Below are 110,186 nucleotides of genomic sequence, written 5' to 3' on the forward strand. Positions count from 1 at the left end.
AGTTTGGCAGTTGCGGCGCCGGCTCTCGTCTTGCAACGCTGAAAATTGGCGAAGCGGTCGCGACATCCAATCTCCCCCCTCGTGGGGGAGATGTCCGGCAGGACAGAGGGGGGCGCCGTAGAGCGCTGCCATCCCGCATCATTGTCTGGACGTCCGCCAAGTCTACTCAAACCGATCCGGCAAATGATGCTCCTCGGCAAGGTCGGAGAAGCGGGTGAACTCGCCCTGGAAGGCGAGGCTGACCGAACCCGTCGGGCCGTGGCGCTGCTTGGCGACGATGACTTCGGCCTTGCCGCGCATCTCGTTCATCTCGTTTTCCCACTTGACGTACTCGTCGGTGCCGGGCTTCGGCTCGCGGTTCTTCAGGTAGTATTCCTCGCGATAGACGAACATCACCACGTCGGCGTCCTGCTCGATCGAGCCGGATTCGCGCAAATCCGACAGCTGCGGGCGCTTGTCGTCGCGGCTTTCGACCTGACGCGACAACTGCGACAGCGCGATGATCGGCACGCTGAGTTCCTTGGCCAGCGCCTTCAGGCCGGTGGTGATCTCGGTGATTTCCTGCACGCGGTTCTGCGAGGATTTGGCGCTCGATCCCTGCATCAGCTGGATATAGTCGATGACGATGAGGTCGAGGCCGCGCTGACGCTTCAGGCGACGTGCGCGGGCCGACAGCTGGGCGATGGAGATACCGCCGGTCTGGTCGATGAACAGCGGGATCTTCTGCATGGTCTGCGAGCAGGCGACCAGCTTCTCGAAATCCATCTCGGAAATCTCGCCGCGACGGATTTTTGACGACGGGATCTCGGTCTGCTCGGAAATGATACGGGTGGCGAGCTGCTCCGACGACATTTCCAGCGAGAAGAAGCCGACGACGCCGCCATTGGCGGCCTTGAACGAACCGTCGGCCTGCTGTGCGGGCACATAGGCCTCGGCGATGTTGAAGGCCATATTGGTGGCCAAAGACGTCTTGCCCATGCCCGGGCGGCCGGCGATGATGATCAGGTCGGACGGCTGCAGGCCGCCCATGCGGCGGTCGAGGTCGCGCAGGCCGGTGGCGACGCCCGACAGGTGCCCGTCGCGCATATAGGCGGCATTGGCCATGTCGACGGCGGTCTTGACCGCATCGGTGAAGCTTTCGAAGCCGCCATCGTAGCGGCCGGTCTCGGCCAGCTCGAACAGGCGCCGCTCGGCATCCTCGATCTGCTCGGAGGGCGCCATGTCGACCGGCGCGTCATAGGCGATGTTGACCATGTCCTCGCCGACGGTGATCAGCGCGCGGCGCGTCGCCAGGTCATAAATGGCGCGGCCATAATCGGTGGCATTGACGACGGTGACGGCCTCGACGGCCAGCCGCACGACATATTGCGCCACCGTCATGTCGCCGACCTTCTCGTCGGCAGGCAGGAAGGTTTTTAGCGTGATCGGCGTCGCCACCTTGCCCATGCGGATGAGCTCGGCCGCCACCTCGAATATCTTGCGGTGCAGCGGCTCGTAGAAATGCCCGGCTTTCAGGAAATCGGAGACGCGGTAGAAGGCATCGTTGTTGACGAGGATGGCGCCGAGCAGCGCCTGCTCGGCCTCGATGTTGTTTGGTGCCTCGCGATAAAGCGGTGTTTCCGCCACGCCGAATTTGCGCGCTGCCTCAGCCATGATGTCCCCGAATTTCGATCCCGCATTCTCGATATCAGAACGGACAAAAGCCGGTGCTGACTTATCTGCAACAGTCCCTGTCCAACCAGATTTGATGCCCACTGTTCACAGGAGAGGCACACCGTCCACAGGACAGAATTCCCGTGCTCCGATTCCGGTTGACTCGGCAAGGTGATGATTCTGTCTATGATAGAACAAATAAGGAACAAAAGCAAGTTGCATGCAACCGCTAGACGGCATCGCCCCAGTCCAGCCGCCGCGCCACCTTGAACGCATCGCCGTCGCGCTTGGTGAAGAGCTTCTCGTCGGCGCTGCCGTCCAGCTCGCAAAGCTTGAGCACAACCTTGCCGGAGCCGGGTTTGGGCGGCGCGATCACCCGCGCCGCGCGCGAAGTCGCAGGATGCCGCGAGGCAGCGACGTAAATAAACTTCTCGTCCTCCCATGGCACGTCGGCGTCCTTGGCCAGCCGGTGCAGCCGCGAGCGGGCGACGCGGCGCGAAAAATGGCACCAGTCGGGCTGGGCGAGCGGGCAGCGCGCTTCATGCGGGCAGGGCGCCAGCATATGCGCGCCGGCTTCGATCAATTGCCGCCGCACGGCAAGGATGCGCTGCCAGCCGGCAGGCGTGCCTGGCTCGACGATCAGCAGCGTGTCGGCGGTGAGCTGCCAGAGCCGGTCGATCAGCTTCGGCAGCGATGCCGGCGTGATCTCGTCCAGCACATAGGCACAGCTGACCAGATCGGCCGGTCCGAGGCCGGCAAGGTCGATCGTGGCGTCGCCGGCCAGCCACTCCGTTCTGACGGGGATGGCATCACTGGCGAGCGACTGGCCGATCTTGCGCACCGCGGCGCTCGCTTCGAGCAGCACCGCCGCTTCGAGGTCGGGCCAGACGTCGGTGGTGGCCCAAAGCACCGTGCCAGGGCCGGCGCCGACATCGAGCAGGCTCTTCGGCGCGAAGCCGGGGCGGGCGTCCGCCAGTGCGTCGAGGCTGGCGCGCACCGCCGCGTAGGTCGCCGGCAGCCGCGTCGCCAGATAGGCCCTGACCGCCATCTCCTCGGCCATATGTAGGCGGCCGTCACGCAGTTCGGCCCGGTAGCGGTCGGACAGCGTTCTTGCCGCTTGCTTCAAGACAGACAGCGGCACTTTTTCCAGCATACGGTCGACCGCTTGCCGCAGCGGGGCGGGGAGTTCCACGGCTCAGGCTCCCCGGGGCGCGAGCAGGATGACCGAGGCGCCGACGATGCAGAGTGCCGCCCCTCCAAGATCCCAGCGGTCGGGACGCACACCTTCCACCAGCCACAGCCATCCAAGCGACGCCGCGATGTAGATGCCGCCATAAGCGGCATAAGCGCGGCCCGCGGCATTTGTGTCGACCAGCGCCAGCAGGAAACCGAACAGCGCCAGCGAGGCAAGCCCGGGCGCCAGCCACAACGGTGACCTCTCCAGGCGCCACCACGCCCAGAACGAGAAGCAGCCGGCGATCTCGGCAAGCGCGGCTGCGATGTAGATGAGGTAGGTCATGAAAGGTCTCGCGATAACGAGACCTTTTTCATGCTTGGGCAGGTAATGGCAAGACCAATGGCCGCGGGGCCGGCGCCCTTCTACTCCGCAACCTTGCGGCGGCGGGCCGGTTTGGCGACGGGCGCCTGGTGGCGATGGCCCATGTCGCGCATTTCAAGCGCCTTCTCGCATTTGCCGATGTAGTCGCGCGTCATCGGCAGCGTGTCGTTCTTCTTGGCGAGCTGGATCTGGAAGATCACCAGGTCCTGCCAGCGGAAGGCCGCTTCCGAGGCGGCCAGATAGAACTCCCACATGCGGCAGAAGCGCTCGTCGTAGATCGCCTTGGCCTTGTCGCGGTTGGCGGCGAAGCGCTCGCCCCAATGCTTCAGCGTGTCGGCATAGTGCAGCCTGAGCATCTCGACGTCGGTGACGACGAGGCCGGACTTCTCGATCGCCGGCATCACCTCGGACAAAGCGGGGATGTAGCCGCCCGGGAAGATGTATTTGCGGACGAAGGCGCTGGTCGCCCACGGCACGCCGGAGCGGCCGATCGTGTGCAAGAGCATGACGCCGTCCGGCTTCAGAAGCGTCGCCGATTTTTCGAAGAAGGTGCGATAGTGGTTGACGCCGACATGTTCGAACATGCCGACCGAGACGATACGGTCGAAGCGCTCGTTGAGCTCGCGATAGTCTTTCAGGTCGAAATGGACGCGGTTTTGCAGGCCCTGCGCATGCGCGCGGTCGGTGGCGACACCGTGCTGTTCGGTCGACAGGGTGACGCCTTGGACATCGACGTCGAAGTATTTCGCCAGATAGATGCCGAGCCCGCCCCAGCCGGAGCCGATGTCGAGCACGGTCTGGCCGGCCTTCAGCCTCAGCTTGGCGGCGATGTGACGTTTCTTGGCGGCCTGCGCTTCGTCGAGCGTCATGTCGGGCTGCTCGAAATAGGCGCAGGAATACTGCATGTCCTCATCGAGGAAGAGCCGGTAGAGGTCGCCCGACAGATCATAGTGGCGCTGCACGTTGCGGCGCGCGCGCGAGGCGGTGTTGATCTGCTGCAGGCGGCGGAAAGCATGGCGCAGGCCTTCGATCGCCTTCGACCAGGTGGCGTCGATGCCGCCGCTGCCCATGTTCTGGAAGGCGATGCGCATCACGCCTAGCACGCCGCCTTCGAGGATATCGAGCTCGCCATCCATGTAGGCTTCCGGCACCGCCAGCATCGGGTCGAAGGTGATGGCGCGTTCGGCGTGCTTGGTCTTGATGTGCATATGCACCGGCTCGCCGCTGCCGTCGCCGAAGATCACTGTCGAGCCCTTAGGCCCGGTCACCTTGAGATTGCCGGTGCGCACAAGACGGTCGAGAAGGCGCTTCAACAGGATATTCATGACCAAATGTTCCCTCACAGACATGCTGTGCTGGTGCATGACCCGAAAATCACAACCGGCTTTCGCCGGGGATCATGCGCCAATCCAAGGTGCCACAGCGCCCTTTGCGCGTCATAGGACGCCCGGGGTTGTAGTCTGCCTCAATATATAGGGGTTCGAAAAGTTCCGTTTGGCACAAAAATGCCCGGGCGCGAGGCCCGGGCATTGGTCCACAAAGGCTAAATGCCGACAAAGTGATCAGAGCGCTGCTCTGACACTGTGATCAGAGGCCGCTCTGACACTCCGTCGCGCGTGATCAGGCGTTCTCTTCGCCGCCTTCGAACTCGGCGTTCGGGTCGAAGAAGTTCTCCGGCCGCGCATTGTCGTTGATGTCTTCGCCATAGATGGCTTCGGCGGTGGTCAGCGTCTCGCCCTTGGCCTGGCGCTCGGCTTCGTCGGCCGTGCGGGCGATGTTGAGCGTGATGGTGACCTCGACTTCCGGATGCAGCGCGATCGCCACATTGGTCACCCCGATGGTCTTGATCGGCTGGTTGAGCTGGATCTGGTTGCGGTTGACCGAGAAGCCCTCGGCCGTCAGCAGGTCGGCGATGTCGCGGGTCGACACCGAACCGTACAGCTGGCCGGTCTCGCCGGCCGAACGCACGGCGATGAAGCTCTTGCCGTCGAGCTTCTCGGCAACCTGCGCGGCTTCCGACTTGCGCTCGAGGTTACGGGCTTCGAGCTGGGCGCGCTGGCCTTCGAACTTCTTCTTGTTGGCTTCGTTGGCGCGCAGCGCCTTGCCCTGCGGCAGCAGGAAATTGCGGGCAAAGCCGTCCTTGACCTTGACGGTATCGCCCATCTGGCCGAGGCGGGAAACGCGTTCGAGAAGAATGACTTCCATGGTTTTGTTCCTTCGTTTGGGCGCCCATCGATCGGCGCCGGATTGTCTGGAACAGGTCAGGAAGCAAAAGGGCGTTGCCGCCGGTGTCGCTGTCCTGCCTGTCGCGGCAGTTAGAGGCTTTTCACCTCAACTCGGGATTTGACGTTCAACCCTGCGGCGCCCGTCGCCGTGGGAGAAGAGCGGGCGGCGAACCGCCCGCCTCGAAAGTGTTAGCGAACCACGTAGGGCAGCAGGCCGAGGAAGCGGGCGCGCTTGATCGCCTTGGCGAGCTCGCGCTGCTTCTTCTGGCTGACGGCGGTGATGCGCGACGGCACGATCTTGCCGCGCTCGGAAATGTAGCGCTGCAAGAGGCGCACGTCCTTGTAGTCGATCTTGGGCGCGTTGGCGCCGGAGAACGGGCAGGTCTTGCGGCGGCGATGGAACGGGCGCCGGGTCGGGATCTGATTGATGTCGACCATTATTCTGCACCCCCTTCAAAGCCTTCGCGCGGACGGCGCGGACCACGATCGCCACCGGCGTCGCCGAACGAGCGCGGCGGACGATCGCCACGGTCGCCGCGATCGCGGTCGCCGAACGAACGCGGGCCACGATCGCCGCGGTCACGGTCGCCGAAGCCGCCGCGTTCCGAGCGCTCTTCGCGCTTCTGCATCATGGCCGACGGACCTTCCTCATGCGCCTCGACCTTGACAGTCAGGAAACGCAGCACGTCCTCGGACAGGCCCATCTGGCGCTCCATCTCGTTGAGCGCTGCCGGCGGGCAGTTGAGGTCCATAAGTGTGTAGTATGCCTTCCGGTTCTTGTTGACCCGGTAGGTGAGGGACTTCAGTCCCCAGTTCTCGACCCGGCCGACGGACCCGCCATTGGCGGAGATGACGCCCTTGTACTGTTCGACAAGCGCATCGACCTGCTGCTGCGAGAGGTCCTGCCGGGCAAGGAACACATGTTCGTAAAGAGCCATAGTGTATCAGTGCCTTTCTTCGTTTCTCTCCCGGACCCTCGCGGCAAAAGCCTCTGCAACTTCTCTGACCGCTGATCCCCAGTAAAAGGGGGCGGGAAGAAAGGAGCATTTCGAGACGGTCGAGAGCGGAGACACGGGAGGCGGAAGCGCTTCTGGCTTCACACACCGCTTTTCGAGAAAAGCAACGGCCCTCCGTTCAGCCCCCAGCAAGGACCGGCAGATTGCGGGCGTCTATACAGCAATTCCCGGGGAAGGCAAGGCCGGGCGGCGTTGCAGACAGCGTCCTTGGCGTCGCAGGGCCGAAGACACCAGGCTCAGCTGGTGTGGGCGACCGCCTTGTCGACCGTTTCGGGGAAGAAGTCGGGCGCGGCGCGGCGCTTGCCGAACATCATGTCGTATTGCAGCAGGCGGAAATCGTTGATCGCCGGGTCGATCTTCTTCTGCCGCGCCCAGTCGGGTGTCGCCTCGCCGGCCGGCGTCAAGAGAAGGTTGCGGTCGACGACGCGGTAGCGTTCGCGCAGCGCGCCGAGGAAGCCGGTGTAATAGGGATGCGTGATGCCGGCCGTGGTCAATATGTGGTAGGGCAGGAAGGCCGGGCTGACCGCGCCCATGTCCTCGGCCGGACCGGTGCGATTCGACCAGATGATCAGCGGCGTTTGATGATGCTCCAGCATCTGGTCGGCCGGCTCCTTGCGCGGCGCGACATTGTCTTTCATGAAGCCGGTCTCGACATAGACTGGTCCGAGCGGCGGCAGATGGTCGCCGAAAAAGGCGATCACCGTCGGCCGCTCGCGTTTCCTGGCCCATTCGATCAGGCGCTCTAGCCCGCGGTCCGCATCGGCGGAGCCTTCGGTGTAGCTGAGCAGCGATTCCCGCGCCCATGTGCTGATCGGCGCCTGCACCTTGTGGGTCGGATTGTAATAACGATAAGGCTCGTAGGGACCGTGGTTCTGCAGGCTGACGGCGAAGAAGAACACCGGGTCTTCGCTGGCATCGGCCTCGCGGATGATCTCGTCGGTCATTGCCGCATCGGAGGCCAGCGGTCCGCGCTTCTGCATCGGCGGCAGCGTCTCTTCCGAGCGGAAGTCGTTGAAGCCGAAATCGGCATAGACCGCGCCGCGGTTCCAGAACCAGTTGGTGCCCGGGTGAATGGCGCGCGCCCTGTAGCCCTCGCTCTTCAGGAAGGTGGCCAGCGAGGGCGTCGGCGAGCGCACATATTGCTGGTAGGGGATGGAGCCGGCCGGCAGGAAGGCGTTGGAAAAGCCGGTCAGCGCCTCGAACTCGATATTGGCGGTCATGCCGCCGAATTCGGGCGAGAACATGTAGCCCGAGCGCAGTGCCCGCACATTGGGGATCGGATCCGGCGTGATGGTGACGCCGGGCAGCTTGGTCGGATCCCAGAAGGATTCGCTCATCACGATGATGATGTCGGGCTTCTCGGCGGGCACCGATGCCGTCACCCCTGGCCTGTCGATCGCGGCGATCGCCTTGTCGGAATAGCCCGCCGGCGCCGAGACATGCGCCATCGGCACATTGAGCGCGAAGGCCAGCGCGAAACCGTTGGAGGCGTAGTTTTCCTTTTGGTCCCACATGATCGGAATGATCTGCAGCCGGTCGCGGGTCCACGAGAAGGTGGCGTAGTCCATGATCGAGACGAAGAAGGCGAGCAGCGGCACGGTCAGGGTCAGCCTGGCAAGGCGGCCCTTGCGGCTGAGGACCGGCACCCGGCGCCGCCACTGCCGCCAGCCATAGACGAGCAGCGACAGGCCGCCGACGATGCCGATCGCGATGGCCAGCGCGGTCATCGGTCGCTCGCGCACCAAAAGCGGCATCAGCGACATGATCTGCCTGGAATACAGGAAATCGGTCGGATAGAGCGGGTCGCCGAGATAGTGCGACTTCTGGTGGCCGACAAAGGCCAGCACCAGCGTCAGCGGCGCCACGATCATCAGGCTCTGGTGGCTGCGGCCGAGCACCGCGTCGAGACCAATCAGCACCAGCGCGAACACGATGATGGTGGTCCAGCCCGGCTTGAAGGGCTGCAGGAAGAAGCCGACCGTGCCGTAAAAGTCGCCGCGCACGATCCATTCGATGGCAAAAACCAGTATGGCGGAGGCGAGCAGGCTGATCAGGCCATAGCGTACGACCGGCCACTTCCGCCCCGGCAGATAGCCGGTGGACGGATCGCCTTCCAGAAACTGCGGCGCGCGTTTGGCCACGCCCTTTCCGATCCTTGCCACTTCACTTCCCCCGGCCCACGCAACGCGTCTTTCCCACTCGCGTCACTGATCTGTCATAGAACTGTCATGCAAAAGCTAGCGGCTGTGGCGAAAATAAGAAGAGCCAGCAAACGATTCGTGAGCGGTTTTCATCAGGTGTGATCGCCAAAAAGGCTTTCGGAACAGGGACTCGACCGGTTTTTCCGGCCGCAAGGAAGGCTGAAACGCTGCCCGCGGGCTTGACTTGGCCGTCCGCCTTGCGTCACAGGCAGGGAAAAACCAGCCTCTGGAGAAGCCCAAATGGCCGTCGCATTCACCTTTCCGGGACAGGGCAGCCAGGCTGTCGGCATGGGCAAGGATCTGGCGGATGCCTTTCCCGAGGCGCGCAAGGTGTTCGAGGAAGTCGACGACGCGCTCGGCGAAAAGCTGTCGAAACTGATCTGGGAAGGGCCGGAAGAGACGCTGACGCTGACCGCCAACGCCCAGCCGGCGCTGATGGCGGTGTCGCTGGCCGCCATCCGGGCGCTGGAAGCGCGCGGCTTTTCGCTGAAGGACAAGGTGTCTTACGTCGCCGGCCATTCACTGGGCGAATATTCGGCCCTTGCCGCAGCCGGCTTCGTTCCGGTCGCCGATGCGGCGCGGCTGCTGCGCGTGCGCGGCAATGCCATGCAGGCGGCGGTGCCGGCCGGCGAGGGCGCCATGGCGGCCATCATCGGGCTGGAACAGGCCGATGTCGAAGCCGCCTGCGCCGAGGCCGCTCAAAGCTCAGTTTGCCAGATCGCCAACGACAATGGCGGCGGCCAGTTGGTGATTTCGGGCGCCAGGGCCGCGGTCGAGCTGGCGGCAAAACTCTGCACCGAAAAGGGCGCCAAGCGGGCGCTGATGCTGCAGGTCTCGGCCCCCTTCCATTCGGCGCTGATGGCGCCGGCGGCAGCGATCATGCGCGAGGCGCTGGCCGGCGTGGCGAAGAACGCGCCGCTGGTGCCTGTCGTGTCCAACGTCTCGGTCACGCCGACCAGCGATCCCGACGAGATCGCCCGCCGCCTGGTCGAACAGGTAACCGGGCGCGTGCGCTGGCGCGAAACGGTGGAATGGTTCGGCACCAACGGCGTCACGACGCTCTACGAAGTTGGCGCCGGCAAGGTGCTGTCGGGACTGGCGCGACGCATCAACCGCGATGTCGCCACCGCGGCCGTCGGCACGGCGGCCGATGTCGAGGCGGCGCTGGCCGTGCTTGCATAATCCACTGGCGATTTGACCCCACCCATGTGAAGGGTGTCGTCTGAGATTCAGGAGACAAAAATGTTCGAACTGACCGGCCGTAAGGCGCTCGTCACCGGCGCAACCGGAGGCATCGGCGAGGCGATCGCTAGAGTGCTGCACGCGCAGGGCGCCATCGTTGGCCTGCATGGCACGCGCGTCGAGAAGCTGGAGACGCTGGCTGCCGAGCTCGGCGACCGGGTCAAGCTGTTTCCGGCCAATCTGTCCGACCGCGACGAGGTCAAGGCGCTCGGCCAGAAGGCGGAGGCCGAGCTCGAAGGTGTCGACATCCTCGTCAACAATGCCGGCATTACCAAGGACGGCCTGTTCGTGCGCATGTCGGATGCCGACTGGGATGCGGTGCTGGAGGTCAACCTCACCGCCGTGTTCCGGCTGACGCGCGAACTCACCCATCCGATGATGCGCCGCCGGCATGGCCGCATCATCAACATCACCTCGGTGGTCGGGGTGACAGGCAATCCCGGCCAGACCAACTACTGCGCCTCCAAGGCCGGCATGATCGGCTTTTCCAAGTCGTTGGCGCAGGAGATCGCCACCCGCAACATCACCGTCAACTGCGTCGGCCCTGGCTTCATCGAATCGGCCATGACCGACAAGCTCAACGACAAGCAGAAGGAGACGATCATGGCGGCGATCCCGACCCGGCGTATGGGCACCAGCGCCGAGGTCGCCTCTGCGGTCGCCTATCTCGCCTCCAATGAAGCGGCCTATGTGACCGGCCAAACCATTCATGTGAATGGCGGCATGGCCATGATCTGACGGACCAAGGTCCGGCGGGTTGTGAAAAGGCCCATTTCGGCTTGGACCTCGGCCATTTTTCGTGTAATGCGGCCCGCAACCCGGCGGTTCGGGCAAAAACCGGTCCTGTTTGTTGTGTTTCCGGCGGGACCATCTTTCAGCTTGATTAGCGGCATTCCGCCCGCTAACGAAGACAGACAACCAAAAGACGAGGATGCCCCAAATGAGTGACACCGCAGAGCGCGTCAAGAAGATCGTCATCGAGCATCTTGGCGTCGACGCCGACAAGGTGACGGAGCAGGCGAGCTTCATCGACGACTTGGGCGCTGACAGCCTCGACACGGTCGAACTCGTCATGGCCTTCGAAGAAGAATTCGGCGTCGAGATCCCGGACGATGCGGCCGAGACCATCCTGACCGTCGGCGATGCCGTGAAGTACATCGACAAGGCCTCGGCCTGAGGCTTTTCGCAGGCATTACCGGGGAGGACCTGCGATGAGGCGTGTCGTCGTCACGGGCCTTGGCCTGGTTTCGCCGTTCGGCATGGGCTTCGAGCATGGCTGGAAGGAACTGCTGACCGGCCGCAGCGCCGCCAAGCGTGTCACCGAATTCGAAGTGGAGGATCTTGCCTGCAAGATCGCCCACGTCATTCCGCGCGGTGACGGCTCCAACGGCTCGCTCAATCCCGAAGCCGTGCTCGAGCCGAAGGAACTGCGCAAGATCGGCGACTTCATCCTGTACGGGATCGCGGCCGCCGACGAGGCGCTGAAGGATTCCGGCTGGGAGCCCCAGACCGAGCAGGAGCGCTGCGCCACGGGCGTCATGATCGGCTCCGGCATCGGCGGCCTCGAGGGCATCGCTGAGAACGCGCTGATCCTGCACGAGCGCGGACCGCGCCGCATCAGCCCCTTCTTCATTCCCGGAAACATCATCAACCTGGTGTCCGGCCAGGTGTCGATCCGGCACGGGCTGAAAGGCCCGAACCACGCCGTCGTCACCGCTTGCTCGACCGGCGCGCATGCCATTGGCGATGCCGCCCGGCTGATCATCTTCGGCGATGCCGACGTGATGCTGGCCGGTGGCGCCGAATCGCCGGTGACCCGGCTTTCGCTTGCCGGCTTCGCCGCTTGCCGGGCGCTGTCGACCGAGCGCAACGACACACCGGAAAAAGCCTCCCGTCCCTATGACCGCGACCGCGACGGCTTCGTCATGGGCGAGGGCGCCGGCGTCGTAGTTCTCGAAGAACTCGAACACGCCAAGGCGCGCGGCGCGAAAATCTATGCCGAGGTCACCGGCTATGGCCTGACCGGCGACGCCTACCACATCACCGCGCCCGCCGAAGACGGCGACGGCGCCTTCCGCTGCATGACGGCGGCGCTGAACCGGGCGAAGCTGTCGCCCGCCGACGTCGACTACATCAACGCGCACGGCACCTCGACCATGGCCGACACGATCGAGCTTGGCGCCGTCGAGCGGCTGGTCGGCAACGCGGCGTCGAAGATCTCGATGTCGTCGACCAAGTCGTCGATCGGCCATCTTCTGGGCGCGGCGGGTGCCGCCGAGGCGATCTTTTCGATCCTCGCCATCCGTGACAACATCGCGCCGGCCACCATCAATCTCGACAACCCGGAACGTGAGACGGCGATCGACCTGGTGCCGAACACGCCGCGTTCCAGACAGATCGACGTGGCGCTGTCCAATTCCTTCGGTTTTGGCGGCACCAACGCCTCGCTCGTCTTCCAACGCTACAATGGCTGAACAGCCGGCCGGCAGGCGTCCCCGAACCCTGTCGTCATTTTTGCCATATTCGCCCCTACTCTGCCCCAGGGGATTCGTCGAAATGACAGATAGTAGGGCGCTATGAACACAAATCCGGGCGGCGGAGAATTCGGACAGCAGCAGGCCGCATCCAGTCCGATCGTGCCGAAGACGGCCGCCGAGGCCTTGCGGCCCGAGGCCGGCACGCCGCCGCCAAGGCGCTCGCGGGCCTCGCGCAGCCAGATCGTCGTGTTCATGAACTTCGTCATCTCCTCGGTGATGCTGCTGGTTCTGGCGGCCGGCATCGCGCTCTATTTCGGCAAGCAGGCGTTCAACGAGCCCGGCCCGTCGGCCGCCGGCGACACCTTCCTGGTCAAGCCGAACACCGGCGTCCAGGATATCGCCGACCAGCTCGAGCGGCGCGGCCTGATCAGCGACGCCCGTATCTTCCGCCTTGGCGTGCGCGCCAACGGCAATGATTCCGCGCTGAAGGCCGGCGAATACGAGATCAAGGCCCGGGCTTCGATGCGCGACATCATGGAGCTTTTGAAGAGCGGCAAGTCGGTGATGTATTCGCTGACCATCCCGGAGGGGCTGACGGTCGAGCAGGCGCTGCAGCGCATCGCCGAGCAGGATGCGCTGACCGGCGACATGCCTGCGACCGAGCCGTCCGAGGGCAGCCTCGCCACCGACACGCTGCGCTTCACCCGTGGCGCCACGCGTCAGCAGATGGTCGACAAGCTGCTGGCCGACCAGAAGAAGCTGGTAGAGGAGGTCTGGCAGCGGCGCGCGCCTGATCTACCCTTGGCCAATATCAACGACTTCGTCACGCTGGCCTCGATCGTCGAAAAGGAGACGGGCAAGGGCGACGAGCGCTCGCGCGTGGCCGCCGTCTTCCTCAACCGGCTGGCCAAGGGCATGCGTCTGCAGTCCGATCCGACGATCATCTACGGCCTGTTCGGTGGTAAGGGCAAACCTGCCGACCGTCCGATCTACCAGTCGGACATCGACAAGCAGACGCCCTACAACACCTATCTGATCAACGGCCTGCCGCCGACACCGATCGCCAATCCGGGCCGTGCGGCACTCGAGGCGGTCGCCAATCCGTCCAAGACCGACGACCTCTATTTCGTCGCCGACGGCACCGGCGGCCACGTCTTTGCCTCGACGCTGGAAGAGCACAACCAGAACGTCGCCCGCTACCGGGCGCTGCAGAAGAAGCAGGCCGACGACGCCGCCAAGGCCGGGGCCAAGGTGGAAGGCCAGACCGATGCCCCCGCCGATGCCGGCGATAGCGGCGACGCCGGTGGCGATGCGGGGGCCGCCCAGTAGCGCCGGGTGGTTTTTAAATCGTCCCTTGCGGGATGCGCTGATTTTTGAAGAAAACGTACGGCGCCGGCTTGAAGGCACCAGTCGTTTCGGCATTTTGTAGCCGCGCGTGGTTTGACCGGGAACGGGTTCCTGGATCACGCGCCAAGGGGCGTACGGGCATCATGAATTTGCAGAGCATGACCGGTTTTGCGCGCGCGGTCGCCGAACACCAGGGCACCTCGATCGCCTGGGAGGTCAAGTCGGTCAACGGCAAGAGCGTCGAGGTCAGGCTGCGGCTGCCGCAAGGCTTCGAGCGATTGGAGCCGGCCGTCAGGCAGACCATGCAGAAGCGATTTTCGCGCGGCAACTTCCAGGCGACGCTGACCGTCGGCCGGGCCGCCGGCGCGCAGGTGCAGCCGGTGGTCAACGAGGTCTTCCTGAAGGATCTGGCGGGACTGGCCAAGCGGCTGCAGGAGCAGTTCGGCGTCGCCCCTGCGACGGCCGATGGGTTGCTGGCGCTACGTGGCGTGCTGGATATCCCGGAAGCCATCGAGACCGAAGAGGCGCGGGCCGCGCTCGATGCGGCGGTCCTGTCGGCGCTGGACGTGGCGCTCGCCGGGCTGGAGCAGGCGCGCCAGAGCGAGGGCGATGCGCTTCGTTCGCTGCTCAGCGGCCATATCGACGCCATCGAGGCGCTGACGCTGAGGGCCGAGGCCGATCCGTCGCGCGAGCCGGCGGCGATCCGCGAGCGCATTGCCGAGCAGGTCCGCCTGCTGATGGATGCCTCCGCCAATCTCGACGCCAGCCGGCTGCATCAGGAGGCGGCCTTCCTCGCCACCAAGGCCGACATCCGCGAAGAGATCGACCGGCTGAAGACGCATGTCGCATCGGGACGGGTGCTGCTCGCCAATGGCGGCGCCATCGGCCGCAAGCTCGATTTTCTGGCGCAGGAATTCAACCGCGAATCGAATACGCTGTGTTCCAAGTCGAACGCCGCCGCGGTGACCGCCATCGGGCTAGAACTGAAGGCGGTCGTCGATCAGTTTCGCGAACAGGTCCAGAATCTGGAGTAGCCCGAATGGTCGCCAGGGATTTGGGTTCCCGCATCCGCCGCCGCGGGCTGATGCTGGTTCTGTCGTCGCCGTCCGGTGCCGGCAAGTCGACGATCGCGCGCAATCTTCTGGAAAGCGATTCAAGCCTCGAACTGTCGGTCTCGGTCACCACCAGGCCGCGTCGTGGCAGCGAGATCGAGGGCGTCCACTATCATTTCCGCACCATGCGCGAGTTCGAACGGCTGCGCGATTCCGATGCGCTGCTCGAATGGGCCGAGGTGCACGGCAATTGCTACGCGACGCCGCGCGAGCCGGCGGAGCTGGCGCTGGCGCAAGGCCGCGACATGCTGTTCGACATCGACTGGCAGGGCGCCCAGCAGCTCAAGGAGAAGATGCGCGCCGACATCGTCTCGATCTTCATCCTGCCACCGTCGATGAAGGAGTTGAAGGCGCGGCTGAAGCGCCGCGCCGAGGACCAGGAATCGGTGATCGAGACCAGGCTGAAGAACGCCCGCAACGAGATCGAGCACTGGAAGGAATATGATTTCGTCATCGTCAACGACGATCTCGATCGCGCCTTCGCCGAGGTGCGTGGCATCGTCATCGCCGAGCGGCTGAGGCGCGACCGCCGGCCGGGGTTGTTCGACTTTGTCTCCGGATTGCTGGACGAGAAGACGGATTGAGGCGGTGGAGCGCCGATCTCCCCCCTTGTGGGGGAGATGCCCGGTAGGGCAGAGGGGGGCGCTGTCCCGCCGGCGTTCGAATAAATTAGACTCCATCCTAAGCCGGCTGACGGCCGTTGGTTAGGTCGACCAGACAGAGGTGGTGATCCTTCGCGCCCCCCTCTGTCCTGCCGGACATCTCCCCCACGAGGGGGGAGATCAGCAGCTTCTCAAACCGCGTTCGTCAGCCGCACGAATTCCTCGACGCTGAGCGTTTCGGCGCGCCGCGTCGGGTCGATGCCCGCGCGTGTCAGCAGCGCTTCCCCTCCGAGGCTTTTCACGCTCTGCCTGAGCATTTTCCGCCGCTGGCCGAAGGCGGCTTCGGTGAAACGGCCGAGTTTCTTCACGTCGGTGGGCAAGGGGCTCGTGCGCGGCACCAGATGCACCACCGAGGACGTCACCTTGGGCGGCGGCGTGAATGCCTGCGGCGGCACGTCGAAGGCGATCCTCGCCTCGGTGCGCCAGCCGGCCAGCACGCCGAGCCGGCCATAGGCGTCGCTGCCGGGGGCGGCGACAATACGCTCGGCCACTTCGCGCTGGAACATCAGCGTCATCGAGGCGTAGAAGGGCGGCCATGCCGTCACCGTCAGCCAGCGGATCAACAGTTCGGTGCCGATATTGTAGGGCAGGTTGGCGACGATCTTCACCAGGCCGCCTTCCGAGGCGGCCTCGGCAAGAGCGGAAAAATCCGTCTTCAGCGCGTCGCCGGCGATGATCTCGAGCCGGCCTGGATAGTGGTTCGAGACCTGCGCCAGCGCTTCGAGGCAGCGCTCGTCGCGTTCGATGGCGACGACCCGCCTGGCGCCGCTGAAAAGCAGCGCCCGCGTCAGCCCGCCTGGGCCGGGGCCGACCTCGATCACAGTGGTCTCGCTGAGGTCGCCGGCGGCGCGTGCGATCTTGCCGGTCAAATTGAGGTCGAGCAGGAAATTCTGGCCAAGCGCCTTCTTCGCCTGCAGCCCATGGCGTTCGATCACCTCGCGCAGCGGCGGCAGCCCGTCGATGCTCATGCAGATGCGCTCATGCGGCAGCTGCTTCCGTCCCGCTGTCGGCAAGCCGGCGGGCGAGCCGCAGCGCCGCGATCAGGCTGTCGGCGCGCGCAATGCCCTGGCCGGCGATGTCGAAGGCGGTGCCGTGGTCGGGCGAGGTGCGGATAAAGGGCAGGCCGAGCGTGACGTTGACCGCCTCGTCGAAGGCCAGCGCCTTGGCCGGGATTAGCGCCTGGTCATGATACATGCACAGCGCCACGTCATAGCTGGCGCGCGCGTGGGCATGAAACAGCGTATCGGCCGGCAGCGGCCCGAAGGCGTCGATGCCTTCCGCTCTCAGCTGGTCGACCGCCGGACGGATGATGCGCTGATCCTCCAGGCCCATCGACCCGCCTTCGCCGGCATGCGGGTTGAGGCCTGCTATCGCCAGCCTTGGCCTGGCGATGCCGAAGCGGCTTTCGAGGTCGGCGGCGGTGATACGGGCCGTGGCGACGATCAGCTCCGTCGTCAGCGCCTTCGGCACTTCGGCGAGCGGGATATGGATGGTGACCGGAACGGTGCGCAATTCCGGACCGGCAAGCAGCATCACCGGCGTCACCTCGGCGCCTGTGTGGAGCGTGGCCAGGTGCGCCAGATATTCGGTGTGGCCGGGAAAGCGGAAGCCCGCGTCGTAGAGGGGCTTCTTGGCGATCGGACAGGTGACGACCGCCGCGGCGCGGCCGCCGAGGCAGTCGGCCACGGCGCGGTCGATGGCCTCGATGGTGCCGGCGGCGTTGGCCTTGTCCGGCCTGCCGGGCCTGTCGACCTGGGTGGCGTCGAGTGGCACGACCGGCAGGACGCGGTGAAATATCCGCGCTGCTTGCTCTGGCATGGTTTCCGCGATCGCCACGTTGGCGCCGATCTGGCGCGCCCGCGCCGCAATCAGCGCCGGGTCGGCAAGCAGATAAAAGGGCGGCACGCCAGCGCTGTCGCCGGCCTGCCATGCGGCGATGGCGATTTCCGGGCCGACACCTGATGGATCGCCGACGCTCAAGGCCAGCGGGGCATCTGTCCGGCGCATGTCTATGCCGCTTTGCCGGCGGACCCGTCCGGACCGAGAGAGGGCAGGGCTCCGTCTTGTCGGACCACGGCCTAGCGCTCGACGATGCGGGCTTTCTTCCGCAGCTCCTCGACGTACTTCTTGCTGAGATCGTCGGCGTTCTTGTCGTTGTTGCCTTCGCTCTGGAACACCATCTGCGCGGCCTTGTCGTCGGAGACCTCGCGCGACGAGCAGATGCCGATGAACTCGACGCCACGCTCCGTCTCGCGCGTGGCGGTGGCGCCGCCGACCTTGGTGGCCTTGATCTGGTCGGCCCATTCCGGCGGCAATTGCGGCGCCAGCACCCGGCCGAGGTCGCGAACGGTGACGTCGATCAGGCCCTTGGCGAATTCGCGCGTGGTGTTGCAGCCGTTGAAGCGGGCGCGCATGGCGTCGGCTTCGCGCTTGCGCTTGCCAAGGGTTGCGCTGCGCTCCGACGCCGGCACCACGAAGATGACCTGCTGCAGCATGTATTCCATGGCGGTCGGCTTGGAGCCGCCCTTGTCGAGCATGCGTCTGACCGCGTCCTGTTCGGTCACGGAGCCGCCGTCACCCGAACGATAACGGGCCGAAAGCGCCTGGTTCCAGGCCATCTGGGCGCGGATGAATTCCTTGAAATGCTCCTTGCCGACACCCGACTGCGCCATGACGCCGTCGAGCTGCTTGAGCTGCATCTTGTTGTTCGTGGCGAAGCGCTGGTAGGCGGCGTCGACCTGCTCATCGGTGACCTTGATGCCGAGGCGCTTGACCTCAGCCATGCGCAGTGTCTGGTCGATCATTTCCTGGGCGGCATCGCCCTTCTTGCGCTGCAGTTTCAGGAACGCTTTCCGGTGTGCGATGTCGCCGGTGGTGATCGGCACGTCGTTGATGACGTACTTGATCTCGCTGGCAAAAGCCGGCGGCGTCATGACCGTAATCGAGACCGAGGTTGCCGCGATCAGCAGCGCGAATCCTGCCGAAAACAGATATTTCCTCATCGAGAGCATCCCAAATATTCCATCCCGCTCCTACAGCGCCGCGCGTTCCTCGGACGCGCAAAGGACGCTGCAGCATCTTAACTTTGCGCATGATCCTTTCCGAAAATCGATCTCGATTTTCGGGGTCATGCGGTGTGATCGAAACCCGTGCCCGCTCTATACGGCGAAACGATGTCACCAGCGCATGACCCCGTCTGCTACTGGCCCGTCTTTACTGGCCCGTCTTTACTGGATCGTGTCGATCGAGCTCTGTGACGTGCCGAAATCGCCGAGCGTGCGGAACGACAGGTTGAAGCCGACATTCTGCGACACTTCCTTGGTGATCGTGTCGCGCGATTCGGAGAACGTCATCAAATAGGTGAAGCAGGAATCATTATAGGCAAAACCGACGCCGTCCTTGACCAGCACGCTTTGCCTCAGGTCGTAGGTGCCGGTGCCGAAGACGCGCCAGTTCTCGGCAAGATGCGTCGAGGCGCCGAGCGTGACCTCGTGGCGATCGGTGGTGAAGCCGTAAAGCGGCTGCGCCTGGATGAAGGCATATTTGGCGCTGAGCGAAACCGGCAGGCCGGAATAGGCGGCTTTCACCTCGGCGCGCCGGACGTCAAAACTCTGTTCGTCGAAACGGCCGCTGAGCGAGCCGGAGAAGCCGCTCGCGCTGCTGAAGCCGATCAGGCCGACATAGTCGGAGGTCGACTTGTCCAGTCCGGAATAGGCGCCGACATTGACCAGGTCGGGCGCCGTGAACGAATTCTGGCCTGCCAGCTGGTAGGATTGGCCGAAGATCGCATTGGTGCTCCAGCCATTGTCGTAGGCGCCGGAATAGCGGAAACCGACATTGGCGCGCGTGCCGCCTTCCATGCGGTCATAGCCGGAAAACTTGTCGCGCTCGAACAGCGTCGTGGCGTCGAAGACGAAACTCTGCGCGTCCTCGTTGGGTACGGCGAGGCCGCCGACATACTGCTCGTTCGGGCGCACGAACACCTGCGCCATCGGTTCGACGATATGGCTGGAGCTCGGCATCGAGAACAGCACCGGCCAGCGCATTTCGAGCCCCGCGGTCGCCATGTAGCGCGCCAGCGACGTGCGCATATTGTCGTCGACGCCGAGATTCGTCGCCATCTCGTTGATGGCGGCGAGCGAGTTCGAGGTCGCGTTGACATAGCCGGCGTCACCGCGCAGCGCCAGCAGCGGCGTCAGCTGCAGGCCGCCATCGGTGGTGAAGGTGCGCTTCCATTCGGCTTCGGCGGTGAGGCGGCTCGACTGGCCTTCGATGCCGCGCACCCGCTCAACGGGCGTGCTGTCGTCATAGGGAGTTTCGAAGGCTTGATCCAGCCGGTCGCGGCTGATGACCCGCGCGTTGACGTTGAACGACAACTGCCCGCCGGCGACAGACATGTCGGGGATATAGGCATAGTCGAGCGACGGCAACACCCATGGCTGCTGGGCGGCACGGGCGGACGGATCGCTGGCCAGCGTGTTCTCCTGGACCTCGAAGCGCATGGCGCGCACATCGAAGTAATTGCGGCCGTCGAGGCCGGTCAGGTAGATCGTCGACTGGTGTGTGACGTCGCTGAAACCGTCGATGGAGTAGGTGCGCGAAAAATTCTTGTCGCTCTGCAGCAGCACGTCCCAGCCGAAATCCCAGCGCGGATTGATGGCGAACTGGCCCTTGGTGCCCATCATGCCGCGGAACTTGTTCGGATCGCTGGCGGGGCCGGAATCGACATTGACGCCGCTGCTGTTGATGAACTCTTCCGGGCTCTCCTGCCGGATGCCGGCCATCTTCAGCGTGTACTCGCCATTGTTGAAGCGCTGGCGCCACTCGGCCTCGCCGAGGAAGCCCTGCTTGGTGTAGCCGGTGCCGGTGACGGTGAGGTCGTAAGTCGGCGACAGTGCGAAGTAATAGGGGACTTTGACGCCGAAGCCGAGGTCGGTCTTGTAGTTGATGCCGGGGATCAGGAAGCCGCTCTTGCGCTTGACCGTCGGGTCGGCGATCTCGAACGCCGGCAGATAGGCAAGCGGAAAGCCGAAGAACTCGAAATTCGCGTTCTCGAAGCGAACCGTCTTCTTCTCGCCGTTCCAGATGATCTTGCGCGCCTTGACGCGCCAGGTCGGTGCCTTGTCCGGCTTGTCCTCGCAAGGTTCGCAGGCCGTGTAGACGCCGTTGTGGAAGGTCGTCAGCACGCCGCCCATGCGTTCGGCGCTTTCGGCGGCGAAATAGGCCTTTTCCGGGGTTTCGACACGCAGCGCGTTGACGAAGCCGTCGGCGAAATCGTCGGTGATGTCGATATGCTCGGAATTGATCTTTGTGCCGTCGCTGTTGATGATCTCGACGGCGCCGCTGGCGACCATGCGCTCGGTGTTGCGGTTGTACACGACGCGCTGGGCGACGAGCTTGTTGCCGCCATAGTCGATCTGCACGGCACCGACGGCGGTCACGGTCTGATCGTCGTTGTTGTAGACAAGCGTATCGGCGGCAAGCAGCATCTGCGAGCCGGAAGGAACGTTCGTCGCCATGTCCGTGACGTCCTGCGCCAGCGCAGGGGCCAGCGGGACCGCGCAGGCGAACAGGCATGCCAAGGCGCTCGCCCCATAAAGGCGTGCCAAACCGGCCTGCCTATGGCTGCGCAAAACCGCCTCCCTCACTAGCCGTCTTCCTTGTAAAGCAGGAACGTCACCCCGAAGAACATAGCCACGACAACCGGAACCCATGCAGCCACGGCTGTGGGCACGAATCCCGCCACGCCGAATGCCTTGACCAATACCGAAACGACATAAAGCAGAAAGCCTGCGAGGACGCCACCCAGAATCATCGTCGCCGACTGCCCCATCCTTGCAAATCGCATTGATACTGTTGCCGCAATCAGCGTCATGGCGACGAGAAGGAACGGCAACGCCACCAGCGAATCAAACTGCATGGCGAAGGCATTTGCCTTGAGGCCGAAGGAACGGGCAACCTCGATCTTGCCCGGCAGGTCGTAGAAGGGGATCGTTTCCGGCCGGGCAAGCCGCTCCTGCACGAATTCCGGCTTGAGATTGGTGTCCACGCGGTCGGTCGCTTCGGAGCGGATGGTGCCGTTCTTGAAGACCTTGACGTCCTGCAATTCCCAATAGCCGTCGCGCAGGAAGGCACGCGCCGCGTCCTTGCGCTCGACGATGTTGCCTTGCTGATCGAGCACGAAGAAGACGGTATCCGCCATCTCCAGTCCCTGGTTGAGGATGGCGCGGGCACCGATGATGGTATCGCCGGAGGCGGTCTTCTGCCGGATCCAAGGTGTCGAGTCGGCCGAAACGGTGTTGGATTTGCCGGCGCGCAGCTGGTTTTCCATCCGCTCGGACCAGGAGAAGGCATGCGCCGCCACCGGGTTGAGCACGCCGACCGACAGCATGCCGACCATCAGCGCCCCGATGCAGCACGGCAACAGGAACTGCCAGGCCGAGACGCCGGCCGAGCGGGCAATGACCAGCTCGTATTTGCGGTTGAGCGACACCAGCGTCGCCATCGCCGAGAACAGGCCGACGAACGGCACCGTCTGCAGCATGATCATCGGCATCCTGAGCGCCGAAATCGCGAACGCCGTGCCATAGGTAAAGCCCGGCAGGCCGGTGGTGCGGCCGGACAGCTCGGTGAAGTCGATCAGGAACACCAGCGCCAAAAGGCCGAGGAAGAACCACACCGTGATCGACACGTAGCGGAAGAAGAAATAGCGGCCCAGAGTCCAGCCCATTAGCGTGTCCAGCCCATTAGCGTGTCCGGCCCATCAGCCGGCTCCCTGGCCGGAGGCGCCGCGCTTGGCGAAGCGCAGCTTGAGGGCCGTCCAGGTTTCGCTGGCGCGGCCGGCGACGTTGGTCATCCAGTCCGCCCAGGCGACCGGCAGTTCCATGGTCCTGGAGGAGAGGATGAACCAGCCGGCGATCGCCGAGGCGACGATCGGCACGCCGAAGACCATATAGGCGTATTGCGGAACCTTGTCCGCCTTGCCGGCGGCGAAGAAACCAAGCCAGCGCACGAACAGCGCAATGACGATTGCGGTGATCAGCGGGTGGATGCGCGCCTCGCGATGCGAACGCGCGTCGCCCGCCACCGCCAGCGCGATCAGCGCGAACACCAGCGAGTAGGACCATTCGGAAAAACGCTGCTCGAGTTCGGCCGAATACTCGCCCGGGTTGCGCTGGAACATCTTGTCGTTGGGGCTCGGGTTGAGCAGGTACTGGGTCGTGCGGTCCTTCGGGAGGAGCGTGATTTCGTTGGCGGCCGACATGAAGGCCGAGAGGTCGAAGGCGTAGGAGGTGAAGCGGATGACCGAGAGGTCACCGGTCAGCGTCTTGCGATGGATGACGCCGTCATTCATCATCAGCACCTTCTCGTCGCCCTTTTCGACAATGCTGCCGCTCTTGGCGTAATAGATCAGGTTGGCGCCTTCCTCGCGCGAATCGGCGACGAAGATGCCGCCCAGCCTGTTGTCGGGCAGCCGTTCGCCGACCTGCAGGAACAGGCCGTCGTCGATCTTGCGGAACGTGCCCTCCTGGATGATCAGCGACACCAGGTCGGCGCGCGAAGCCGCCACCAGCTGCCGGTTCTTCTGCCTGGCATAGGGGTCGACGCCATTGTCGACGACGAAGGAAAAGACGCTTGCCGCCAGCGCCAGGAGCAGGATCGGCCGCGCGATGGTCCAGCGCGAGGCGCCGGCGGCATTGATCACGGCCAGTTCCGAATCCGTGTTCATGACGCTGAGCGTCTGGGCGACCGCCACCACCAGCGCGAACGGCACGACGATCGGGATGATCGACGGGATGATCAGCGCCGCGACCTCGAAGAAGGTCAGCGCCGACTGGCCGCTGTCGGTGACGAGGTCGATCTTGGCCAGTACCTGCGTCGTCCACACGATCGCCAGCGTCCAGGTCAGCGCAGCCAGGAAGACCGCCGATGTCCGACGCATGATGTAGCGTTCAACGACCTTCATGAAGGCTTTTCTCGATTTTGCCGAACGGCATCATGCCCGCGGACAAGGTAGTCATCCGGCGACGCCTGCACAACTGGCTCCATCGGCGGCTCGATCCGGTTTCTCGTCCCACATCATTCGCCCCGGCGGGCGGAGTGTCGGCTCCAATGGATAAAAAATGCAAAACATTGATGGTTAACAACAAGTTGCGACAAGGGAGCGGGGTCATGTCGCAGCGAATCCGATAGTGTTCGAGGCGCGCATATAGGCTGCGATTTCGGCCAAAGTCTTGCCAAATGCCGTAAAACGACCAAATGTCGCGCACTCTTGAAAGCCGTTGTCCGGCACCCAGCACCCCTGAAAGCAGCACCTGATGAATTCGAGACCTACGATCGCCTTCGCCAAATTCGCCGCACCCCAGACCGCAACGTCGAGGAAGGGCAGCGTCTTCGTGCTGGCGGCGGACGATGGCGGCGTCAGCGATGCCGCCAAGGCCTGCGATCCGGCCGGCACGCTTGCGCGGGCGTTTCCGGCTGCGGATTTCTCCGGCAAGTTCGGCAGCGTCGTCGAGGTGTTCGCGCCGGAAGGAACAGCACTCGACCGTCTCGTGGCGGTCGGCGCCGGCAAGGCTTCCAGCCTCGACGATCATGCATGGCTGAAACTCGGCGGCAGCATCGCCGCATCGCTGCGCAAGGCAGCCGAGGTCGCCGTCGTGCTCGACGTTGCGGGCGCCCAGGCCGGCGGCAGGCAAGCGGCGAACGTCGCGGCCGGCATCCTTTTGCGCAGCTATGCCTTCGACAAGTACAAGACGAAGAAGGACAAGGACAACGGCCAGCCGAAGAAGCCGGCAAAGGTGACCATCCATTGCGCCGATCCTTCCGCGGCGAAAAAGGCCTTCGCCGACGAGGTGGCGGTGATCGACGGCGTGCTTCTGGCGCGCGACCTGGTCAACGAGCCGGCCAATGCGCTGGGGCCGGTGGAATTCGCCGCCCGCGCCAAGGAGTTGGAGGCGCTCGGCGTCACCGTCGAGATCCTGACCGAGAAGGAAATGAAGAAGCTCGGCATGGGCTCGCTGCTCGGCGTCGCTCAAGGGTCGCCGCGCGGCGCCCGCATGGCCGTCCTGCAGTGGAACGGCGGCAAGGCCAAGGCGAGCCCCGTCGCCTTTGTCGGCAAGGGCGTCACCTTCGACACCGGCGGCAATTCGATGAAGCCGGCTTCCGGCATGGAGGACATGAAGGGCGACATGGGCGGTGCTGCCGCCGTCACCGGGCTGATGCATGCGCTGGCCGCGCGCAAGGCCAAGGCCAACGTCGTTGGCGTCATCGGCCTGGTCGAGAACGCGGTCGACGGCCACGCCCAGCGCCCTGGCGACATCGTCACCTCGATGTCGGGCCAGACCATCGAGGTGCTGAACACCGACGCCGAAGGCCGCCTCGTGCTGGCGGATGCGCTCTGGTACTGCAACGACCGCTTCAAGCCGGCGTTCATGGTCAATCTGGCGACGCTGACCGGCGCCGTCATGGTGGCGCTCGGCCAGCACTACGCCGGCCTGTTCTCCAACAATGACGAACTGGCAGAGAGGCTGGCCAATGCCGGGCAGGCGACGCAGGAGCGGCTGTGGCGCATGCCGCTGGGCTCCGAATACGACAAGCTGATCGATTCCAAGAATGCCGACATGAAGAACATCGGCGGGCGCTACGGCGGCGCCATCATCGCCGCGCAGTTCCTGCAGCGCTTCGTCAAGGAAACGCCCTGGGCGCATCTCGACATCGCCGGCACCGCGATGGGCTCGCCGCCGAGCGAGATCAACCAGTCCTGGGGCTCGGGCTTCGGCGTCCGGCTGCTCGACCGGCTGGTGCGCGACCACTACGAGGGATGAGGCCAACGCCATGGCCGAAGTCCTGTTCTATCACCTGACCGAATCGACGCTGGAAGATGCGTTGCCCGGGCTGCTCGAGCGCAGTGTCGACCGCGGCTGGCGCGCCGTGGTGCAGACCGGCACCGAGGAGCGGCGCGACGCGCTCGATCAGCACCTGTGGACGTTCCGCGACGATTCCTTCCTGGCGCATGCGACCGACCGCGAAGCCTATCCGGCCGAGCAGCCGATCCTGCTCACCACCGGCGATGGCAACCCGAACGCGGCGCAGATCCGCTTCCTCGTCGACGGCGCCGCACCTGCGGATCTCGGCGGCTACGAGCGCGCCGTCTTCCTGTTCGACGGCCATGACACGGCCCAGCTCGAAGGCGCGCGTAGCCACTGGAAGACGATGAAGGATGCCGGCCATACGGTGACCTACTGGCAGCAGACGTCCGACCGGCGCTGGGAGCGCAAGGCTTAGAGGCGGACGCGGAAGGTAGCGAACCGGCCATGTCGGACCACACTCTAGCTGTTTGGCCCTCTGTCCGGCGCTCGCATCATCAGGGCAACGACGATGCCTGAGATAAATGTCAGCGCCGCGACCGATCCTATCGCCCAGGCGAAGCCGAAGAAGTCGGCGACAAGGCCTGCCGAGAGCGCACCGATCGCGTAACCGAGGTCGCGCCAGAAGCGATAGACGCTGAGCGAGCGCGCCCGCCACGAGGGGTGGGATGCATCGGACACGGCCGCGATCAGGCTCGGATAAACCATCGCGGTGCCGAGCCCAAGCAGCAGGCTTGCCGCCAGCCACCAGCGGAAGTCGCGGGTGAGGGCGGTCAGCAGCAAGGCTGCCGCCTGAACCCACATGCCCGCTACGATCAGGCCCTTGCGGCCCCATTTGTCGCTGAGCGGTCCGGTGGCGACCTGAAGCACCCCCCAGGCGGCCGGATAGACGGCTTTCAGAATTCCGATTCGCTCCACGCCGAGGCCGTTCGCGGCGAAGAACAGCGGGAAGATGCCCCAGCTCATGCCGTCGTTGAGGTTGTTGACCAGCCCCGCTTGCGAGGCCGCGAACAGGTTCGGGTCGCCGAACGAGGTCAAGGCGAAGATTTCGCGAAAGGTGAGGGGAGAGGCCGCCTTCGCAGCGTTTGCCGCCTCCAGTTGGACATGCCCGCGCGTGTCCCGCACCAGCAGGATCGACAGCGCGGTTCCGACGATCGCGTACCCGATCCCGAGATAGATGGGGACCGGGCGAAGGCCGTATTGCCCGGCCAGATAGCCGGTCAGGAAAGCGGTGATGCCGACGGCGAAATAGCCGGCGAACTCATTCAGGCCGACCGCCAGTCCGCGCCCCTTCGGCCCGACGAGGTCGACCTTCATCAGCACCGTCATCGACCAGGCCAGCCCCTGGCTGACGCCGAGCAGGGCGTTGGCGGCGATGATCCAGCTCCAGCTCGGGCCCCACAGGATCATGAACGGCACGGGAAGGCCGAACATCCAGCCGAGCACCAGCACGCGCTTGCGGCCCCAGCTGTCGGCAAGCTGGCCGGAGACGAGATTGGCGAAGGCCTTCACCACGCCGAAGCTGACGATGAAGGAAACGACCAGCGTCGTCGAGGTGATGCCGAACTCCTTGGAGCCGATCAGCGGCACCACGGTTCTCTCAATGCCGACCATGCCGCCGACGAAGGCGTTGATCAGCACCAGCAGGGCGAATTGCCGCCAGTTTGCCTTGAGACCGAGTGCTATGGAGGATGCGGCCACCGCCGCCGTCACCGCGCAGCGCCAGCGTTCGAGGCGCGGTTATGGGCTGCATCGGGCGGCGGTGGTGGAATATCGGCGGTCATCGCCTGAACGAACGCGGACTCGTCGTCGATGCGGAAGGCCTTGTTGAAGCGCTTCTCGAAGCCGATCGTCGACGTCGGCTTGCCGCTCAGCGACCGTCCGCAGACCGAGCCCGAAAAGGCCCCGGGCAGCACCTCGATATGATCGGGCAGTTGTTTCAGCCGCCCGACGCTCGCAAACAGCGCCCTGGCGCCGTCCTCGGCGCTGGAGGCGAGTTCGGTGCGGCCGACGTCGCCTACCATCAGCGTGTGGCCGGTCAGCGCGAACCACGGTTCCGGCGCGCGGGTGCGGTCGGTCACCAGCAGCGTTATGTGCTCCGGCGTATGGCCGGGCGTGTGCATGACCGTCGCGGTCACGTTGCCGAGTTCGAGGACATCGCCATCCTTGACCGCCCGGAACGGGAAGGCGGCTTGCGCACCCTCGAACAGCACGTAGTCGGCACCGGCGGCCGCGGCGAGCGCGCGGCCCGCCGAAATATGATCGGCGTGGATGTGGGTGTCGATGACGTAGAGGATGCGCATGCCGGTCGCTTGCGCTACCTCGAGATAGGGCGCGATGTCGCCGATCGGATCGACGACGGCTGCGGCCGCCTTGCCGCCGCAACCGAACAGATAGGACGCGCCAACCGGCTGCGAATGAAGGAATTGTCTCAGGATCATCGCCACGCTCCGGCGCGCCCGCGAACGGGCGAAAGCTTGACAGCTCGGCTGGGGGCTGTCATTCAATGATTATATTGAATGATGTATCGTGACCTGGAAGTCGATGTCAATCCGCAATCCGAAACAGAAGCTCTACGAGCAGTTCGCGATCGTCGCCAAGGCGCTCGGCCATCCGCAGCGGCTGGAACTGATCGAGCACCTGGCGCAGGGTCCGCGCAGCGTCGAGGCGCTGGCAATGAAGCTCGGCCTGCCGATCGCCAACGTTTCCCAGCATCTGCAGACACTTCGCCGCGCCGGGCTGTTGTCGGCCGAGCGCAACGGCAAGTTCGTCAACTACCGTCTCGTCGACGACAGCGGGCTGGCGGCATTCGCTTCGGTGCGCACCGTCGCCGAGCGCCATCTGGCGGAAGTCGACCGCATCGTGCGCGGCTATTTCGAAGCCCGCGACGACATGGAGCCGGTCACGCGCCAGGAACTGGCCATGCGAATGCACGACGGGCTGGTGACCGTGATCGATGTCCGCCCGCCGGACGAGTTTGCGCTCGGCCATGTACCAGGCGCGATCAACGTACCGCTTGGCGATCTTCCGGCCCGGCTTTCCGAGCTCGGCAAGGACAAGGAAGTCGTCGCCTACTGCCGCGGTCCATGGTGTGTGATGTCCTTCGAGGCGGTGGCGGCACTTCGCAGCCACGGTTATGCCGCGCGCCGGCTCGCGGATGGCATGCCCGAGTGGAGGGCCGCCGGAATGGCCGTCGAGGTGGCGGCCTGATCCGGCACCTCGGTCGACGGAGCGCTACTCGCCGGAGCCAGGCGGCATTTCGAGACACATCATTACCATCACACGCAATCCGGGTTATGGGTTAGATAGACGCGAACTCATTCGGCGGGTTGAGAATGCGGGTCAGGATCATCGGAACCGGCAGGGCGGTGCCGGCTTCATGCGTGACGTCGCGCGCGCTGGAGGAAAGGCTCGGCCTTGGCCAGGGCACGCTCGAAGCCGCCACGGGCGTTGTCGAGCGCTATGTCTGCGAGGCTGAATCGCAGATTGACCTCGCTTGCGCGGCGGCGCGTCTGGCGCTCGCCGATGCCGGGATCGAGGTCGGCGCCGTCGATCTCGTCATCGCCGGCTGCGGCGTGCCTTACCAGCCGCTGCCGTCGACGGCGCCTTTGGTCATGCAGCGCCTCGGCCTGGCCGACGGATCGGCCGCTGCCTTCGACGTCAACAGCACCTGCCTCGGTTTTCTCACCGCATTCGAGACCGCTGCCCGCTTGATCGAGGCCGGGCAATGTAGGACGGCGCTGGTGTTTTCTTCCGAGGTCGCCTCACGGGCTCTGCCTTGGAAGGAACAGCCGGAAGTCGCGGCACTGTTCGGCGATGGCGCCGCTGCGGCGGTGCTGCGCAAGGCCGAGCCGAGTGAAGGCAGGGTGGCGGCAAACCTGATGCGCACTTACCCGTCGGCCTGGGAGGCCTGCGGCATCGGCTCCGGCGGCACCCGTTTCGATTTTCGCCGCCAGCCGGAAGAGTTTGCCCGCCACAGCCTGTTCCATATGGACGGCAAGGAATTGTTCCGCGTCACCTCGCGCCATTTCAACGGATTCGTCACCGAATTGCTCGAGCGCGCCGGTTGGCGGCATGAGGATGTCGACCTCGTCGTGCCGCATCAGGCAAGCCCGTTCGCGCTCGCCCACATGGCGCGCCAGACCGGCTTCGCGCCGGAAAAGCTCGTCGACATCTCGGCGCGCTACGGCAACCAGATCGCCGCCTCCATTCCCTTCGCGCTCGATATCGCGCGACGGCAAGGCCGCGTCGAAGCAGGCGCGAAGCTGCTGTTCCTGGGCACATCGGCCGGCGTGTCCTTCGGCGGCATGGCGCTGGAAGCCTGACGATGGCCGTGCTCGTCACCGGCGCCAGCGGCTTCCTCGGCACCCATGTCATGGCGCGGCTGGCCGCATCGGGCACGCCGGCACTCGGTCTCGGCCGCGATGCGGCGCGTTGTGCCGCGCTGGAGGCGCAGGGCCACCAGACCATCCGCCACGACCTGTCCGTGCCCTTCGATACGAGGCTTGATCAACGACTCGGCAAGGTCGACCGGATCGTCCATTGCGCCGCGCTCTCGGCGCCGTTCGGCCGGCTCGCGGATTTCGAGGCGGCCAATGTGACGGCAACCCGCAACCTCCTCGATTTCGCGACACGGCAAGGCATCGGCCGCTTCGTCCATATCTCCAGCCCGTCGGTGTGCTTCGCCTATCGCGATCAGCTCGATCTTGCCGAAGACGCGGCCTTGCCCGACCCGGTCAACCACTATGCCCGCACCAAGCGTGAGGCCGAGAGGCTCGTGCTGGCCGCGCCTGTCAGCCACCCGGTGGTGTTGAGACCGCGCGGCATCTACGGCGCCGGCGATCGTGCACTGCTGCCGCGCCTGCTCAAAGCCGCAAAAAGCCGCCCGCTGCCGCTGTTTCGCGACGGCCGGGCGCGCATCGATCTCACCTATGTCGGCGATGTCGTCGACGCCGTGCTGGCCGCCTTGTCGGCGTCGGGCCAAGCCGAAGGCCAGATCTTCAACGTCTCCGGCGGCGAGGTGCTGCCGGTGCGCCGCATCGCCGACACGGCCTGCGCGCGGGCCGGTTTTGCGGCGCGCTGGCGCAAGATGCCGCTCTGGCCGGCGATGCTGGCGGCCGGTGCGATGGAGGCCGTGGCGCTGCGACTGCCCGGTCGTCCCGAGCCGCCGGTGACGCGCTATGGCCTCGGCCTGTTCGCCTATGCCCAGAGCCTCGACCTTGCGAAGGCGAAGCGCGTGCTGGGCTGGGCGCCGAAAATCTCCTTCGAGGCAGGGCTCGACCGTACCTTCACCGGGGGAGGCCTGGCGTGAAGATCGTCTTTGCCAACAGCGCCTGGGTGAGTGCGGCCGAACGGCTGATCCTGCGTGGCGGCACCTGGAAGAGCGTGCGGCTGCGCGTCCGCTACGGGCTGATCCTGCATCCCGTCGCCGGGCCGGTGCTGGTCGACACCGGCTACACGCCCGAAGCGGTCACCGGGTCGGGACGCGGCACGATGCTGCGCCTTTACGGCGCGCTGCTGAACCCCGAACTCAATGCGGCCGAGCAGGTGCTGCCGGTGCTGGCGCGCTTTGGCCTCGCGCCCGGCGACATCAGCGCCGTCATCGTCACCCATTTCCATGCCGACCATATCTCGGGCCTGTCCCTGTTTCCAAAGGCTCGCTTCATCGCCAGCGACGCCGCCTGGGCGCGGCTGAAGGCACGGACAGCCTGGCAGAATTTGCGCCATGGCGTATTCACCGAACTGTTTCCGGCGGATTTCGAGAGCCGGCTCGATGGATTGTCGTCCAAGCGGCAGGTAGCACCCCATGATGACGTGCCCGGCGGGGCCGACCTGTTCGGCGACGGCAGCGTGGTGGCGGTCGACCTTCCCGGCCATGCCGACGGCCAGTTCGGCCTGCTCTTCCCCAACATGGAGCGTCCGCTACTCTACGCCGTCGACGTGCAGTGGTTGCTCGGCGCGCTGAAGCAGGAACGCACGCCGGGTTTTCCGACAAGCCTGCTGGCCGAGGATTTTGCCGCCATCGAGCCGACCAGCGCCATGCTGCGCCGCTTTCTGGCGGCCGGCGGCGAGGTCATGTTCTGCCACGATCCGGCGCCGACGAAATATGATCTGGGCGGCGAGGGCGGATGAACGGGCTCGCCGAAGCGCTCCGGTCGTTTGCCGTCACCCGATGGGTGTCGCGCAAGAGCCGTCCCGCCTTCGAGCGCTGGCAGGCGCGCACCTTGCGCCGTTGGCTCGACCGCGACCTGCCGCTGGCACCATTCTACGGCAAGGTACCGCATCACCTCGGCGAGCTGCCGGTGACCGACAAGGCGCAGCTGATGGCGAATTTCGAGCGCTTCAACATCGGCGGTGTGTCGGCCCGCGATGCCTGGGCCGCCGCTTCCGCCGATGGCCGCCTCGGCGACCTGACGGTCGGAGCAAGCACCGGCACATCGGGCAATCGCGGCCTGTTCGTCATTTCCGAGGCGGAAAAATACCGCTGGCTGGGCACGATCCTCGCCAAGGCGGTGCCGGATCTGCTCTGGCGCGGCATGCGCGTCGCCGTCATCCTGCCGCAGAACACCGGCCTCTATGACAGCGCGCGCAAATCCCGGCGTATCGACCTGCGCTTTTTCGACCTGACGCTCGGGCCCGAGCATTGGCGCGCCGCGCTCGAGGATTTCGTGCCGACGGTGATCATCGCACCGCCCAAGATGCTCCGGCATTTTGCCGCCACCGGCTTCCGGCTCTCGCCAGAGCGCGTCTTCTCCGCTGCCGAGACGCTGGATCCGGTCGACCGTCCTGTTATCGAGACCTTCTTCCGGCTGACGCTCGACGAGATCTACATGGCGACCGAAGGACTGTTCGCGGTCACCTGCCGGCAGGGCGGGCTGCATCTTGCGGAAGACTCGGTCTTCTTCGAATTCGAGCCGGCCGGCGACGGGCTGGTCACGCCTCTGGTCACCGCCTTCCGCCGCCAGACCCAGATCATGGCGCGATACAGGATGAACGACCTGTTACGGCTCTCCGACAAACCCTGCCGTTGCGGCTCGCCGCTGCGCACCGTGGACGAGATCGTCGGCCGCATGGACGATGTCTTCCGGCTTGCCTCGGCGGATGGGCCGATCCTGCTGACACCCGACATCCTGCGCAACGCCGTGCTGAAGGCCGATCGGCGCATCGACGATTTCCGCCTGATCCAGACCGCGCTCGAGACGATCGAGCTCAGGCTCGCGCCCGATCTCGACGACGAAGCCGCAACCGCCGCGCATCACGCTGTGCAGGCGCTGCTGGCGGCGCGAAAGTCTGCCGCGACGGTCGCTCTTATCCGCGTGCCGCTGCTGCTCGAAACCAGCCGCAAGCTGCGGCGCGTCGAATGCCGGGTGCCGCCGTGAGCCGGCCGGATGCTGCCACGTTGGACGGCCCGCTTCAGCAGGCGGACCGCGTCGAGAACAGCCCCGCCAAAGTCCGGGCATTCGTCGAGCTTTTCAACGGCATCCCGGTGCATGATCTCGTTGCCAATCTGACGGTCTCGGTCGAGACGCTGGAGATCGTCGGCCGCGTCTTCCCGCTGACGCTGAACGATGCCAGCGAGGCGCCGAACTGCTACATCTGCTGCCCGTCCAGCGCCTACATCGACTACGCCGTCGACGAGACCCGCAATTTCGTCGCGCATCCTTTGCTGCGGCGGGCGCTTCGCGCGCTGATCGGCACCTGCGCGCCGCTGGTCAGGGCGTGCGGCCTCGACCATCAGGTGCAGGTCAACAACTGGCTCTATTCGACCAATCCGGTGCCGCTGCTCGACCGCGCCGCGGTCATCGCACTACGCGCCAACCTTGCTGCGCGGTTCCCCGACCGTGCGATCGTCATCCGTTCGCTGAACGAGATCGCCGATCCCGCGACCATCGCGGCGTTGAAGGCCGAAGGCTTTCGCATGCTGGCGGCGCGCCAGATCTACATCTTTGCCGACCGCAGCGCCGCGCCGGCCATGACAAACGACATGAAGCGCGACCGCAAGCGGCTGCGCATGACCGGCTTCGAGAGGGTCGGCGATGCCGGTTTCGGCGAGGCCGACTATGTGCGCAGCGAAGAACTCTACCGGATGCTCTATCTCGACAAATACACGCCGCTCAATCCGCACTACACCGCCCGCTATATCGCAGAGATGCACCGCCGCGGAATAATCAGCCTGGCAGGCCTGCGCCGGCCGGGCGGCGAGCTTGTCGCCATCACCGGCCTGTTCGAGAACGGCCGCACGCTGACCCAGCCGATCGTCGGCTACGATACCGGCCTGCCGATCGAGGAAGGCCTCTACCGCATGGTGATGGCGATGGCGCAGGACCATGCCACGGCGCGCGGCCTGTTCTTCAACATGAGCGCCGGTGCCGCCGACTTCAAACGCCGGCGCGGCGCCGTGCCGGCGATCGAGTACAACGCCGTCTATGCCGGCCATCTGCCGCGCCGTCGCCGCATGGCGATCCGCATCATGGAAACCGTGCTGGCGCGGATCGGCATCCCCCTGCTCAGGAGGTTCGAACTATGAGCGAGCGCCAAAAAAGCAAGAATCATTGGCAGGCGGTGGCGCTGTCAGCCGACATCAGGGGCAAGCCGAAGCGCATCCTGTTCGACGGCGCGCCGCTGGTGCTGTTCCACTCGGCGCAAGGCATTGCAGCGCTTTTCGACCGCTGCCCGCACCGGCTGGTCGAACTGTCGACCGGCAAGGTGGTCGGCGGCGAGATCGAATGCCCCTATCACGGCTGGCGCTACGATGGCGAAGGACGCTGCACCGCCATTCCCGGCCATGTCGGCGAGATGCCGCATTACCGGGTGCGCAGCTTTAGCGCCATCGAGCGTGACGGCGTCGTCTTCGTGTCGTCGGGCGCGCCGGAAAGCGAACCCTATCTCCACTGCATGCAGGGCAAGGACATCGTCTTGCGGCGGGTGCGCTCCTCGACCCAATCGACGGTCATCGACGCGGCCGAGAACATCCTCGACGCCACCCACATCCACTTCACCCACAAGGGCCTGCTGCGCGGCCTGAGTTCGAAGCGCCATCTTGTGCGCGTCGAAGTGACCGGCGGGGAGGGCTGGGTCGAGGCCTGCTACACCGGCGAGGAGCGCCAGCAAGGGCTGATCAGCCGGCTGCTGGAGGGAGAGCGGGCGAAAACCATCGGCCGCTTCCGCCACCCCGGCATCGCCGAGCTGGAATATTGGGGCAAGGGCGGGCTGGCGCTGGCCACGACCTTCCATTTGCGTCAGGCCGACGAGCGCACCGTCGAGGGCGTCGGCTGGCTGATCGGCCCGCGCCAGGGATGGCTGGGCGAGATCAAGGCGCTCGCCTTCAAGCCGCTGTTCAACATCGCCCTCGAGCAGGATCGCCGCGTGCTGAAATCGGCGAGCGACAATGCCCGTTTCGAGCCGCCTGCGCGCCCGGCGATCGGTCCGCTGGATTTCCTTCGCCGCGACATCGCCGCCATCATGGATGGCGAAATGCCGGCATCCGCGGCCAGGCCGCGCGTCCACCAGATCGAACTTTAGCAAGGCCGGATTTTGGAATGACGCCTGTTTTCGAGCCTCCGACTGGTGCTAGCCTCGTTGGCAATGTCCGCCTTCATGGAGTGCCCAAGACGTGATCGATCACATAACCATCGCGGTCAGCGACCTGCAGACGAGCAAGCTCTTCTACGAGCGAGCGCTTGAGCCATTGGGTTATCGCCTCTCCTTCGGCAAGGAGGCCGTGTTCTGGGCCTTTGACGTTGGCGACGGCGCCCTGTTCGAGATCCAGACATCGGACAGCAAACCACCTCTGACGCATTTGCACGTGGCTTTCCGGGTCAACAGCAAGGCGGAGGTCGACGCGTTTTATCGCGCTGCTCTCGACGCGGGTGCCACCGACAATGGCGCGCCCGGCCCGCGCCCGGAATACGCCGCGAACTACTACGCCTGCTTTGTTCTTGATCCCGATGGCTACAACATCGAGGCCATGGCCAATGAGCCTGCGAAGCCGGCGTGACCGAAACCACTTGCGGAAAAACCAAGACGCGGCAATGGGATAGCCTGGTTTCCTGATTCAGCTGATTCAAGTCTGGAGCGGGCCGTTCCATTCCATGTCGCGGGTCGAGGCGGCCTGCAGGCTGATGCGCTCGCGCCATGCCGTGCCTGCGATCTCCGCCAGCGCCCGCCACTGCGCTTTCTTCGGCGCGGGGTCGTCCGGCCAGTCAAGCAGGTCGTCGGCCTCGCGTATCGTCCGGCGGAAGCGGCTTAACTCGCCGGAGCGCAGCGCCGCCGGCAGCCCGTAGATACACATGGCGAGCCGCACCGTCTGCGGCGCGGCGACATCGGGCTTCACCTCCGCGCCGTCCCCCAGCATAGCGTCGGCAAAGCGCGACGGGTCGCGAAAGAAATGCAGGCCGCTGACGGCGCGCGGATTGCACTCCAGCGGCAGCACGCGGCCGTCGGCCTCGCGCATCAGGTCGAAGGAGATCTGCCCGCTCCAGCCGGTGGCCGCGACGATGCGCTCGACCAGATGCCGCGCGGCCGCGTCCTCGACCGGCTCGAAGTAGATCCCCGCGCCCTTGCCGGCGCGATAGAGCGAACGGTAGAGCGAGAACGCCTTGAGGGCGCCGTCGCGCGCCACCGCATAGGCGCTGATCTCATCGCCGGGCACGAAACGCTGCGCCACCCAGGGTGCGGCGGGCGACGGGCTGATGGCGTCGAGCGCGCCGGGCGAGGGGCGGAGCTGCACCTGGCTGGCGAAGCGCGACCAGACCGGCTTGAACACCAGTTCGCGCGAGCGGCCGCGCACCGCGTCGAGATCGGCAGCCGATTGCAGCAGCGTCGTCTCCGGCACGGCCAGGCCAAAACTCTCGGCCAGGCGGATGAAGGCGTGCTTGTCATGCACCTGTGCAAGTAGCTCGATACCCGGCGCGAACAGGCGGGCAGGGATGGCACGCTCGCGCCAGGCAAGGGCGAGATAAAACACCTCCTCGCAAGTCGGGATGACCAGATCGACACCTTCGGCGCGCACCAGCGCCTCGACCGTCTCGGCATAGGCCGCCGGCTCGAAGCGCGGCGGCGGCAGGCGGTGATAGCGCGCGCAGGCGCTGCTCGCGGCGGCGATCGGGTGGGCCGGGCTGTCGGCGAGGATCACCCAGCGTCCGGCGCCGTGCAGCAGGCGCGCCAGATGCAGCGCCACCGGCGCGCGAGCCCCGGTGACGAGTATGGTGTTATCAGGCCCCGGCATCGGCAGGCTATTCGCAATCGTCACGGTCGCCGCGAGGCTTGCTCGAAATCCGAGCGCTTGGCAACGGGCGCTTGCCGGTTCAAGCCACCCGCGACGTTGTCATCCCCCAAGGGGCAGCGCGCGCTCGACGACGTTGAGGAAGAAGCGGATGCCGATCGGGATGATGGCGTCGTTGAAGACGAAGCGGTCGCCATGCAGCCCGGCGCCCGGGCCGACATCGCCGGCGCCGATCCAGGCATAGGCGCCGTCGCCGACGCCTTGCAGCAAATAGGCAAAATCCTCGCAGCCCATGCTCGGCTGGAACTCGGTAAGGACACGATCCGCGCCGATCGTCTCAGCGGCGGCCGCTGCCGCGAGCGCCGCGCCATCAGGCGGATTCACCACCGGCGGATAGCCGCGCTTGTAGATGAGCTTGGCGCTCGCACCGTGCATTGCCGCGCAGGCCTCGGCCACGCGCTCGATCTCCGCGGTGCAATGATCCGACAGCGCCCGGTCATAGAAGCGGCAAGTACCCTCGACCTTCACCTCACCCGGCACGAAATTGTTGAAGCGGCCGCCATGGATTTGCGTCACCGACAGCACGATGGGCGACAGCGGATCGACGCTGCGGCTGACCAGGCGCTGGATGGCGGTGACGAAGCTTGCCGCTGCCAGCACGGGGTCGTCGCCCAGATGCGGCATCGCCGCGTGGCAGCCGCTGCCGCGAAAGGCGATCTCGAAATCGTCGACCGCCGCCATTTGCGGCCCGGCGCGCACGCCGACATGCCCTTCCGGAAAGCCCGGCCAATTGTGGACCGCAAACACCTGTTCGACCGGAAGGCGGGTAAGCAACCCGTCCTCGATCATCTTCTTGCCGCCGCCCAGCACCTCTTCGGCCGGCTGGAACACGAACACCACCGTACCGTCGAAACTACCGCTCTCCGCAAGCAGCTTTGCGGCGCCGAGCAGCATTGCCATGTGGCCGTCATGGCCGCAGGCATGCATGACGCCGTCCTTGCGTGAGGCGTAGTCGACATTGGCGGCTTCCTTGATCGGCAAGGCGTCGAGTTCGGCGCGCAGCGCGATTGACCGTCGGCTGGTGCCCTTGGTCAGCGTCGCCACCACTGCGGTGGCGCTGACGTCGGTGTGGACGGCGAGGCCGAATTCTTTGAGCTTTCCCGCCACGAAGGCCGCCGTCTCGATCTCTGCAAAGCCCAGTTCCGGATTGGCATGGATGTGTTGCCGCCAGCCGATCGCCTCCGGCACGATTGCTGCCACCCTGTCGTTCTCCTGCATTGTCGCTCTCCGCGTCGTCCAGTGTCGCCTGGATACCCGGTTGCCTGGCTCCTGGTCTTGAACGGGATTGACGGGCCGCGTGCTTTCGAGAAGGCTGGGGGCACCATGAGCGATGCCAGCGAACAGAGAGAACGCGATGCCGCGAGGCTGACGCGGCAAGCCGGCCTTGGCGGTCTCGAAATGCTCGCAGCCCGCTACCGCGACCATGCCTATGCGCTGCACACGCATCCGACCTATGTCTTCGGTGTCGTCGTTGGCGGCGTCGAAAGACTGAGGATCGGCCGCCGCAATCATCTGGCGCCGGCGGGCTCGATCATCGCCGTCAATCCAGAAGAACCACATGACGGCGAAAAGGGCTGTGCCTCCGGCTGGGCCTACCGCACCTGCTATCCCGATGCTGCCCTGATGGGCGAGATCGCCGACGATCTCGGGCTGCAGGGATTGCCGATGTTCGCCGAGGGGATTTTGCAGGCGCCCGACCTGGCGCGCGGCTTCGTGCATGCGCATCGTCTGGCGGGGCAGCCGCTTGAGCTGGAAGCGGCGATGCTGCTGGTGTTGCGCGAACTGGTCAGCCGTTTCGGCAACGGCAAGGGCAGCATTCATTCGTCCGATGGCGGCGAGGCGGTCAGGCGCTTCCGGCTTTATGGCGAGTTGATCGAGGCCGATCTCGCTGCCGGCTTCGACCTCGCGCGCCTGGCCAGCGCCGCCGGCGTCAGCCGCTTCCAGGTTATTCGCGATTTCCATCGCGCAGCTTGCATGACGCCCGGACAGTATCTGCGCGACCGCCGCATCCGCGCCGCGTCAGCACTGATGCGAACCGACATGCCGCTTGCCGAAATCGCCGTCGCGACCGGCTTTGCCGACCAAAGCCATCTCACAAGAGTGTTCAAGACCATCAAGGGCCTGTCGCCCGGCGCTTGGCGCGCCGCCGCATAAGGCAACAACCACAAGTCGAAAATGAACCGGCCGTTATAGGGAACCCAACACGCATCTTCGCAGTTCAATGCCGGAGAGGGCGGGGTGCGTCGTGAGCAGCCGGGATGGTCAGGCATGGCCTGTCCGTTTGGTCGACTGCCGGAGGAGACCCGCCGCCATGAAGTTCTTTCACGCACTGCTTGCGTTTGCCGTCGCCGCTGTGCTCGCTGCCAGCCCGGCCCGGGCCGTCGACCTCTCCATCGTCTCGGGCGACACAGGCAATGGCCTGAAGGTGCTTCGCGACATCCTCGACCAGTACGAGAAGAAAAGCGGCAACAAGGTCACCATCATTCCGATGCCGACCTCGACCACGGACCAGTTCGGCCAATACAGGCTTTGGCTCGCCGCCCACAACAGCGACATCGACGTCTATCAGACCGACGTCATCTGGGCGCCGCAGTTGGCCAGCCAGCTCGTCGACCTGACCGCTGCGACCAAGGATGTCGTTGCGGCCCATTACCCGTCGATCATCCAGTCGCAGACCGTCGACGGCAAGCTGGTGGCGCTGCCGATATTCACCGACGCGCCGGCACTCTACTACCGCAAGGACCTGCTGGATAAGTATGGTGCCAAGCTGCCGGGAAGCTGGAGCGAGCTTGCCGCCACCGCCAAGCTGGTCATGGACAAGGAACGGGAGGCCGGCAACAAAAACATCTGGGGCTTCGTCTTCCAGGGCAACGCCTATGAGGGGCTGACCTGCGACGCGCTCGAATGGGTGATGTCGAACGGCGGTGGGCAGATCATCGAGCCGGACGGCACGATCTCGATCAACAATCCGAAGGCGGCCGCCGCCCTCGACATGGCCAAGGGCTGGGTGGGCACCATCGCGCCTCCGGGTGTTCTCGCCTATCAGGAGGAAGAGTCGCGCGGCGTCTGGCAGACCGGCAACGCGGTCTTCATGCGCAACTGGCCCTACGCCTATTCGCTGGGCGAGAGCGAAGGCTCGCCCATCAAGGGCAAGTTCGACGTGACCACGTTGCCGCCCGGGTCGGGCGAGGGCGCCCGCTCGGCGGCGACGCTCGGCGGCTGGAACCTCGCCGTTTCCAAATATTCGAAGAACCCGGATGCAGCGATCGAGCTGGTCAAATGGGTCGCGTCGCCCGAGATGCAGAAGTACCGCGCGCTGAAGGCGTCTTATCTGCCGACCATCCAGGCGCTCTACGACGATGCCGACATCGCCAGGGAGCAACCGGTCATCCCGCGCTGGAAGAACGTCTTCCTCAACGCCGTGCCGCGTCCCTCGAATGAGGCCAAGGTCAGGTACAACGAGGTGTCCAACGCGTTCTGGACTGCCGTCCACGAGACGCTCTCCGGCGAAGGCTCGGCCGCCGACAACCTCGCCGATCTCGAAGTGACACTGACGAAGCTCAAGGGCGCCGCCTGGTGATGCAGGCGCGCTCGCGGCTGATGCGCCAGCGCGTGCGCGCGGCGTGGCTGTTCCTTGCGCCGATGCTCGTCGTGCTCGCCGCCGTCGCCGGCTGGCCGCTTCTGCGCACCATCTATTTCAGCTTCACCGACACCTCGCTGACCGACCTCGAGGCAGGCCGGTGGATTGGCTTTGCCAATTACTTTTCGGTGCTCGCCATGCCGAGCGGCCGGGTTCTCTACGACGGCCTGCTCGTCGATCCTGCCTGGTGGCGCGCCGTCTGGAACACGGTGCGCTTCGCTGTGATCTCGGTGACCTGTGAGACGGTCCTCGGCATGATCGTCGCACTGGTGCTCAACGCCGAATTCCCGGGCCGCGGCTTCGTGCGCGCCGCTGTCCTCATCCCCTGGGCGATCCCGACGATCGTCTCGGCGAAGATGTGGCAGTGGATGCTCAACGATCAGTTCGGCATCATCAACGACGTGCTGCTCAACCTCGGCCTGATCAGCACCAAGATCGCCTGGACCGCCAGCGCCGATACAGCGATGGTCGCCGTCCTCATCGTCGATATCTGGAAGACCACGCCGTTCATGGCGCTTCTCATCCTCGCCGCGCTGCAGATGCTGCCGCGCGAGATTTACGAGGTTGCCCGGATCGATGGTGTGAGCCCCTGGCGGGTGTTCTGGAAGGTGACCTTGCCGCTCATCCGGCCGGCGCTGATGGTGGCGGTGATCTTCCGTGGCCTCGACGCGCTGCGCATCTTCGACCTGATCTATGTGCTGACGCCGAACAATGCGCACACCAAATCAATGTCGGTGTTTGCGCGCGAGAACCTGTTCGAGTTCGACAAATTCGCCTACGGCTCCGCCGCCTCGACGCTGCTCTTCCTCATCCTCGCCTTGCTGACCATGCTCGTGCTGTGGCTCGGCCGGGTCAGGCTGGACAGGGACTATTGATCATGTGGCCATCGATCATGCGGATACTCAGCCGCGCTGCCTTCTACCTGCTCGTCGCGGTCATCGTCATTGTCGCGGTGTTCCCGTTCTACTACGCCGTCGTCACCAGCCTGAAATCGGGGACGGCGCTATTCGAGGTCGACTATTGGCCGAAGATGGTCAGCGTCGCCAACTACCGGACCGTCCTCACCGACGGCACCTTCCCGCGCAATCTCCTCAATTCGCTGGTTGTCTCAGGCGCTGTCGTCGCCATCTCGCTGTTCCTTGGCGTCACCGCCGCCTACGCGCTGGCGCGCATCCGCTTCCGCGGCCGCTCGCTTCTGCTGTTCGCCATCCTCTCCGTCTCCATGTTCCCGCCGGTGGCGCTGCTTGCCGGCCTGTTCGAGCTGATCCGCACGCTCGGCCTCTACAACTCGCCCCTGGCGCTGGTCTTTTCCTACATGATCTTCACGCTGCCGTTCACCGTCTGGGTGCTCACCGCCTTCGTCCGCGACCTGCCGCTCGAGATCGAGGAGGCGGCGATCCTCGACGGCGCGACGCCCTGGATCATCGTCACCCGCGTTTTCCTGCCGCTGATGTGGCCGGCGCTGGTCACCACCGGGCTGCTCGCCTTCATCGGCGCCTGGAACGAATTCCTCTTCGCGCTCACCTTCACCTCCAGCAACGAACAACGAACCGTGCCGGTCGCCATCGCCCTTCTGTCCGGCAGTTCGCAGTTCGAGATCCCCTGGGGCAACGTCATGGCTGCTTCGGTGATCGTCACCGTGCCGCTTGTCGTCCTCGTGCTGATCTTCCAGCGCAAGATCATCTCGGGCCTGACGGCGGGTGGCGTGAAGGGGTGAACGTTCTTTGGTGACGGCTCTCGTTTTGCGCCGCTGTGTCCTCGGCTAGTGTCACCGGATACCTTCATCAGTAAGTTAGTGCTCGAATGCATCAAGATGTCTCGATCGATTCCGATCTCGTTCGCCGGCTGATTGCCGCGCAGTTTCCTCACTGGTCGGACCTGCCGGTGGAACCGGTCGAGCCGGGCGGCTGGGACAATCGCACCTTTCGTCTCGGCGACGACATGTCGGTGCGCCTGCCGAGCGCGGCGTCCTATGCCGCGCAGGTCGAGAAGGAGCAGCGTTGGCTGCCCCGGCTGGCGCCACATCTGCCGCTGCCGATCCCGGTGCCGATGGCCAAGGGCGCGCCGGGGGAGGGCTATCCCTGGCCGTGGTCGGTCTATGGCTGGCTGCGCGGCCAGCCGGCCGGGAACGGCCGGACTGCCGATCCCACCCAGTTCGCCCGCTCTCTGGCCGATTTTCTGCTCGCTCTTTACCGCGTCGATGCCACCGATGGCCCGCCGGCCGGCCAGCACAATTTCCATCGCGGCGGCCGGCTTGCGGTCTACGACGCCGAGACCCGTACAGCACTGTCGGCACTGACTGGACGTATCGACACGGATACCGCGCAAGAGGTTTGGGCAAGCGCGCTTGGCTCCGAGTGGCAGCGCCCGCGGGTCTGGGTCCATGGCGACGTCGCCTCCGGCAATCTGCTGGTCGCGGACGGAATGCTCTGCGGCGTCATCGATTTCGGCAGTTCGGCCGTCGGCGATCCCGCCTGCGACCTGGTGATCGCCTGGACGGAGTTTTCCGGGGAGAGCCGGCAAGCCTTCCGCGATACGCTCGCCCTCGACGAAGAAACCTGGGCACGCGGCCGGGGCTGGGCGTTGTGGAAAGCCCTGATCACCGCTTCCGGACATGACGGCAACCAGCGCGAGGCCGCGAAATCCTGGGCCGTCATCGACGAGGTGCTGGCGGACCATCGGCGGGTTGATCACGGATAGGCCTGCTCGGTGTCGACACGCCAGGACGAGAATTTTGCGGCGATCAGGCTACGCGCCCTACCACATGCGCCGGAGCAGCCCGTCACGCCGAATGAACTGGTGGTAAAGCGCCGCGCCGGCATGGAACACCAGCAGCGCCACGAGCAGCAAGGCGCCGAAGCCATGCGGCGCGCGCGGCGGATAGTCGGTGAAGTTCGGCAACATCGCTCTGCTCTGGCCGAAGATCACCGGGGCAGCACCACTCAGGACCATCATGCCGATGCCGCTGGCGGCCATGCCGAGAATGACGATGTAGAAAGCGACATGCACAAGGCGTGCGATGCGTTCCTGCCAGGCTGGCGATCTTTGCGCGGGAAGCGGCCGCAGATCGAAGCGCCACCACCAGACAATGCGGAATGCCGTCAGCAGCAAGATCACGATCGCCACCGGAATGTGGAAACGAAGGAGGTCGGCCTTCACAGCCGCCGCCAATGCGATGGATGCGCTGAAGCCGGAGCCGAGCAGGGCCAGGATCAGGATGGCGCTCAGCCAGTGAATGGACACCGCTACAGTGCCGTAATGGTCAGCTCTGCTCTTCCGCATCCATGTCTCCTTCGAGTTTCCGGCGCAGCGCCGTGATCACGGCGTGCATTGTGTTGAGATCCTTGACCACGAGCCCGTCGGCGAGCCTGTTCACCCAGGGCGCCTGCAGGCGCATGGCTGCGTCGAAGGCCTGTCTTCCCTTGTCGGTAAGAACGACGAGCTGCGCCCGCTGGTGATGCGGGTTGGCCCCGAATGCGACGAGCCCTTCCTTGTGCAGGTCGTTGACGATCCGCTGCACGTTCTGGCGGTTGGCGCCGAGATCGCGCGCCAGCCAGGCGACCGGCTGCGGCCGCTCGGCGATGACGATGGCGCCGAGGACCTGCCAGCGGGCGCTCGTCAGGCCAAGGTCGGCGACCAGCCTGTCTCCGGCGGCGAGCATTCGGCTGTTGAGCCTGAACAGGTCGAGAACAAGATCGTTCAAGGCTTCACCGGCCGGGGTTCGAATGGGTTCGCTCATTTGTCATCCTATATCGTGATTGACATCATAGTGTCAAGTTGGTATGTATGCATCATAACAGAGTGACACCATAACACCAATTAGATGGAGCCTTATGATGACTGCGATACGCCCAATGGACCCTGCCTTCCCCATCGACCGTCAGGTCGCGATCGACGCCAGCGCCGTCGTGCTGGTCAATCTTTTCACGCTCGACAAGGCCGACGAGCAGACCTTCCTCCAGGTGTGGCAGGATGATGCCGCCTTCATGAAGCAGCAGCCGGGCTTCATCTCGACCCAGCTCCACCGCGCGCTCGGCGACAGCCCGCCCTATTTGAACTGTGCCGTGTGGGAAACGACCGTCGCCTTCCGCGCCGCCTTCACGCATCCGCAGTTCAGGGCCAAGATCTCGGCTTATCCTTCTTCGGCGGTTGCTTCCCCGCATCTGTTCCAGAAGGTCGCGGTGCCCGGCATCTGCGTCGCCTGATGCATGAACTCATCGCATGAATGCGGGCCGTTCAGGGGCGATCGAAAATTGTTGTGCGACCGATGAATTCCGGCGCATGTCGAAACGATGGTTGAGCGGCATGCGTTTGGAGCATTCATTGTCGGCACCGGTGTCGGTTCGCTTGGCGGACTGATCGGCCTTGGCGGGGCGGAATTTCGCCTGCCGTTCCTGATTGGTCTGTTTCGCTTTGCTGCGTTGGAAGCCGTGATCTTGAACAAGGCGACGAGCTTGGTCGTCGTCGCCAGCGCGCTGCCATTTCGCGCGGCAACAGTGCCGTTCGGCGATGTCGCCGCCAACTGGCCCACCATCGTCAATCTCCTGGCAGGCAGCCTTGTGGGTGCCTGGTTCGGCGCCGGCTGGGCAACGCGCCTGAAATCCGGCACGCTTTACAAGGTCATCGCTGCCTTGCTGCTGCTGATCGCGGTCGTCCTCGTATTCGGTCATGGTCCCGGCACGACGGCCCATGCCCTGTTCGAGGGGACAGCGTTGGTCGCCGTAGGCATCATCGCCGGTTTCGTGATTGGCGTCGTGGCTTCGCTGCTGGGCGTGGCCGGTGGGGAGCTACTTATCCCGACCTTGGTCCTGCTGTTTGGAGCCGATGTCAAACTCGCCGGCAGCCTGTCGCTGGCAGTCAGCCTGCCGACCATGCTTGTCGGCTTCACGCGCTACAGCCGCGACCAGAGCTTTGCCTTCCTGGGCAGGAACAGGTCATTCCTGCTCTTCATGGCGGCCGGTTCGATCCTCGGAACATTTATTGGGGGACGTTTGCTGGGAAGCGTGCCGGAGCAGATCCTGTTGCCCCTGCTGGCGGCCATCCTCGTCATCTCGGCTTACAAGGTCTGGCATCACAAATAAGCGCCTACCGTCATCCAACTGTCATATCGCGGCGATATGCATCCTTAATTCCAGATTTATGGATATATGGATGGACAAGGAAGCAGCTCTTCGCGCATTGGCGGCGCTGGGCCAGGACACGCGGCTCGAAGCCTTCCGGCTGCTGGTGCGCAGCGGGGCAGGCGGCTTGCCCGCCGGCGAGATCGCTGCGCGGCTCGACATCGTCCAGAACACCATGTCGGCGCATCTGAAGGTGCTCGATCATGCCGGGCTGGTCAGTGCCGAGCGCGATGGCCGCAGCATCCGCTATGTCGCCGACATGACCGGCTTTCGCGACCTGCTCGCGTACCTGATGGAGGATTGCTGCAACGGCGCGCCGGAGCTCTGCCAGCCCATTATCCAGGCGGTGACCTGCAAATGTTAGACCATGATCCCGAACCGAAGGACCGCGTAAGCGAAAAGTGGGAAACCGGCTCTCGGAAAAGATCATGGTCAGACAAGAAGATAGGGAGGAATTGATGAGCGATCAGATCTACAACGTCTTGTTTCTCTGCACCGGCAATTCGGCGCGCTCGATCCTCGCCGAGGCGATCCTCAACCGGGTCGGCGCCGGCAGGTTCAAGGCCCATTCCGCCGGCTCGCATCCCAAGGGCGAGGTCCATCCATTCACGCTGCAGCTCTTGAAGACGCTCAACCACGACACCTCCTTTGCCCGTTCGAAGGACTGGGAAGAATTTGCGGTCCCCGGCGCACCAGAGATGAATTTCGTCTTCACCGTCTGCGACAACGCCGCCAATGAATCCTGTCCGGTCTGGCCGGGCCAGCCGATGACCGCGCATTGGGGCGTGCCCGATCCGGCCGAAGTCGAGGGCACCGACGCGGAAAAGCATCTGGCCTTCGCCGAAGCCTACCGCATGCTCAACAACCGCATCTCGATCTTCATCAGCCTGCCGATGAGCACGGTCGACAAATTGGCCTTGCAGAAGCGGCTGGATGAGATCGGCCGTGATCTCCCAAGGGCCGGCTGAGCATGATCTTTGATCTTCCGCGTCGCCTCGCCGCCGAAGCCCTCGGCACCGCGATGCTGGTTGCCGCCGTCATCGGTTCGGGCATCATGGCCGACCGGCTCACCGACGATGTGGCGCTGGCCCTGCTCGGCAACACCATCCCGACCGGTGCCATTCTGGTGGTGCTGATCACCATCCTCGGGCCGATCTCAGGCGCCCATTTCAACCCGGCGGTGACGCTGGTGTTCGCCTTGCGGCGGGAAATCGAAACCAAGGCTGCGTTGGCCTATGTCCTGGCCCAGATCGCGGGCGGCATTGCTGGCACGCTGATCGCGCACGCCATGTTTGGCCTGCCTCTGGTCGAGTTTTCGACGACGGTGCGTAGCGGCACGGGGCAGTGGATCGCCGAACTGGTCGCCAGTTTCGGCCTCGTCTTCACCATCCTCGCCGGCCTGCGCGCCCGTCCGGACTCGATCCCATGGCTGGTCGGCCTCTACATCACCGCAGCCTACTGGTTCACCGCTTCGACCTCCTTCGCCAATCCGGCCGTCGCCATCGCGCGTGCCTTCTCCAACACTTTTGCCGGCATCCGGCCGCTCGATGTCCCGGCCTTCATCGTCGCCGAGCTTGTTGGCGCGCTGCTGGCCATGGCGCTGGCCGGCTGGCTGCTTGCCGAACCGAAACATGAGCCTGAGATGAGAGCCGCCGAATGACCATCACCATCTACCACAACCCTCAATGCGGCACCTCGCGCAACACGCTGGCCATCATCCGCCAGTCCGGCGAGGAACCGGAAGTGATCGAATATCTGAAGAACCCGCCGTCGAGGGAAAAGCTCATCGAACTGATCGCCGCCATGGGAATGACGCCGCGCCAGCTGCTGCGCGAGAGCGGCACGCCCTATGCCGAGCTGAACCTCGGCGATGCCAAATGGAGCGATGACGAGATCCTCGATTTCATGCTGGCGCACCCGATCCTGATCAACCGGCCGATCGTGGTGACGCCGCTCGGCGCCATGCTGGCGCGGCCGTCGGAAGCTGTTCTCGACATCCTGCCCAATCCGGATATCGGCCCTTTCACCAAGGAGGACGGCGAGGTGGTGATCGGCGCCGACGGCAAGCGGGTCGTCTGAGATTATTTCGAATTTCTTCGAAATTCAGTTGACGACCCGCTGATTCTGGGCGTATGGATATTTCCATGAAACTCGAACAAGCAGCAAAACAGCTCGAGGCGCTGGGCAACCCGACGCGGTTGAAACTCTACCGCATCCTGGTCCGGGCAGGCGAGGCGGGCAGGCCGGTCGGCACTCTGCAGGAAAGTCTGGGCATAGCCGCCTCGACGCTGTCGCATCATTTGCACCGCCTCATCCTGACCGGCCTTGTCTCGCAGGAGCGGCAGGCGACGACGCTGATCTGCCGCGCCAACTATCCGATCATGCGGGATCTGGTCGGCTTCCTCGCCGACGAATGCTGCGCCGATGCCACCAGCAATCCCGCCACGGGAGAAGCGGCGGCGTAATTTTTTTGCCTTATATTTCGATAATCCCGGAATTATGGAAGGTAGCAAAATGAACAAGCATAGCGATCTTCCGGTAGCAGTCATCGGTGCCGGCCCTGTCGGCCTGGCGGCAGCCGTCCATCTGCTTCGGCAGGGCCTGCCAGTGAAGCTCTACGAGGCCGGCGGCGACATTGCCACCAACCTTCGCGATTGGGGCCATGTCAGGATTTTTACGCCCTGGCGCTATTGTGTCGATCGGGCGGCGAGGGAACTGCTGGAAGAGCATGCCTGGAACATGCCCGATCCCGAGGCGTTTCCCACCGCCAATGAGCTTGTCGATCTCTATCTCGAGCCGCTGGCGAAACTCCCCGAGCTGGCGCCGGTGATCGAAACCGGCGCTCGAATTGTCGGCATCTCGCGCTGGGGCGCTGACAAGGTGCGGAGCAGGGGGCGTGAGGCACGGCCCTTCATGCTGGTGGTCGAAACTGCCAATGGCACCAGGCGTGACGGTGCCCGCGCCGTCATCGATGCTTCGGGCACATGGCAGTCACCGAACCCGCTCGGTGCCGGCGGCCTCGCGGCCGAGGGCGAGATGGAATTCGCCGATCGCATCGCTTACGGCATTCCCGATATTCTCGGTCGCGACCGCAGCGTTTATGCCGGCCGCACCACGCTGGTCGCCGGCTCCGGGCATTCGGCGGCCAACGCCTTGCTCGATCTCGCCAGGCTGGCCGATGCCGAACCTGGAACGGCGTCCATCTGGACGGCTCGCGGCACCGACCTCGTGCGCATCTATGGCGGCGGCGATGCCGACCAGTTGCCGGCGCGTGGCGAGCTTGGCGCCGATGCGCGCGAACTTGCCGAAAGCGGCCGCGTCACGCTGGTCACTGGTTTTGCCACCGTGGCCATTCGCGACGAAGGCGGTCGCCTGATCGTCGAGGGCGAGACAGAAGACGGCTTGCGACGGATCGGCCCGGTCGACCGCATCATCGCCGCCACCGGGCAACGGCCCGACCTCACGCTGACAAGGGAGCTTCGGCTCGATCTCGATCCGTGGCTGGAAAGCGTCAAGGCGTTGGGGCCGCTCATCGATCCCAACGAGCATTCCTGCGGCGACGTGCCCCCGCACGGACACCGCGAACTCAGCCATCCCGAGGCCGGTTTCTACACGGTCGGCATCAAGAGCTACGGCCGGGCGCCGACTTTCCTGCTTTTGACCGGCTACGAACAGGTGCGCTCGGTCGCGGCCGCATTGGCAGGCGACACCGCGTCCGCCGATGCGGTGCGACTGGTTCTGCCCGAAACCGGCGTCTGCGTAGTACCGGGAGCGCTGGAAGTGTCGCAACTCGATGCAGCGTCCAAGGGCTGCTGCGGTGGCCCGGCGCCGCAAGAGGCGGATGCGTGCTGCGTCGCCGATGTCGAGGCGAAGACCGCCGGCAAGAGTGGCTGCGGCTGCGGCGTCGCCGCATGAGCATTGCGTCGGGCATGCGTAGCCGCGGCACGATCATCACCGTGCTTGGGCTGACGCAGATCATGGCGTGGGGCTCTTCCTACTATTTGCCGGCGGTCATTGCGCCGAAAGTGGCCGCAGAGACCGGTTGGCCGCTGGCTTGGGTGGTCGGCGGCCTGTCGCTCGGGCTTCTGGTCGCCGGCTTGATCTCGCCGCGTGTCGGCTCCTCGATCGAACGTCATGGCGGCCGCAATGTGCTTGCTTTCAGCGCCGTCTGCATCGGCGCCGGCCAGATCGGCCTGGCGGCGGCGCCGACCCTTGCGGCCTATGTCGGCGCGTGGCTCGTGATCGGGCTCGGCATGGGGGCAGGGCTCTATGACGCGGCCTTCGCGACGCTTGGCCGCCTGTACGGCCACAGCGCGCGTTCGGCGATCACCACCTTGACCCTGTTCGGCGGCTTCGCCAGCACCGTCTGCTGGCCGATTTCCGCCTTCCTGATGGCCGAGATCGGCTGGCGCGGCGCATGCCTCGTCTACGCGGCGGTGCAACTGCTTGTCGCTCTGCCGCTCTATCTCACGCTGCTGCCGCGCGGGGTGCCACTGCGCGGCAGCAGAACCGAAGCGGAAGGAAACGCCAAACCCGCGCCTGTGGGCGATCCGTCCCTGGCGCTGATGATCGTGCTCGCCGCCACCATCACGCTTGCCGCGGTGATCTCCTCGACGATGTCGGTGCACCTGCTGGCGATTCTGCAGGCCAGCGGCCTGGCGCTTGCCGCCGCCGTCGGTCTTGGCGCCCTGGTCGGCCCGTTCCAGGTGACGGCGCGCGCCATCGAAATGATGATCGCGCGCTACCATCATCCGATCTGGACCAAGCTTGCTTCGGCGAGTTTCGTCGCCATAGGCATCTCTGCACTCTGGATCGGCATGCCGGCCGTGCCGGTGGCGCTCGGCTTCTACGGCGCCGGCATCGGCCTTGAATCGATCGCGCGCGGCACCTTGCCGCTCGCATTGTTCGGTCCGTCGGGCTACGCGAAATTGATGGGTCGCCTGGCCATGCCGAGCCTGATCGCCCAGGCCGCCGCGCCGTCGATGGGCGCGGTGCTGATGCAATGGATGGGAGCGCAAGGCACGCTCGCCGTACTTGGCGGCCTTGCGCTGCTCAACGTCGTGCTGGCGTTCGGCCTGCGCTGGTTATTGGGCCGCAACAGGAGCATTCTGCTGCAGCCGGGGTAGCCAATCGCTCGAGAACGCGCGGTGAAGGCGCCAGCCGATCCAGACTCCACAAGCCACTACATCAGGGACGCGGTCGCCAGACGACTGGTCGCGACGTTCGGCTTCTTGTCGCCTACGTACTCAACGTTCGTGTCGATGAGCCGGTCGCTGTCGATCCCGGCCGCGGTCAAAATATCCACGATCGCCTTCACGCGCTTCTTGGCCAGTTCTTTGTTTTTCTTTGCGGCGCTGGAGCCGGTGAATTCCTTGGCAGCCAGGCCCGTCAGTTCGACATTGCAGCGCGAGTCTCGGATGCTGGCGGCAAACTTGTCGAGGTCGTCCTTGATCTGCTGTGAAATCACGGAGGACTGGTTGTAGAAAAAGAGGTGAATCTGGACAGGGTCGCGCTTCTCATACTGCCGGCACGATATCCCTTGCTTCGGGAGAGTGTATAGGATGGCGCTGCGCGCCGTGTTGGTGTCGGCGGCGCCGTCGTCGACCCAATGCGAAAGCGCCAGCACCATTTCCGGCTTGACGCCTTGCGCCTTGAGAAAGTCGCCGGTCGCACTCAGCCTGCGGCCGGCAATGTCGTAGGCCTTGTCGTAGCCACCTTCCTTGCTCGCCGTTGCATAAAGCCTATAACCGCAATCGTGCCCGGCCTCCTTGATGAAAGCCGTCAGCGCGTTCGCGGCTTCGTCCGATATCTTGCCGTCTCCCTTTTTGAACAGGACACGGAACGAATTCCACTGGGTGCATTTAGGGCCCACATCAGGTTCCTGGGCGGCCGCTCCGAAAGACAAGATGCTCCCGGCAACGACAATAAATGCCAGGACAAGACTGAATGACATCTTCATTTTCAAGGCGCCTCCTGTGCACATACTGAACCTACTGCTTCCCATGATTTCGACAGGTTAGAGCAATTCCAGGAAAAGTGCGTAGCGGTTTTCCTTCGGAATTGCGTAAAAACAAACATCCAGGTCTGCGCCGTCGACGATGCCGCCGTTAGTCCCACACCAGCAGCAGCTTGCGCCAAAAGGCGTTGGATGGCATCGGCTTCGAGCCGCGCGGCAACCGGATGGCCAGATAGATCGTCAGCCATTTGCGATCGATCTCCCGGATTGAAACCTTCAAATCATGCAGCTCGAAAGGTTTCGAAACCCGTGTCCATCCGGAGAACGCCAAGGCACCGACCGGGGCATCCCCTTTCCATACGAGCTTTTCTTCCTGCCTGCCCAGCGCCATGGCGAACTCGAATGGAGACGCTTCCTCATGAGCGATCTCTACTGTTGCGATGACACTTCTGGCGAAGGCCGGGAAAGCAGAGTTGAGGGCGGCAACAACCGGGCCATGCGTGCTCGGCCGCAGGAATATGCCGCCATTGTCGCTGGCGACAAGCAACGCCGGCAGATCGGACGGATGGTCGGTCACCAGCGTTGAATGCTTCAGCTCGTCACTGGTCATTCGGCGCATGCGTCGGCGTTGCTGCGGCGCGCCGAGGCGCGGACGCCTCGCGCCGGTCGAAACGACATGGCGGATCTGGATGCCCGAAAAGCCGCCGAGCACCCGTGCATTCGGGAGGCTGCCGCCGCACCTGACCGCGAGCAGCAGATCTCGCCTGTCGGTCGCCGGCGAACTGACAGTCGCCATGATCTCTCGCGACTCGTGCGGTCGGCTGACATCGGCCCAGCCACTTCCGCCATCACTCTCAAGGAGTTGGGCGAGATTGCCGAAGGTCTGGTTTTCCGCATCCACGATGGCGAGCTGAAACTGCGCACGACCGGTCAGTTCCTCGTCGAGGTAGATCCAACAGGTCGCGCCAGTGACGCCCGGCGGGCAGACGCCCTTCAGCAAAGCCATGGTGATATTGCTGCCCTTGGCTTCGAGAAACAGCTGGTCCGGCGATTGCTCGACATAGCTCAGCAGGGCCGGATCGTCATCGGGATACGAACCGACATGAGCCAGGCGCAGGGGTTCGGCGGAGAGATACTGCTCGCGGTAGAGCGAGGAATGCAACTCCGGCACGGTTTCCTCGGCCGCTGCGTTGAGCATTTCGACGACACCCAGGGTGAAGTCGGGGCGCCCAGCATGGGCGAGCAGCGAAACTGCGGTATCCGCCCTGCCTTCGCGTGCCGCGATCTCGGCCAGCAACTGCATCGCGTCCGCGCTATTGGGGGAACCTGCGCTCAACCGGAGATATCGTTCGTCCTTGACCCGAAGCTCCAGATTCCAGAGGTTGAGTTCTTTCTCATGATTGGCGGTGTTCGAGCTGATGCCGAGTTGCACGAACATGTCCGTATTCGCGAACTTGTGCTTTCGGAAGACGTTGATGATCGGCTTGCGGTTCCGCAGCCACTCGGCATTTCGGTTCATGCCGGTCGGCGATGAGCGATACCAATAGAGCGGCTCCGGGACGGTGACAATCTCCAGGCCGGCCTGGTCCGCCCGAAGGAAGAATTCCCAATCGCTGGCCGAAAAGCCTCGCTCCTCGTTGAGGTAGCCTATCTTGGCGAAAACCTCACGCCGGAACATCGCGTTGGCATCGCCATACGGATTGGTGATCAGGGCGATGTCCGTAGGTCCGCCGACCGGGAAATAGAGCATGTAACCGCTCTTCGTATCCGGCGGCACGAAAGGTTCGTTGAGCCACTTGGCGAAGGTCGTGCAGATATCGGCACCGGACTTTTGCATGCCGGCAACGAAGGCACTGACGGCGTTCGGGAACAGCACGTTGTCGTCGTCCAGGAACAGGATCAGCGAACCCTTGGCCGCGCGGATTCCGGTGTTGCGCGCCTTGCCGAGGAAACCGTTCTTCTGCCGGATGATCCGCCAGCCGCGCTGCACGAACTCCGGCTCGATCTCGGCCAGCAACTGGACGGCAGCTGGATCGGTGCTGCCGTCGTCAACGAGGATCAGTTCGATGTTTGGGTAGTCCTGGCGCCGAACCGAGGCAATCGCCTGGGGCAGCAGGCTGGCGCGATTGTAGTGCGCGGTAATGATTGAAACGAGCGGTGGCCGGCTCCGGCTTCGGCTTGGGGCCTTGCCGGGTTCCCTGCGGAATTTCGCGTGCAGCCTGCTCCAGGCTTTCTCACGCACGTCCCGTTTGTGCAGCGGCTTGGCCGGGCCGAACGATCGGCTTTCCAGCACTGACGCAATCTTGGCCGCGATGGCCGACGCGGACGCCTCCATCATGATGGCATCGGCCGATCTCGGATGGAGCAAGTCGCGAACGCTGCCGACATCCGTCGCGACAAACGGGATCTCCTCATCGAGGCATGTCACCACATCGAGCGGAAGCTGAGCAGCCGTGTGCGTAATCGCCACCAGTGCATGGCTTTGCCGGAGATATCTGAAGATCTCAGGTTCGTCTCGAATGGGCAGGAGCTTCAGCTTGAACGGCCACTGCTGCGCCCGGCGAACGATCATGCCGCCCGAATGTTCGCCCAGCACATGACCAAACGCGCCGACGACCGTCACCGCCAGGTCGGCCACGCCGCTATCGGCCAGGCGGTCGAGTGCATCGCAGAACAGCGTCAGTCCGCTGCGCGCCTCCGTGCCCGAGAAATGAACAATTTCGGCTGTCGGCCGCTCGCGCGGCCGGTAATGATCGACGGCGAAGTTCGAACGCCACTCCTCAGGCTCAAGGGGCGCGGCAATGTGACGGCTGGCGGGCAGTTTCCATCCCGCCTTGGTCATCCAGTCGAGCAGGGACTGGCCGGTGACGACAAGATGGTCGCACGTCTCGGCCGACGTCTTTTCCATGTGCGCGACGGTCATCTGGTCCTTCTGTTCGACCGCGCGGGCATTGGCCTCCAGCTTCCACATGAGCGGCTCATGGGCGAGCACGACGATCGCAGGCGGAGCGGGAAAAACGCCCGTCCGCTTGGCGACGGTGGGGAAATGCGCCAGGCCGCCCTCGAGCGAAAAATAGACGACGTCGAAATCATTCTGCTTGAGGTAGTGGTAGACAGCGACCGAGTTCTTGTCGCTCGCCTCATTGCCGCGCAGCAACTGGGGCGATGGCGGCAGCAATTCGAGCCGCACCAGGAAATTGTCGAAGCACCATTTGCCCAGCCTGGCGATCTCCTTCGCATCAGGCTGGCTGCCGAGCGGGCTTGGCACCCAGAGCAGCGTCACGGTGTCGCCGGTTCTCGCCAGATGCTGCGCCAGCGCGTAGCTTGCCGACCCGGGATCCGCAGTCACCGTCGAGCCGAACTCAACCTCCGAAACGATACACACGTTGCGAGGCTTCTGATTTGCTTGTCGCTTGCCCTTGGGCGTCGCGCCTGCCTTAGAACCAACGCTCAATCAGTCCCCCGATTAGTCCGTCTTGTCAGCCTGCCCCGCTCGAAACAGTCTTGCCAACAGTTGGATAACACTTTGATAATTGTCTTGCGGGCATAACGCACGTGTCTTTCGCGCGCAAACGGATTGAAGACGTTCGGATGATTGGCCTTCTACCCCCAAGACATCTCGCGCGGCTGGATGATCGGCAGATCGACATAGCCGATGGCGAGATCCTGTGCTTTGTCGGCCTGCGCAACGAAGCGACGTTGTTGCCGCATATCCTCGACCACTACCGCGGCCTTGGCGTCGACCGCTTTTTCTTCCTGGACAATGGTTCGACGGACGGCACCCGTGAACTGATCCTGGAACAGCCGGACAGCCACTGCTTCCACACCGAGGGATCGCATTTCGCGGAGAACATCGATCCGCCGCGATGGATCAACACGCTCATGAACGTCTTCGGCACCGGCCATTGGTGCCTTTCGGTCGACGCCGACGAGCTTCTCGTCTATCCCGATCTTGAGCGGGTAAACCTGCGCCAGCTTTGCAGCTATCTCGACTCGACCGGCGCCGAAGCCGTGATCGGCTCGATGATCGACATGTATGCCGACGGCCCGCTGGCCGAATGCAGCTATGACGGCACGATACCGCTCATCGAGGCTTCACCCTACTTCGATCCGGAGCCCGGATGGCTGCGAGCCCGCGACGGCTTGTATCCGCCGGAGCAGATGTTCGGTGGCGTGCGGGAACGTGTTTTCTGGCACGGCCGGTTCAAGCAGACGTTTCCCCCGTGCCTGACGAAGGTGCCGATCGTGCGATGGGGACGGGGCACGCATTATCACGTGGCGCAGCACACGATCAGCAAGGTCCGGTTCAGCGAACTGCGCGTCGCGTTGCTTCACTTCAAGTTCGTCTGGGGGTTCCGCCAAAAGTCAGCGTCGTCGCTGAGCGAGAACACGCAACTGAAGGAAAAGACGCTCGAGGAGCGCGCTGCTTACATGGAAGCGTTGGAGCGCGATCCGAAACTGGCGCTCCGCAACCATCGGTCTGTGCGCTATCGCGGCGACGCCACGCAGCTCGTCGATCTCGGCTGGATGAGAACCTCGGATCGCTATGCCGAATTTGTGTCGAGCCTGGCTGCGCGGCGCCTTGACGGCGACGCGACCACCTGACTGCCAAAACGGGAAGACGCAGCTAAGACCTATCCGCCGTAGCGGCCGCCGCCATCACCACCGTTTCCATTCCCACCTTCCGCCGCAAACTGGGACAGGCTGTTGAGCGCAAGCGCCTTACAGGCCGTCGGAGCATTCGGATAACGGTGCAGATAGTCCTCGAGCGCCTCGATGGTGCCGATCTTAAGGGCCTGCTCGCAAGCAAGCTCGGCCTCCTTGACGGGAGCAACCGCCATTTGCGCCTGCGCCACGTTGGAAAAAGCGACGCTCACGCCCAGAATACTAAGTCCACCCAACAGTAGCGATTGGATTTTACGCATTACACACCCCTTCCACTACGAACCCCATAGCCCATAATAATATTAGTTGTTAGTAATTTGTCAACCATAACAGCGGCCAAGCGGCCGTTCTCTTGGGGGATGGTTAACGGGCTCGGGGCCTGCTCGCCCGCTGGATTGCTATTCGCTGAACAGCGTCAGCTTTCGAAAGAAAGCATTGGTCGGAAAACCATTGGGCGCCCCCGCAAAACGCACCGCAAGAACGATAGAAAGCGGCATCTTGCGCCTGGCGTAAAGCATCACCACCAGGGGGTGGCGCACGAATTTGTCTTTCACGGTCATCCACCCCGAAAAGGCAATCGTTTGGGCAGCGATGTCCTGCTGCCAGTCTATGGTTTGATCGGGGCGGGCGAGAGCCAGGGCGAAGTCCGTTGCCGGTGCGTCGGCATGCGCGACTTCGACGATTGCTTCTATCTTGCGGAAGAAGGGCGGAAACTGATGATCAAGCGATGCGGCGACCGCACCCTCCAGATGCGGACGCAGGAACACTCCACCGCCATCCGGTGCGACCAGCAGCAAGGGGAGAGGCGAGGGGCGCGGTGTGAGCAGCTGTGCTCTCCTCAACATGTCGAAGCCGAGAGTGTTCGAGCCGACATCAGCGCGGTCCGGGTCACGGCGCTCATCGGCTTGGGGGCGTCCAAGCAAGGTGGCTGCCGTGTCGGGGCGACCGATCAATGCGGCAATGGCGGCAAGTTTCGCCATGGCGGCATCGCTGTTCGGCTCGACGTCGCAGAGCTCCAGATATTTCTGATTGGCGGGTGTATACTTCAGGTTTTCGCGCGCACTTTCGATCTCGGATTGCGCCGTATTCTGGGCGATGGCCAACTTGTAGAGCTGCCCCAAATCACCGAATTGGCTTGACCTGAACGCTTCCATGACGGGGAGGCGATTGTCGTACCAATTCGACGTCCGGAACATTCCGTCAGGCTTCGAGCGGTACCAGTAGAGCGGTTTTGGAATAGGCCTGAGCTTGAGCCCGGCAAGCGAGGCTCGCGCAAAGAATTCCCAGTCGTGCATGGCGTAGCCCGGTTGCTCGATCCAGAACCCGATCTGTGCAAAGACGGATCGACGCACCATCGCATTGGCATCGCCATAGACATTGTGGATCAGGCCAAGCGCGTCGGGACCACCCAATGGCAAATACTGGATCAGCCCATCGGCCCGGTCCCCGGGCACGAAATCCTCATAGAAGATCAATTGGAACGCGGTGCAGATGTCCGCGCCTGAAATTGCCATGGCGCGCACGAAATGGTCGACAGCCTCCGGAAACAGCGCGTTGTCATCGTCGACGAACAGGATCAGCTCGCCATGCGCGGCACGGATGCCGGCATTTCGCGCCGCGCCGAGATGCCGGTGCGGCCGCCGCAGGATCTTCCATCCGCGCTGACGGAAGGTCGGCTCCAACGCATCCAGCAATCGCCTGGCTTCGTCCAGGTCGCTTCCGTCGTCGACCAGCACCAGTTCCAGGTGATCGTAGGTCTGCGCTTCGATCGCCGCGATCGCCTGTTTCAGATAGAGCGGCCGGTTGCGATGGGCCATGACGATCGAGACCAGCGGTGACGATCCGGCGCCTTTATGGATGCGCCTCCGCTTGGCCGGCGTCGGCAAATTGCGTGTATCCAGCCATGACTGACGGCATTGGCTGAGGCTATCGATCGGCAATGGGCGAGGGGGATCCTTGAGCGCCGCCAGGATCGCCTGCGCCAAAGCGGCAGCGTCGGCATCGACCAGTCGCGGTTGCCTTGCCTGCGGCTTCCAGGTCTCGGCGTGCGCGCCGACATTGGTTGCAACGAATGGCAATCCCGCCTCGATGCATGCGGCGACGGCTCCGCCGGTCGATGCGGCGCGGGCGGGTATGACGGCAAGCGCGCCGGCGCGCGTGGCGTAGTCGAGCTTTGCCGCAAAGTTCGCGCGCGGCAACATGTTGAGCTTGAACGGCCACCGCTCGGCGCGTCGCAGAAGCAGGCCACCACTGTGCTCGCCCATGATCTTTCCGAATGGTCCGAATGCGGTGACCGTCAGGCCTTTGGGCGCCGTCGGCGCCAGGATGTCCAATGCATCGCACAACAGCGTCATGCCATCGCGAAGGTGCCATCCGGCAAAGGCGACAAGTTCTTTTGAGCTTTGTTTCCCGACCGACGATCGCGCGCCTGCCTGGTCGATCCGATCCTGGAGCAGCGGCGTCACCACCGCCTTCTTCACCTTCCAATCTTTCGACAACATCCACTTGCGCAGTGCGGCAGACGCGCAGATCGTGCTGTCGGCCATCTCCGCGCAATATTTCTCCATGTAGGTCACGGCAATTGCGTCGGTGCTTCCCATGAACGCCCTGTCGGCTTCATGTGCCCATTCCAGCGGCGCCTGGGCAATGACCACAACCGGCGGAGCGGCAAAGGCCCCGGTCTCGACCGCCAGCAGCGTATAGTAGGGCAGTCCGCCCTCGAGGGGCGCGTAGACCAGATCGTGGCCGGACCGTTCGAGGTAGTGCAGCAGCGCAGCGGACTGGCTCTCGGGCGTCGCCAGCGAAGGAAGCAGCTGATCGGACTTGTCGAGCACTTCCAGTCGGACAGAGGCCGCCTCAAACTCACGGTGACGCGCTGCCACCTCCTCGGAGGAAGGCACATCGCTCCCGGGAACCCATAGCAGGGTGACCTCGTCACCGTCCCCGGCGAAAAGCCTGGCCAGTTCGGCCATGGCTGTGTCTTCGTCGTCGCCAAGCCCGATCGCCCGCGTCACGACACAGACACGGCGAGGCCTGCCTTGCGGCTCTAACGGCCTCCGCTCCTTGCCACCAACGGCCATCGAAGTTCCTCTGATCCAATTCCGCCGAGCGCGCTTCCGCAGCGTGGTCCATCGACAATGATGCCTGCGCCGGGTTTACTTTTCAGTGATCATCCTTCAGCGCCATTGGTAAACCAAATCGTCAAGCAGGTTCTAAAACACCTGTACAATCAATCGACTGTTACAACTTTAGCGATACGGAATAATCAATCTTTACGCCTCCCAGCTAGGCATTGACGGCATAGCAGGAGGCGCAAATGAAAACGACAATGAAGTTTCTCGGCGCGCTCGGTTTGATGGGCGCACTGGTCTCGGCAAGCACCGCAGGTGAATTGCTGCGCCCAAGCATCAAGCTCGGCACTGCCAACGTCAAGACGATCAGCGGCGATCGCGGCGGCTATGTGATCGACTATGCCATCCGTGTGCTGAAAATGCGCCGCAGCGGCGGCTTTGTGCGCTTCAACGGCGCGTGCGACTCGGCCTGCACCCTTTACCTGGCCATGCCCAAGGGCAAAGCGTGTGTCACACAGAGGGCGTCATTCGGCTTCCACCTGCCCTATGGCGCCGGGGCGCGGGGCAACCAGGTAGCCGCGAATTTCATGATGAAGAACTACCCAGGCTGGGTTCGCAGCTGGATCGCGAAACGCGGTGGGCTCAAGGGCTCCATTGCGACCATGACATACGCGGATGCCAGCCGCTACCTGCCAACCTGTCCGTCCGAACAGCGTATGGCCATCGCAAACCTGGGTCCGACACGCCTGCGTGGCGGCTGATCGCAAGAGCCGGTGCTGAAAAGTATCGCGACGGCGGGCGAGCTCGATAGCGCCCGCCGTTGTTGATTCATGTGCAGCTGAGAATTGAATGAACAGGTCATTTGTGTATTTTCGGGCACGTCTTCGTTGTATCAGGGCCTGGTGCGAATGCAGTCTCGTCAAAAGTTCGTGCTGATCGCATCGCCAAGAACCGGTTCCCAGGCACTCAACCGCCATCTCAACCAGTATGACGGGATGGTGATGCACGGCGAGGTCTTCAATTCTGGTTTCGTCGGACTGCGCCACGACTACCACGAGAAGATGAACCTGCCGCGGGAAAGCGTCGACGTGCGGGATGCCGAACCCGAGCAGTTCATTGCGCGGATTTTCGACGATCCGGCGGCCCGCTTTGTCGGCTTTCACATTTTTCCCGAGCAGACGCGCCCCGCCATTCTTCCCGTGCTCGAAGATGAGAGCATCAAGAAGCTCTGGCTCTTCAGGAACCCGGTGGCATCCTTTGTTTCATTGCTTGAGGCCGAGGCTTCCGGAGTCTGGGTTCTTCATGCCTCGGAACCGTTGCCAGCCGGCGCCTACCGGCAAAAAGTGCATTTCGACATCGACCGGTTCAATGAGTATCTCCGCGACCTGAACCTGTTCCGGACCAAGATCAAATCCGTCCTGTTCGAAACCGGGCAGCCGTATTTCCCGATCCACTATAGTGATATCGCCGACCCTCTGGTTGGCAACGCGATCATAGCCTATCTCGGCGGCGACCAGCGCCTGGACCATTTCGAGATCGATATCGTGAAGCCACCACCGCGCCCGTTTGTCGAGCGCATCGAGAATTACTGGGAATTCACCGCTTATTTCAGAGCCATTTCTTCGGAAGCTCTGTACGCGTTCGGGTGAAGTCCGGGCGGCGACGTCCATCGGCGAGGGCACGATCGTCGCGCATGTCTTGCGGTGTCGGAAATTCGCCGGCTTTCCAATTCCTGCAGAGGCTTGAACCTGCCGACGGCCGCAAAAACACATCGGCATTCAACGCATTCGGTTAACCAGTTCTCAAGAGACGTGGTTAACGAACACTTGATTTTGTTGACTCTTTTTTAGCTCGGGCGGATTCTGGCAGCGGGGGTTTGAACGTATCGGCCGTGAATGGGCCGGAGCGCAAACTGGCGGCGGGTATTTGTATGAACATCGGCGGCAGCATGGGGTCGGCGAGCCGACCTGAGAGCGGCTTGACGGAATCGAAGGCGGACAGGTCTTTGTCGCGAGACATGCGCTTCCAGCGCATGTGCCTGCAAATTATCTGCACGGCCCTGTTGTCGTGGTTGCTTCTGGGTGCCTACCGAAGCGCCATCGTCGATCCGCAGACAACGATCCAGGGCCTTCTGGCGTCCATTCCGAAGGGGCTGGCAGCAAGCTACTACGATCTAATCGTCATTGCCTCGCTGACCGCTGTGGCCGTGTTCCTGCTTTTCCTGGCAAAGGCCAGCCGCCTCGCTTCCACCGTCGTCGCCTTCCTGTTCTACCTTGTCATCCTGGTGTCACTCGGCTGGGGATTTGCCAACATCAATCTCGTCAAGATGCTGGGCGAGCCATTCACGTTCCAGTGGCTGGTCTATGGCGACTTCCTCCAGAATGCCGACGCCAGGAACGCCATGGGCGACGCGCTTAACATCCGGGACTTCGCGACCGTTTCCGGGTCCATCGTTCTGGTCCTCGTTCTTGGCTACGCCGCGGCCCGAGTGTGTCTGCGCCTGAGCGCCACCGGCCACAGGGTCTTTCTGGGTGCGCTCGTCCTGGGTGTCGGCGCGGCGTTGGTCGGTACTGGATACCACGTGCGCGCGGAGGCGCTGCCGGCGGCCAAGATCGACAATCCGATCCTGTATTTCGTTGAATCGGCCCTGCTCAGTCCGACGCCAGTCGTGCTGACCATGAACGCTTCCACCAACGACCCGGATGTCGCCAGCGTCGGTGAGCGTCCGCCGGAAACGTCGAGCTTCAAGGCGCCGACGCCAAACCCGATCAAGAACGTGCTGATCTTCATGATGGAGTCGGTTCCGTCCAAATATATCGAGACGTTTGGCGGCCAATATCCCGTCACTCCAAACATAAAGAGCTACGCAGGGGACTCCATCCGATTTGACAATATATACGCGCATGCCCCTTCCACGCATTACTCGATATTTTCTCTGCTCACCTCGATGTACAACGACATTTCATACTATGGCATGACCACCAGGTATCCCTACCTGCCGCTGGATTCGATCTCCAATACGCTCTCCGCACACAGCTTTCGCACCGGGTTTTTCTGGAGCGCGGATTCCCGCTTCCAGCGGGTCGATGAGTTTCTGCTGAACAAGGGGCTGGACACGATTCAGGATTACCGGGGGCAGAAATGCACCACGCCGACCTTCAAGCTCAGCTCCGAGCAGTGGAAGAACATGGACTACAACAGTGATCTCTGCACGGCGCAGTCGATCATCGACTGGATGAACAAGGATTCGGGAAATCCTTTCTTCGGCATCATGTTCACGGCGATGACCCACTATCCTTACATCACCGACAGCCCGATGTTTTCGAAGATGGCGCCTTCCAGCCACGACAACGGGCTGGTCCACTACTCGGATGATGAAAAATTCAATGCCTACCTCAACGCCCTGAAGGTCGGTGATACGGCGCTTGGCGAGATCCTTGAATCGCTGAAGCAGTCCGGCAAGCTCGATTCGACGCTTGTCGTCATACTGGGCGACCACGGCGAGGCGTTCGGGGAGCACGGCGACTATGTTCATGCCAGCGCGATCTACGATGAGAACGTCCACATTCCGCTCATCATGATCAACAAGCATCTTTTCCACGACGAGGTCGCGCATCCGGTCGGCGGCATCGTCGATGTCGCCCCGACCATATTCGACATACTCGGACTTCCGCTGCCGAAGCAGTGGCAGGGGCGCAGCCTGTTCAGCCAGCAACGGCCGAACAAGACCTTCTTCTTCAATCCCTGGGCTGGTTTCCTGTTCGGCTATCGCGAGAATGATCGAAAGGTCATCTTCAACGCCACCACCGGCAAGGTCGAGGAATATGACCTCAAGGCCGATCCCGACGAACGAACCAACCTCTTCAAGGTCGATGCGGGCGACCGCAGCGCACTGCTGCAGCCCATCGCCGGATGGGTGCAGTCGCAGCGGCAGCGCGTGGCCAACCTGGTCGCGGACGCGGCGAAAGACGCTGGGCGTTGCACCGTCACCAGCCTGGAGATCGACGCTGCCGGCACCGAATTCCAGGGGCCGCCGCGCCTGGACGTTCTGGTCGACGGCAAGCCCGTGGCCCAGATTGCCGTTTCGGGCAGGCAGAGCAAGGCCGTAACGCCCGACGAGATCGGTGCGGAGATGCAGGCGGCGTCGACCGATGCGCAGCCATTCTTTGTCGACCTCAGCGCAGTGCCGAGCCCGCATTTCATCGAGCTTCGTTTTGCCAATGATCTGTGGGCGGGGCAGGGCAACGGGGGCGATCGCAACCTGTTCATCAAGAGCATCAAGGTGAACGGTCAGTTGGTGCCAAACAGCAGGCTGCACGTCGACAAGGAAACGACAGGTCGCACCGACGGCAGCGGGACCAGCATGTACAACAGTGGCTCGCTATGGATCAACGGCCCCTTCGTCGAGGGATGCGTGTAGAACTGGGCACACCTGAAGCGCGTCGCACGGATCGCGTTTTGAGGCGCGCAGCAAACCAATCGATCGCATTTTAATAATATCCGGCGCAGCGGCGAAGGGCCGTGCTCACCACGCCGCTTGCCTGAATCTTAATAAGCGTCGTCTAATATTCTCGCGGAAGGAAAGGGCTGTTCACACGGCGCAAAAGGCGATCAGCGTGAATCTGTCGCCGCTCGCCATGGATCTGCAGCCCGAGCGGCTTTGGCCAGCGGTCGAGCTGCCGTTCACGTTACTGATTTTCAGCCGGGGGGCGCGAGCCGGGGGCAAGAGGTTGGCGCAGGCTCTGCCCGCTACCTCTTGCCCTCCGGCCGCCATTCCTGGCGATACCAGTCGACGAAATTCCGCAAACCTTCCTCGATCGGCACCTTCGGCTTGAAGCCGAAATCCCGCTCCAGCGCACTGGTGTCGGCATAGGTCTTCTCGACCTCGCCGGCCTGCATGGGCTCGTTGTGGCGTATCGCCTTGACCCCGAGCAAGCTTTCCAGCGTGTCGATGAAACGGCCGAGATGGACCGGCTGGCTGTTGCCGATATTGTAGAGGGCGTGCCCGCCGATTGGTGGCTTGTCGAGGACGGCGACGACGCCGTCGACGATGTCGTCGACATAGGTGAAGTCGCGCCACATCTCGCCATGGTTGAAGACCCGGATCGGCGTGCCCGCAAGCATCGCCTCGGTGAAGATCCAGCTCGCCATGTCGGGCCGGCCCCACGGGCCGTAGACGGTGAAGAAGCGCAGGCCGGTCTGCGGCAGGCCGAACAGATGCGAATAGGTCGAGCTCATCAGCTCGTCGGCCTTCTTGGTCGCGGCGTAGATCGACACCGGGTCGTCGACGCGGTCGCTCTCCGAGAACGGCACCTTGGTGTTGCCGCCATAGACCGAGCTCGACGAGGCGTAGACGAGGTGCTCGATGTCGGGCGCAGCCCGGCAGAGTTCGAGAATTTCCAGATGGCCGGCAATGTTGGCATGGATATAGGCGCGCGGATTTTCCAGCGAATAGCGCACGCCCGCCTGGGCTGCCAGATGCACGATCTTGCGGACCGGCCGCTTGCCAAGCACCGCGGCCAGGACGCCCGGTTCGGCAACGTCCAGCTCGTGGAACGAAAATCCCGTCCTGCCGGAAAGCCGGGCGAGCCTCGCTACCTTCAGCGCCGGATCGTAATAAGCGTTCATGTTGTCAACGCCGACGACCTCGTCGCCGCGGTCCAGAAGCCGCTGGCAGACATGACTGCCGATGAAGCCCGCGGCACCGGTCACAACTATCGACATAGAACCCCCCAGAGCTTTGCGATCGGGTCACCGGCTGGGGCGATACCAGCCGTCGCCTTCATTTTCACCGGGCGCCGATTGCGGACGCGCGACATAGGCCGACGACCCGTTCGCCTCGTGATAGACGCGCGCCAGCATTTCCGCCAGCACGCCCGACGTCACCATCTGCACCCCGGCGATGAGCAGGAAGAAGCCGGTGAACAGCATCGGGCGCGTTCCGATGTCCTGGCCGAAAAACAGCTTCAGGCCGAACAGATAGGTAAGGATCAGCGAGCCCAGCGCGCCCAGCACGATGCCGATGCCGCCGAAGAAATGCCCGGGCCGCGTGCGATAGCGCATGAAGAAATACATGAAGACCAGATCGAGGACGACCCTGAAGGTGCGCGAAATGCCGTACTTGGACTGGCCGTGGATCCGCGCATGGTGCGTCACCACTTCCTGCGCGATGCGCCGTGGTGTCGTCACTGTGGCGAGCCAGGCCGGGATGAAGCGGTGCATCTCGCCATAGAGCCTGACGCTGCGGATGACGTTGCCGCGATAGACCTTGAGGCTGCAGCCATAGTCCTTGAGGCGCACGCCGGTGACGCGCGCGATCAGCGAGTTGGCGATGCGCGAAGGCAGCCTGCGCATCAAAAGCCCTTCCTGGCGGTCCTTGCGCCAGCCGACCACCAGGTCGAGATCCTCGGTCAGCAGCCGGTAGACCATGCGCGGGATGTCGAAGGGGTCGTTCTGCAGGTCGCCGTCGATCGTGGCGATGACCTCGCCGCGTGCCGCGTCCATGCCTGCCTGCATCGCCGCCGTCTGCTTGTAGTTGCGCACCAGCTCGACCGCATGCACATGCGGGCCGTAATGCGCCGCCAGGCGCTTGATCTCGCCTGGCGTCGCGTCGGTGCTGCCGTCGTCCACCAGCACTACCTCCCACGGTTGGCTGTAATGCTCCATCGCCTGGTGAATGCGCGCCAGCAGCGGCTCGACGTTTTCGGCCTCGTTGTACATGGGAACGACGATCGACAGCGTGTGGTCCGGCATGACCGCGCCCTCGGGCAGTCCCGAAGCGGGGATGGGCAATACGTTCATGGCGATGACTTCCTTGCAGAGCCGACGGCCGGGTTTCCCGGCACGGTCGATTTCGAGGGGAACAGCCATGCGATCGCGCCCGTCGCGATGGCCGAGCAGAAGATGAACAGATGCAGTGCCAGCGCCGCCTGCAGGCCACTCTTGATGGCAATGCCGGAATAGAGCAGCGCAGCCGCCGCTCCCGCCTCATAGGTGCCGAAGCCGGCGACGCCTTGCACTGGAAGAATGGCTGCGGCCTCGGCGCCGACGGTCCCGGGAAAGGCAGTCTGGAAAGACGTGCCCAGCAGCATGGCCAGCAGCCAGCCCTGCACGGCAAGCTTCAGCGCCCAGTTGGCGACCGTCCACCACCAGCCGTAGCGCGACCGCCCAGTCGCCTCGGTGAAAATGTCGCGCAGCATGCCGAGCTTCGCAACGATCCTGCCGCGTGCCGCCCAGTCATGCGGCGCGCGCGCCCATCGCGGTAGATACCAGGCGGCCGCGATCAGCGCCGCGATCCCCGCCGCCCTCAGCGCGGGATTGAGGCCCGGCCACACCAGGCAGGCGAGCACGCCAACGACGAAGGCGTCCTGCAGCCTGAACCACAGCAGCGAGGCGCTGGCGCGCATGAGCGGTATGCCGAAGACCTGCCGCAACAGCAGTGGAAAGGCGGTCTCGCCGCCGCGGAAGGGCACCACGTTGATCATGGCATTGTGGATCAGAATGACGCGCAGGCAGGCGCCGAAACGGCCGTTCACCTCGTCGCGGAACTCGTCGCAGACGCGCAGCGCCCGCAGCACATAGGTGACGAACAGGGCCAGCGCGACAGCCGCGAATGCGCCGGGTGTGATGCTGGCGAAGGCATCGCCGACCATCTTCCAGCGCGAGTCGCTGGCGAGCCAGGCCAGCAGCGCCAGCGTCACAGCAATCGAGACTATTCTTTTCAACCAATTCTCCGCCGCTTGCGCGGGCCTATAGTGCTCGGCGGCGCCGGACCCATTGTTTTGCTGCACCCGTACCCCGCACTGCTCGTTTGTTGAGTGCACTGGCAGATCCGCGGAAGCAACCATGAGCCTCGACGTTTTCGGCCGCGTTGAAGTGTGGCGGTCTTATAGATCACCAGACTACGCGAATCCACCAACTTGGTCGTCGACGGATTTGGGGCATGCCGACGGGGCGTCGACAGTATCGGCATGCACCGCAAATCCTTGATTTTGCAGTCTGTCACGAGAGTTCGCCACGTTCGCGACCGGCCTTCCCGGAAAGGTTGACATCGTTCTTCGCGCGGCGATTAATAGTGTGCAGGTAGTAACGGCAGTGCCTTGCAATCCCCGGGCACTTCCAGGAAATATTCGGCCAACTCCGCCCCATTGAGAAGCGAATACCGAAATGCGATCGCTCGCCATGACAACCAAAAGGGGATCTGGGGCGCAACCCCATCGCCGTGCCGCATCCCTAGCGCCCCTCCTGGCCATCTGCTGTCAGATTGCGCTTCTCGGAACCGCGAATGCGGCCGCCAAGGACAAAGCGCCTGCGGAGGCAGATGCCTCGGCCACTGTTCCGTCCGCCTATGAGCTGCAAGTTCTTTACCAGAACCGCACCTGGGTCTGGAAGGATGGCGCGGCCTACTTTGCCAAGGACAACAGGCGCCTGCAGGCCTGGACGTCCCAGGACTCGGCGTGGGTCGCGGAAGGCAGGTGGTTGGTCACAAAGGACGGCAAGATGTGCATGGAAGCCGCCTGGCGGTCCAAAGACTACGCCGGCAAGCTTGGGCGCACATGTTTTAGCCACCGTATCAACGGCGGCAACATCGAGCAGCGCAAGGATCCGGATGGGCGGTGGTACAGCTTCAAACACTCTGCCGAAGAACCCAGCGACGAGTACAAGAAATTCGAGCAAGGCGACACCAGAGGCGCGCAATTCGAAGAGACCCGCAAACTGGTCGATTCCAAGAGCTAGCCCCCGGCTGGAATAAGGCATTGGATCAAGCATAAATCAGGCTCGCTGAGACTAAAGCCCTCACTCCAGCTCAGCGAGCCCTCGCCCCGACAAGCTACATACAGGGACGACAACCAGCCTTGCGGGCTGGTATTTCTGACCGGCGCATTTCACGTGCCATGCGGCCCATAAGGCCGTGGCAAGTACCGGGAAAAACCATTGCAGTGACATCATCGGACTGCCTCCAGCCCGAAGAAGGGCGCGGCCGTCCTGACGATCGTATCGATGTCGGAAAGTTCCGGCACGAAGCCTAGATGTTCGCGTGCGTTGACCGGGTCGGCATAGAGCTCGGCCGGGTCCCCCGGTCGCCTGGTCCTGTAGACAGCCGGAACCGATTTCGAGGTCATGCGGCTGACCGCCTGCAGGATCTCCTTGATCGACACGCCGCGGCCGGTGCCGAGATTGACCGACAGGTTTTCGCCGCCGGCCTCGAGATGCATGAGCGCCTTGAGATGCGCGCGGGCGAGGTCGCTGACATGGATGTAGTCGCGCACGCAGGTGCCGTCCGACGTGTCGTAGTCGGTGCCGAAAACCTCGATCTCGTCGATCATCCCGGACGCGGCCATCAGCACCCTGGGAACGAGGTGGGTTTCGGGTGTGTGCCACTCGCCGAGCTCGCCGTCGGGATCGGCGCCGCAGGCGTTGAAGTAGCGCAGGATCGCGTATTTCATCCCGTAGGCCGCCGCGTAATCGCCGATGATCTGCTCGCCCATCAGCTTGGTCCGGCCATAGGGGCTGATCGGATTTTGCGACGACGTTTCGCGCACCGGCAATGCTTCGGGCACGCCATAGGTTGCGCAGCTGCTCGAGAAGATGACGTTCTGGATGGAGCCTGCGCGCGCCGCGTCGAGCACGGCGATGGTGCCGGCCACATTGGTCGAATAGTATTCGGCCGGCTCGCGGACCGACTCGCCGACATATGCGAGCGCCGCGAAGTGGATGATCGCCTTCGGCCGGTAGGTCGCGATCGCCTGCCGCAGCGCCTCGCCGTCGCGGATGTCACCGACGACGAGCGGGCCCCAGGCGACGGATTTCTCATTGCCGCGGCTAAGATTGTCGTAGACCACGGGCAGGTAGCCGGCGGCCGATAGCAGCTTGCAAGTGTGGCTGCCGATGAAGCCGGCCCCACCGGTCACCAATATGGGGCGGCGTGTCATGACATCGCGGCCTCCTTAACGGGCCGGCTGCCGTAGATCAGGGTGTCGAAATACTCCACCGTGTGCGCCAGGCCCTGGCTCAGGCTGACCTGCGGCTCCCAGCCGAGATGCTGCCTGGCGAAGGAAATGTCGGGCTTGCGCTGCCTGGGATCGTCGACCGGCAGCGGCCGGTGCACGATCTTCGAGCGGGAATTCGTGTAGTCGATGACCAGCCTGGCCAGCTCCATGACGGTGAATTCGACGGGATTGCCGAGATTGACCGGATGCGCTGGCGCATTGGGGGCATTCATCAGCCGGATGAAGCCTTCGATCAGATCGTCCGCATAGCAGAACGAGCGCGTCTGCAGGCCGCTGCCGTAGACGGTCAGGTCCTCGCCGCGCAATGCCTGGACGATGAAATTCGACACCACGCGGCCGTCATCGGGCTGCATGCGGCGGCCATAGGTGTTGAAGATGCGGGCGACGCGCACATCGATGCCGTAGGTTCGCGAATAGTCGAAGAACAGGGTTTCGGCCGAGCGCTTGCCTTCGTCGTAGCAGGATCGCGGGCCGTGCGTGTTGACGTTGCCGAAATAACCTTCGGGCTGCGGATGCACCAGCGGGTCGCCATAGACCTCGGAGGTGGACGCCTGGAATATCTTGGCGTTGTGCCGCCGGGCAAGTTCCAGGAGGTTCAGCGAGCCGAGTACGCTCGTCTTGAACGTGTGGATCGGGTCGGCCTGGTAATGTGGCGGCGATGCCGGGCAGGCGAGGTTGTAGATTTCGTCGACCGGGAGGTCGCGGGGCAGCGGATCGATGATGTCGTGCTCGATGCACAGGAAGCCCGGATCGCGCTGCAGGACGTTGAGATTGTATCGCTTGCCGGTGTGGAAATTGTCCACCGCGATGACTTCGTAGCCATCGCGCAGCAGCCGCTCGCACAGATGCGAGCCTAGAAAACCTGCGCCTCCGGCGACCAGAGCGCGGCCGCGATTGAAACTGCCGCCCCGCCGGCCGGTCCCCACACCGGGCTTCAGAACCTTGATCACTTTACTCATGGCATCCCCCTTACGCGCCCCAAACGCTACCCCGAGGCCGGGACAAAGCTTCGCCCGGCCACGTCCCAAAGAACGTGGCGAAAACCTCCGCTCGCGCGGAATCGCCATCAATGATGTGCGTAAATAGTCTGAGTTAGCGGAGATCGTGCCGCACGGCTTATTGGCTGCCGCTCAGCATTCAATACCCCTGAATCGCGACCACGCGTCTGGTTGCCACCATCGCGGATTGCTCGCCCAAATTGCACACCCAACGCAGATAAAAATATACCTGTGGACAACATAGTCAACTAAATTAGAGATTCGTTAACCGTATTCATTGGCGAGTGGTTAATCATGGGCGAGGTCGACCGTCTCTCCCTCGGTGCAAGCATCGCATTGGCAGGAGACCTGGAAGACGGAAGTGGTTGGTGCGCATTTGCCAGGCTTGCAAAGCAGCGCCTGAAAATTCGCCAGGGGAAGTCAAGGTTTGGCGACTTTCGTGCATGGAAGAGTTTCCAGATACGCCCCCGGCGGCGCGCGATCTGCTTGGGAAATGATAAAATTTTAAATATTCTCGGCCGGGGTCTGGCTTTGGACCCGCAGGAAGCAGTGCGATTGCTGCCCGAAACCGCTCGGGCTGCAAATATGCGTGGCGGCTCCGAGGTATGGGTTCATGCGCTTTTTGGTGATCGGGCGGGCCACAGGTCTGGTTTGAATTTTGGGATATGACTTCACGCTGACCAAAGCTGCGCTTCCGGTTTGAGATGAGTTGAAAGAAAACAATTCGCCTGAAGTAAAGTATTGTCGCCAAGATGTCGCCAGAAAGCTCCCCATGACGAGCGCTCTGTACACAAATCTATTCACGCTGTCGAAATTTAACCTGCATTGGCGGCCTCTGTGCTGCTCATGAACTTCGCGCATCAAAAAACCCCTCATTCAATCACATGCGGGGCCATACCCCGGATCATTGGGCAGGCGCTGACACATTCCATTATGCCGAGGTCGGTTATTTTAGCGATAGCTGTTTGATCGAAATGCAACGTTTACGGGAACTGCTTCACGAAGCTTGGCACGCCGCTCGACTGGATGTCCTCGATGGCAGCGTCATAGTCGTCGGCCTGGGCAGGTGCGGCGGCCAGCGTCAGGGTGAGTGCGCAGGCAGCGGCAAGCACGGATGCGGACGCATAGCGAAGGCAGGAATGCGCGGATGAAACTATGAGATAGGCAGACATCGTTTTCTCCTCTGGTGTTTGTTAGCCTTACGATGTAAGGTAATGCGGAAAATTAATCTTACAGTGTAAGTTGTCAAGCGGCACCATGGACTCATCGATCAAGAAAAAGCGAACGCGCGGGCGGCTGTCCCGCGAGATGATCGAGGATGCGGCTTTCGGGGTGATCGAGAGGGAGGGCCTTGCCGGCTTTTCGATGCGCAAGCTGGCGGCCGACCTCGGCTGCGAGGCGATGAGCATCTATCACCACTTTCCGTCGCAGGCGCATCTGCACGAAGCCTTGGTCGACCGGCTGATCGGCTCGCTCGAAATGCCCGACGCCGGTCTGCCCTGGCGGCAAAGAATGCACATCGCCATGCACGACTTCCTCCGTATCGGCAGCGAGCATCCGGCCTTCGCGCCGTTCCTGGTCACCTACCGGATGAATTCGCCGACTTGCCTCGCCTGGCTGAGTGGCATCCTCGGCCTGTTCGAGGCCGGAGGCTTCGGTCCCGAACTGAGCGCGCGGCTGTTCCGCACTGTCGGCTACTATCTGATGGGTGCGATCCTCGACGAGACCGCCGGCTATGCCAAGGGCCCGTCGGCGGTCACCACCGTCAGCGACGAGCAGCTGGCGCGGGATTTCCCGAATGTCGCCGCCGCCGGGCGCTATTTCGGCGCCGCCGATTTCGACCGGACATTCGATCTCGGCCTCGATATGCTGCTCGACGAGATGGAGCGCGCCCTTGGCGGCGCCAATTCGAGGTAGCCTGGCGCATGCGCTTTCTGTTTGTTCTGATCCTGCTCGCCGGGGCCGCCATCGGCGTCGCCTATCCCTGGGCGATGAGCAACTTCTCCGGCCATGAGATCGGCACCTGGCGGGTCTATGAGAAGGGCCGGTTCAGGCCGGTGACAGTGCCGCTTGCCGCAAGCGACGCGCCGGTCAGGGTGCTGGTCGACCTGACCGCAAGGGTCGAGCGCATCGTCTCGCAGCAGCGCACCGTGCTGACGCTGACCGCCGCGGCCGGCGGCCGCACGGCGCTCGCCTCGACGCTGCAGTTCAACCATACCGACAATCCGCGCCAGCCCAGCCCGCAATCGCCGGACAAGATCTTTCGCGACGAGGCGGGCGTGATCGAGACGGTCAGCCCTGGCGCCTACCTGTTCACCGTCGGCCCTGGCGATGCCGAGAACATTCCGATGCGCGCGGTCGACCTCGTGCTGCGCGCCGGCGCCGGCGAGATCGACAACCGCGCGCGGCCGGTCGGCTTCTCGCTGATGGCGGCCGGCCTGATCGGGCTGGTTCTGGCGATGGTCATTGGTCGTGGCGGCGGCCGGCCGGAGAACCCGAACTCGCAGCCGCCACCGCCGCGCTGGGGCAGGGGCTCGAAGTGAACTACCGCCACGCCTACCATGCCGGCAACTTCGCCGACGTCGTCAAGCATGTCGTGCTGACGCGGCTGCTCGAATATCTCAAGCAGAAGGACAAGGCGTTCCGCGTCATCGACACCCATGCCGGCATCGGCCGCTACGATCTGTCGTCGACGGAGGCGCAGAAGACCGGCGAATGGCAGGGCGGCATCGGCAGGCTGATCGGCGTAAACCTGGATGCCAAGGCAGCCGCCCTTCTGGCGCCCTATCTGGAGGCGGTTCGCGCGCTCAACCCCGACGGCGGCCCAGATGGCGGCATAAAAAAATATCCGGGCTCGCCGCTGATCGCCAGGCATCTGCTGCGCAAGCAGGACCGGCTGACAGCGATCGAATTGCATCCCGACGATGCGAACCGGCTCAAAGCGGTCTTCGCCGGCGATTTTCAGGCGAGGGTGATCGAGCTCGACGGCTGGCTGGCGCTCGGCGCGCAATTGCCGCCGAAGGAAAAGCGCGGCCTGGTGCTGATCGATCCGCCATTCGAGGCGGTGGGCGAATTCGACCGTCTGGTCGACGGGTTGGTCAAGGCCCACAAGCGCTGGCCGGGTGGCATCTATGCGCTGTGGTATCCGATCAAGGACCGCAAGGCGGTCATCGCCTTCAGGAAGGCGCTCAAGCAGACAGGCATCCCGAAGCTGCTCGACATAGAATTCGAGATCAGGCCGGCCTCGTCGGAGCCCAGCCTCGACGGCAGCGGCATGGTGGTGGTCAACCCGCCCTTTACGCTTGAGGGCGAGTTGCGCCTTCTGCTGCCGGCCCTGCACAGATTGCTCGTGGTCGGGCGACCGGCGGACTGGTCGCTGCGCTGGCTCGCTGGGGAAGCGGGGTAAGGCGGCAGCGGTTTCCCGCCTTGCGAAGCCATCTCTGGCGGATGGCGAGTTCGAAGCTGGAAACCATCATCATCACAACCGCTTGACCGCCGACCGGCGAATCCGCACAGTGCGCGCAATCGACCTTGAGAGGCTGTCATGACTCGCTTCGCCAAATCCGCCCTTGCCGCACTGATTTCGCTTTGCACGCCGCTCGCCACCTCGCTCGGCTTCACCCAGGCGGCGCACGCCGCCGATCTTTCCGTCTATTCCGACGAGGACGGTGGTGTATGCGGCGAGGCCTGGGTGCTGAACAAGATCACCAGCCGCTTTTCCTACCAGGTGCGCCACGTGCCGCATCTGCCGGATGTCGCGATCACCGATTTCCGCCGCATCCACCAGCACCGCTATCTGCCGGCCAGCGAACAATGGCCGATTGGCCGCCGCTATTGCGGCGCCACGGTCGCCCTGTCGGACGGCCACGACCGCACCATCTGGTACCTGATCGAGGAAGGGCAAGGTTTCGCCTCGATCGGCGACAATGTCGAATTCTGCGTCGCGGGCTTCGACCGCTGGATGGTCTACAACGGCCGCTGCCGCGTCCTGCGCTGAACGCAGCTTTCCGATCCCGGACATTTTCGCGCCTGCGGCCAGATCGGTCGCGGGCTTTTCGGCCTGGCATGTTGCCGGCAGCAGCCCTGTCGCGAAGATCCTGACTTTTCCTTCTATCGCCGGCCGGCAAATCGGCTAGTCTGAACGCCCGAGAGCAACAACCGTTTCGGGTACCGTCATGGATCTTGTGACCCTCCTTGCCTTTGCGGCCGCCTTCTTCGTGTTTGCCGCCAGCCCAGGCCCTGACAATATGACGATCGTCGCCCGCACGATCTCCGGCGGCGCGGCATCGGGCATCGCCTATGGTGCCGGAACTGTGGTCGGCATCCTCATCTTTCTGGTGCTCGCCGCCTTCGGCCTGTCGGTCATCGCCGCCAAGATGGCGGTGGTCATGACAGTGCTTCGCTATGGTGGAGCGGCCTACCTGATCTGGATGGGCGTCAGGCAGTGGACTGCGGTCCCCGTTGTGCCGGAACTGCAGCCCGTTCGGGCGGGCGCGGGTTGTTGACGATCTTCGCCACAGGCATCGCCCTCAACCTCGGCAATCCGAAAATGCCGCTGTTCTACGTCGCGCTGCTGCCGAATGTGGTAGGCGCATCGCTCACCCCCGGACACGTCGGCGTGCTGATGGCGGTGATCCTGGCTGTCGAGGTGGTGGTGATCGGCGGCCACGTCATCCTTGCGGCGCGCGCCCGCAACCTGTTGCGCACGCCCAGGATCGTGCGTCGCGTGAACCGGGCGGCGGGCGGCGTGATGATCGGCGCCGGCGTCGCCGTGGTCGCCACGCGCTGAGGCTACTGCTTCTGACGCATGATTGCGCTGTTCGGTCAGAGGCTGCCAATCGCTAACGCTAGCGCCGCCCCTCATCCGCCTGCCGGCACCTTCTCCCCGTGTAGTGACGGGGAGAAGGGGGCTGGCCACACTGTCGGCTCCCTATTCTTGACCGCTGGCAATTGGCGAAAGCGGGCGACGTCGCCCCTCTCCCCGTCACTATACGGTGAGGGGCAGCGCCGACCTGAATCGTGGAACCCCCTGCCAGTTGACAGAAAGCGCCATCATCATCTAAAAAGAGACAGACCTGTCTCATCACTTGGTGATCACATGACGCGTTCATCCGCTTCCGGCAAACGCCAGCATGTCATCGACACCGCCTATGCGCTGTTCAAGCAGGGCGGTTTCCACGCCACCGGCATCGACCGGATCATCGCCGAGGCAGACATCGCCAAGATGACGATGTATCGCCACTTTCCCAGCAAGGACGAGCTGATCGTCGAGGTGCTGGACTATCGCGCCGGGCGTTTCGACCGTCAGCTCGACCGGCTCGAGCAAGAGGGCATCACGCCTGAGCAGAAAATCTCAAAAATCTTCGACTGGCACGAGCGCTGGTTTCGCAGCGCCGACTTCCACGGCTGTCTGTTCGCGCATGCGCTGGCTGAATTCGGCGATCCCGGGCATCCGGTGTTCAAGGCAGTTGCCAGGCAGAAGAGCGGCCTGAGATCGCGCATGCAGGCAATCCTCGAGCATGTGATGCCGCCCGACCGGGCCGAAGGCGCGGCCGCCGCCTTGCTGATGCTGATCGAGGGCGCAACGCTGATGGCGCAGATGGGGCAGCCGGCCATCGGCAATGCCCGCAAGGCTGCAGCCGCCATCATCGCCGCTGCGAGCGTGCCGCAATGAGCGCGACCGTCGTCGGACTGGCGCTGTTCGCGGCCATCCTGCATGCCAGCTGGAACGCCTTCCTGCGCACCGGGGCCGACCGGCTGTGGACGGTCACCGTCATGAGCTTTTCCAGCACGCTGGTCGCCATCCCCTTCGCCCTTTTCCATGCGCTCCCGGCGGCGGCGGCCTGGCCCTATGTCGTGCTCTCGGCTTGCCTCCAGGTCGGCTACAGCGTGTTCCTGGTCGCCGCCTACAAATATGGCGAGCTGGGGCAGGTCTATCCGATCGTCCGCGGCAGCGCGCCGCTGCTCGTTGCGCTCGGCGGCTTCTTTCTTGCCGACCAGCAGCTGACCATGCCGGAGATCGTCGGCGTCGCGCTTGTTGCCGGCGGCATAATGGGTCTTTCGCTGGGCAGGGGGAGGGCGTCGACGACATCTATCCTCTGTGCGCTGGCGACCGGAGCGATCATCGCCGCCTACGCGACTGTCGACGCGATCGGCGTTCGCGCGGCGCAAGACAGCGGCGCCTACACGGCATGGGTGCTGGTGTTTTACGGCGCCTTGCTACCGGCGACCTTCATCGCCATGCGCGGCAGGCTCGCTGTCGACCTCGGCGCGCCTGAAACCTGGAAGGCGCTGGGCGGCGGTCTGTTCGCGCTGCTGGCCTATGGCGTCGTCGTCGCCGCCTTTGCGCTGGGGCCGGCCGGTCCGATCACGGCGATCCGCGAAACCAGCGTCGTCTTCGCCGCCTTCATCGGGCGGCTGTTCCTTGGCGAGATGCTCACGCCAAGGCGCGTTGGCGCCTGCGCCGTCGTCGCCCTCGGAGCCATATGCCTCGGCTACCGGCCGTGACGCTCCCGCTGTCTCACCGCGGCGCGGCTCTGTGCTGTCCGGACAGGTAAGCGCAGATCAGATCGACGAGTTGCTTCTGCAATTCCGGCGCCTCCAGCATGCCGCGTCGCGCCGCATTGTGGATCACGCCCTCGACCGCGGAGGACAACACGCGCGTCACGGTCTCGGTGTCTTTCGTGCGTCTGCGATACTGCGCCACGGCAGCCGCATAGTGTTCGAGATAGCGCGACTGGAAAGCGGCATGCGCGGCCCTTGAGCCGCGATCGCCTGGTGCTTCGTCGAGCAGCACCTGGTGCAGCGTCGGATGGATGCTGTGCGCCGCGATCATGCCGCGCGTGAGTTCGCGCGCGAATTGCCGGAGCGGTTTCTCGTCGGCTGCCGCATCGCTGATAACCGCGAGGACCTGATCGAAGTGCCGGCGCCGGATCGCTTCGACAAGCGAAAGCTTGTCGGGGAAATACTGGTAGAGCGAGCCGATGCTGGCACCGGCCGCCTCGGCCACCTTGTTGGTGGTGAAACCGGCCCATCCGAGATCGCTCAGAACGCGAGCACCCGCCTCGATGATCGCCTCGACGGTTGCCCTGGAACGCGCCTGGCTCGGCTCCTTGCGCATGCGCGAGCGCGGCTTTGCAATGCGAGTAGACATGTCTGATCCGTCTCCGCAAGAATATAAACAACATACTCACATTCATGGAAAAGGGATACCGACCATGAGCGCACTGGTTTTGCTTCGCAGCCTCTTCGCCTACCAGGCCTGGGCCGATGACGAGTTGCTGGAGAAACTCGCGAGCCTCGACTCACATACACACGGCAAGGAGCGCCTCGTCGCGACCCGTCTCCTCAATCACAACCTCGTCGTGTCAAAAATATTTGCGGCGCATCTCACCGGCGCTCGCCACGGCTGCAGCGCCGACAACACCGAGGACACGCCCGCGCTCGACGCGCTACGCACCGATGTCGCGGCAATGGGTCGCTGGTATCTGGACTATCTGGAAACCGTCGCCCCGGACCATCTGTCCGAGCCCGTGGCGTTCGTCTTCACCGACGGCGACAAGGGATCGATGTCGCGCCAGGAGATGCTGACCCATGTCATCATCCATGGCGGCTCCATCGCGGCGAAGTCGGGCGCATGCTCTCGCAGATTTCCATCGCGCCGCCATGGGACACTTTCGCCGTCCATCTCCACCAGACTGAGCCTTCGCGCCGGCTGCAGGCGGTGCTCGAGCCGCTAAGCGCCTGATCGTAATATGGTTTCCGGTCTGACGATGTCGGCTGGAATGCATTCTTTCGCGAGCGCCGTGATCTCCAGAAAATGTGAGCATAAAGCTCACTTTTCATTTCATGCCGCAAGATGATGCGACGTCGCGGCTGTCGTGTTGCTTTCGTCCTTTCCTCTGTTCGTCGCACGGGCAAGACAAAGCGAGTGATCCGGAAACTCTGCATGATCTTCGCAACGCGCAGTCGATGTCTGCGGTCGAAGCTGCTCGAAAAACCCTGAGCGCGTCGACAAGATCGACCAAGATAGAGCGCGAAGAATTTCCGTCGCAGAACTTCGTTGCGAGATCAAAGATGCATGACGAAATTCTTCGACGATCAGCACGCTCGCATTGCGCTCGTAACCGAAATTTAATCTGCTAAAATCAATGTAATGCTTCGCTGGCTAGACACGCGCGAGTCAGATAAGCATGACACGCCGGGTCACTAACGGCCATCGGCAACAACGCAAGGGGCATCGCATGGCTAAGCAGTCATCCAAAGCGCCGGCATCCAAGGCACCGGCAAAGAAAGCACCAGTAAAAGCAGCAGCGGCGAAGGCCGCGACTGCAGTGAAGAAAGCAGCACCCGCTGCCAAGCCGAAGGCGGCAGCGCCCAAGGCAAAAGCAGCACCGGCTAAGAAGCCGGCTGCAAAGGCCGCGGCGAAACCCGCAGTGAAGAAGGCAGCACCGGCCAAGGCCAAGGCTGCACCGGCAAAGAAGGCAGCACCTGCCAAGAAGCCGGCTGCAAAGGCTGCGGCGAAACCTGCGGCGAAGAAAGCAGCGCCAGCCAAGGCTCCGGTCAAGGCAGCCGCGGCGAAGTCTTCGGCACCGGTGAAGAAGGCCGCGCCGGCCAAGAAGGCGCCTGCGAAGGCCGCGAAGAAGTAATCGCGTTTCTTCGCGCGCCGGGGACAGTACCGGGACATGAGGGCGGGTGCCTTGGATGCACCGCGCTCTCCGCACCGGTGTTGAGGCGCACGAAAAGAGGGGCGGACGTAATATCTTTCGCAGCTCCCAGGACTTCGCCACACGGCGAAGTCCGGCGGGGCTTTTTTGTTGCTGTGAAAGACGGGCAAGAAGCCCGGTCTACCTCGCCATCGCGAGAGCCTTTTCAAGCACCGGATCGCGGCCGGCCGCATAGTCGGCGAACGCGAGATCTAGCCCACAACCTTCACTACTAACACTTCCGTGTAGACGCCCAGGCGCTCTCGATCGCCGAAGGCAGCGCCAATGCCTGGCGGCAGGATTTTTTCTTTCTGGCTTGTTGCGCGGGCAGGGCGCCCGGTCGACAGTGCCGGTCCGCAAACAGGGAACCGATCATGCCGAAGCTGCTCTACGCCTCCACGTCCCCCTATAGCTCCAAGGTGCGTATGGCGGCGCTTTATGCCGGCATCGCCGTCGATCTCGTGCCTGTGAAGACCGAAGACAAGCCAGCCGATCTGATATCAGCCAATCCGCTCGGCAAGATCCCGGTGCTGGTGCTCGACGATGGCCGCTCGATCCATGACAGCCGTGCCATCACCCAGCACCTCAACCGGCTGTCGAAGAACGCACTGTTTCCGCGCAATTCCGACAAGCGGCTCGAGGCCGAGGTGCTGGAGGCCATGGCCGACGGCATCTGTGATTGCGCACTGTCGATGGTCTATGAGCGGCGCACGCGGCCGGAGGAGATGGTCTATCAGCCCTGGCTCGACCGCCAGTGGGCAAAGATCACCGCAGCCCTCGACCTGCTCAACGCCAACCCGCCGAAACTGCCGAAGAAGATCACCGCCGGCCAGATGGCGCTGCGCGCCTGCCTCGGCTATCTCGCGCTGCGTTTCGCCGGCAAATGGGAAAAGGGTCGCGGCCGGCTGACCCGCTGGGCGGCGCGCTTTGACGAGAAGTTCCCGGAGCTGAAGGGCGCGGTGCCGGGGTAGAAGCTGCCGATCTCCCCCCCTTGTGGGGGAGATGCCTGGCAAGGCAGAGGGGGGCGCTGTCCCGCCGGCCTGCCTATTGGAAGCATCCCCACATCGAGAGGGGTCGACGATCGAGTTCCTTCGCGCCCCCCTCTGTCCTGCCGGACATCTCCCCCACGAGGGGGAGATCGGCAGCTTGGCCGCCGCGCTCCACTTCCATATTGACCGTTTTCGTGCTTGCCTGTCGCCCTGCAAATCGCACACGGGCGGTGAGCATGCCGAGATCAGTCACCACGACCAGCAGCACAGCGGATCCCATGCTCGAGCGTCTGCGCGCCGCCCTTGGCCAGCGCGCCTTCACCGAGCAGAAGATGTTCGGCGGCACCTGCTTTCTCGTCAACGGAAACATGCTCGTCGGAACCTCGAAGCGCGGGCTGCTGGTCCGCGTCGGCAAGGCCGCGCATGACGCTGCGGTCGCACGTCCGCATGCACGCCCTATGGAAATGGGCGGGCGTTCGATGGAAGGCTACGTCCATGTCGCGCCGGAAGGCACAGCGACAAAAGCCGATCTTGGCGGCTGGGTCGATCTCGCACTGGCATTCGTCGGCACGCTTCCACCAAAATCAAAACCCGCCAAGGTCGCAAAGAAGCGCGCCTGAACAGATGGCGCAGCGCATTCTGGGCTCCGCCAGGTCAATGTTGCCGAGGGGCGCACGGCGAGGAGAGGGTGCGATGGTCTATCTTACGGGAAATTGCATGTGCGGGGCAGTCACCTGGACCTACTCCGGAGCCTTGACGCGCAACCTGGTCTGTCACTGCGCCGATTGCCAGCGCGCCACGTCCTCCCCCGTCACGGCCTTCCTGGGCATGAAGCCGGAGCATCTGAACTGGACCGGCGAAATTGTGCATTACGAGAGCACCCCCGGAACATTTCGGGGATTTTGCTCGTCCTGCGGCACAAGGCTCTATTTCCGCTCCCGGAAATGGCCTTCGGAAATTCACGTCCACGCCGCCACGATGACCGACCCGGGCGAATACCAACCAGACGCGCAGGTCTTCATGCGCTCGCGGGTGAAATGGCTCGACCGGCTGCAGTCGCTTCCCGCTCATCAGGGTTTTCAGCAAGCTCCGTCGAATTCTGCCGATACGCCCTGAGGTCGGAGCGAATGCGCACCTGCCTGAACGGCCAAGTTTGTTGCCCGCTCGTACAAAGTTCTCGAAACCGGCAAGCTCTTGGGCTAGAAAGGTTTTTAAGAATGGCGGCGTGAACCCTTTGTAATGAACATAACCGACGACGACAGCCCGAATGGCGCACGCAACGGCATGTTCACGCCGCCCGGCGATGGCGCCGGCGTCGAACGGGCAGGGCGGCCGCGCAAGGCGCTGCTGTCGTCCTCGATGGTCGGCTCGACCAATCGCGGCCGCGTGCTGCAGACCCTGTTCGACATGGGGCCGACCAGCCGCGCCGAGCTGGCGCGGCTTGCCGGCGTCAACCGCACCACCATCTCCGGCATCGTGCAGCCGCTGATCGACGACCAGGTGCTGGTCGAAAGCGATCCCATCCCCGCCAATCCCGGCGGCGGCAAGCCGGCGCGGCCGCTGTGGTTCTCGCCCAATGCGCGTCCGATCTGCGGCGTGCTCTTGATGCCGGACGCGGTGCATGCCTGCGTGTCGACGCTCGACGGCAAGATCGAGGTGGAGCGCAAGATGGCGCTGCCCGACGGCAGGGGGCCAGTCCAGCCGATCATCGAGACGATTGCTGAGTGTGTAGGCGACACGCTGGCCAAGGCGCGGCGCACGCCCTTCGGTATCGGCGTCGGCGTCGGCGGCATGGTCGACACCGATCGCGGCTCGATCGTCACCGTCAACCTGGCGCCCGCGCTCGACCGCTATCCGCTCGCCGACGAGCTCGGCCGCCGCTTCGGCCTGCCGGTCAAGCTCGACCACCATCCGCGCGCCCTGCTGCTCGGCGATCGCTGGTTCGGCGCCGGGCGCGGCGTCAGGCAATTCGCCGTCGTCTTCACTGGCGAGGTGCTCGGCGGCGCGCTCTATTTCGACGGTCATCTCTATCGCGGCACGGCGGGCGCCGGCGGCGAACTCGGCCACACCTTCGTGCAGCTCGACGGCGAACTCTGCCGCTGCGGCCGGCGCGGCTGCTGGGACACCATCGCGACGCTGAGCTGGCTTCGGCGCGAAGCAGCCAGTGCGGGCCTGCCCGAACCCGAGCTGATCGATTCCGGCCGTCTCGCGGACATGGCGGCGCGTCAGGTGCCGGGCGCCGAGAAACTGCTCGACCGCTATGCCCGCAACGTCGCCGTCGGCATCGCCAATCTGCAGCAGACGGTGGCGCCCAACATCTTTATCCTGCATGGCGATGTCGTGCTCGGCGGCGAGCGCCTGCTCGAAGCCATCGCCGCCCACGTCCGCGCCATGGTGCCGGCGCGACCGGGCGGCCAGATCGAATTCATCGCCGGCGACGCGGGCGATGGCGCCGCGCTGCTGGGCGCAGCGGGGCTGGTGATTTCCGAGCTGCTGCAACTGCCGATCTAGCCTTTCCCTTCTCCCCTTGTGGGAGAAGGTGGATCGGCGCGAAGCGCCGAGACGGATGAGGGGTGCCGGAAGAAACGCGGCGTCAAAATATCGATGGATTTTAAGCGTTTAGTTATTCAGCGTAGCGATCCTTCCAACACCCCTCATCCGTCCGAGCTTCGCTCGGCCACCCTCTCCCACAGGGGGAGAAGGGAGAACCAGCGCCGCCGCCCCTACCTCCCCGTCAGCCCCGGAAAACTCCCGAACCAGGGCCGCATTCGCTCGAAGCGCGCGGCCATGTTCAGCACGCTTTCGTCGGCATGGCGCGGCCCGATGATCTGCATCCCGACCGGCAGGCCCTGTGGCGTCAGCCCGGCCGGAACCGAGATCGCCGGGTGGCCGGTGTAGTTGATCGGGTAGGTCATGCACCAGCCGATCAGCGGATCGACCACCTCGCCATTGATCGAGGTCGGGCCGATCGTGTTGCCGTCGGTCGCGTTCTTCACCGGTGGAACCGCGAGCGTCGGCGAGACGATCAGATCATGCGTTTCGAACACGTCTTCCAGCCCGTCGCTGACACCGGTGCGCAACTGGTCGTCGAGCGCGTGCTCGACCGCCGACACTTTGTAGGCGCCCTCCAGCATCGCCAAGAATTGCGGCGTCAGCACTGCTGCGTGTTCGCCCATCAGGTCGATGCCTTCCTGCTTCCAGTAGACGGCGATCGCCGCATAGTGGATCGAGATCGTGCGCACCCAGAGCGCCGCGAGCTCCTTGTGGTCGGCCTTGAAATCGAGCTCGACCTCATTGACCTCGACGCTGCCCTGCCGCATCGCCTCGACCGCGTCGGCAATCACGGCGGCGACCTGGCGGTCGACCGGAAAATTGCCGAGGCGTGGGCTGTAGGCGACGCGCAGCTTTCGCGCCGGCGCCTGCACGGCGCCGACATAGTCGACGCCGTCGTCGGGCAGGCTGAGTGGGTCGCGGCTGTGCGGGCCGGCCATCACCTTGGCCATCAGCGCGGCATCGGCCACGGTGCGCGTCAGCGGTCCGATATGGACCAGCGGATGCCCCCACAGGAAGCCGTCGGGACGCGTCACCGACGGGATGCGGCCGAAGGACGGCTTGAAGCCGACGCAGCCGCTGAACGAGGCGGGGATGCGCACCGACCCGCCGCCGTCCGTGCCTTGCGCCAGCGCCGCCATGCCGTCGGCCACCGCCGCCGCACTGCCGCCTGACGAGCCACCGGAATTGTAGCCGATCGCAAACGGCGTGCTGGTCGGTCCGAAGCGCAGATTGTCGGTGATGCCCTTGTGGCCGAACTCCGGCGTGTTGGTCTTGCCGAGCACGATGGCACCCGCGCCGAGCAGGCGCTCGACCGCCGCCGCGCTGGTCTTCGGCACCCGTTTTTTGACGGCCCGCGAGGCCATCGATGTCGGCACGCCGGCGACGTCGTCGAGATCCTTGATGCCGACCGGCACGCCATGCAGGGGACCGAGCGGACCGCCGGCCATCACCTCCTTTTCGGCGACGCGCGCGGCATCCATCGCTTCGTCGCCAAGCACCAGCGTGTAGGCGTTGACCACCGGGTTGCGCGCTTCGATGCGGCGCAGATACGCCTCGGTCACTTCAACAGGCGACAGGTCGCGGCGGCGGATGCGCTCGGCCAGTTCCGTGGCCGGCAGGAAGCAAAGCTGCGTTTCTGCAGAAGTCATGAAGCCATTTCCGTCTATTTGATGAACACTGGATTTGCCGAGCCGCCGGTGCCCTTGCTGACCTTGGCGGCGCTCGCGCAATAAAAACCTTCGTAGCGGCGGTCGGCGGCACAGTCGGCCGCCAGCGCATCGAGCGACGCCATCTCGGTGAAGACGACGCCCAGATTGCGCATCAGTGCCGCGTGCAGCACCAGCATCAGCCCGGTCTCCGGCTCGTAGGTCGTCTCGTTGGCCAGCGTGTCGGTGACCAAGCTGGGATGCATCTCGTCGAACCAGCGCACCAGATCGAGGCTGAAGGTCAGCCCAGGCTCCCAATAGTTTTCGCCAATCCTCTCGTGCCCCGCCGCCAGTGCGCCGACCCAGCCGGTACGGACAAGCAGGATGCTGCGCGGCAGGATCTCGACACCTTGCGCCCGTGCGCACTCGATCAGGTCCAGATGCGTGAAGGTCTCGGCGCGTTCCAGCGCCGGCTTGCCGCGGAAGCGGGCAATGTCGATGAGCACGCCGCGGCCGACGATGCCACGCTCGGCGATCGGCATGATGCCGGCCCTCGTCATGCCGCCATTGGTGCTCGATGCCGGAAAGCCGTTCCACAGCGTGTCGTCGAACCACATATGGCCGAGCCCATCGCAATGCGTGCCGGCCTGCGCGAAACCGGTGACGTAGTCGTCGGCGAATTCGAGGCCGCCGGGCAGCGGGTGCCAGTGGCCGTTCTCGAAGCCGGTCTTGTCGGCGACCATGAAATGCTTGGCCGGCCACCGGCCGGGAAACACCGCATCGCCCTCATGGGTGGCGATTGGCACGCCGAGCGTGAAGGTGCGGCCGTGGCGCGCGCTCGCCAGGCCGCGCTTGACCTCGTCGGCGGTGAGATAGTTGAGCGCGCCGATCTCGTCCTCGGCGCCCCAATGTCCCCACCGATTGGGAGCGTCGGCGAGCAGCCGGCGCAGCGTCATCGTGTCGGTCGCGCTCATGTGCCAGCCTCCGCGATGGCGGAGCGGGGCGTCATCGCTTCCCTGGCGCCGGTGATGTAGGCGACGACGTCCTCCATGTTGGTGACGGCGCTGGCCAGATCGGCGACTTTGCGGCCCCGGCGCATCACCACCACGCGGTTGCACACCTGCCAGAGGTGATCGAGATTGTGGGTGACCATGACGATGGTCAGCCCCTGGGCGCCAAGCCGCCGGATGAGGTCGAGCACTTCGCGCGATTCGCGCACGCCAAGTGCGGCGGTCGGCTCGTCGAGCAGCAGCAATTTGTGGCCCCAGAAGGCGCCGCGCGCGATCGCCACCAGCTGGCGCTGGCCGCCGGACATGCGGTCGACCGGCTTGCTGCGCACGCCGGGGATGTCGATGTTGAGTTGCTCGAGGCCTCGTATCGCGGTGTCGCCCATCGATTTGCGGCGGATCCAGCGCAGCAACGCCGGGCCACGGCCAAGCGCCAGCTCGCGGCCGAGGAAGAAGTTCTCGGCCGCGGTGAAGGTGCCGATCAGCGACAGGTCCTGATAGACCGTCTCGATGCCGAGGCGTTGCGCCTCGGCTGGTGGCGACAGTTTCTGCGGCCGCCCTTCGAGGATCACCTCGCCGGAGGTCGGATCATGCGCACCGGCCAGAATCTTGATCAGCGTCGACTTGCCGGCACCATTGTCGCCGACCAGGCCGATGATGTCGCCCCTGGCGATATCGAGCGAGACATTGTCGAGCGCCTGGATGCCGCCGAAGCTGCGGCAGATGTGGCGGAGCGAAAGCAGCGAAGCCTGGCCCATGGCTACCCCCGTCCGTAGCGGCGGCCGATGCCACCGAGCGCCACGGCGACGACCAGAAGCGAGCCGGTGAACAGGAACTGGGTGAAGATCGGCGCACCGATCATGGCCAGCCCATTGTTGCCGACCGCGACCGTCAGCACGCCGATCAGCGTGCCGAGGATGTGGAACTGGCCTTCCCTGAGTGCCGCCGAGCCGAGGAAGGCGGCCGAGAAGGAGGTCAGCATGAAGCTGTCGCCCGCCGTCACCTGTCCGGAGCCGAGATTGGAGGCCATCAACACGCCGCCGATCGCGGCACAGGTGCTGGCGATGGCGAAGGCGACGATGCGGCTGCGGTCGACGGCGACCCCGGCACGGCGCGCCGATTCCGGGCTCACCCCGATCGCCTTGATGTGCTGGCCCTGCACCGTGCGGTTGAGGATCACCCACAGCAGCGCCAGCACCACGGCCATGATGATGACGAGATGCGGCACGCCGGCGATGCGGCCGATGGCGATGCTGGTGAATTCCCGGCTCTGCGTGAGCTGCAGCGGAATGCCGCCTGAATAGGCGTAGTTCAGCCCGACGACGATGGTGCCGGTGCCGAGGGTTGCGATGAAGGCATTCACGCCGATCTTGGAAACGACGATGCCGTTGACGATGCCGATCAGTGTGCCGAGGCCGACGACAAGCACGATGGCAAGCGGGATCGACAGGCCGCTATAGCTCAAGAGCCCGACCACGAGCAGCCCGCAGAAGCTCGCGACATAGCCGATGCTGAGGTCGAAATCGCCGGCCACCAGCGGCACGGTGAGGCCGGCCGCGACAATGGTGCCGATCGCCATGTCGTTGATGATGTTGCGGAAATTTCCAATGGTGGCAAAGGTGCCCGGCTGCAGCACCGAGAAGATCAGCAGCATCGAGCCGAGCACGATGATGGTGCCGTAGGTGCCGAGAAGGCGCATCAGAAGCGCCCGCCGGTCGCGCGTGCCGGGCGGGAGAGACCCGACCTGCGTGACCGGCAAGGCGCCCTCCGCCGGAGCGGAGGTTTCGGGCAGGGAATGGTCAGCGGACATGACAGCTCTGTTCATGATGGAAATCGGGTCCGGCCGGGCTTGCCCGGCCGGACCGTCAATCTGCAGCGTTTACTGCGGATTGTCCTTCATGAACTGGTCGACATTGTCCTTGGTGACCAGCGTGTAGCCGGGCACGAAGGATTTCGGCTGCCACTTGTCGCCGGCCGCCAGGATGTCCGGGATCTGGTCGACAAGCATCTTGCCGGCCGAGGTCAGGTCGACGCCGAGCGTGGCGGTCATCGTGCCGTCCTTGACCGCCTGCACGGCGGGTGCGGTGGCGTTGAAGGAATAGACCTTCACGTCGCTGCGGCCGTTCTGCTTCAGGGCCGCGATCGCGCCCATGGCGTTGTCGTCATAGCAATTGAAGATCGCGAACGGCCCCTTGGCATTGGCGTTAGCGGCGAGCCATGCGCTGGTCGCGGCCTGCGAGGATTCGGCGGCACCCGGAATGCTGATTTCGTGCGAGGTCGCCTGGAGCCCCGGCTTGGCCTTGACCGCCGCATCGAAGGCATCGGCGCGCTCGCGGCACGGTATGCCGGGGTGATAGGTGAGGTCGAGCAGTGTGCCGGTGTCGCCGACATCCTTCAGCATCAGGTCGATCAGCGGCGGTGCGGCGCCCGTGCTGGCCGAAAGCGCAATGCCGTCGGCCATGCCGCCGCCGGCCGAAAGCACCGGGATCTTCGCATCCGCCGCCGCTTGCAGCCCGGCGGCCAGCCCGGTCGAATCGAAGACGGTGACGATGATGGCGTTCACCTTCTTGGTCGCCAGTTGCTTGATGCTGGTGATCGCCTGCGAGGGATCGCCATTGGCATTGAGCGTTTCCACCGTCCAGCCCTTGGACTGGGCTTCCTTGGTCATGGTGTCGACCATCTGGTTGGTGTCGACGTCGGATGTCGAGAAGGTGACGATGCCGATCCTCAGCTTGTCATCGGCATGGGCAGCCGGCGCGAGGCATGCCGCGACCAGCGCCGCGGCCGAAAGTTTATTAAAGCGGTTCACGTTCCTATCCCCTGTTGAGCGAGTGTTCCGGCTCGCCTCCCGCGCGCCCGCCCCCTATCTCGGGGCTTTCCACCGGGTTGTCACAGCTAAAGCTGTTTGTTCGTGCGAGCCACGTACTAACTATAGGCACAAGGCGGGAAAGGGCGCAACGGCAATTTTTCGGGTGCAGGGAAGGGAGGGTCCAGACACAAAAAAGCCGGGCGCGAGGCCCGGCTTTTCGTGTCGTGGCTTGAACGACAATCAGAACTTCATACCGACGCCGAAGGTGACGCGGTTGTCCTTGACCTTGACGTTGCCAAGAGAGCCGAAGTCCTTGTCGCCGTAGTCGGTGTAGCGGTACTCGACGCGGCCGAACACGTTGTCGGTGATCTTGATGTCGGTGCCGACGCCGGCGGTCCAGCCGAACATCGCATTGCTGTCGTCGGTGCCGGTGACGCTATCCGTGATCTTCTGGTTCTTGCCGGCGAGACCGCCGGTGCCGTAGAGCAGGATTTCCGGGGTCACGGCATAGCCGAGGCGGGCACGCAGCGAGCCATCGAGGCCGCCCTTGGCGTCGATGCCGTCGCTGTCGCCCTTTACGCCGTTGTAGCCGAGATCGGCTTCAGCGCCGTACACGAAGTTCTCCTGCTGCCACTGATAGCCGCCGAAGACGCCGCCGACGAAGCCCTTGGTCTTCACGTCGACGCCGGCGTCACGGGCATCGGCATGGCCACTAAAGCCATAGCCGGCGCTGATACCGGCATAGGGGCCGGCCCAGGAAGCGACCGGAAGTTCGGCAATCGGGGCTGCCGGTGCCGGCGGCTCTTCCGAGACCACGTCCGCCGCGTAGGCAGTTCCACCAAGGGCGAAGAGCCCGAGCACAACAGCCAGCGGCCGTGCGAATTTGAGATTGGCTTGCATTGTTCTTTACTCCTTAAGCCACAGGACACAGGCTTGTTTTTCACGATCGCCATCGACCCGTCCGGGGGGTGAAACGGATCTGGCGTTCGTATGTTCCAAATGTCGTGTCAAAATGCGGCTGAAGCGAACCTGAACTTGGGTCATTCCCCGGCGCGAATGAGGCTGAACCTTGACGTTGCATCTTCGCAACAGCGAGATGTCAGCACGCTTGCCATGCTGCACCGCACTCGGCTTGGTGCAAGGAGTCCAGCGCCCTATATTGCGGTTCAATTGGCCGAGTCTCGGCCGAGCCGAAACGCCGATCGGGCCGCTTTGCCACAATCCTGCCCCAGGTGGAAACGGCATTTAACCCCTAGGCGCGTCATAATTTGCCGGAGGCCGGAATCGTGGCCGCGATTGAGGATTGACAGGATGAACGAAGCCGCCGGAACGGCGCTGGTTACAGGTGGAGGAAGACGGATCGGCAAGGCGATCGTCGAGGATCTCGCCGCGCATGGTTTTGCCGTCTCCATCCACGCCAACGGTTCGCTTGCCGCGGCAGAGGCGCTAGCCGCGCGGATCCGGGATGCCGGCGGTCGCGCCGCCGTGGTCGGCGCCGATCTCACCGACATGGACGCGGTCGGCGACCTCGTGGGACGCGCCGAGGCAGCGCTCGGCCCGGTCACGCTTTTGGTCAACAACGCCTCCCTGTTCGTCGACGACAGCAGCGAGGATTTCGACTGGGCCGTTTGGGACCGCCACTTCGCCATCCATGTGAAGGCCCCCGCGCTTCTGGCGCAGAACTTCGCCCGCGCGCTGCCGCAGGGCGAGGAGGGGCTGATCGTCAACATCATCGATCAGCGCGTCTGGCGGCCGACGCCGCGCTACTTCTCCTATGCGCTGTCGAAGTCGACGCTGTGGAGGCAGACCGAGATGCTGGCGCAGGCGCTGGGGCCACGCATCCGCGTCAACGCCATCGGCCCCGGACCGACGCTCAAGAACACGCGCCAGGAGGACGCCGATTTTGCCGCGCAGGTCGATGGGTTGATCCTGAAGCGTGGCCCTGAATTGCCCGAATTCGGCGCCACCATCCGCTATCTCTGGGCGGCGCGCTCGATCACCGGCCAGATGATCGCGCTCGATGGCGGCCAGCATCTTGCATGGCAGACGCCCGATGTGACAGGCATGGTGGAATGAGTCGCGCAGACCACAAACACAAGCAGCGCAGCGCCGCCGACGATCTGCCCCCCGACATCGACCTCGAGGACGATGCGGCCGAGGAGATCGTCGAACCGGAAGCCGTTTCAGCCGCACCCGACGTCGCCTTCACCGCAATAGACTGGACCCCGCATGCCGGCGATGCCGACGGCATGGTCGGAGCCGAGGTCATCCAGACCTTGGTCAAGCGGCTGCCCAATGCGCCCGGCGTCTACCGCATGATGAATGCGGCCGGCGACGTGCTCTATGTCGGCAAGGCGCGCAGCCTGAAGAAGCGGGTGACCAACTACGCGCAGGGGCGCTTCCACACCAGTCGCATCGGTCGCATGGTGCGCGAGACGGCGACGATGGAGTTCGTCGTCACCCGCACCGAGATCGAGGCGCTGCTGCTCGAAGCCAATCTTATCAAGCGCTTGCGGCCGCGCTTCAATGTGCTGATGCGGGACGACAAGTCGTTCCCCTATATCCTGCTGACCGGCGACCACGTTTCGCCCGGCATCTACAAGCATCGCGGCGCGCGCTCGCGCAAGGGCGACTATTTCGGCCCGTTCGCCTCGGCCGGCGCCGTCGGGCGCACCATCAATTCGCTGCAGCGCGCCTTCCTGCTCAGAAGCTGCACCAACTCCTTCTACGAGAACCGTACACGGCCGTGCCTGCTTTACCAGATCAAGCGCTGCGCTGGCCCGTGCACCGGCGAGATCTCGCACCAGGACTATGCCGTGCTGGTCAGCGAGGCGAAGGATTTTCTATCGGGCCGCAGCCAGAAGGTGAAGACGGAAATCTCCGGCGCCATGCAGCAGGCCTCGCAAGACCTCGATTTCGAGCGCGCCGCCATCTATCGCGACCGGCTGGCGGCGCTGTCGCATGTGCAGAGTCACCAGGGCATCAACCCGCAGACGGTGGAAGAGGCGGACGTCTTCGCCATCCACCAGGAAGGCGGCCAGGTCTGCATCCAGGTGTTCTTCTTCCGCACCGGCCAGAACTGGGGCAACCGCGCCTATTTCCCCAAGGCCGATCCGGCGTTGGAGGGATCGGAAGTGCTGGGCTCGTTCCTGGCGCAGTTCTACGACGATAAGCCGACGCCGCGCGCCGTTCTTCTGTCGCATGGCGTCGAGGAGCAGGAGCTCCTGGCCGAGGCGCTCTCCACCCGTGCCGGCCGCAAGGTGTCGATCTCCGTGCCGCAGCGCGGCGAGAAGAAGGACCTGACCGACAACGCGCTGCAGAATGCGCGCGAGGCACTTGGCCGCCGGCTGGCCGAAACCTCGACGCAGGCGCGGCTGCTGACAGGTTTTGCCGAGACCTTCGGCATGGCCAAGCCGCCGGTGCGCATCGAGGTCTACGACAATTCGCACATCATGGGCACCAACGCCGTCGGCGCCATGGTCGTCGCCGGGCCGGAAGGATTCGTGAAAAACCAGTACCGGAAATTTAACATCCGCTCGACCGAGATCACGCCGGGCGACGATTTCGGCATGATGCGCGAGGTAATGGAGCGGCGCTTTTCGCGGCTGCTGAAGGAGCATGGCGATGCGCCGCAAAACGCTGGCACCGAGGGCGAGACGGAAGACGACATCGAGAGCAATGGCGGGTTCCCGGCCTGGCCCGACGTCATCCTGATCGACGGCGGCCAGGGCCAAATGAGTGCGGTGCGCAAGATCTTGTCCGATCTCGGCATCGAGGACCGCGTCGTGGCCATCGGCATCGCCAAGGGCCAGGACCGCGACGCCGGCCGCGAGCGCTTCTTCGTCAAGGGCAGGGACTCGTTTTCGCTGCCGGTGCGCGATCCCGTGCTCTATTTCGTCCAGCGCCTGCGCGACGAGGTGCACCGCTTCGCCATCGGCTCGCACCGCGCGCGGCGCAAGAAGGAGATGGTCAAGAGCCCGCTCGACGAGATCAGCGGCATCGGCCCCGGCCGCAAGCGCGCACTGCTGCTCCATTTCGGCACGGCAAAAGCGGTCAGCCGTGCGGCAGTCGAGGATCTGGTCAAGGTCGACGGCATTTCCGAGCAGGTGGCCAAGCTGGTCTACAATCATTTCCACGAGAGTTGACGAGGTGTATCGCTATTCAGGCCTGACCTGAATTTCGATACGCCCCGGGTCTTTTTCGGCTGGCCAATCGAAATTGTTCTGTTGACCCCCCACATTCGCTTCTGATTTGAGTACGCAGGCAGAAAGAGTCCCAAAAATATGGCCCAGCGCGCGTTCAACCTGCCCAACATGCTCACCTATGCCCGCATCCTCGCGGTGCCGCTGGTCGTGCTGTGTTTTTTCCTTGAGGGCCATCTGAAGTCGAGCGACTTCGCCCGCTGGTTGGCTCTGGCCATTTTCCTGCTCGCTTCGATCACCGATTACTTCGACGGCTATTTTGCACGCGCCTGGAAGCAGACCTCCAATATCGGCAAGATGCTCGACCCGATCGCCGACAAATTGCTGGTCGCCACCTGCCTGCTGCTTTTAGCCGCCGACACCGATCGCCATGCCGGCATCGCCGGCTGGTCGCTATGGGCGGCGATCATCATCCTGTGCCGCGAGATCCTGGTCTCGGGACTGCGCGAATATCTGGCCGCGCTGAAAGTGTCGGTGCCGGTAACGCAGCTCGCCAAATGGAAGACCACCATCCAAATGGTCGCCATCGCCTTCCTACTTGCCGGCCCGGCCGGAGACAAGATCTTCCCGCTGACCACGCAGACCGGGCTGGTGCTGCTGTGGATCGCCGCCCTAGTCACGCTCTACACCGGCTATGACTATTTCCGCGCCGGCCTGAAGCACATCATGGACGAGTGACGTGGCAACCAAGCTCATCTATTTCGCCTGGGTGCGCGAGCGGATCGGCAAGCCGGAAGAGGAGGTCGAGTTGCCGGACGGCATCGACACGGTCGCCGACCTGCTGCGCTGGCTGAAGTCGCGCGGCGAGGAATATGAGCACGCACTGCAATACCCGGACGTGATCCGCGTCGCCATCAATCAGGAACATGTCGAGCACCGCGAGAAGATCGCCGGCGCGCGCGAGATCGCGCTGTTCCCGCCGATGACCGGGGGCTGAAAACCATGTCCGGCGCGGTGGTGCCTGTCGTGCGCATCCAGCGCGAAGATTTCGACGTTGCTGCCGAGATCGCCAGGCTGACCGAAGGCCGCGCCGACATCGGCGCCGTGGTGACGTTCTCCGGTCTCTGCCGCGACGAGCAGGGCCGGCTCGCCGCACTCGAGCTTGAACATTATCCCGGCATGGCCGAGGCCGAGATCGCGCGCATCGCCGCCGAGGCGATCGAACGCTGGCCGCTGCACGGCCTCACCGTCATCCATCGTCACGGTAAGGTCCGGCCGGGCGAGAACATCGTTCTGGTGGTGACGGCGTCCGCGCATCGCCACGCGGCATTCGAGGCCGCGAACTTTTTGATGGATTATCTGAAGTCTCGCGCGCCTTTCTGGAAGAAAGAGCACCATGCCGACGGCTCCGCGGGCGGGTGGGTCGACGCCAAGGAAACCGACGACAAGGCCACCAGCCGTTGGAAAGCACCGCCGCGCGAATAAGGCTCGTCGCAGCCATGCATTGACCGCAATCCTGCTCCAGCCTTTGCCTGTTTGGCGCGTTTAGGGGAGCAAGGTCATGCTGGACAGGATCGCCGAATTCTTCATCTTCGGTTTCGTGCCGCTGCTCGTCGGCATGCTGGCGGTGCCGGAAATGTCCAATGCCGCCGAAAAGACCCTGAAGGGCGAGGTGATGTATCGCGAGCGCATCGCACTGCCGCCCAATGCCGTGCTCTCCGTCCAGCTAGCCGACGTGTCGCTGGCCGATGCGCCGGCGGCGATCATCGGCGAGCGCAAGGTGGCGCCGGCTGGCCAGGTGCCGATCAAGTTCGAGATCAGCTTCGATCCCCAGGTGATCCGCCCGAACATGACCTATGCGCTGCAGGCGCGCATTACCGTCGACGACAGGCTGATGTTCATCTCCGATACGCGCCATCAGGTCGACCCGCTGAGCGATGCGCCGCAGACGATCATGCTGAAGATGGTGGCGCCGGACGACAAGGCGGCCGGCGCCCTGCTCGGCCAGAGCTGGCTGGTCGAATATATCGACGGCATCGGCGTGATTGCGGAGCCGCAGGCGACGTTCCGGGTGAGCGAAGCCGGCAAGGCCGGCGGCAGCGGCCCCTGCAACGTCTATTTCGCCACCGCGAAGGTCGACGGTTCGACGATCGCCATCAGCGAGATCGGTTCGACCTTCAAGGCCTGCGCGCCTGATGTCATGGCCGAGGAGAAGGCGCTGTTCGAGGCGCTGGCCAGGGCCGCCTCCTACCATGTCGATGCAGGCAAGCTCACCATCACCGACAAGGACGGCAAGGACATCCTGCGCTTCAACGCCGCGAGCTGAGGTTTCACCAAGGGCAGACCTCTGACGCCGCAGGACAGAGGGGGGCGCGAAGGATCGCTACGGGACGTTTCTTGGATCCTCGAACCGCGCCATCTTGGGGCCGAAGCTGAGGCGGATAAAAAAGGCCGGCGAAGCGCCGGCCTTTTGATCAGATTTGGCGATGCCGGATCAGCCGACGATCTCGGTGTCGGAGAACCAGTACTTGATCTCCTGCGCGGCGGTCTCCAGCGCGTCCGAGCCGTGCACGGAATTCTCGCCGATCGACAGCGCATGCACCTTGCGGATGGTGCCTTCGGCGGCGTTGGCGGGGTTGGTGGCGCCCATCACTTCGCGGTTCTTGGCAATCGCGTTTTCGCCTTCCAGCACCTGGACGATGGTCGGCGCCGAGGACATGAACTCCACCAGCTCGCCGAAGAACGGACGTTCCTTGTGCACGGCGTAAAAACCTTCCGCTTCGCGGCGGCTCATCCACACCCGGCGCGAAGCAATGACGCGCAGGCCGGCATCCTCAAGCATCTGGGTGATGGCACCGGTGAGATTGCGCCGCGTCGCGTCGGGCTTGATCATGGAGAAGGTGCGTTCGATCGCCATTGGGTCGTCCTTGCTTTTTGAGAATGGGAATTGGAGTGGCGGGCTCTATACAAGCCGCTTCGGTCCTTGCCAAGGGGAGGCGGCTTCTGGCCAAGGCCGGAGGTTTGCGGGATAATTAGACGGCTGCACAGGCCCAGGCGCCAAGTCCTGGAGCATCGCGGCAGCGGAGCCGAAGGCGATGAACTGGCCTTACCTCAAACGCGGCGACATCACCGGCATCCTCTTCGTGGCCGTCCTTTTCACCGTCATCACCCTGACCCTGCTGTTCCTGCCCCAGCTGAAGCAGGATTTCGGCTTTGGCCCGGAATGGCAATGCGCGCGCATGGAGGAGGGCGATCCAATCTGTGTCAGGCTGGTGCAAGAGGATGAAGCGAGGTAGCCGGCGCTACCGCCTGATCACCACCGGCGGCCGCCGCTGCTCCCAGCCCTCGCGCTGCAGCGTCGGTATGTCGTGCTCCTCGCTCGGATAGCCGACGCAGAAATAGCCGATCAGCGTCCATTCGGGCGGCGTGTCCAGGATCTCGGTCATCTCGGCCGGATCGAGGATCGAGACCCACCCGACGCCGATGCCTTCCGCGCGCGCCGCCAGCCACAGCGTGTGCACCGCCATCACCACCGAATAGTCAATCGTCGCCGGCATGGTCAGGCGGCCCAGGCCGTGGCCTTGCCCCGTTGTGCGGTCTGCGAAGACCGCGAACTGGCAGGGCGCCTCGGCGAGTCCGGACAGCTTCAGGCGCGCGTAGAGCGCCGCGCGCTCGCCCGAGAAGCATGCCAGCGCCTCGGCGTTGCAGCGCTCGAAGCAGCGTTTCACGGCGTTGCGCCGCTCCGGACTTTCGACGACGACGAAGCGCCAGGGCTGGCTGAGCCCGACGGACGGCGCGATGCTGGCAAGTTCCAGAAGCCGCTCCAGCGTGCCGTCGGCCAACGGCGTCGGCTTGAAGCGCCTGACGTCGCGGCGCCAGCGCAGCAGCGTTTCCAGCCCGGTGCGAAAGTCGTCGGAGAAATCCGGACCTGAGGTCATGCCGCTATATTGCCTTCGTTGTGGTCGCCCGGATTCACCGGCCGCTGCTTCTTGGCCTCGATCAAGGCAGCGATGAGGCGTGCAAAGCGACGCAAGCGCGCCCGCTTTGTCGCATTTCGGAAGCGGTTGGCGGTTACGCCGCCGCCACCGTGCGGCCGAGGCCGCCATTGAGATCGAGGCAGCGTTCGAACCATTGCGCCACGATGTCGCTATGCTCAAGCAACCGGTAGGGCGAGGCGATGCGTGCCCATTGCAGCGCGCCGAAGACGATGTAGTCGGCAAAAAGTGGCGAGGCGCCGCCAATGAAAGGCTGGTAGCCGAGCATCGAGCGCAATGGCTCCAGCGAGGCGCGGAAGGCGTTTAGTCCGGCGTCGCGGCCAGCCACCACCTCTTCCAGCCGCTTGCCGAAGCGCTGCTCGCGGTTCTGGCGGAAATAGGCGGCATTCGGCTCGTCCTGCATGGCGTGCAGGTCCATGACCGCCACGGTGTTGATGTAGGGATGGATGGTCAACTGCGACCAGCGTTCGATGAAGCGCGCCATCGCCTTGCCGCCGTCGCCGGAAAACAAGGTCGGCCGCTCCGGATAGGTCTCGTCGAGATAGAGCGCGATGGCGAAGGAATCAGCGATCACCTTCTCGCCATCACGGATCACCGGAACGAGCTTCGAAATACCACCCTCGACGGCAGGCACTTCGAGGAAGCGCGTCGGCACGCTGGAACTGTCCAGCCCCTTGTGGGCGAGCGCCATCGCGATCTTCCAGCAATGCGGGCTGAACGGGCGCGCGGCATCGCGCCCGACAAGTTCATAGAGCACAATGGTCATTGGCGGAGCCGTTCCTCTGGTTGGAGCAAAAGCATGACTGATGGAGCCATTCCGTTTCCATCACAACATCCTTTGCTCTAGGTAGAGCCGGGATTCGAAGCGAGCCGGTGAAAGAGATGAAACAGCATTTCATGATGTTTGCGGCCTACAATCAATGGGCCAATGGACGCATCTACGAGGCCGCCGCCGATCTCGTGGACGAAGAATTCGAAAGGGATGTCGGCGCCTTTTTCGGCTCGATGGCGGGCACGCTCAACCATCTGCTGGCCGCCGACCGTGTCTGGATGAAGCGCTTCACCGGCGAGGGCGACGCACCTTCGAGGACCGACACGATCATCCACCGCGCCTTGTCTGTCCTCAGCCTGGCACGCGAAGCGGAAGACAAGAGGATCATCGACTGGGTCGGCGGCATGAGCGACAAGGCGCTCGCCGGCCGCTTCTCCTACATGACGCTTACCGACATGCGCACCGTCTCGCAGCGGTTGGCGCCGGCGCTCAGCCACTTCTTCAACCATCAGACCCACCATCGCGGCCAGGCGCATATGATCCTGACCGTGCTCGGCCGACCCTCCGTGCCGCTCGACCTGATGCTGTTCCAGCGCAGCGAGGAAGGCCGCGCCTATGCCTGATTTTGGGATCGGGCATGTAGCATATTAGGAACTTCTAAAGTTTTAGAATAAAGCATGATTTGTTTTGGCGCATTAATGAAATATTCAAAAACCAGGATTCACTGAAACAGAAAGAGCGGCGAAACTGAAGTGCATCTCCAAGCGTAGCCCTTGCTGCATGAGCAATATAGCGGATTTGTTCCAGGAAATTGCGATGCAGGAACTGGATGGCAACAAAGGAGAGTGTCATGCATAGTATCGTTCGAAAAATCGCTGGAACTTTTGCAAGTGGAGCGATTATCGTTATTCTCGCCGCTCCCGCAAATGCGGCTGAGGTTGGCCTTGGTGGCCTTGGCGGCGTTTCCATCGGCGGCAATTCAGCCAACGGCAATGTCGGCGGCGCCAATGGGGGCAACGCGGATGCTTCCTTCGGCGGCAGCAGCACCAGCGCCAACGCTTCGATCGGCGGCTCGGGTGCCGCCAATGCCGATGCCACCCTTGGTGGCGGCGGTGCCGGGGTTGCGGCGTCCCTGGGCGGGACCAACGGCGTAGGGACCAATGCGTCCCCGGGCACCAGCAATGGGGTCAATGGAGCGCTGGGAACGACGCTCGACGGCACGAGCGCCAATGTCGGTGTCGGCACCGGGGTTGGAACACCTGGCATTCCCGGCATCCTCGGCACTGCGGCAAATCCTGGCACGCTGGGTCTGCCCGGCGTCGTCGCCCAGATGTCGACCAGCCAGCTGACGCGCTTGAAGAAGCGCTGCGTCGATGTGCTCAGCAGCGAAGGCACCTATGACCGCGAGCTGCGGCAGCTGTGCCTGCTGATCTCGCGCCGGTAGCGCGCCTGCCACGCGTTGACGACAACATCCGGCAGTCTGAAGGCCCGCCACTCAAGTGGCGGGGCCTTTTTTGCGCTGGTGCGGCCAATAAATATTAGCGTGTCGAACATTAGTGTCTTTGCGGGGAAAAGCTTAACCATGTTCGGATTGCAACTCCGATCTTAGGATTTCATTTGCCTTCCCACTTCAGGATGATCTGACGTAGCGGGAGCAATGGCATGCGCATCGATTTGTCCCCGACAAGCTGGGGCAGGGTCATAGTGGTGACGGTGGTCGGCACGGCGATCTGCATTGGCGCTGCGTTCTTCGTCGATTCCTTCAATTTCCCCCATCTGTCGCCCGAGGCGCTGTGGCACGCGCAATTGACCGACCTGTTTCTGCCGCTGGTGCTGGCCGGTTCGTTTTTCTTCTTCCTGATGTACAAGATGCGCCAGCTGGCCATCGCCCAGAGGGAGCTGAGCATCGTCGCGGCCACCGACAGCCTGACGGCGGTGTTCAACCGCGGCGCGTTTTCGATGCTCGTCGAAGCCTATCTCGATCAGGCCCGCAGCCATGCGGTCGTCAATGCCGGTGCGTTCCTGATCGTCGACGCCGATCACTTCAAGACCATCAACGATCGCCTCGGACACGATTGCGGCGATCAGGCGCTGAAGCTGATCGCCAAGACGATCCAGGACCAACTGCGCGGCGCCGACATCGTCGGTCGCATTGGCGGCGAGGAATTCGCGGTCTTTCTTCCCGGCGCCGACTCCTCGCAGTCCTGGCTGGTCGCCGAGGGCATAAGGCGGCGGATCCGCGAGGTGGAATTTGCCCCGGGTGGGCGGCCTTGCCCGCTTTCCGTAAGCATAGGCGGCATCGCCTTCAGCGGCCCGACCACCTATGCCGACATGTTCCGGGTGGCCGACGAGCACCTCTACAAGGCCAAGTCGAACGGCCGCGACCAGGTCAGCTTCGAAACGACCGGGCTGCGCGGCCCAGCGGTCGGCGACGCCGCGACCGTCCACTGAAACTAGTGAATAGTAAGTGCTGAGCAGCTATCCGCCTGCACGCCATCAGCTATTCCACCATTCACTATTCACGATCAAGCGGCGTAGCCGCCAAAACCACGCGCGACCGGCTTGACCGAGACGGCGGGCTGGGCGGCAGGCCAGAGCACGCCAGCGGTCACCGCGAAGCTGATCAGCGCATCGCGCGCCGCCTCGGCGGAGACATCGCCGGCACGTGCCGCTTCGCAGGCCTTCACCGCCGCGCCATAGCTCAGGCGGCGCCGCGACGGCGGGAATTCGGTCAGGAATTCGTGCATGTCGAACAGCGACGCGATCATGCGCTTGTGACCGGCGCCAACGGTGACGGCGACCGGGGTGAAGAACATCCTGTCGTGCATTCTGGCCTCTCGGGTTGGGCGAAAAAGGCGGCGGTCGTCGCTCTTCCGGTTGGGGTCGAACGCCAGAGAACGCGGAGGGTGGCATGAGGTTCCATGGTGAGGGGCTTTTTTCGGGGCAGTAGGGCGCTGGTCGAGGCGTTGCGCTACAGGGTGAGTGGGATAGTCCTGGGCCTACGGGACGGACGCGGCCGTCGTGATCTGGCCCGGAGCGAATGTCGGCGCCTCAAAATGCGCTGACAGCACCAGAAACAGGATGGCGATGCCGGCGATAAGGGCGGCAACGACATTGACGAACAGCCTCCCGGCGAGTTGCCCCAATCTCTGCCGCCAACTCATGGCGGATGGTACGAAACGCATTCCCTGCCTCACTAGGCGGATGGCAATGCAGCTCTCAGCGTCCGCTACGCGCCGAGCTCACGGCGCGAGCAACCGGTCTCAGTCCCAGCCTCTGTGCAAGCCACAGCTCCAGACCCTCTTGATGACCAGGCGGTTGTGATGCCAGCGCTTATGCACCCTGACGCCGCAGTCGCGGTGGTGGCGATGATGGCGCCAGTAGCGCCTGTCGTCGTTGTCGCGCATGGCGAACTGGCGGTGATGATGGCGACGCCATTGGTAACTGTCACGATCGCGGCCCCAGCCGTCATCGGTGGTGATCGTCACACTTGCCGCCTGCACTGGAACCGCCGTCGGCGCCAGCGTGGCCATGGCGAGCATGGTCGCGAGGATCAGCTTTCTCATCTCGGCCTCCTTTGCATTGGGCTTTGCTAACCGAAATCCATCAGGCGGCCGATGGTTCCATCGCGATCAACCGCTAAAATCCCTGACGCATGTCAAGAAAGGGCATTGATCGAGGCGCTGTTTGTCGCGACGCCCGAGGTCGGATCAGTCCGTCTCGTCGGGGGCGTGGAGGACCAGGTAGTCGGTGGAAACGGCATCGGGGCCGGTCCCTCGCGTGACGCGAACCGTGGCAACCCTCTGCCCGGGCATCAGTATCGTTCCGTCGATCGGCCGGCATTGCCCGACCATGCCGGTGCCTTCCAGCCTGCCGGGCAGGGCGGCGGTGCACGCGGCAATGCCTGGATAGACGACGGGCTGTGTCTGAGCCGGGTGACAGAAAACCATGTCCGGGCTGCATGAAAGCAGGATCATTGCCGCCGCCACTACGGGTTCCATTGTCGTGCTCCGCCTGAACGCGGATCAACGCAAGGCGCGGTCTTTGGTTGCCGGCAAAGTGGGAGTTGCGGCCTATTTCCACATGCCGCGCATGCGCGCGCCGAGGTCGACGCGCACCTGCGGCTGGCGGCGCGGATCGTCCTTGGCCTGGACGCTCGCCCACGCCGTCTGTTCGAAGGTGGAAAGGATCGAGGCCGGGATGAAGCGCGTGCGCGAGGCATAGACGTGGCGGTCGCCGCGCGCCGCCTGGCCGTGGACGAAGAAGCGCTGCGGCATGACCAGATGCAGGCTGTCCCTGGCCCGCGTCATCGCCACGTAGAGCAGGCGGCGCTCCTCCTCGATGTCCTCCTTGGTGCCGACGCCGAGATCGGCCGGAATGCAGCCGTCGACGGAATTGAGCACGAAGACGTTTTTCCACTCCTGGCCCTTGGCCGAATGAATGGTCGACAGGATGAGATAATCCTCGTCGCGATGCGGCGGCCCGGCCTGGTCGCTGGTCGCATCCGGCGGATCGAGCGTCAGCTCGGTGAGGAAGCGCTCGCGCGAGGCGTATCCGGATGCGATCTGCTCGAGCTGCAGAAGGTCGGCCCGCCGCGTCGTCGCGTCCTCATGGATGCGCTCCAGGTGCGGCTCATACCAGAGCCGGACCTGTTCGAGATCGGCAGGCCATTTCGCGCCCGTCCGCAAGCCGGAATAGAGCGCGATGAAGGCGGGCCAGTCTTCCGCCGCGCGCTGCGGCGGCCGGTAGCGGGCAAGCCCCATCGCCTCGTCGAGCGACGTCGCCATGGTCTCGACGATTTGCGATGCGGCCGAGGGGCCGATGCCGGGCAGGAGCTGCAGCACGCGAAAACCGGCGACGCGGTCGCGCGGGTTCTCGGCAAAGCGTAACATCGCCAGCATGTCCTTGACATGGGCGGCGTCGAGGAATTTCAGCCCGCCGAACTTGACGAAGGGGATGTTGCGGCGCGTCAGCTCGATCTCCAGCGGCCCGCTGTGATGCGAGGCGCGAAACAGCACCGCCTGCGATTTCAGCACCGTGCCGGCCTCGCGATCGGCCAGGATCGCCTGGCAGACGTAGTTGGCCTGCTCGGCCTCGTCGCGCACGCTGACCAGTTTCGGCTTCTGCGAGGATTTGCGCTCGGTCCACAGGTTCTTGGTGAACCGCTCCGAGGCCTCGGAGATGACCGCATTGGCGGCGGCGAGAATGGTCTCGGTCGAGCGGTAGTTGCGCTCCAGCGTGACGATCGCGGCTGCCTGAGCGAACTGTTTTGGGAAATCGAGGATGTTGCGCACTTCGGCGGCGCGGAAGGAATAGATCGACTGCGCGTCGTCGCCGACCACGGTCAGCCCGGAGCCGTCGGGCTTCAACGCCGTCAGGATCGACGCCTGCAGACGGTTGGTGTCCTGATATTCGTCGACCAGCACATGGTCGAAGCGGCTGCCGAGATGCGCCGCGATCTCCGGCTCGGCGGCCATCTGCACCCAGTAGAGCAGTAGGTCGTCGTAATCGAGCACGTTCTGCGCCTGCTTGGCCTCGACATAGGCGGAAAACAGCGTCTTCAGCTGTTCTGCCCAGCCGGCGCACCAGGGAAACGCCGAACCCAGCACCTCACCGAGCGGCGCCTGCGCATTGACGGCGCGCGAATAGATCGCCAGGCACGTGCCCTTGGTCGGAAAGCGGCTTTCCGTCTTCGAGAGCCCAAGCTCGTGGCGGGCGAGGTTCATCAGGTCGGCGGAATCCTCGCGGTCATGGATGGTGAAGGCCGGATCGAGGCCGATCTCCAGCGCATAGTCGCGCAACAGCCGCGCGCCTATGCCATGGAAGGTGCCGGCCCAGGTCAGTGCGTCCGTGATGACCGAGGCGTCGCGCCCCAGCACCTCGCCGGCGATGCGCTCGACGCGCTTCGCCATCTCCGCGGCGGCGCGGCGCGAAAACGTCATCAGCAGGATGCGGCGCGGGTCGGCGCCTTTGACGATCAGATGCGCGACGCGATGGGCTAGCGTGTTGGTCTTGCCGGACCCGGCGCCCGCGATCACCAGCAGCGGCGCGGCAACCATGCCGTCGCCATGCTCGACCGCCTGGCGCTGCTGGTCGTTCAGCTTGGCGAGATAGGCAGGCTGGAAGATCGAATCACGGGCAGCAAGGTTCATCGCCCATCAAGCATCGTTTCCGCTTTGTTCGCAACGTCGAAGCTGTCGATCTCCCCCACGAGGTGCCGCCGTCGACTTCGCAATCTATCGCCTCGGCTCCACACCCATCGCGGCCGACTGGCGCCGCAGCGCAGGGCGCTCGTCGCTCGGCACCGGTAACGGATCGAAATCATCCGGCACGTCGTCGATGACCTTCTTGGTGACGCGATAGGTCGCATAGGCGAACAGGCCAACAATCAGCAGACGGATCATGATCAAATACTCCTTCGGCGGACCAACCGGAGAGAGAGCATTTGGTTCCGCCCTCCTGCGGCCGGCTTGCCGTGCAACCAAACCGGCACCGCATCGTTTGCACCTGATCAAAGGGGCGAACGAGAGGAGGTTGTCATGAAGAAGCTTCCGATGCTGCTGGCCTTGGGGCTCGCGCTCGCTGCCTGCGACAACAACATCCCGCCGACCAAAGCGCCCGTCGACCAGAATCCGCAGGTCGACAAGAATGCGGTACCCAAGTCGGCGACTGGCGGTGATCAGGCTGGCACGCCACCGGCGCAATAGCGACGAAGCCTCTCAGGGAAAGGGCGTTTGCCCCGACCAGGACATCGGGCGGGAAATCACGCTGGCCGCAAAAGAAGGCCGGCGCTGCTTGGGAGGAAGCTGAAAGCGCCGGCCAAGCGGGGAAATCAGGCCCGCCGCACAAGGAAACATAGCTGAGTCTTGCCGTTGCGTCATTGTACGAATGCGTACAGCCGTCGGGCTGTTGCAAACGTGCATCGCGTAGGTGGCTTGCTCGGGGAAACGTCTCGAGATTCAATTGTTGCCTTGGACTATGCAAGTTGCAAACTTGAACATGCGCCAAGAGGCAATCTAATTGATGTATTGGCTTTGATGTTCGTTCGGCGGTTCTGGTGGGCCGCCCTTCACTGCTGGCGTTCGCCGCTCATCTCGATGTCCAGCTGGCGTTGCGTCAGCGCTGCCTCGGCCATCACCCATTGCTTGAACAGCACCACCTTGCGCGCTGCCAGCGTCGTATCCGGGCTGACGAAATACCAGCCGGCGGTGTTGGGATGGTGGACCGCGAACGGCGCCACCAGCCGCTCGGCGCGGATGTCGCTCGCCATATAGGCGCGGTTGGCCACGGCGAAGCCCATGCCCGCATTGGCCGCCTCGTAGGACATCATGCAGGAATCGAAATAGATGCTTTTGGCCTCGCCGAGCACGAAGCTGGCGCCGGCAAAGCCCAGCCATGACTGCCAGTTCTGGGTGCAGGTGTCGGAATGCAGCAGCGTGAAATAGCGCAGATCCTCCGGCGTCACCTTGGACAAGGACTTGTCACCGAGAATTTCGTGGAACAGCTTGCGGCTGCATACCGGCGTCAGATCTTCCTTGAACAGAAGATCCGCCTTCAGGTCGGGGAAGTGGCCGTCGCCATAGCGGATTTCGAGGTCGAACTCCGACGTCGCGAATTCATGCGTGGCATAGGAGGTCGAGACCCGCATCTCGATATCGGGATATTGCTGCTGGAACGCCGGCAGGCGCGGGAACAGCCAGCGCGCCGCGAAGGTCGGCAGTACCGAAATCTTCAGCACATGCGCCTGCGACTGTCCGGTCGCCTCCATGCTTGCCGCCACGATCCGCTCCAGCGCTTCGCGCACGCGCGACACATAGGTCTCGCCCTCAGGCGTCAACGAGACGGCATTGCCGCCGCGCTGGAATATCTTGAAGCGCAGCTGGTCCTCGAGGCTCTTGACGCGCTGGCTGACCGCGGAGGCGGTGATGAACTGCTCTTCGCCGGCGCGCGTGAAATTCCTGTGCCTCGCGGCACTCTCCACGATTTTCAGCGAATTGAGGTTGACCTGACTGAGCAGACGCACGGTTTCGACCTTAAGCTGGGCTTAGGGTAGCACCAGCATTCCTAATTTTACAGGGGGTGCTAATTTAATCGACTGTCGTTCAAGTGTTGTCCCCGATCCTGGAGAAGTACAATGAACGCACATACCATCCCGGAATTGCGCTATGCGATGAGCCGTGAAGCCATCATCGGCCACGAGACGGCCTGGAAAGTGTCTAGTTTCGGCGTCGCGCAGTATCGTCACGGCTATGACCCGGCGCTGCTTGCTGCGATCGAGGAGGCTGCGCTCAAGCTCAAGGCCAGCCACGCCGTGCACAAGCACCTCGACCTCACCTTCATCACCGGGGCCGACCGTTTCATTCCCGAAATCAAGGAGTTGCTGCACGACAAGCTGCGCCTGGAGCGGCTTTCCGACATGATGGGCACCAAGCTGGAACCCTATCCGCTGTCGATCGTCGGCTCGACCGTCACCTTCATGAATCCCAGGGATGGCGCCGTCGACTGGCATTGCGACGGCGTTCCGGTCACCGAGCTGATCCCGCTATCGATCAGCGATCCGCTGGTCGGCGGCCATCTCGAAATCTATTGCGACGATTCAGAGACCGGCCGCGCCATCCTCGAATCCGGCCGCGAGATCCCGCGCAACCGCGTCATGCGCATCGACCACAAGATGAACTACGCCACGCTCGGTCAGTTCCTCGGCGTGCTCCACCGCACAGCACCGATCCAGCTCGGCGAGCGCGTCACGCTGGTGCTCAACCAGCGCTCGGTTGCAAAACCCTATGTCGACGACAACCGCATGTTCTACCTCGCTGCCGACAACGATCACGACCGCGAATGGGTCAACGAACTGGCCGAGGATGTGTGGACCAACCAGTTGCCGGCCTACCGCCGCCACGAGGAGAAACGCCCGGTGCCGCAGCCGCTCGACGCGGCTGTGCCGGGCGGCGCAAGGGAATCATGGTAAGCAGGCCATGGGCGGGAACCGGTTTTTGCTGAACTGACCTTCGATTTCGGAACAGATCATGGTCAAACAGGAGCATACACTCCCGTTCCGGTCCGCCCTGGGCGGGTCGGGCTCGAGGTCCGCGCTGGTCTTTGCCGCTGGCGCGGTCGCGCTGTGGGCGACCAACGCGCTGGTCGGCAAATCCCTGCTCGCAAGCCATTCGGTGTCGCAGGTGCAGTTCCTGCAATTTATTGGCGCCGCCCTGGTCTTTGCCTTGATCCGTGTGATGAGCAGCGACTTTCGTCGGCGCCAGGCTGGAGCACCCTTCATCCGCCGCCTCCTCCCACAAGGAGAGAAGGGGGAGCCAAGCTACTTCGCGAGCAATGTGGTGCCGTTCGCCGTCGGCATCATCGGCCTTGTCGGCACCATGATCCTGCAATATGTCGCCTTCGCCTCGATGCCGGTCATCGAGGCCAATCTCGTTGCCTACACCTGGCCGCTGATGGTCGCGGCGGCGATCATCGTCCTCGACAGGCCGCGTCGTCCGGCGCTGCTCGGCATCACCGCCGCGCTCGGCTTCGTCGGCGTTGCGCTGGTGATTTCGGGCGGGCGTGAACAGTCGTGGTTCCAGGGCAATCTCGCCGGCTATCTCGCCGCCTTCGGGTCGGCGCTGTGCATGGCCTTCTATTCGATCGTCGTCGGTCGCCTTGCCACGTCACCGGACCGCCTGCTGCTGCCTTCGGCGCTGGTCGGCGTGGCGCTGACATTCCTGTGGTGCGTTCACGACGGTGTCGCCTGGGACATCGGCCCATACCTGCTTGCCGGGCTCTATCTCGGCGCTGGTCCGATGGGCCTCGGCTACTATTTCTGGTCGCGGGCGCTGAAGCTCGACCAGGGCGGCAAGGTCGCTGTCGTCGCTTATCTCACACCGATCGCCTCGACGCTTTTGCTTACGCTCTCGGGCGAAAGGCTGACGATGACGGCCATTGCCGGCGCCGTCCTCGTCATCGGCAGTTGCATTGCGGTTGGCATCGAAGGTTCGGAGGCCGAAAACCATGCTTGACGAGGATGAACGCCGCGCTAGACAGGAAGCGCACTGGCTGGTCAGGGAGTTCGGCGCCGAGGCGCCGCTCTATGCCGCAATGAAGGCAGAAAAGGCGATTGAGCAGAAAGATTTCGGTCGTTGTGCCCGTTGGAAGCGTATTCTCGAGATTCTGTCTGATTCCGTACACTCAAAGTCGACCGCTTCCAAGTATTAGATTTTCTAATTTGCGCCGCCGTAGGCGGGTATGAAAATATCGGACCGTATTGAGTCTGCATGGGTTACTGACTCTTGATGGTCCGTTGGGGAACGGGGCGAATCGATACATCCAAAGAAGTCTTCAAAAGAGCTGGCGACTTGATCGCCAGCAGAGGGAAAAAAATTGAACAATATCGATGACAGGACTGCAATCGAACTCACCGCCGACATTGTCTCGGCCTATGTCGGCAACAATCCGCTTCCGGCCGCCGGCCTGCCGGACCTGATCGCCAGTGTCAGCGCCTCGGTGCGCAAGCTGGCTGGTGCCAGCGCCGTCAAGGAGAGCGTGGCGCTGACGCCGGCCGTCAATCCGAAGCGGTCGGTATTTCCGGACTACATCGTCTGCCTCGAGGATGGAAAGAAGTTCAAGTCGCTGAAACGGCACCTGAGCACCGACCACGGGCTGACTCCGGACGAATACCGCGCCAAATGGGGTCTGGCGCCAGACTATCCGATGGTGGCGCCCAGCTATTCGGCGACGCGCTCGGCGCTGGCGAAGTCTTCCGGGCTCGGCCGCAAGCCTGCCTTGGCTGCTCCGGCCAAGGCGGCCAAGCGCAAGGCCAAGAGCTGATCGCGAACTATGTGATATGTCGCCCAAAGTGCGCGGCGCTTTTGGGCGACATGCATAAAACCAAAGACTTGAAGCGCCTCGCGTGAATCCGTTTCAACGCGACGCGCTTTGATGTGCTCTAACGTGCTCCAACGTTGCCCTATCAGTTTCTCGGTTCCGGCGGCGTCTGAGCGCCCATCCGTTTCGGATCTTGCGCGTTCGCCAGATTGTCGGCTTCGACCGCCGTCATCTCGAGAAAATACACCAGCATGTGATAGCGCGTGCGCGAAAGCATCTTCGCCAATTTCCGGGTGATGTCGGCGACATATCTGAGCGCGCGCAGATCGTTCGCTGCCTCGTCCATGATGGGGTCCTGACCAAGTAAATTCTTCTTGGCGCCCAAGTCGAATTGAGGCGCAAAGACAAGGTCACAGCATCGGCGCTAAAATTGAAATCAATTCTTCGAAAAAATATCGTGGCCGGAGCAGAGGTTTTTCTGGTCCTTGCGCATCCGAAGCGCGCGCGATGCGCTAGTATATGTTGAGGCTGAACTTCAAGTTGTCTGTTGAATCGATTTTTTGCTCGGCAACGCGGGTCGGGCCGATTCAGGCAGTGCAGTCTGGACGTCCGACGTCGACGGCGTGGCCTATACGGCCAACCCAGCCGCAAGCCCTTGCGAAGCGTCGGTGTCCCGTGCAAAAGCGCGGCCATGCTTGTTATCAACGACCTTTCGCTGCGCATGGCCGGGCGCCTGCTTCTCGACCACGCCTCGCTGACCTTGCCGGCCGGCACCAAGGCCGGCCTCGTCGGCCGCAACGGCACCGGCAAAACAACGTTGTTCAAAGCCATCACCGGCGATTTCCCCTCCGAGACCGGTTCGATCAGCCTGCCGAAGAACACCCGCATCGGCCAGGTGGCGCAGGAAGCGCCGGGCACCGAGGAGCCGCTGATCGAGATCGTGCTCAAGGCCGATGTCGAGCGCCAGGCGCTGCTCGAAGAGGAAAAGACGGCGACCGATCCGCACCGCATCGCCGACATCCACATGCGGCTGGCCGACATCGATGCGCATTCGGCCGAGTCCCGCGCCGCCACCATCCTGGCCGGCCTCGGCTTCGACGATGCGGCGCAGCGCCGTCCGGCCTCGTCCTTCTCCGGCGGCTGGCGCATGCGCGTGGCACTGGCAGCCGTGCTGTTTTCCGAGCCCGACTTGTTGCTGCTCGACGAGCCGACCAACTATCTCGATCTCGAAGGCACGCTGTGGCTGGAGAACTACGTCTCCAAATATCCGCACACCGTGCTTCTGATCTCGCACGACCGTGACCTGCTCAACCGCGCCGTCAACTCGATCGTCCATCTCGACCAGAAGAAGCTGACCTTCTGGCGCGGCGGCTACGACCAGTTCGAGCGCCAGTACACCGAGCAGCGCGAATTGCAGGAGAAGGGTCGCGTCAAGCAGGAAGCGGCGCGCAAACACATGGAGTCCTTCGTCGAGCGCTTCCGCGCCAAGGCTTCCAAGGCCAGGCAAGCGCAGTCGCGCATCAAGGCGCTGGAGAAGATGAAGCCGATCGCGGCGATCGTGAACGACACGGTGCGGCCGTTCTCCTTCCCCGAGCCGGTCAAGACGGTGGCCTCGCCGATCATCGCGCTGAACAGCGTCAATGTCGGCTACACCGAAGGCCAGCCGATCCTGAAGAAGATGACGCTGCGCATCGATGCCGACGACCGTATCGCGCTGCTCGGCGCCAATGGCAACGGCAAGTCGACCTTCGCCAAGCTATTGTCCGGGCGCCTGAAGCAGGAGACCGGCACCATGACGGTGGCGCCCGGGCTGAAAGTGGCGATCTTCGCCCAGCACCAGCTTGACGATCTGCGCCCGGAGGAAAACGCCTATGAGCATGTCCGCCGATTGATGCCGGAAGCGCCGGAATCGAAGGTGCGCGGCCGCGTCGCCCAGTTCGGCCTGACCACCGAAAAGATGAACACCGCCGCCAAGGACCTGTCGGGCGGCGAGAAGGCGCGGCTGCTGATGGGCCTGTCGGCCTTCGAGGGGCCGAACCTGTTCATCCTCGACGAACCGACCAACCACCTCGACATCGACAGCCGTGAATCGCTGATCCATGCGCTCAACGAGTTTCCCGGCGCCGTCATCCTGATCTCGCACGACCGCCATCTGCTTGAGGCGACCGCCGACCGGTTGTGGCTGGTCAAGAATGGCGCGGTCAACCCGTATGACGGCGACCTCGAGGACTACAAGACGCTGGTCACTGGCGTGTCGGGCGACCGCCGCGGCAAGCGTGAGGCGGAAAAGGCGTCAAAGGCCGACCGCCGCCGCGATGCGGCGGCGCGCCGCGCCGCCTTCGAGCCGCTGGCCAAGGAAATCCGCGCCACCGAAGCGCTGATGGACCGCATCCGTAAGCGCATGGACCTGATCGAGGACGAACTCGCCAATCCGGCGATCTACGAGAAGGATCCCTCGACAGCGACACGGCTCGCCAAGGAGCGCTCGCAGCTTGCCCAGACGCTGGCCGGTCACGAGGAGAAGTGGCTGACCATGTCGGCGGAATATGAGGAAGGCACCGCGGAGTAGGGGTAGTGTGATCTCCCCCACGTGGGGGAGATTGGCTAATCGTCTGGCCCTACACCTCATCCCCGAAACTCGCTAGACAAA

Annotated in this window: 113 protein-coding genes and 1 pseudogene; 65 read left to right on the forward strand and 49 right to left on the reverse strand. The window is 63.9% G+C overall.

What is annotated here, in order from left to right:
- Positions 1-162: 162 nt before the first annotated feature.
- From ACFX5Q_RS19900 to ACFX5Q_RS19935, 8 genes are all read right to left on the reverse strand, one after another.
- Positions 163-1,653, reverse strand: coding sequence for a replicative DNA helicase (locus ACFX5Q_RS19900; protein WP_404280711.1), 1,491 nt, complete (start codon positions 1,651-1,653; stop codon positions 163-165).
- 229 nt (positions 1,654-1,882) lie between these two features.
- A complete protein-coding gene (locus ACFX5Q_RS19905) occupies positions 1,883-2,845 on the reverse strand; it encodes a small ribosomal subunit Rsm22 family protein (protein ID WP_404280713.1) in 963 nt (320 codons plus the stop codon).
- Between the two features lie 3 nt (positions 2,846-2,848).
- Positions 2,849-3,172 carry a YnfA family protein gene (locus ACFX5Q_RS19910; RefSeq protein WP_404280715.1) on the reverse strand — a complete coding sequence of 108 codons (324 nt, stop codon included), beginning with the start codon at positions 3,170-3,172 and terminating at the stop codon, positions 2,849-2,851.
- Between the two features lie 80 nt (positions 3,173-3,252).
- The gene (locus ACFX5Q_RS19915) at positions 3,253-4,536 is read right to left on the reverse strand and encodes a class I SAM-dependent methyltransferase (protein ID WP_404280718.1); all 1,284 of its coding nucleotides are present in this window, start codon (positions 4,534-4,536) and stop codon (positions 3,253-3,255) included.
- Between the two features lie 295 nt (positions 4,537-4,831).
- The gene (gene rplI / locus ACFX5Q_RS19920) at positions 4,832-5,416 is read right to left on the reverse strand and encodes a 50S ribosomal protein L9 (protein ID WP_404280720.1); all 585 of its coding nucleotides are present in this window, start codon (positions 5,414-5,416) and stop codon (positions 4,832-4,834) included.
- A 209-nt stretch (positions 5,417-5,625) separates the two neighbouring features.
- Entirely contained in the window at positions 5,626-5,874 is a 249-nt protein-coding gene (rpsR, locus tag ACFX5Q_RS19925) for a 30S ribosomal protein S18 (protein ID WP_006203718.1), read from the reverse strand.
- A complete protein-coding gene (gene rpsF, locus ACFX5Q_RS19930) occupies positions 5,874-6,374 on the reverse strand; it encodes a 30S ribosomal protein S6 (protein WP_192181295.1) in 501 nt (166 codons plus the stop codon). The genes rpsR and rpsF overlap by 1 nt, the downstream gene beginning before the upstream one ends.
- 314 nt (positions 6,375-6,688) lie before the next feature.
- Entirely contained in the window at positions 6,689-8,614 is a 1,926-nt protein-coding gene (locus tag ACFX5Q_RS19935) for an LTA synthase family protein (RefSeq protein WP_404280736.1), read from the reverse strand.
- A 279-nt stretch (positions 8,615-8,893) separates the two neighbouring features.
- Between ACFX5Q_RS19935 and fabD the strand changes: the two genes are divergently transcribed.
- The 7 genes from fabD to gmk all read left to right on the forward strand — a co-directional run bounded on the left by fabD (position 8,894) and on the right by gmk (position 15,415).
- On the forward strand, positions 8,894-9,835 hold the full coding sequence (fabD, locus tag ACFX5Q_RS19940) for an ACP S-malonyltransferase (protein ID WP_404280738.1): 942 nt from the start codon (positions 8,894-8,896) through the stop codon (positions 9,833-9,835).
- A 60-nt stretch (positions 9,836-9,895) separates the two neighbouring features.
- Positions 9,896-10,633 (forward strand): 3-oxoacyl-[acyl-carrier-protein] reductase, encoded by a 738-nt coding sequence (fabG, locus tag ACFX5Q_RS19945; RefSeq protein ID WP_404280740.1) that lies wholly within the window; start codon positions 9,896-9,898, stop codon positions 10,631-10,633.
- A 202-nt stretch (positions 10,634-10,835) separates the two neighbouring features.
- Entirely contained in the window at positions 10,836-11,072 is a 237-nt protein-coding gene (locus ACFX5Q_RS19950) for an acyl carrier protein (protein WP_006203723.1), read from the forward strand.
- 34 nt (positions 11,073-11,106) lie between these two features.
- Positions 11,107-12,369 (forward strand): beta-ketoacyl-ACP synthase II, encoded by a 1,263-nt coding sequence (fabF, locus tag ACFX5Q_RS19955; RefSeq protein ID WP_404280745.1) that lies wholly within the window; start codon positions 11,107-11,109, stop codon positions 12,367-12,369.
- 102 nt (positions 12,370-12,471) lie between these two features.
- Positions 12,472-13,701 (forward strand): endolytic transglycosylase MltG, encoded by a 1,230-nt coding sequence (mltG, locus tag ACFX5Q_RS19960; protein WP_404280746.1) that lies wholly within the window; start codon positions 12,472-12,474, stop codon positions 13,699-13,701.
- A 161-nt stretch (positions 13,702-13,862) separates the two neighbouring features.
- The gene (locus tag ACFX5Q_RS19965; protein WP_404280748.1) at positions 13,863-14,753 is read left to right on the forward strand and encodes a YicC/YloC family endoribonuclease; all 891 of its coding nucleotides are present in this window, start codon (positions 13,863-13,865) and stop codon (positions 14,751-14,753) included.
- 5 nt (positions 14,754-14,758) lie between these two features.
- Positions 14,759-15,415, forward strand: a complete 657-nt coding sequence (gene gmk, locus ACFX5Q_RS19970; protein WP_404280750.1) for a guanylate kinase — start codon at positions 14,759-14,761, stop codon at positions 15,413-15,415.
- Positions 15,416-15,624: 209 nt separating this feature from the next.
- Here gmk and rsmA read toward each other — a convergent pair whose 3' ends face one another.
- The 6 genes from rsmA to lptF all read right to left on the reverse strand — a co-directional run bounded on the left by rsmA (position 15,625) and on the right by lptF (position 23,459).
- Positions 15,625-16,461 (reverse strand): 16S rRNA (adenine(1518)-N(6)/adenine(1519)-N(6))-dimethyltransferase RsmA, encoded by an 837-nt coding sequence (rsmA, locus tag ACFX5Q_RS19975; RefSeq protein WP_404280751.1) that lies wholly within the window; start codon positions 16,459-16,461, stop codon positions 15,625-15,627.
- 10 nt (positions 16,462-16,471) lie between these two features.
- A complete protein-coding gene (pdxA, locus tag ACFX5Q_RS19980; RefSeq protein ID WP_404280753.1) occupies positions 16,472-17,500 on the reverse strand; it encodes a 4-hydroxythreonine-4-phosphate dehydrogenase PdxA in 1,029 nt (342 codons plus the stop codon).
- A 71-nt stretch (positions 17,501-17,571) separates the two neighbouring features.
- Positions 17,572-18,504 (reverse strand): SurA N-terminal domain-containing protein, encoded by a 933-nt coding sequence (locus tag ACFX5Q_RS19985; RefSeq protein ID WP_404280756.1) that lies wholly within the window; start codon positions 18,502-18,504, stop codon positions 17,572-17,574.
- A gap of 216 nt (positions 18,505-18,720) precedes the next feature.
- On the reverse strand, positions 18,721-21,141 hold the full coding sequence (locus ACFX5Q_RS19990) for an LPS-assembly protein LptD (protein WP_404280758.1): 2,421 nt from the start codon (positions 21,139-21,141) through the stop codon (positions 18,721-18,723).
- On the reverse strand, positions 21,141-22,223 hold the full coding sequence (lptG, locus tag ACFX5Q_RS19995) for an LPS export ABC transporter permease LptG (RefSeq protein WP_006203732.1): 1,083 nt from the start codon (positions 22,221-22,223) through the stop codon (positions 21,141-21,143). The genes ACFX5Q_RS19990 and lptG overlap by 1 nt, the downstream gene beginning before the upstream one ends.
- Positions 22,224-22,256: 33 nt before the next feature.
- Positions 22,257-23,459, reverse strand: a complete 1,203-nt coding sequence (lptF, locus tag ACFX5Q_RS20000; RefSeq protein WP_404280759.1) for an LPS export ABC transporter permease LptF — start codon at positions 23,457-23,459, stop codon at positions 22,257-22,259.
- Positions 23,460-23,811: 352 nt separating this feature from the next.
- Between lptF and ACFX5Q_RS20005 the strand changes: the two genes are divergently transcribed.
- Together ACFX5Q_RS20005 and ACFX5Q_RS20010 are read left to right on the forward strand one after the other, a co-directional pair.
- The gene (locus ACFX5Q_RS20005) at positions 23,812-25,317 is read left to right on the forward strand and encodes a leucyl aminopeptidase (protein WP_404280761.1); all 1,506 of its coding nucleotides are present in this window, start codon (positions 23,812-23,814) and stop codon (positions 25,315-25,317) included.
- Between the two features lie 10 nt (positions 25,318-25,327).
- Entirely contained in the window at positions 25,328-25,777 is a 450-nt protein-coding gene (locus ACFX5Q_RS20010; protein ID WP_404280763.1) for a DNA polymerase III subunit chi, read from the forward strand.
- A 44-nt stretch (positions 25,778-25,821) separates the two neighbouring features.
- Here the strand turns inward: ACFX5Q_RS20010 and ACFX5Q_RS20015 are convergent, their stop codons facing one another.
- Entirely contained in the window at positions 25,822-27,072 is a 1,251-nt protein-coding gene (locus ACFX5Q_RS20015; protein ID WP_404280766.1) for an MFS transporter, read from the reverse strand.
- Positions 27,069-27,800: an MBL fold metallo-hydrolase gene (locus tag ACFX5Q_RS20020; RefSeq protein ID WP_404280768.1), complete on the reverse strand. Its 732-nt coding sequence runs from the start codon at positions 27,798-27,800 to the stop codon at positions 27,069-27,071. The genes ACFX5Q_RS20015 and ACFX5Q_RS20020 overlap by 4 nt, the downstream gene beginning before the upstream one ends.
- Before the next feature lie 103 nt (positions 27,801-27,903).
- Here ACFX5Q_RS20020 and ACFX5Q_RS20025 point away from each other — a divergent pair, with 103 nt between their 5' ends.
- The 8 genes from ACFX5Q_RS20025 (at position 27,904) to ACFX5Q_RS20060 (ending at position 35,356) form a co-directional block, all read left to right on the forward strand.
- Positions 27,904-28,569, forward strand: a complete 666-nt coding sequence (locus ACFX5Q_RS20025) for an ArsR/SmtB family transcription factor (protein ID WP_404280769.1) — start codon at positions 27,904-27,906, stop codon at positions 28,567-28,569.
- 125 nt (positions 28,570-28,694) lie between these two features.
- Positions 28,695-29,684: a 3-oxoacyl-ACP synthase III family protein gene (locus ACFX5Q_RS20030; protein WP_404280770.1), complete on the forward strand. Its 990-nt coding sequence runs from the start codon at positions 28,695-28,697 to the stop codon at positions 29,682-29,684.
- 2 nt (positions 29,685-29,686) lie between these two features.
- Positions 29,687-30,670: an NAD-dependent epimerase/dehydratase family protein gene (locus ACFX5Q_RS20035; protein WP_404280773.1), complete on the forward strand. Its 984-nt coding sequence runs from the start codon at positions 29,687-29,689 to the stop codon at positions 30,668-30,670.
- Positions 30,667-31,491 carry an MBL fold metallo-hydrolase gene (locus tag ACFX5Q_RS20040; protein WP_404280774.1) on the forward strand — a complete coding sequence of 275 codons (825 nt, stop codon included), beginning with the start codon at positions 30,667-30,669 and terminating at the stop codon, positions 31,489-31,491. Before ACFX5Q_RS20035 ends, ACFX5Q_RS20040 begins: the two co-directional genes overlap by 4 nt.
- Positions 31,488-32,738, forward strand: coding sequence for a F390 synthetase-related protein (locus ACFX5Q_RS20045; RefSeq protein WP_404280776.1), 1,251 nt, complete (start codon positions 31,488-31,490; stop codon positions 32,736-32,738). Before ACFX5Q_RS20040 ends, ACFX5Q_RS20045 begins: the two co-directional genes overlap by 4 nt.
- Positions 32,720-33,886, forward strand: coding sequence for a GNAT family N-acetyltransferase (locus ACFX5Q_RS20050; protein WP_404280778.1), 1,167 nt, complete (start codon positions 32,720-32,722; stop codon positions 33,884-33,886). The genes ACFX5Q_RS20045 and ACFX5Q_RS20050 overlap by 19 nt, the downstream gene beginning before the upstream one ends.
- A complete protein-coding gene (locus ACFX5Q_RS20055; protein ID WP_404280780.1) occupies positions 33,883-34,881 on the forward strand; it encodes a Rieske 2Fe-2S domain-containing protein in 999 nt (332 codons plus the stop codon). Before ACFX5Q_RS20050 ends, ACFX5Q_RS20055 begins: the two co-directional genes overlap by 4 nt.
- A gap of 91 nt (positions 34,882-34,972) precedes the next feature.
- Entirely contained in the window at positions 34,973-35,356 is a 384-nt protein-coding gene (locus ACFX5Q_RS20060; protein WP_404280783.1) for a VOC family protein, read from the forward strand.
- Between the two features lie 66 nt (positions 35,357-35,422).
- Here the strand turns inward: ACFX5Q_RS20060 and ACFX5Q_RS20065 are convergent, their stop codons facing one another.
- Both ACFX5Q_RS20065 and ACFX5Q_RS20070 read right to left on the reverse strand, forming a co-directional pair.
- Positions 35,423-36,610 (reverse strand): hypothetical protein, encoded by a 1,188-nt coding sequence (locus ACFX5Q_RS20065; RefSeq protein WP_404280785.1) that lies wholly within the window; start codon positions 36,608-36,610, stop codon positions 35,423-35,425.
- A gap of 75 nt (positions 36,611-36,685) precedes the next feature.
- A complete protein-coding gene (locus ACFX5Q_RS20070; protein ID WP_404280787.1) occupies positions 36,686-37,861 on the reverse strand; it encodes an amidohydrolase in 1,176 nt (391 codons plus the stop codon).
- A gap of 105 nt (positions 37,862-37,966) precedes the next feature.
- Here ACFX5Q_RS20070 and ACFX5Q_RS20075 point away from each other — a divergent pair, with 105 nt between their 5' ends.
- The 5 genes from ACFX5Q_RS20075 (at position 37,967) to ACFX5Q_RS20095 (ending at position 42,983) form a co-directional block, all read left to right on the forward strand.
- Positions 37,967-38,797, forward strand: a complete 831-nt coding sequence (locus ACFX5Q_RS20075; protein WP_404280790.1) for an AraC family transcriptional regulator — start codon at positions 37,967-37,969, stop codon at positions 38,795-38,797.
- Between the two features lie 157 nt (positions 38,798-38,954).
- On the forward strand, positions 38,955-40,223 hold the full coding sequence (locus ACFX5Q_RS20080; RefSeq protein ID WP_404280793.1) for an ABC transporter substrate-binding protein: 1,269 nt from the start codon (positions 38,955-38,957) through the stop codon (positions 40,221-40,223).
- Positions 40,223-41,158, forward strand: coding sequence for a carbohydrate ABC transporter permease (locus ACFX5Q_RS20085; protein ID WP_404281060.1), 936 nt, complete (start codon positions 40,223-40,225; stop codon positions 41,156-41,158). The genes ACFX5Q_RS20080 and ACFX5Q_RS20085 overlap by 1 nt, the downstream gene beginning before the upstream one ends.
- 14 nt (positions 41,159-41,172) lie before the next feature.
- On the forward strand, positions 41,173-42,000 hold the full coding sequence (locus ACFX5Q_RS20090; protein WP_404281062.1) for a carbohydrate ABC transporter permease: 828 nt from the start codon (positions 41,173-41,175) through the stop codon (positions 41,998-42,000).
- 86 nt (positions 42,001-42,086) lie between these two features.
- Positions 42,087-42,983 (forward strand): aminoglycoside phosphotransferase family protein, encoded by an 897-nt coding sequence (locus tag ACFX5Q_RS20095; RefSeq protein WP_404280794.1) that lies wholly within the window; start codon positions 42,087-42,089, stop codon positions 42,981-42,983.
- 57 nt (positions 42,984-43,040) lie between these two features.
- Here the strand turns inward: ACFX5Q_RS20095 and ACFX5Q_RS20100 are convergent, their stop codons facing one another.
- Together ACFX5Q_RS20100 and ACFX5Q_RS20105 are read right to left on the reverse strand one after the other, a co-directional pair.
- Positions 43,041-43,565: a cytochrome b gene (locus tag ACFX5Q_RS20100; RefSeq protein WP_404280796.1), complete on the reverse strand. Its 525-nt coding sequence runs from the start codon at positions 43,563-43,565 to the stop codon at positions 43,041-43,043.
- Positions 43,546-44,022 (reverse strand): MarR family winged helix-turn-helix transcriptional regulator, encoded by a 477-nt coding sequence (locus ACFX5Q_RS20105; protein WP_192181328.1) that lies wholly within the window; start codon positions 44,020-44,022, stop codon positions 43,546-43,548. Before ACFX5Q_RS20105 ends, ACFX5Q_RS20100 begins: the two co-directional genes overlap by 20 nt.
- A 97-nt stretch (positions 44,023-44,119) precedes the next feature.
- Here ACFX5Q_RS20105 and ACFX5Q_RS20110 point away from each other — a divergent pair, with 97 nt between their 5' ends.
- The 9 genes from ACFX5Q_RS20110 to ACFX5Q_RS20150 all read left to right on the forward strand — a co-directional run bounded on the left by ACFX5Q_RS20110 (position 44,120) and on the right by ACFX5Q_RS20150 (position 50,529).
- A complete protein-coding gene (locus tag ACFX5Q_RS20110; protein WP_404280799.1) occupies positions 44,120-44,488 on the forward strand; it encodes an antibiotic biosynthesis monooxygenase family protein in 369 nt (122 codons plus the stop codon).
- Positions 44,489-44,575: 87 nt separating this feature from the next.
- Positions 44,576-45,364 carry a TSUP family transporter gene (locus tag ACFX5Q_RS20115; RefSeq protein WP_404280801.1) on the forward strand — a complete coding sequence of 263 codons (789 nt, stop codon included), beginning with the start codon at positions 44,576-44,578 and terminating at the stop codon, positions 45,362-45,364.
- Between the two features lie 70 nt (positions 45,365-45,434).
- Positions 45,435-45,767: a helix-turn-helix transcriptional regulator gene (locus ACFX5Q_RS20120; protein WP_404280803.1), complete on the forward strand. Its 333-nt coding sequence runs from the start codon at positions 45,435-45,437 to the stop codon at positions 45,765-45,767.
- A gap of 94 nt (positions 45,768-45,861) precedes the next feature.
- Positions 45,862-46,371, forward strand: a complete 510-nt coding sequence (locus tag ACFX5Q_RS20125; RefSeq protein WP_404280805.1) for an arsenate reductase ArsC — start codon at positions 45,862-45,864, stop codon at positions 46,369-46,371.
- A gap of 2 nt (positions 46,372-46,373) precedes the next feature.
- Complete coding sequence (locus ACFX5Q_RS20130) at positions 46,374-47,063, forward strand: MIP/aquaporin family protein (protein WP_404280807.1); 690 nt, start codon at positions 46,374-46,376, stop codon at positions 47,061-47,063.
- Complete coding sequence (gene arsC, locus ACFX5Q_RS20135) at positions 47,060-47,482, forward strand: arsenate reductase (glutaredoxin) (RefSeq protein WP_404280810.1); 423 nt, start codon at positions 47,060-47,062, stop codon at positions 47,480-47,482. Before ACFX5Q_RS20130 ends, arsC begins: the two co-directional genes overlap by 4 nt.
- Before the next feature lie 65 nt (positions 47,483-47,547).
- On the forward strand, positions 47,548-47,868 hold the full coding sequence (locus ACFX5Q_RS20140) for an ArsR/SmtB family transcription factor (protein ID WP_404280812.1): 321 nt from the start codon (positions 47,548-47,550) through the stop codon (positions 47,866-47,868).
- 49 nt (positions 47,869-47,917) lie between these two features.
- Positions 47,918-49,318 (forward strand): FAD-dependent oxidoreductase, encoded by a 1,401-nt coding sequence (locus tag ACFX5Q_RS20145; RefSeq protein ID WP_404280814.1) that lies wholly within the window; start codon positions 47,918-47,920, stop codon positions 49,316-49,318.
- Positions 49,315-50,529, forward strand: a complete 1,215-nt coding sequence (locus tag ACFX5Q_RS20150; protein WP_404280816.1) for an MFS transporter — start codon at positions 49,315-49,317, stop codon at positions 50,527-50,529. Before ACFX5Q_RS20145 ends, ACFX5Q_RS20150 begins: the two co-directional genes overlap by 4 nt.
- A gap of 56 nt (positions 50,530-50,585) precedes the next feature.
- Here ACFX5Q_RS20150 and ACFX5Q_RS20155 read toward each other — a convergent pair whose 3' ends face one another.
- Both ACFX5Q_RS20155 and ACFX5Q_RS20160 read right to left on the reverse strand, forming a co-directional pair.
- Positions 50,586-51,362 (reverse strand): OmpA family protein, encoded by a 777-nt coding sequence (locus tag ACFX5Q_RS20155; protein WP_404280819.1) that lies wholly within the window; start codon positions 51,360-51,362, stop codon positions 50,586-50,588.
- A 148-nt stretch (positions 51,363-51,510) separates the two neighbouring features.
- Positions 51,511-54,744, reverse strand: coding sequence for a DUF6212 domain-containing protein (locus tag ACFX5Q_RS20160; protein WP_404280821.1), 3,234 nt, complete (start codon positions 54,742-54,744; stop codon positions 51,511-51,513).
- Between the two features lie 206 nt (positions 54,745-54,950).
- Between ACFX5Q_RS20160 and ACFX5Q_RS20165 the strand changes: the two genes are divergently transcribed.
- The gene (locus ACFX5Q_RS20165) at positions 54,951-55,964 is read left to right on the forward strand and encodes a glycosyltransferase family 2 protein (RefSeq protein ID WP_404280823.1); all 1,014 of its coding nucleotides are present in this window, start codon (positions 54,951-54,953) and stop codon (positions 55,962-55,964) included.
- Between the two features lie 29 nt (positions 55,965-55,993).
- On the opposite strand, the gene ACFX5Q_RS20170 is transcribed toward ACFX5Q_RS20165, so the two are convergent.
- Both ACFX5Q_RS20170 and ACFX5Q_RS20175 read right to left on the reverse strand, forming a co-directional pair.
- On the reverse strand, positions 55,994-56,284 hold the full coding sequence (locus ACFX5Q_RS20170) for a hypothetical protein (protein WP_404280825.1): 291 nt from the start codon (positions 56,282-56,284) through the stop codon (positions 55,994-55,996).
- A gap of 138 nt (positions 56,285-56,422) precedes the next feature.
- Positions 56,423-59,104 (reverse strand): DUF6212 domain-containing protein, encoded by a 2,682-nt coding sequence (locus ACFX5Q_RS20175; protein WP_404280828.1) that lies wholly within the window; start codon positions 59,102-59,104, stop codon positions 56,423-56,425.
- A 236-nt stretch (positions 59,105-59,340) separates the two neighbouring features.
- Between ACFX5Q_RS20175 and ACFX5Q_RS20180 the strand changes: the two genes are divergently transcribed.
- From ACFX5Q_RS20180 to ACFX5Q_RS20190, 3 genes are all read left to right on the forward strand, one after another.
- Positions 59,341-59,856 carry a hypothetical protein gene (locus ACFX5Q_RS20180; protein ID WP_404280830.1) on the forward strand — a complete coding sequence of 172 codons (516 nt, stop codon included), beginning with the start codon at positions 59,341-59,343 and terminating at the stop codon, positions 59,854-59,856.
- A gap of 84 nt (positions 59,857-59,940) precedes the next feature.
- A complete protein-coding gene (locus ACFX5Q_RS20185; protein WP_404280832.1) occupies positions 59,941-60,744 on the forward strand; it encodes a hypothetical protein in 804 nt (267 codons plus the stop codon).
- Between the two features lie 329 nt (positions 60,745-61,073).
- Positions 61,074-63,515, forward strand: a complete 2,442-nt coding sequence (locus ACFX5Q_RS20190; protein WP_404280834.1) for a sulfatase-like hydrolase/transferase — start codon at positions 61,074-61,076, stop codon at positions 63,513-63,515.
- 329 nt (positions 63,516-63,844) lie between these two features.
- Here ACFX5Q_RS20190 and ACFX5Q_RS20195 read toward each other — a convergent pair whose 3' ends face one another.
- Genes ACFX5Q_RS20195 through ACFX5Q_RS20205 form a run of 3 tightly spaced genes read right to left on the reverse strand, consistent with a single transcriptional unit; the run spans position 63,845 to position 66,819 of the window.
- Positions 63,845-64,819: an NAD-dependent epimerase/dehydratase family protein gene (locus tag ACFX5Q_RS20195; protein WP_404280836.1), complete on the reverse strand. Its 975-nt coding sequence runs from the start codon at positions 64,817-64,819 to the stop codon at positions 63,845-63,847.
- Between the two features lie 27 nt (positions 64,820-64,846).
- A complete protein-coding gene (locus tag ACFX5Q_RS20200) occupies positions 64,847-65,896 on the reverse strand; it encodes a glycosyltransferase family 2 protein (RefSeq protein WP_404280839.1) in 1,050 nt (349 codons plus the stop codon).
- Positions 65,893-66,819, reverse strand: coding sequence for a lysylphosphatidylglycerol synthase domain-containing protein (locus tag ACFX5Q_RS20205; protein WP_404280840.1), 927 nt, complete (start codon positions 66,817-66,819; stop codon positions 65,893-65,895). The genes ACFX5Q_RS20200 and ACFX5Q_RS20205 overlap by 4 nt, the downstream gene beginning before the upstream one ends.
- A gap of 442 nt (positions 66,820-67,261) precedes the next feature.
- On the opposite strand from ACFX5Q_RS20205, the gene ACFX5Q_RS20210 reads away from it, so the two are divergent.
- The gene (locus tag ACFX5Q_RS20210; protein WP_404280843.1) at positions 67,262-67,831 is read left to right on the forward strand and encodes a DUF995 domain-containing protein; all 570 of its coding nucleotides are present in this window, start codon (positions 67,262-67,264) and stop codon (positions 67,829-67,831) included.
- A gap of 209 nt (positions 67,832-68,040) precedes the next feature.
- Here ACFX5Q_RS20210 and galE read toward each other — a convergent pair whose 3' ends face one another.
- Together galE and ACFX5Q_RS20220 are read right to left on the reverse strand one after the other, a co-directional pair.
- Positions 68,041-69,027, reverse strand: a complete 987-nt coding sequence (gene galE / locus ACFX5Q_RS20215; protein ID WP_404280846.1) for a UDP-glucose 4-epimerase GalE — start codon at positions 69,025-69,027, stop codon at positions 68,041-68,043.
- Complete coding sequence (locus ACFX5Q_RS20220; protein WP_404280849.1) at positions 69,024-70,064, reverse strand: UDP-glucuronic acid decarboxylase family protein; 1,041 nt, start codon at positions 70,062-70,064, stop codon at positions 69,024-69,026. Before ACFX5Q_RS20220 ends, galE begins: the two co-directional genes overlap by 4 nt.
- 333 nt (positions 70,065-70,397) lie before the next feature.
- Between ACFX5Q_RS20220 and ACFX5Q_RS20225 the strand changes: the two genes are divergently transcribed.
- Positions 70,398-70,772 (forward strand): hypothetical protein, encoded by a 375-nt coding sequence (locus tag ACFX5Q_RS20225; protein WP_404280851.1) that lies wholly within the window; start codon positions 70,398-70,400, stop codon positions 70,770-70,772.
- A 314-nt stretch (positions 70,773-71,086) separates the two neighbouring features.
- On the opposite strand, the gene ACFX5Q_RS20230 is transcribed toward ACFX5Q_RS20225, so the two are convergent.
- Positions 71,087-71,275: a hypothetical protein gene (locus ACFX5Q_RS20230; RefSeq protein ID WP_404280853.1), complete on the reverse strand. Its 189-nt coding sequence runs from the start codon at positions 71,273-71,275 to the stop codon at positions 71,087-71,089.
- 85 nt (positions 71,276-71,360) lie between these two features.
- Between ACFX5Q_RS20230 and ACFX5Q_RS20235 the strand changes: the two genes are divergently transcribed.
- The 7 genes and pseudogenes from ACFX5Q_RS20235 (at position 71,361) to ACFX5Q_RS20265 (ending at position 76,610) form a co-directional block, all read left to right on the forward strand.
- A complete protein-coding gene (locus ACFX5Q_RS20235; protein ID WP_404280855.1) occupies positions 71,361-72,020 on the forward strand; it encodes a TetR/AcrR family transcriptional regulator in 660 nt (219 codons plus the stop codon).
- A gap of 8 nt (positions 72,021-72,028) precedes the next feature.
- Positions 72,029-72,646 carry a hypothetical protein gene (locus ACFX5Q_RS20240; RefSeq protein WP_404280857.1) on the forward strand — a complete coding sequence of 206 codons (618 nt, stop codon included), beginning with the start codon at positions 72,029-72,031 and terminating at the stop codon, positions 72,644-72,646.
- Entirely contained in the window at positions 72,643-73,509 is an 867-nt protein-coding gene (locus tag ACFX5Q_RS20245; RefSeq protein WP_404280859.1) for a 23S rRNA (adenine(2030)-N(6))-methyltransferase RlmJ, read from the forward strand. The genes ACFX5Q_RS20240 and ACFX5Q_RS20245 overlap by 4 nt, the downstream gene beginning before the upstream one ends.
- A gap of 138 nt (positions 73,510-73,647) precedes the next feature.
- Positions 73,648-74,100, forward strand: a complete 453-nt coding sequence (locus tag ACFX5Q_RS20250; protein ID WP_006202602.1) for a hypothetical protein — start codon at positions 73,648-73,650, stop codon at positions 74,098-74,100.
- A gap of 178 nt (positions 74,101-74,278) precedes the next feature.
- Positions 74,279-74,892: pseudogene (locus ACFX5Q_RS20255) on the forward strand (LysE family translocator).
- A gap of 309 nt (positions 74,893-75,201) precedes the next feature.
- Positions 75,202-75,777, forward strand: a complete 576-nt coding sequence (locus ACFX5Q_RS20260) for a TetR/AcrR family transcriptional regulator (protein ID WP_404280861.1) — start codon at positions 75,202-75,204, stop codon at positions 75,775-75,777.
- Positions 75,774-76,610: an EamA family transporter gene (locus ACFX5Q_RS20265; RefSeq protein ID WP_404280863.1), complete on the forward strand. Its 837-nt coding sequence runs from the start codon at positions 75,774-75,776 to the stop codon at positions 76,608-76,610. The genes ACFX5Q_RS20260 and ACFX5Q_RS20265 overlap by 4 nt, the downstream gene beginning before the upstream one ends.
- Before the next feature lie 13 nt (positions 76,611-76,623).
- Here the strand turns inward: ACFX5Q_RS20265 and ACFX5Q_RS20270 are convergent, their stop codons facing one another.
- Positions 76,624-77,223, reverse strand: a complete 600-nt coding sequence (locus ACFX5Q_RS20270) for a TetR/AcrR family transcriptional regulator (RefSeq protein ID WP_404281064.1) — start codon at positions 77,221-77,223, stop codon at positions 76,624-76,626.
- A 97-nt stretch (positions 77,224-77,320) separates the two neighbouring features.
- Here ACFX5Q_RS20270 and ACFX5Q_RS20275 point away from each other — a divergent pair, with 97 nt between their 5' ends.
- Positions 77,321-77,842, forward strand: a complete 522-nt coding sequence (locus ACFX5Q_RS20275) for a DinB family protein (protein WP_404280865.1) — start codon at positions 77,321-77,323, stop codon at positions 77,840-77,842.
- 443 nt (positions 77,843-78,285) lie between these two features.
- On the opposite strand, the gene ACFX5Q_RS20280 is transcribed toward ACFX5Q_RS20275, so the two are convergent.
- Complete coding sequence (locus tag ACFX5Q_RS20280; protein ID WP_404280867.1) at positions 78,286-78,789, reverse strand: hypothetical protein; 504 nt, start codon at positions 78,787-78,789, stop codon at positions 78,286-78,288.
- A 393-nt stretch (positions 78,790-79,182) separates the two neighbouring features.
- Between ACFX5Q_RS20280 and ACFX5Q_RS20285 the strand changes: the two genes are divergently transcribed.
- The 4 genes from ACFX5Q_RS20285 (at position 79,183) to ACFX5Q_RS20300 (ending at position 82,308) form a co-directional block, all read left to right on the forward strand.
- Positions 79,183-79,779, forward strand: coding sequence for a glutathione S-transferase (locus ACFX5Q_RS20285; protein ID WP_404280869.1), 597 nt, complete (start codon positions 79,183-79,185; stop codon positions 79,777-79,779).
- A 254-nt stretch (positions 79,780-80,033) separates the two neighbouring features.
- Positions 80,034-80,417, forward strand: coding sequence for a TfoX/Sxy family protein (locus ACFX5Q_RS20290; protein WP_404280871.1), 384 nt, complete (start codon positions 80,034-80,036; stop codon positions 80,415-80,417).
- A 73-nt stretch (positions 80,418-80,490) separates the two neighbouring features.
- Positions 80,491-80,913 carry a GFA family protein gene (locus ACFX5Q_RS20295; RefSeq protein ID WP_404280873.1) on the forward strand — a complete coding sequence of 141 codons (423 nt, stop codon included), beginning with the start codon at positions 80,491-80,493 and terminating at the stop codon, positions 80,911-80,913.
- Positions 80,914-81,036: 123 nt separating this feature from the next.
- On the forward strand, positions 81,037-82,308 hold the full coding sequence (locus ACFX5Q_RS20300; protein WP_404280876.1) for an ROK family protein: 1,272 nt from the start codon (positions 81,037-81,039) through the stop codon (positions 82,306-82,308).
- 212 nt (positions 82,309-82,520) lie between these two features.
- On the opposite strand, the gene ACFX5Q_RS20305 is transcribed toward ACFX5Q_RS20300, so the two are convergent.
- From ACFX5Q_RS20305 to ACFX5Q_RS20330, 6 genes are all read right to left on the reverse strand, one after another.
- On the reverse strand, positions 82,521-83,999 hold the full coding sequence (locus tag ACFX5Q_RS20305) for an amidase (protein ID WP_404280878.1): 1,479 nt from the start codon (positions 83,997-83,999) through the stop codon (positions 82,521-82,523).
- 14 nt (positions 84,000-84,013) lie between these two features.
- Positions 84,014-84,970: a cyclase family protein gene (locus ACFX5Q_RS20310; RefSeq protein WP_404280881.1), complete on the reverse strand. Its 957-nt coding sequence runs from the start codon at positions 84,968-84,970 to the stop codon at positions 84,014-84,016.
- A complete protein-coding gene (locus ACFX5Q_RS20315) occupies positions 84,967-85,761 on the reverse strand; it encodes an ATP-binding cassette domain-containing protein (RefSeq protein ID WP_404280884.1) in 795 nt (264 codons plus the stop codon). Before ACFX5Q_RS20315 ends, ACFX5Q_RS20310 begins: the two co-directional genes overlap by 4 nt.
- A 2-nt stretch (positions 85,762-85,763) precedes the next feature.
- The gene (locus ACFX5Q_RS20320) at positions 85,764-86,828 is read right to left on the reverse strand and encodes an ABC transporter permease (RefSeq protein WP_404280886.1); all 1,065 of its coding nucleotides are present in this window, start codon (positions 86,826-86,828) and stop codon (positions 85,764-85,766) included.
- Between the two features lie 54 nt (positions 86,829-86,882).
- The gene (locus tag ACFX5Q_RS20325) at positions 86,883-87,812 is read right to left on the reverse strand and encodes a sugar ABC transporter substrate-binding protein (RefSeq protein WP_404280888.1); all 930 of its coding nucleotides are present in this window, start codon (positions 87,810-87,812) and stop codon (positions 86,883-86,885) included.
- A 240-nt stretch (positions 87,813-88,052) separates the two neighbouring features.
- The gene (locus ACFX5Q_RS20330; protein ID WP_404280890.1) at positions 88,053-88,712 is read right to left on the reverse strand and encodes an outer membrane protein; all 660 of its coding nucleotides are present in this window, start codon (positions 88,710-88,712) and stop codon (positions 88,053-88,055) included.
- Between the two features lie 411 nt (positions 88,713-89,123).
- Here ACFX5Q_RS20330 and ACFX5Q_RS20335 point away from each other — a divergent pair, with 411 nt between their 5' ends.
- The 6 genes from ACFX5Q_RS20335 to ACFX5Q_RS20360 all read left to right on the forward strand — a co-directional run bounded on the left by ACFX5Q_RS20335 (position 89,124) and on the right by ACFX5Q_RS20360 (position 94,280).
- Positions 89,124-89,888 (forward strand): SDR family oxidoreductase, encoded by a 765-nt coding sequence (locus tag ACFX5Q_RS20335; RefSeq protein ID WP_404280893.1) that lies wholly within the window; start codon positions 89,124-89,126, stop codon positions 89,886-89,888.
- Positions 89,885-91,957, forward strand: a complete 2,073-nt coding sequence (gene uvrC, locus ACFX5Q_RS20340; RefSeq protein WP_404280895.1) for an excinuclease ABC subunit UvrC — start codon at positions 89,885-89,887, stop codon at positions 91,955-91,957. Before ACFX5Q_RS20335 ends, uvrC begins: the two co-directional genes overlap by 4 nt.
- Positions 91,958-92,095: 138 nt before the next feature.
- Positions 92,096-92,692, forward strand: coding sequence for a CDP-diacylglycerol--glycerol-3-phosphate 3-phosphatidyltransferase (gene pgsA / locus ACFX5Q_RS20345; RefSeq protein ID WP_006201585.1), 597 nt, complete (start codon positions 92,096-92,098; stop codon positions 92,690-92,692).
- Position 92,693: 1 nt separating this feature from the next.
- Positions 92,694-92,951, forward strand: coding sequence for a molybdopterin converting factor subunit 1 (gene moaD, locus ACFX5Q_RS20350; RefSeq protein ID WP_404280897.1), 258 nt, complete (start codon positions 92,694-92,696; stop codon positions 92,949-92,951).
- A gap of 5 nt (positions 92,952-92,956) precedes the next feature.
- On the forward strand, positions 92,957-93,439 hold the full coding sequence (locus tag ACFX5Q_RS20355; protein ID WP_404280899.1) for a molybdenum cofactor biosynthesis protein MoaE: 483 nt from the start codon (positions 92,957-92,959) through the stop codon (positions 93,437-93,439).
- 76 nt (positions 93,440-93,515) lie between these two features.
- Positions 93,516-94,280: a YbaY family lipoprotein gene (locus ACFX5Q_RS20360; protein ID WP_404280902.1), complete on the forward strand. Its 765-nt coding sequence runs from the start codon at positions 93,516-93,518 to the stop codon at positions 94,278-94,280.
- Between the two features lie 168 nt (positions 94,281-94,448).
- Here ACFX5Q_RS20360 and ndk read toward each other — a convergent pair whose 3' ends face one another.
- A complete protein-coding gene (gene ndk / locus ACFX5Q_RS20365; RefSeq protein ID WP_404280905.1) occupies positions 94,449-94,871 on the reverse strand; it encodes a nucleoside-diphosphate kinase in 423 nt (140 codons plus the stop codon).
- A 178-nt stretch (positions 94,872-95,049) separates the two neighbouring features.
- Between ndk and ACFX5Q_RS20370 the strand changes: the two genes are divergently transcribed.
- Positions 95,050-95,250 (forward strand): hypothetical protein, encoded by a 201-nt coding sequence (locus ACFX5Q_RS20370; RefSeq protein WP_404280907.1) that lies wholly within the window; start codon positions 95,050-95,052, stop codon positions 95,248-95,250.
- Positions 95,251-95,256: 6 nt separating this feature from the next.
- On the opposite strand, the gene bluB is transcribed toward ACFX5Q_RS20370, so the two are convergent.
- Both bluB and ACFX5Q_RS20380 read right to left on the reverse strand, forming a co-directional pair.
- Entirely contained in the window at positions 95,257-95,892 is a 636-nt protein-coding gene (bluB, locus tag ACFX5Q_RS20375) for a 5,6-dimethylbenzimidazole synthase (protein WP_404280909.1), read from the reverse strand.
- Positions 95,893-96,025: 133 nt separating this feature from the next.
- Positions 96,026-96,715 (reverse strand): glutathione S-transferase family protein, encoded by a 690-nt coding sequence (locus ACFX5Q_RS20380; protein WP_404280911.1) that lies wholly within the window; start codon positions 96,713-96,715, stop codon positions 96,026-96,028.
- Positions 96,716-96,831: 116 nt separating this feature from the next.
- On the opposite strand from ACFX5Q_RS20380, the gene ACFX5Q_RS20385 reads away from it, so the two are divergent.
- From ACFX5Q_RS20385 to ACFX5Q_RS20395, 3 genes are all read left to right on the forward strand, one after another.
- On the forward strand, positions 96,832-97,344 hold the full coding sequence (locus ACFX5Q_RS20385) for a DinB family protein (protein WP_404280913.1): 513 nt from the start codon (positions 96,832-96,834) through the stop codon (positions 97,342-97,344).
- Between the two features lie 227 nt (positions 97,345-97,571).
- Positions 97,572-98,165, forward strand: a complete 594-nt coding sequence (locus ACFX5Q_RS20390; protein WP_404280916.1) for a hypothetical protein — start codon at positions 97,572-97,574, stop codon at positions 98,163-98,165.
- Positions 98,166-98,383: 218 nt separating this feature from the next.
- Entirely contained in the window at positions 98,384-99,172 is a 789-nt protein-coding gene (locus tag ACFX5Q_RS20395; RefSeq protein ID WP_404280918.1) for a GGDEF domain-containing protein, read from the forward strand.
- A gap of 74 nt (positions 99,173-99,246) precedes the next feature.
- Here the strand turns inward: ACFX5Q_RS20395 and ACFX5Q_RS20400 are convergent, their stop codons facing one another.
- From ACFX5Q_RS20400 to ACFX5Q_RS20425, 6 genes are all read right to left on the reverse strand, one after another.
- Positions 99,247-99,549 (reverse strand): DUF982 domain-containing protein, encoded by a 303-nt coding sequence (locus ACFX5Q_RS20400; protein ID WP_404280921.1) that lies wholly within the window; start codon positions 99,547-99,549, stop codon positions 99,247-99,249.
- 171 nt (positions 99,550-99,720) lie between these two features.
- Entirely contained in the window at positions 99,721-99,906 is a 186-nt protein-coding gene (locus ACFX5Q_RS20405) for a hypothetical protein (RefSeq protein WP_404280923.1), read from the reverse strand.
- Between the two features lie 78 nt (positions 99,907-99,984).
- Positions 99,985-100,287: a hypothetical protein gene (locus tag ACFX5Q_RS20410; protein WP_006201571.1), complete on the reverse strand. Its 303-nt coding sequence runs from the start codon at positions 100,285-100,287 to the stop codon at positions 99,985-99,987.
- Between the two features lie 144 nt (positions 100,288-100,431).
- Positions 100,432-100,722 (reverse strand): hypothetical protein, encoded by a 291-nt coding sequence (locus tag ACFX5Q_RS20415; protein ID WP_404280925.1) that lies wholly within the window; start codon positions 100,720-100,722, stop codon positions 100,432-100,434.
- A gap of 72 nt (positions 100,723-100,794) precedes the next feature.
- Positions 100,795-102,873 (reverse strand): ATP-dependent helicase, encoded by a 2,079-nt coding sequence (locus ACFX5Q_RS20420; RefSeq protein WP_404280927.1) that lies wholly within the window; start codon positions 102,871-102,873, stop codon positions 100,795-100,797.
- A gap of 84 nt (positions 102,874-102,957) precedes the next feature.
- The gene (locus tag ACFX5Q_RS20425; RefSeq protein WP_404280929.1) at positions 102,958-103,125 is read right to left on the reverse strand and encodes a hypothetical protein; all 168 of its coding nucleotides are present in this window, start codon (positions 103,123-103,125) and stop codon (positions 102,958-102,960) included.
- Positions 103,126-103,260: 135 nt separating this feature from the next.
- Here ACFX5Q_RS20425 and ACFX5Q_RS20430 point away from each other — a divergent pair, with 135 nt between their 5' ends.
- Complete coding sequence (locus ACFX5Q_RS20430; protein WP_404280931.1) at positions 103,261-103,428, forward strand: hypothetical protein; 168 nt, start codon at positions 103,261-103,263, stop codon at positions 103,426-103,428.
- A gap of 362 nt (positions 103,429-103,790) precedes the next feature.
- Here the strand turns inward: ACFX5Q_RS20430 and ACFX5Q_RS20435 are convergent, their stop codons facing one another.
- Positions 103,791-104,744 (reverse strand): LysR substrate-binding domain-containing protein, encoded by a 954-nt coding sequence (locus ACFX5Q_RS20435; protein ID WP_404280933.1) that lies wholly within the window; start codon positions 104,742-104,744, stop codon positions 103,791-103,793.
- Between the two features lie 111 nt (positions 104,745-104,855).
- Here ACFX5Q_RS20435 and ACFX5Q_RS20440 point away from each other — a divergent pair, with 111 nt between their 5' ends.
- The 4 genes from ACFX5Q_RS20440 (at position 104,856) to ACFX5Q_RS20455 (ending at position 107,539) form a co-directional block, all read left to right on the forward strand.
- Positions 104,856-105,689, forward strand: coding sequence for a hypothetical protein (locus tag ACFX5Q_RS20440; protein WP_404280936.1), 834 nt, complete (start codon positions 104,856-104,858; stop codon positions 105,687-105,689).
- 58 nt (positions 105,690-105,747) lie between these two features.
- Positions 105,748-106,731 carry a DMT family transporter gene (locus ACFX5Q_RS20445; RefSeq protein WP_404280938.1) on the forward strand — a complete coding sequence of 328 codons (984 nt, stop codon included), beginning with the start codon at positions 105,748-105,750 and terminating at the stop codon, positions 106,729-106,731.
- The gene (locus tag ACFX5Q_RS20450) at positions 106,724-106,927 is read left to right on the forward strand and encodes a hypothetical protein (RefSeq protein WP_006201563.1); all 204 of its coding nucleotides are present in this window, start codon (positions 106,724-106,726) and stop codon (positions 106,925-106,927) included. The genes ACFX5Q_RS20445 and ACFX5Q_RS20450 overlap by 8 nt, the downstream gene beginning before the upstream one ends.
- 165 nt (positions 106,928-107,092) lie before the next feature.
- Positions 107,093-107,539, forward strand: a complete 447-nt coding sequence (locus tag ACFX5Q_RS20455; RefSeq protein ID WP_404280941.1) for a MucR family transcriptional regulator — start codon at positions 107,093-107,095, stop codon at positions 107,537-107,539.
- Positions 107,540-107,681: 142 nt separating this feature from the next.
- On the opposite strand, the gene ACFX5Q_RS20460 is transcribed toward ACFX5Q_RS20455, so the two are convergent.
- The gene (locus tag ACFX5Q_RS20460) at positions 107,682-107,921 is read right to left on the reverse strand and encodes a hypothetical protein (protein WP_404280943.1); all 240 of its coding nucleotides are present in this window, start codon (positions 107,919-107,921) and stop codon (positions 107,682-107,684) included.
- A gap of 306 nt (positions 107,922-108,227) precedes the next feature.
- Between ACFX5Q_RS20460 and ACFX5Q_RS20465 the strand changes: the two genes are divergently transcribed.
- A complete protein-coding gene (locus tag ACFX5Q_RS20465; RefSeq protein WP_404280945.1) occupies positions 108,228-110,105 on the forward strand; it encodes an ABC-F family ATP-binding cassette domain-containing protein in 1,878 nt (625 codons plus the stop codon).
- Positions 110,106-110,186 lie beyond the last annotated feature (81 nt).

Source organism: Mesorhizobium sp. IMUNJ 23033, from assembly GCF_044778005.1.
GTDB lineage: Bacteria > Pseudomonadota > Alphaproteobacteria > Rhizobiales > Rhizobiaceae > Mesorhizobium > Mesorhizobium amorphae_A.

What these genes read in the sequence shown, in the direction of transcription:
- ACFX5Q_RS20465 (WP_404280945.1), top strand. Translation starts at nt 108,228, where the DNA reads ATGCTTGTTATCAACGACCTTTCGCTGCGCATGGCCGGGCGCCTGCTT.
- ACFX5Q_RS20270 (WP_404281064.1), bottom strand. Translation starts at nt 77,223, where the DNA reads ATGCGCAAGGAGCCGAGCCAGGCGCGTTCCAGGGCAACCGTCGAGGCG.
- ACFX5Q_RS19950 (WP_006203723.1), top strand. Translation starts at nt 10,836, where the DNA reads ATGAGTGACACCGCAGAGCGCGTCAAGAAGATCGTCATCGAGCATCTT.
- ACFX5Q_RS20130 (WP_404280807.1), top strand. Translation starts at nt 46,374, where the DNA reads ATGATCTTTGATCTTCCGCGTCGCCTCGCCGCCGAAGCCCTCGGCACC.
- ACFX5Q_RS20355 (WP_404280899.1), top strand. Translation starts at nt 92,957, where the DNA reads ATGTCCGGCGCGGTGGTGCCTGTCGTGCGCATCCAGCGCGAAGATTTC.
- rsmA (WP_404280751.1), bottom strand. Translation starts at nt 16,461, where the DNA reads ATGAGCATCGACGGGCTGCCGCCGCTGCGCGAGGTGATCGAACGCCAT.
- gmk (WP_404280750.1), top strand. Translation starts at nt 14,759, where the DNA reads ATGGTCGCCAGGGATTTGGGTTCCCGCATCCGCCGCCGCGGGCTGATG.
- ACFX5Q_RS20025 (WP_404280769.1), top strand. Translation starts at nt 27,904, where the DNA reads ATGTCAATCCGCAATCCGAAACAGAAGCTCTACGAGCAGTTCGCGATC.
- ACFX5Q_RS20335 (WP_404280893.1), top strand. Translation starts at nt 89,124, where the DNA reads ATGAACGAAGCCGCCGGAACGGCGCTGGTTACAGGTGGAGGAAGACGG.
- ACFX5Q_RS20170 (WP_404280825.1), bottom strand. Translation starts at nt 56,284, where the DNA reads ATGCGTAAAATCCAATCGCTACTGTTGGGTGGACTTAGTATTCTGGGC.
- rplI (WP_404280720.1), bottom strand. Translation starts at nt 5,416, where the DNA reads ATGGAAGTCATTCTTCTCGAACGCGTTTCCCGCCTCGGCCAGATGGGC.
- ACFX5Q_RS20320 (WP_404280886.1), bottom strand. Translation starts at nt 86,828, where the DNA reads ATGAACAGAGCTGTCATGTCCGCTGACCATTCCCTGCCCGAAACCTCC.
- ACFX5Q_RS20045 (WP_404280776.1), top strand. Translation starts at nt 31,488, where the DNA reads ATGAACGGGCTCGCCGAAGCGCTCCGGTCGTTTGCCGTCACCCGATGG.
- ACFX5Q_RS20235 (WP_404280855.1), top strand. Translation starts at nt 71,361, where the DNA reads ATGGACTCATCGATCAAGAAAAAGCGAACGCGCGGGCGGCTGTCCCGC.
- ACFX5Q_RS19900 (WP_404280711.1), bottom strand. Translation starts at nt 1,653, where the DNA reads ATGGCTGAGGCAGCGCGCAAATTCGGCGTGGCGGAAACACCGCTTTAT.
- mltG (WP_404280746.1), top strand. Translation starts at nt 12,472, where the DNA reads ATGAACACAAATCCGGGCGGCGGAGAATTCGGACAGCAGCAGGCCGCA.
- ACFX5Q_RS20035 (WP_404280773.1), top strand. Translation starts at nt 29,687, where the DNA reads ATGGCCGTGCTCGTCACCGGCGCCAGCGGCTTCCTCGGCACCCATGTC.
- ACFX5Q_RS20080 (WP_404280793.1), top strand. Translation starts at nt 38,955, where the DNA reads ATGAAGTTCTTTCACGCACTGCTTGCGTTTGCCGTCGCCGCTGTGCTC.
- ACFX5Q_RS20115 (WP_404280801.1), top strand. Translation starts at nt 44,576, where the DNA reads ATGGTTGAGCGGCATGCGTTTGGAGCATTCATTGTCGGCACCGGTGTC.
- arsC (WP_404280810.1), top strand. Translation starts at nt 47,060, where the DNA reads ATGACCATCACCATCTACCACAACCCTCAATGCGGCACCTCGCGCAAC.
- ACFX5Q_RS20380 (WP_404280911.1), bottom strand. Translation starts at nt 96,715, where the DNA reads ATGACCATTGTGCTCTATGAACTTGTCGGGCGCGATGCCGCGCGCCCG.
- ACFX5Q_RS20150 (WP_404280816.1), top strand. Translation starts at nt 49,315, where the DNA reads ATGAGCATTGCGTCGGGCATGCGTAGCCGCGGCACGATCATCACCGTG.
- ACFX5Q_RS20070 (WP_404280787.1), bottom strand. Translation starts at nt 37,861, where the DNA reads ATGCAGGAGAACGACAGGGTGGCAGCAATCGTGCCGGAGGCGATCGGC.
- ACFX5Q_RS20240 (WP_404280857.1), top strand. Translation starts at nt 72,029, where the DNA reads ATGCGCTTTCTGTTTGTTCTGATCCTGCTCGCCGGGGCCGCCATCGGC.
- ACFX5Q_RS20260 (WP_404280861.1), top strand. Translation starts at nt 75,202, where the DNA reads ATGACGCGTTCATCCGCTTCCGGCAAACGCCAGCATGTCATCGACACC.
- fabG (WP_404280740.1), top strand. Translation starts at nt 9,896, where the DNA reads ATGTTCGAACTGACCGGCCGTAAGGCGCTCGTCACCGGCGCAACCGGA.
- ACFX5Q_RS20220 (WP_404280849.1), bottom strand. Translation starts at nt 70,064, where the DNA reads ATGAGTAAAGTGATCAAGGTTCTGAAGCCCGGTGTGGGGACCGGCCGG.
- ACFX5Q_RS19915 (WP_404280718.1), bottom strand. Translation starts at nt 4,536, where the DNA reads ATGAATATCCTGTTGAAGCGCCTTCTCGACCGTCTTGTGCGCACCGGC.
- pdxA (WP_404280753.1), bottom strand. Translation starts at nt 17,500, where the DNA reads ATGCGCCGGACAGATGCCCCGCTGGCCTTGAGCGTCGGCGATCCATCA.
- ACFX5Q_RS20180 (WP_404280830.1), top strand. Translation starts at nt 59,341, where the DNA reads ATGAAAACGACAATGAAGTTTCTCGGCGCGCTCGGTTTGATGGGCGCA.
- ACFX5Q_RS19910 (WP_404280715.1), bottom strand. Translation starts at nt 3,172, where the DNA reads ATGACCTACCTCATCTACATCGCAGCCGCGCTTGCCGAGATCGCCGGC.
- galE (WP_404280846.1), bottom strand. Translation starts at nt 69,027, where the DNA reads ATGACACGCCGCCCCATATTGGTGACCGGTGGGGCCGGCTTCATCGGC.
- ACFX5Q_RS20280 (WP_404280867.1), bottom strand. Translation starts at nt 78,789, where the DNA reads ATGTCCCGGTACTGTCCCCGGCGCGCGAAGAAACGCGATTACTTCTTC.
- ACFX5Q_RS20440 (WP_404280936.1), top strand. Translation starts at nt 104,856, where the DNA reads ATGAACGCACATACCATCCCGGAATTGCGCTATGCGATGAGCCGTGAA.
- ACFX5Q_RS20290 (WP_404280871.1), top strand. Translation starts at nt 80,034, where the DNA reads ATGCCGAGATCAGTCACCACGACCAGCAGCACAGCGGATCCCATGCTC.
- ACFX5Q_RS20020 (WP_404280768.1), bottom strand. Translation starts at nt 27,800, where the DNA reads ATGATCCTGAGACAATTCCTTCATTCGCAGCCGGTTGGCGCGTCCTAT.
- ACFX5Q_RS20085 (WP_404281060.1), top strand. Translation starts at nt 40,223, where the DNA reads ATGCAGGCGCGCTCGCGGCTGATGCGCCAGCGCGTGCGCGCGGCGTGG.
- ACFX5Q_RS20415 (WP_404280925.1), bottom strand. Translation starts at nt 100,722, where the DNA reads ATGGAACCCGTAGTGGCGGCGGCAATGATCCTGCTTTCATGCAGCCCG.
- ACFX5Q_RS20145 (WP_404280814.1), top strand. Translation starts at nt 47,918, where the DNA reads ATGAACAAGCATAGCGATCTTCCGGTAGCAGTCATCGGTGCCGGCCCT.
- ACFX5Q_RS19985 (WP_404280756.1), bottom strand. Translation starts at nt 18,504, where the DNA reads ATGCTCTCGATGAGGAAATATCTGTTTTCGGCAGGATTCGCGCTGCTG.
- ndk (WP_404280905.1), bottom strand. Translation starts at nt 94,871, where the DNA reads ATGGCGATCGAACGCACCTTCTCCATGATCAAGCCCGACGCGACGCGG.
- ACFX5Q_RS20285 (WP_404280869.1), top strand. Translation starts at nt 79,183, where the DNA reads ATGCCGAAGCTGCTCTACGCCTCCACGTCCCCCTATAGCTCCAAGGTG.
- ACFX5Q_RS20140 (WP_404280812.1), top strand. Translation starts at nt 47,548, where the DNA reads ATGAAACTCGAACAAGCAGCAAAACAGCTCGAGGCGCTGGGCAACCCG.
- lptG (WP_006203732.1), bottom strand. Translation starts at nt 22,223, where the DNA reads ATGGGCTGGACTCTGGGCCGCTATTTCTTCTTCCGCTACGTGTCGATC.
- ACFX5Q_RS20265 (WP_404280863.1), top strand. Translation starts at nt 75,774, where the DNA reads ATGAGCGCGACCGTCGTCGGACTGGCGCTGTTCGCGGCCATCCTGCAT.
- lptF (WP_404280759.1), bottom strand. Translation starts at nt 23,459, where the DNA reads ATGAAGGTCGTTGAACGCTACATCATGCGTCGGACATCGGCGGTCTTC.
- ACFX5Q_RS20055 (WP_404280780.1), top strand. Translation starts at nt 33,883, where the DNA reads ATGAGCGAGCGCCAAAAAAGCAAGAATCATTGGCAGGCGGTGGCGCTG.
- ACFX5Q_RS20275 (WP_404280865.1), top strand. Translation starts at nt 77,321, where the DNA reads ATGAGCGCACTGGTTTTGCTTCGCAGCCTCTTCGCCTACCAGGCCTGG.
- rpsR (WP_006203718.1), bottom strand. Translation starts at nt 5,874, where the DNA reads ATGGTCGACATCAATCAGATCCCGACCCGGCGCCCGTTCCATCGCCGC.
- ACFX5Q_RS20095 (WP_404280794.1), top strand. Translation starts at nt 42,087, where the DNA reads ATGCATCAAGATGTCTCGATCGATTCCGATCTCGTTCGCCGGCTGATT.
- ACFX5Q_RS20300 (WP_404280876.1), top strand. Translation starts at nt 81,037, where the DNA reads ATGAACATAACCGACGACGACAGCCCGAATGGCGCACGCAACGGCATG.
- ACFX5Q_RS20370 (WP_404280907.1), top strand. Translation starts at nt 95,050, where the DNA reads ATGAACTGGCCTTACCTCAAACGCGGCGACATCACCGGCATCCTCTTC.
- ACFX5Q_RS20005 (WP_404280761.1), top strand. Translation starts at nt 23,812, where the DNA reads ATGAATTCGAGACCTACGATCGCCTTCGCCAAATTCGCCGCACCCCAG.
- ACFX5Q_RS20445 (WP_404280938.1), top strand. Translation starts at nt 105,748, where the DNA reads ATGGTCAAACAGGAGCATACACTCCCGTTCCGGTCCGCCCTGGGCGGG.
- ACFX5Q_RS20330 (WP_404280890.1), bottom strand. Translation starts at nt 88,712, where the DNA reads ATGCAAGCCAATCTCAAATTCGCACGGCCGCTGGCTGTTGTGCTCGGG.
- ACFX5Q_RS19965 (WP_404280748.1), top strand. Translation starts at nt 13,863, where the DNA reads ATGAATTTGCAGAGCATGACCGGTTTTGCGCGCGCGGTCGCCGAACAC.
- pgsA (WP_006201585.1), top strand. Translation starts at nt 92,096, where the DNA reads ATGGCCCAGCGCGCGTTCAACCTGCCCAACATGCTCACCTATGCCCGC.
- fabF (WP_404280745.1), top strand. Translation starts at nt 11,107, where the DNA reads ATGAGGCGTGTCGTCGTCACGGGCCTTGGCCTGGTTTCGCCGTTCGGC.
- ACFX5Q_RS20250 (WP_006202602.1), top strand. Translation starts at nt 73,648, where the DNA reads ATGACTCGCTTCGCCAAATCCGCCCTTGCCGCACTGATTTCGCTTTGC.
- fabD (WP_404280738.1), top strand. Translation starts at nt 8,894, where the DNA reads ATGGCCGTCGCATTCACCTTTCCGGGACAGGGCAGCCAGGCTGTCGGC.
- ACFX5Q_RS20450 (WP_006201563.1), top strand. Translation starts at nt 106,724, where the DNA reads ATGCTTGACGAGGATGAACGCCGCGCTAGACAGGAAGCGCACTGGCTG.
- rpsF (WP_192181295.1), bottom strand. Translation starts at nt 6,374, where the DNA reads ATGGCTCTTTACGAACATGTGTTCCTTGCCCGGCAGGACCTCTCGCAG.
- ACFX5Q_RS20100 (WP_404280796.1), bottom strand. Translation starts at nt 43,565, where the DNA reads ATGCGGAAGAGCAGAGCTGACCATTACGGCACTGTAGCGGTGTCCATT.
- ACFX5Q_RS20360 (WP_404280902.1), top strand. Translation starts at nt 93,516, where the DNA reads ATGCTGGACAGGATCGCCGAATTCTTCATCTTCGGTTTCGTGCCGCTG.
- ACFX5Q_RS20030 (WP_404280770.1), top strand. Translation starts at nt 28,695, where the DNA reads ATGCGGGTCAGGATCATCGGAACCGGCAGGGCGGTGCCGGCTTCATGC.
- ACFX5Q_RS20105 (WP_192181328.1), bottom strand. Translation starts at nt 44,022, where the DNA reads ATGAGCGAACCCATTCGAACCCCGGCCGGTGAAGCCTTGAACGATCTT.
- ACFX5Q_RS20110 (WP_404280799.1), top strand. Translation starts at nt 44,120, where the DNA reads ATGACTGCGATACGCCCAATGGACCCTGCCTTCCCCATCGACCGTCAG.
- ACFX5Q_RS20305 (WP_404280878.1), bottom strand. Translation starts at nt 83,999, where the DNA reads ATGACTTCTGCAGAAACGCAGCTTTGCTTCCTGCCGGCCACGGAACTG.
- ACFX5Q_RS20155 (WP_404280819.1), bottom strand. Translation starts at nt 51,362, where the DNA reads ATGAAGATGTCATTCAGTCTTGTCCTGGCATTTATTGTCGTTGCCGGG.
- ACFX5Q_RS20175 (WP_404280828.1), bottom strand. Translation starts at nt 59,104, where the DNA reads ATGGCCGTTGGTGGCAAGGAGCGGAGGCCGTTAGAGCCGCAAGGCAGG.
- ACFX5Q_RS20230 (WP_404280853.1), bottom strand. Translation starts at nt 71,275, where the DNA reads ATGTCTGCCTATCTCATAGTTTCATCCGCGCATTCCTGCCTTCGCTAT.
- ACFX5Q_RS20315 (WP_404280884.1), bottom strand. Translation starts at nt 85,761, where the DNA reads ATGGGCCAGGCTTCGCTGCTTTCGCTCCGCCACATCTGCCGCAGCTTC.
- ACFX5Q_RS20410 (WP_006201571.1), bottom strand. Translation starts at nt 100,287, where the DNA reads ATGAGAAAGCTGATCCTCGCGACCATGCTCGCCATGGCCACGCTGGCG.
- ACFX5Q_RS20395 (WP_404280918.1), top strand. Translation starts at nt 98,384, where the DNA reads ATGCGCATCGATTTGTCCCCGACAAGCTGGGGCAGGGTCATAGTGGTG.
- ACFX5Q_RS20430 (WP_404280931.1), top strand. Translation starts at nt 103,261, where the DNA reads ATGAAGAAGCTTCCGATGCTGCTGGCCTTGGGGCTCGCGCTCGCTGCC.
- ACFX5Q_RS20295 (WP_404280873.1), top strand. Translation starts at nt 80,491, where the DNA reads ATGGTCTATCTTACGGGAAATTGCATGTGCGGGGCAGTCACCTGGACC.
- ACFX5Q_RS20425 (WP_404280929.1), bottom strand. Translation starts at nt 103,125, where the DNA reads ATGATCCGTCTGCTGATTGTTGGCCTGTTCGCCTATGCGACCTATCGC.
- ACFX5Q_RS20195 (WP_404280836.1), bottom strand. Translation starts at nt 64,819, where the DNA reads ATGTCGATAGTTGTGACCGGTGCCGCGGGCTTCATCGGCAGTCATGTC.
- ACFX5Q_RS20385 (WP_404280913.1), top strand. Translation starts at nt 96,832, where the DNA reads ATGAAACAGCATTTCATGATGTTTGCGGCCTACAATCAATGGGCCAAT.
- ACFX5Q_RS20050 (WP_404280778.1), top strand. Translation starts at nt 32,720, where the DNA reads ATGCCGGGTGCCGCCGTGAGCCGGCCGGATGCTGCCACGTTGGACGGC.
- ACFX5Q_RS20200 (WP_404280839.1), bottom strand. Translation starts at nt 65,896, where the DNA reads ATGAACGTATTGCCCATCCCCGCTTCGGGACTGCCCGAGGGCGCGGTC.
- uvrC (WP_404280895.1), top strand. Translation starts at nt 89,885, where the DNA reads ATGAGTCGCGCAGACCACAAACACAAGCAGCGCAGCGCCGCCGACGAT.
- ACFX5Q_RS20400 (WP_404280921.1), bottom strand. Translation starts at nt 99,549, where the DNA reads ATGCACGACAGGATGTTCTTCACCCCGGTCGCCGTCACCGTTGGCGCC.
- ACFX5Q_RS20165 (WP_404280823.1), top strand. Translation starts at nt 54,951, where the DNA reads ATGATTGGCCTTCTACCCCCAAGACATCTCGCGCGGCTGGATGATCGG.
- ACFX5Q_RS20310 (WP_404280881.1), bottom strand. Translation starts at nt 84,970, where the DNA reads ATGAGCGCGACCGACACGATGACGCTGCGCCGGCTGCTCGCCGACGCT.
- ACFX5Q_RS20390 (WP_404280916.1), top strand. Translation starts at nt 97,572, where the DNA reads ATGCATAGTATCGTTCGAAAAATCGCTGGAACTTTTGCAAGTGGAGCG.
- ACFX5Q_RS20405 (WP_404280923.1), bottom strand. Translation starts at nt 99,906, where the DNA reads ATGCGTTTCGTACCATCCGCCATGAGTTGGCGGCAGAGATTGGGGCAA.
- bluB (WP_404280909.1), bottom strand. Translation starts at nt 95,892, where the DNA reads ATGACCTCAGGTCCGGATTTCTCCGACGACTTTCGCACCGGGCTGGAA.
- ACFX5Q_RS20075 (WP_404280790.1), top strand. Translation starts at nt 37,967, where the DNA reads ATGAGCGATGCCAGCGAACAGAGAGAACGCGATGCCGCGAGGCTGACG.
- ACFX5Q_RS20420 (WP_404280927.1), bottom strand. Translation starts at nt 102,873, where the DNA reads ATGAACCTTGCTGCCCGTGATTCGATCTTCCAGCCTGCCTATCTCGCC.
- ACFX5Q_RS20210 (WP_404280843.1), top strand. Translation starts at nt 67,262, where the DNA reads ATGCGATCGCTCGCCATGACAACCAAAAGGGGATCTGGGGCGCAACCC.
- ACFX5Q_RS20010 (WP_404280763.1), top strand. Translation starts at nt 25,328, where the DNA reads ATGGCCGAAGTCCTGTTCTATCACCTGACCGAATCGACGCTGGAAGAT.
- ACFX5Q_RS20225 (WP_404280851.1), top strand. Translation starts at nt 70,398, where the DNA reads ATGGGCGAGGTCGACCGTCTCTCCCTCGGTGCAAGCATCGCATTGGCA.
- ACFX5Q_RS20120 (WP_404280803.1), top strand. Translation starts at nt 45,435, where the DNA reads ATGGACAAGGAAGCAGCTCTTCGCGCATTGGCGGCGCTGGGCCAGGAC.
- ACFX5Q_RS20125 (WP_404280805.1), top strand. Translation starts at nt 45,862, where the DNA reads ATGAGCGATCAGATCTACAACGTCTTGTTTCTCTGCACCGGCAATTCG.